The sequence below is a fragment of the Enterococcus larvae genome (assembly GCF_017830045.1).
GTDB lineage: Bacteria > Bacillota > Bacilli > Lactobacillales > Enterococcaceae > Enterococcus_L > Enterococcus_L larvae.
In genome coordinates this window covers 230,687-346,029 of record NZ_JAEDXU010000001.1, presented here as the reverse complement: position 1 = coordinate 346,029, position 115,343 = coordinate 230,687, and the positions used below count along the sequence as shown (strand labels likewise).

Below are 115,343 nucleotides of genomic sequence, written 5' to 3'. Positions count from 1 at the left end.
CGGCCTGCTGACGAAGTCCCCAGTGATCCATCTTGAAATCATAGGGAATGTTGATTGAACTGCTGCCTGTAGTTGCTGCCAATCCGTAAATCAAATCACTGATCAAAGGCTTGGCGATGTCAGCAATTCGAGTTCCGTTGTGAGGTGTACCTAGTGTAGTAACACTGTGGACCCAGTTTTTATTCCCTTGAAACAGCTCAGAAAGCTCAATGCCGTTTGCAGCAGCATATGCCTGTTCTTCTTGTGAACCTTCACGTAGTAAGGTTTCAAGTAAGCGGCTTGTTTGTCCGCCTTGGCTGTGTCCAATCAAATGAATTTTACTTTGACCGTCCCATTGAGGGTAAAGACCGGCATAGGTTCTTCCGTAGCGAGCATGTCCATGCTGCTTTGAATGTGCTTCACCATAGTCCACGGTTCCCCCTTTGATGTAATAGTACAACTCTACTGCTCGATCCCAGTTACTTCCAAACGGGCTGATGACAGCCTCCATACTATTATAACCTTTGTTATTCAAATCACTGAGAACCGATGAAAATCCTCCCCAGTAAGTGATTGGAAAAGGTTTCAATTCATCTGGGCCAAACCCAACCAATCCATGCACAAAAACATGCGGGTCTTTGTTTTCTCCATGAGCTTTCTCCGGCTGAAATAAGCCGATTCCTAAAAATAAACAGATCCCCACGATCACACCATACAGTTGCTTCTTTTTCATATTTTTCCTCCATAACAATTATTGTCGAAATGTTTTTTAATCATTTCGATAATAATTATATCCTAAAAGAGATTTTAAATAAATGGGTAATTTAACTATATGTTTATTTTTATGAACATGAGATAAGTCATTAACAACAAGAGAAAAAGAAGGATGCAAAAAGTACTGAAAAAAACAGCTTACCTTAAAAGGTAAGCTGCTTCAGAAAAAATCATACTTATTTTTCTTTTTTATCTTTTTGTTTCTCTGTATTTTCGTCTTCTTTTTTTGGTTTTTCTTTGTCCTTAGGATCAACGGCGAAGGATTCAAAAAGCTTATCCAAATCGTCAGAACTTTCGAATTTCAATCCCATGAGTCATCCCTCCATTCACACATAGTGTAGCATTTTTTTTATAATTTTTACAGCTTTCTAGTTGAAACCTTGCATTCGAGTGGAAAAAACGATATAGTTTTGTCGAATAGGAAAGAGGAGAAGGAACAAATGCTTGGAAAACTGATTATTTCTTTCGTGAAATTTTATCAGCGATTTATTTCTCCGGCACTTGGTCAACGGTGTCGGTATCATCCTACCTGCTCTCAATATATGATGGATGCAGTCCAAACACACGGTGGGGTGAAGGGCGGCTTGATGGGTATCGGAAGGATTCTGAGATGCCATCCTTTTGTTAAAGGCGGTATTGATTATGTTCCGCTGAGATTCAGTTTACGAAGAAATCCCGATGAAGAATATCATGGTCCTTATAATTATCGAAGGCATGAAAAATAGAGAGAAAAGGCGGAATAATATGGCAATTTTAGCGTTTGATTTAGGCGGTTCAGCAGTAAAATACGGCGTTTGGGAGAAAAATGAGCTTCATGAAACAGGCAAATTTTCTACGCCAAAAACATGGGCGGAAATGAAACAGTCTTTATTAGCCGTTCGAACTGCTTCGGAGTTTTCTATAGAAGGAGTTGCTTTCAGTGCGCCAGGAGTAGTGGATGCAAGACAGAGACAGATCTTAGGGATATCAGCGATTCCTTACATTCATCATTTTGATATTTACGATGAATTGGAAAATTTATTCCAGCTTCCTGTAACAATAGAAAATGATGCGAACTGTGCAGGAATGGCTGAAATCTACGAAGGAGCTGCCAAAGGAAACAAGGAGGTTGCTTTTGTCGTTATTGGTACTGGGATCGGTGGAGCAGTGTTCCATAAGGGCGAAATCGTCAAAGGAGCACATCTTTATGGCGGAGAGTTCGGCTTGATGTTTTTGAACAATGGGAAAACCTTTAGTTCTCTTGGTACTGCGGTACAGATGGCTTGGCGCTATTGTGAGAGAAAAGGGGTAGAGAGAGAAACCTTTTCAGGTGAAGATGTCTTCCGTCTAGCTGAAGAAGGTGACAGCTTAGCTGTAGAGGAAGTTGAAAATTTTTATGAGTATCTGACACAAGGGCTGTTCAGTATACAATTTTCATTGGACCCTGAAGTCATTGTTTTGGGAGGCGGGGTTTCTGCAAAAGCTGGCTTACTAGAGGAAATCAATCAGCGAATGGAGAAAAAGCTAAAGCAATTTGGACTAAAGGATTTTGTTCCCAAAATTGTTATTTGCAAATACCGCAATGATGCAAATTTAGTGGGTGCAGCAGCAAATTTTCTTGCACATAAACAATAAGTGAAACGAGTGGAATAATCAAGCATCAAAATCGACTGATTTTGATGCTTTTTATTATAGTAAAAAGCATCGAAAAACTTTTTTTGAATATAGGAACATAAATAGAAAATACTTTAATTATTATTAAAGCTGAAAAAAATACCACAGATAAGTGCGTTTATTCATACTATTTGACATTTTAATTTATCTGAATTTGACAGATTGTTTTGAATTATAGAAATTTTCTGAAAATTCATTGACAACAATCGGCTTTTTTATTATATTTGTATACATACTATTTTAGTATTTCGCAAAGAGAATGAGGGGGTAATTTGATGAAAAAATTTAGTTATTTATTTGCCAGTTTGTTCTTATTGGCAGCGTGCGGGCCAACGGCGACAAGCGGTGGCGGATCAGAAGCGGGAAATAAAGCTGAGGGCGACACGATCAAGATTGGTATGAACATGGAGCTTTCAGGAAGCGTATCAGCATATGGAAATGCTGAAAAAGAAGGAATTGAGCTGGCTGTTGAGGAAATCAATGAAGCTGGTGGAGTCTTAGGTAAAAAACTGGAATTAGTATCAAAGGATAATAAATCAGAAAACAGCGAAGCAGCTTCTGTCGCTTCGAATCTTACAAATGAAGATAAAGTGGTTGCTGTTATCGGACCTGCTACTTCCGGTGCGACGAAGGCAACGATTCCAAATATGACAAAAGCAGGCGTGCCGTTGATCACTCCATCTGGAACAGATGACAGCATCACTGTTGCAAATGATAAAGTTCAAGAATATGTATTTAGAGCTTGTTTCCAGGACACATTCCAAGGGGTCATTTTAGCAAACTTTGCTCAGGATAACCTGAAAGCAGAGAAAGTGGTAGTACTTGGTGATAAATCAAGTGATTACGCAATTGGACTTGCGGATTCCTTTAAGGATACGTATAAAGGGGAAATCGTCAAGGAAGAGAACTTTACAGCTGGTGACAAGGATTTCCAAGCTTTACTGACGAAAATCAAAGGTCTGGATTATGATGTGATTTATGTACCTGGTTATTATACTGAAGCTGGTTTGATTATCAAACAAGCAAGAGAAATGGGTATCGATAAGCCAATCATCGGAGCTGACGGATTTGGTGATGAAAAGCTAGTTGAGATTGCCGGAGCTCAAAACGTTAGTGATGTATACTACACAGGGCACTTCTCAGAAAAAGCACCTGCAACGGATAAAGTAGAACCATTTGTTGCAGCCTTCAAAGAGAAATACGGCAAACAGCCATCCGCATTCAATGCACTGGCTTACGACTCTGTTTACATGTTGAAACAGGCAATTGAAGATCAAGACTCTGCAGATTCAGCAAGTATCACAAAAGGATTAGCTGAATTGAAAGATTTCGAAGGTGTGACTGGAGTAATGACGATGGATAAAGACCATAACCCTGAAAAATCTGCAGTGGTATTGGGACTGACTGATGGCAAAGAAACATCAGCTGAGCCTGTTAACCCTTAAAAAAGAATTCTAAGAATAAAAATGGCTGGGACCAACAATGATTTCAGCCATTTTAATTTTTTTAAAAGCAGATAGGGCATGGCGCAAAGTGCTTGGATCTGCTGCAAGAGAGGGAATGTACATAGTATTTCTGAACCTCTTGTTCTCAACAAAATTAAATTGGATGTGATGAAAATGGAAATGTTTATCCAGCAGTTGATAAACGGGCTGTTTCTGGGAAGTATCTACGCCCTGCTGGCCCTTGGCTATACAATGGTATACGGTATTATAAAATTAATCAATTTCGCCCATGGAGAGGTGTACATGTTAGGTGCATTCATGGGTTACTTTTTTATCAATAACTTCAAGCTGGGCTTTTTCCCAGCATTGATCCTATCAATGGCATGTGCAGCAGTCATCGGTGTTGTTATCGAGTTCTTAGCTTATCGACCTTTACGAAAATCGACAAGAATTGCGGCGTTGATCACAGCTATCGGAGTATCATTCCTGCTGCAGAATGTCATGATCCAGATGGTCAAATCTGACCCAAGAGCATTTCCGCAAGCGATCAAGCTGGAAACTTATAAATTTGGATTTATTGAAGTGTCTAATATTCAATTGATTATTCTATTTGTCTCATTGTTCCTGATGATTTTACTTCAGGTAATTGTGAAAAAGAGCAAAATGGGTAAGGCAATGCGAGCTGTGAGTGTAGATGCAGATGCGGCACAGCTGATGGGAATCAACGTGAATCGAACGATTTCTTTTACCTTTGCATTAGGCTCTGCTTTAGCAGCGGCAGCGGGAATGCTGATTGGTCTGTACTATAACTCCATCGATCCGATGATGGGCGTAGTACCGGGGTTGAAATCGTTTGTTGCAGCGGTAGTCGGCGGTATTGGTATCATACCAGGAGCGGCAATCGGCGGCTTTGTGATCGGACTTTTGGAAACAGCAGCTGTTGCTTTAGGATTTTCTGATTATAAAGATGCAGTCGTTTACGCTCTGTTGATCGTGATTCTGCTGATTCGTCCCGCTGGTATTCTAGGGAAGAATATCAAAGAGAAAGTGTAGGTGCTGAGTAATGAAAAAAAATATGAAATATAACTTGATTTGGTTACTGATTGCACTTGCTGTTTACGGTGTGATCTACGCCGCATATGTGATGGGTGCAGTAAATCTATATACAGAAAATACACTGATTACCATTGGAATAAATATCATCCTTGCTTTAGGCTTGAATCTGATTATTGGCTTTTCCGGACAGTTTTCTTTAGGACACGCGGGCTTTATGGCGATTGGTGCCTATTCAACCGCTATTGTATCTGTGAAAAATCCAACGATGGGCGGATTTTTCAGTGGATTACTTCTGGGAATCGCACTTTCTGGTCTAATTGCTTTGATTGTCGGTATCCCGACTCTGCGTTTAAAAGGAGACTATCTGGCAATTGCTACCTTGGGCGTTTCCGAAATCATTCGTATTGTCATCATCAATATGAGAGATATCACAAATGGGCCGGCTGGTATTTTTGGAATTCCACCTTTTGTTAACTGGTCAATGGTCTTTGGTTTCGTTGTAGTGACGATCCTGATTGTAGTGAATTATATTCACAGTGGTTCAGGCAGAGCGACAATGGCAATTCGTGAAGATGAGATTGCGGCAGAATCAATGGGTGTTAACACAACAAAATATAAAGTACTGGCTTTTGTAATCGGTGCGATGACTGCCAGTGTGGCAGGCGGACTATATGGAAGCTATATTCAAACGATTGCTCCTAAAGACTTTGGCTTCATGAAATCAATCGATATTTTGATCATTGTGGTTTTTGGTGGGATCGGAAGTGTGACGGGGACAGTGATTGCCGCTATAGCACTAGGCTTCATGAATATGTATCTGCAAAACTTTGGCGAACTACGAATGATCATTTATGCATTGGCATTGATCATCATCATGATATTTAAACCGGGCGGACTACTTGGTACCTGGGAATTTTCAGTGAAACGACTATTGAATAAAAAGGGGGATGACTCAAATGCCTCTATTGGAAGTTAAAAATTTAACAAAAAACTTTGGCGGCTTGGCTGCTGTTTCGAATGTCAACTTGAACCTGGAAGCCAACGAATTGATCGGCTTGATCGGTCCAAATGGTGCTGGGAAAACAACGCTGTTTAATCTATTGACGGGCGTTTATGAACCTAGTGAGGGAACGGTTGAGCTTGATGTTCTTGGTAAACACCAGACTCTGAATGGTATGAAACCATACAAAATTGCAGATATGGGTTTGAGTAGAACCTTTCAGAACATTCGGCTGTTCAAAGATCTATCCGTTATGGATAATGTGCTGATTGCAATGAACAGTAAAAATAAGGAAGGAATTTTCTCCAGTATTTTACGTTTGCCAGCCTTTTATAAAAAGGAAGAAGAATTGCGAAAAAAAGTGAAAGAACTGTTGGCAATCTTTGGGATGGAAAACAAATCGGAGCATTTGGCGAAGAACTTACCATATGGAGAACAGCGTCGACTGGAAATCGTTCGAGCGTTAGCCACCGAACCTAAAGTATTGTTCCTTGATGAGCCAGCTGCTGGTATGAATCCACAGGAGACAGCTGATTTGACAGAGCTAATCAGAAAAATCCAAAAGGAATTTCAAATCACGATTCTTTTGATCGAGCATGACATGAGCTTGGTCATGGAAGTTTGTCAACGAATCTATGTATTAGAATACGGTCGGATCATCGCAGAGGGTGAACCGGAGGAAATACGCAACAATCCAAAAGTAATTGAAGCCTATTTGGGAGGTGAGCTGTAATGCTGAAAATCGAGAATCTATCTGTACATTATGGCGTGATCCAAGCTGTAAGGGATGTCAGCTTTCATGTAGAGCAAGGTGAGATCGTTTCATTGATTGGCGCAAATGGTGCCGGTAAGACAACAATTTTAAGAACGATTTCCGGATTGAATCGTCCATCATCTGGTAAAATAGTATTTGAAGGCAATGAGATTCAAAAGACACTTCCACAAAAAATCGTTGCTTCCGGTCTTTGTCAGGTTCCAGAAGGTCGACATGTATTTTCAGGATTGACTGTACAAGAAAACTTGGAAATGGGTGCATTCCTACGGAAAGACAAAGAGTTCAAGAAGGAATATGATATGATTTTTGAACGTTTCCCGATTTTGAAGGAACGACGAAATCAGGATGCCGCAACACTTTCTGGCGGAGAACAGCAAATGCTGGCGATGGGGCGGGCACTGATGTCCAAACCTAAATTATTGTTGTTGGATGAGCCCTCTATGGGGTTAGCTCCGATTTTTATTCAGGAGATATTCAATATCATTCAAGAAATCAACAAGCAGGGAACGACAGTCCTTTTGATTGAGCAAAATGCGAAAATGGCATTATCTATTGCTGACAGAGGGTATGTTCTTGAGACTGGAAGCATTGTTCTTAGCGGTTCTGGAAAAGACCTGATTGATGATGAAGAAGTGAAAAAAGCATATTTAGGAGGCTAATAAATGAGTATAAGAGATTTTATGACGAAAAATCTGATCGTTGTCCAGCCTGATATCAAAATATTTGATGCAGTCGACTTAATGAAGAAAAATGATATCCATCGATTGCCAGTCGTAGAGAATGAGCGATTAGTGGGATTGTTGACCGAAGGGACGATTCAGGCAGCGATGCCGTCACAGGCAACCAGCTTAAGTGTTTATGAAGTGAACTATCTTTTGAATAAAACGACAGCAGCAGATATAATGATAAAGAACGTACAAACAATAGATCCGGATTCTCTATTGGAAGAGGGCATCTATCAGATGAGAAAGAACAATGTCGGGGTATTGCCGGTTGTGGATGGTCAGAATGAACTGATCGGTATCATAACCAATAATGATATTTTTGATGCATTTTTGAAAATCACCGGGTATAATGACGGTGGTACCAGAGTCCAGCTTCGTATTCCTGAAGATCACAAAGGGATTCTTGCAGCAATCGCGCAGTTGCTTGCAGAGAATGACTACAGTATTTTGACGGTCGTTGTTAATCGTAAAGAGCTGGAAACAATCATTGAGCTACAGATTGAAAGTCGAGAAGCGGATAAAATCCGTCAGCTGTTGGCGAGTGCTGGATATGACATTTTAGAAGCCACCTTAGTCACGAAAAGGGAGGATTAGTACCTTTTTCCCGAAATTTGGTCAAAATGATTTGACTAATAAATGTGGGTATGATAATTTTAAATTTGGGATGTTGTTTATATTGTTGTGAAATTGAAAACGTATAATTTATTATAGGCTGCTGTTCCGGTAGTTTATGAATGATTATAAATTTTAAGAGATAGGAGGATACTAATGAAAAAAATCTTAGGGATCATTATTGCGATTGTTACTTTTGTAGGCTTGGCTATGCCGGCTTCAGCAGATGGAGCAATTGCTGCTAATGAGCAAAGAATCCTTGATGAACTGAATGCTGGTGCAACGATCGGCGGCAAAAAATTCTATTTTGATGCTGCAGAAATCAATGCAACAGAAAACCATCTGAAGCGTGTTGCATTAACTGATGCACAAGTGGAAGAAGCACTGACAAATATCCGTGCTGCCGTTGCGTTGGTTGGTTCACAGGACGTTGATACAACGAATGCAACGACTTTGGGCGATGCATTACGCCTACTTCCAACAAGTGTGATCGATCAGTTGAAAAACTACGTGATCGCTGCTGGGAATGCTGTAGGAGTGAAAATCACTTTTGGTAGTGGTGGATCATACGCAGCAGTTATGATTACTGATGCAGACGGTAACCAAGTGTACCAGTCTGGAAATGCTGTGAAAAACACAGGAGTTAACTATGCGTTGAGCGGAATCACTTTTGGTTCTTTACTGGCAGCTGCTGCAGGTGCGGCATTTGTAAGTAGAAAACGTAAATTAGCTTAATATGAAGAAATTCAAGAGGGTAGGGGCATTTATCTATATGCCTCTTCTCTTTATGCTTTTCGGCTATCTTATCATTTATATCATTGGTGCACCTGTCATTAATTTCGCATCTTCTGCTGTTCAGCTTATCCTGCTGAATGATGCACCTTCTTTTGAGTCTAAAACGAATGATCTATTTTCAAAAACGGATCAGTCAGCAAAAGAAGAAGCAATCAACGAAGCTGGAAATATCGCTTCCTCTAAAATGGTTTATCCTGTTTCAGGAGATCAATTTGGACAAGTGGTTATTGATAAAGTTGGAATTAATGAACCTTTGTTTTATGGAGATAGTGAAGAAATTTTAAGTCTGGGTGCCGGGCAATATATCGGCAGCATGATTCCAGGCGATTTAGGGACAACCTTGATCGGCGGACATAACAGACCATCCTTCGGACAAATTTATTATTTGGAGCCAGGGGATCAGATAGTTATCAATACCCATTACGGCGATTACTCTTATCAAGTGACGGAAAAGAAAGTCTCTAAACAAAACGATCCGGAAATCCGCGAGAGATTGGGTGATAAGTCAAAACGATCCTTGATTTTATATACTTGTTATCCTTTAGATGCTATTGGTTGGGCAGAAGATCGTGTCTTTGTATTTGCTGACTACGTTTCCGGTCCAATCATCGATGAAAGTATATAGTTGGGGGAGTATGACTAAATGAAAAAACGAACATCAATAGGGAAAAATATTTCCCGTTTATTTTTGGCTTTTCTCTCATCTGTATTTCTAGCCTCTTTTCTCTTATTACTGAGCTTGTATCTGACGCTTTTCAGTGGTTCGTATGTAGAGAGACAGGCTGAAAAGGCGGATTATTATACGCAATTGACAGAAGAGATCAATCGTCAAATCGAAAATAGTGCATTAGGAAGTAATATACCAACTGGTGTGTTGGCTGAAGCAGTTTCTAAGGAGTATGTAAAAGAGGATGTCAATGCCTATTTTACAGCAATGTACAAACCAGAAGAGACATTCAATATCGCCAATGGTAGAAATGTAAATGATTCTATCGTAGAAAAAATCAGACAATACGCGGCCGATAATGGAATCGAAGTGACGACGGAAACGGAAGAATCTGTTCAGGTACTTGCTGATCGTTCAGTAGAAATCTACGACGGCTACATTGAATTGCCTTTTCTGATTTCTTTTGCGAATAGAGTGATTGGTTATAAATCAAAGCTTTTACTTTTCATGGCTGTTTGTGGTGTAATGTGTGTGTTATTAAGCATTGCGCTGTTTAAATCGCTGCGGGGTTACCTGCACCGCCTTCTCCGATATTTGGCCTACATATTTGGCGGCAGTGGTCTGATGATGCTGGGATTGCCGACAGTTGCTCTTTTATCAGGAGCATTAAAGCGTCTTGGTATACAGTCAAAAGCAATGTATGATTTTGTACAGGCCTATTTATCCAGTTTCTTATGGATGTTTATAGCTATGGGTTTGGTTGCCGTAGCAGGAGGGATTCTCTTCGCTTTCTTGAGCGAGTATCAGAGGAGACGACTGTTCCGACAATAACGATAAAAGAGGAGGGGCAATGAGAGAAACAATAGTTGCCCTGACCTCGAAATTCTGGAGGAATAGAAATGTCGAAAAAGAACAAGGATATTGAAGTAAGAATAGAAGAAGAACAATTGAAAATCGAAGGACAATCCGTTACTATTACAAAAATGCTGATTGGAAAAAAAGAAATCGGACGTATCCTGCCTAAAGATGGGAAAAAATTTGTGCTTGAAATGAACGGAGAAACTTCCGGTACAGTGAAGTCTATTGAAGAAGGAATTGAGACAATTATTCGTCAATGGAATCTAGCAGAATAAAAGAGAAAAATTTTAAAAATAACACTTGCATTTACAGAAAAAATTATGTATTATAAGTAAGTCAGGTTTTTAAGAAACCTCATGGAGGAGTAGCGAAGTGGCTAAACGCGACGGACTGTAAATCCGTTCCTTAGGGTTCAGTGGTTCGAATCCACTCTCCTCCATATTTTATTTTGGGGTATAGCCAAGTGGTAAGGCAACGGACTTTGACTCCGTCACTCGTTGGTTCGAATCCAGCTACCCCAGTCTGTAGGAGTTGTTCATGTTGAGTGAGCAGCTCTGTTTTTATATTATTTATGATCATCATTCTATTAAAAAATCAGAGGAGAGCGATCGTATGAAATTGAAAGAAAAAATCACTGATACTGCAGAAAGACTGTATGACTTATCTAAGCAAAAAAAGTATAATGTCACTCTTGGTTTGACCAATAAAATAACTTCTGACAGAAAAACAGCACACCATAAAAAGTGGCATGCAAAAAACAGATAGACCTTTTTGAAAAACAAAATCGTCTGCTTTCATCATTGATGAGAGCAGACGATTTTTTATGATCATTTTTCTATCTCGATACCAAGGATCGTCAAATGGCCATTGCCCACCAGCTTGATAACAAGTCGAGCTAGATGATTAGGTGTCATATCTGTGTCGCTGGTGATCCACCAATGAAGTGTACCGATAAAGATTGAAGTCATGTATTCGATAATAAAATCTACAGGAACCTCAATGTCGTTTTCAGTGATTCTTAAATGAGCCAACGTATCTGCATATTTTTCATAAAGGATATCAGCGAGTTTTCTTCGCAAGGTTTCATTGGAGCTCCCGTCCATGATCGTCAGGAAGAAGTTCTTATTTTTGTGGATATTATTGTAGATTGTCGTAAGCAGCAGCTCGATTTTTTTTACTTCGATTCGATTCCCTTGAATGGTTTTGTCTGTATCGAGGGCAGAGGTGAATGCCTGAACAGCAAAATCAAAGATTTGATCATAAAGATCCTGCTTGTCTTTGAAATGGGCGTAGAAGGTTGCACGATTGATCATTGCTCGGTCAGCAATCTCCTGGATAGTGATTGCCTCAAAACCTTTTTCTTCAACAAGATGAAAAAAAGCTTCAATTATCATTTTGTGGGTACGCATAACTCTCAGATCTTTCTTTTTCATTTGAGAAATTCCTTTCTAAAAGGCAACAATCCATATGGGTTTGTTGCTTATCTCACAAAATAGGGGCATTTGCTTGTTGCAAAAAAATTTATTTCTTTCTAAAATAGACATAAGTATTATAACAAACACAATGTAAGTTAATCAACAGGGTGTTGTTGATTGTGAATTGTTTCTCTTAGAAGTGGAGGTCAACAATGAAACTAAGAGCAGGAATCGATGTCGGTTCAACAACCGTTAAATTAGTGATCGTCGATGAAAATAACGAAACAAAATACGCGAAATATGAGCGTCATTACTCAGATGTAAAGGCAGCTGCAGAACGCGTACTGAATGAAGCACAAGAATTATTAGGTGAAGAGACACCATTGACAATGATGATTACCGGATCAGGCGGGATGGGCCTTTCCGATGTATTGGAGATTCCATTCGTACAAGAAGTGATTGCCTGCACCAGAACCGTAGAGGAGATCATTCCGGAAACAGATGTAGCGATTGAACTAGGTGGTGAAGATGCCAAAATCACCTTTTTTGAAGGTGCACTAGAGCAGCGGATGAACGGAAGCTGTGCCGGCGGGACTGGCGCGTTCATTGACCAAATGGCAGTGTTGCTGAAAACCGATGCGAACGGCGTCAATGAGCTGGCGAAAAATTATCAAACGATTTATCCAATCGCTTCCAGATGCGGAGTATTTGCGAAAACGGATGTTCAGCCGCTGATCAATGAAGGAGCTGCCAAGGAAGATATCGCGGCCAGCATTTTTCAGGCTGTAGTCAATCAGACGATTGCCGGATTAGCAGCCGGAAGAAAAATCAAAGGGAAAATCGCTTTCTTAGGCGGGCCTTTATTTTTCATGTCGGAATTGCGTCGACGCTTTATTGAAACCTTGGATATTCAACCGGAGGATGTCATTTTCCCGGAAAACCCGCAACTTTTCGTTGCAATGGGTGCGGCGATTTATTCAGAGGATGCAGAAGAAACGAATTTGAAAACGATCTTGAATCGGTTGACAGGCGGCGACAGTGATCAGCTGAAGCCGACAGATACACTGGAGCCCTTGTTCAATAATGATAAGGAACTGGAAGAATTCAGAGAGCGTCATGGTCAGGCAAAAGCAAAGGAAAAAGACCTTGCGACGCATAAAGGTGTTGCCTTTTTAGGTATCGATGCAGGTTCAACGACAACCAAGGTCACATTGATTGATGAAGAAGGGAATCTGCTGTTCTCTTTCTATGGTAACAATCAAGGACAACCTTTGGAAACGACGATGGAAGTATTGAAGGATCTGTACAGTCAGTTACCGAAGGATGTGTTTATCGGAAAGTCTGCTGTAACAGGCTACGGCGAACATCTAATCAAAAATGCATTGAAGGTCGATATCGGTGAAGTAGAAACAATGGCCCATTATAAAGCGGCTGATCATTTTCAACCCGGAGTAGACTTTATTCTGGATATTGGTGGTCAGGATATGAAAGCCATGACCATCAAAGAAGGTGTACTATCTTCTATCCAGCTGAATGAAGCATGTTCGTCTGGTTGTGGATCATTTATTGAAACGTTTGCCAAGTCATTGAATTTTGATGTGAAGGATTTTGCCTTAGAAGCATTAAGCTCAAGGGGGCCTGTAGATTTAGGTTCACGCTGTACCGTGTTTATGAATTCAAAGGTGAAACAGGTTCAAAAGGAAGGCGCTTCTGTTGGCGATATTTCAGCAGGTCTGTCTTATTCTGTCATCAAGAATGCAATTTATAAAGTAATCAAGATACGTCGACCAGAAGAGCTTGGGAAGAAAATCGTCTGTCAGGGTGGTACCTTCTATAATGAAGCTGTCCTGCGGGCATTTGAAATGATCAGCGGCAGAGAAGTCGTTCGTCCATCGATCGCTGGGTTGATGGGAGCTTATGGTTCTGCACTGATTGCTTTAGAGAACTATGAGCTAGGCGAGGAGACAGCCCTCCTTTCGTCAGAAGAGCTGGATGCTTTTACTGCGGAGAAGGAATTTACCCACTGTGGTCTTTGTGAGAACAACTGTATGATGACAGTTACAATCTTTTCAGATGGCCGTCAATTCATTACAGGAAACCGCTGTGAACGTGGAGCTAAAATCAAAGTTAAGCGCGAGGATCGTAAAGTTAATTTAGTTGAGTACAAGTATCGACGCTTATTCAAATATCGTCCGCTGAAAGAAAAAGACGCTGTTAGAGGGACGGTTGGGATTCCCCGCGTACTGAATATGTATGAAAATTATCCGTTGTGGTTTACATTCTTCACGGATTTAGGCTACAGAGTGGAGTTATCTCCACGCTCCAACAAGGAGTTATATGAGCAGGGAATGGAGACTATTCCTAGTGATACAGCCTGTTATCCGGCAAAAATCACACATGGACACATTCAAGCTATGATCGATAAGGGCATCCCAATGATTTTCTATCCGGGTGTTGTATTCGAAAGACAGGAAGATGCGAACGCAGACAATCACTTTAACTGTCCAATCGTTCAAAGCTATCCGGATGTTATTCGAAATAACGTGGATGATATTCGTGAAGGCAAAGTGGATTACCGCAACCCATTCATCAATCTGGCTAACGAAGCTTCTGTAGCAGATGTTCTAGCTGTTACCTTCCAAGATTTAGGGATTCCAAAGGAAGAAATCCAAAAAGCACTTCATCATGGCTATGAAGAATTGGAGAACTTCAAAGAAGATATTCGAAACAAAGGGGAAGAAACACTGATGATGCTCAATCAAAAAGGGCAGAAGGGTGTTGTTCTATCTGGTCGTCCATATCATTTGGACCCTGAAATCAATCACGGAATCGCAGAGGTGATCACACAAGAAGGCTTCCATGTATTGACAGAAGACAGTATTTCTCATCTGGGAGATATCAATAATCTGCGGGTCGTCAATCAATGGGTGTATCATTCAAGACTATATGCTGCTGCAAAAGTAGTAGCTAAATCTAAAAACCTTGAGCTGGTTCAGTTGAACTCATTCGGCTGCGGGCTGGATGCTGTAACAACCGATCAGGTGGAAGAAATCATGGAGCAGCATGGGAAAATCTATACAGTATTGAAGATTGATGAAGGGTCGAATTTAGGTGCTATCAGAATTCGTCTGCGTTCATTGAAAGCTGCAGTTGGCGAAAGAGATCGTCGCGGCTTTGAACCGAAAGTTCAGGAAGAAACCCAAGAAAAAATTATCTTTACGAAGCAGATGAAGAGAAACCATACATTGTTGTTGCCGATGCTGAGCCCGATCCATCAAACAGGGCTTGTTGATCTGGCCTTGAAAGCCTCCGGCTATAATGTTGTTTGTCTGCCGGCGGAAGATAAAGAGGCCATTAATGTAGGTCTGAAATATGTCAATAATGATTCCTGTTATCCAGCAATCATTTCTATTGGTCAGTTAGTTGAAGCACTTCAAAGCGGAGAGTACGACTTGAATAATGTCAGTGTAATGATGACTCAGACAGGCGGCGGTTGTCGAGCAACTAACTATATTCCGCTATTGAGGAAAGCGTTGAATGATGCTGGCTTCCCTCAAGTTCCGGTTATCTCTATCTCTTTAGGAAATAAAGGTGTGGAGTCCAGCCCGGGATTCAAATTTACATTGCCGATGTTGAAACGAGTGGCGATTTCCTTCCTGTATGGAGATTTGTTTGAGCGTGTGGTTTATCGTACTCGTCCGTATGAAACGGAAGTGGGAATGATCGATCGGATGCACGAAGAGTGGCTGAAGAAAATCGAGAAAAATATTCGTAATGGTTCATTGACTCAGTTCAACCGAAACATGAAGAAAATCATCAAAGATTTTGATGAGGTACCATTACTTGATATCGAAAAACCAAAGGTAGGTGTAGTTGGTGAAATCCTCGTGAAGTATTCTCCAACGGCCAACAATGACATTGTTCGACTTCTGGAAGCAGAAGGGGCAGAGGCTGTTGTTCCAGATATCGTTGGCTTCATGAATTATTCTTTATATAATCAGATTTTTAAATATGAGAATTTGGGGATGTCTAAGAAGAGTAAAATGATTGCTGAATTTGCTATCCGCATGATCGAATTGGTTGAGAAGCCAATGGATAAAGCGTTAAGAAGTTCAGCCCGTTTTGACGGCATTACTTCGATTTATGAATTAGCTGAAGATGCTGGAAAAATCCTTTCAATTGGAAATCATACTGGTGAAGGCTGGTTCTTGACTGGGGAAATGATCGAGCTCTTGAAAACAGGTGTCAATAATATTGTTTGTATGCAGCCGTTTGGTTGTTTGCCGAACCACGTAGTTGGTAAAGGTGTAATCAAGGAGCTGAGACATCAGTATCCGAAAGCCAATATCGCAGCAGTGGATTACGATCCTGGCGTTTCATTAGTCAATCAATTAAATCGGATTCGTTTGATGATGGCGACCGCTAATAAAATGATGAAGGAAGAAGTTCATTCCTGATCATGATTATGCAGTGTACAACAGCAAAAGAATTGGAACCTGATATGTGTTGTAAAGCAAAGCTGTTTTTTGAATAGTGAATAATTTGAGAGCAGAGCAATTTTCGATTGGAGGATTGTTCTGCTCTTTTCTTCTTGTTGAAGGAATAGGACAGAAGATCCTAGCATTTTGTTTACTCACAACCAGAGCAGTGTGACATGGTTATGTCGAAGGTTTGTCTGATGTTTTTGGTCACTAGCTGGTTGTTGTATTTTCTAAGGAAAAGCCTGTTCAGATCTATCTTTTTCGCTTGCTATGTTACTAGATTTCACTTAGACCAAAATTGACAGAATGTTGATTTATCCTTTTATATCATAAAATGTGGTTGTTAATGAGGTATATACCAGTTATAATTAAAGAAATAGACAAATGAGGAGGGAAGCAGATGACATCATCTTTACCAATCTATTTACAAATACATGATAAGATCAAAGAAGATATTGAAAAGGGTCTATGGGCCATTGGCGATCGTCTGCCATCAGAGCGTGAGCTGGCTGTTCAGTTCAATGTGAGCCGAATGACACTGCGTCAGGCAATACAGACTCTGGCAGATGAAGGAATATTAGAAAGAAAAATCGGTTCCGGTACATATGTAGCAAGGCAAAAAGTTCAAGAAAAAATGATCGGAACGACAAGCTTTACTGAAATCATGGTTTCTCAAAATCGGACGCCATCCAGCAAAACAGTTTCTTATTTTATTACACAGCCTAGCTCAAGCGAACTGGAAAAGCTTCAACTGTCTGAGCATGAATCGATTCTGAGGATGGAGCGTATACGATATGCGGACAATGTTCCTATTTGTTTTGAGGTAGCAAGTATCCCATACTCTCTCATTGATAAGTACAGCAAATCTGAAGTTAGTCAGTCGCTGTATAAAACATTAGAAGTAAAGGGCGGGTATAAGATCGGACAAGCGAATCAGACGATTTCTGCAATGCTGGCATCGGAACAAATTGCTGAATATCTGGAAATCAAACGAGGTGAGGCGATCTTAAGGCTTCGCCAGATTTCCTATTTGACTGACGGTCGCCCTTTTGAGTATGTGCGCACCCAATATGCGGGGAACCGTTTTGAGTTTTATTTAGAAAAATAACTACAGAGAAGGAGAGAAATCAGATGAATATTCGCTACCCTTGCTAATTTATCCGAAATCAAAGCATTCGAGGTCCGCCGATTTTCTTGTTTTTGTGTGAAACAAAATCAGAAAATTTGGAGGAATAGATATGACTTTGATACTAAAACAATTTATGGATACAGATATACCACTCTTTGAAAAATGGCTGAAGAAATCACATGTGGCAAAATGGTACCATGATCCTGAAGACTGGCTGTTGGAAGTAACGGAGCGGGCGGATGCTTTTCAATTTTTGCATCATTTCATCGTAAGCTGGAACGGTCAATCTATCGGTTTTTGCCAGTACTATTTTTTCTCAGAAAGCGGCGAAGAGTGGCATGGTACACATTCACTTAAGGGAACCTACAGCATCGATTACATGATCGGAGAAGAACTGTTTCTCGGGAAAGGGATCGGTAAGGCAATTGTTGCTGAGCTGACGGATTATATAATGGCATTCACAGATTGTGAGCGAATCATTGTCCAGCCTGAACCTGAAAATCTAGCCTCCTGTGGAGCACTTTTATCAAACCGCTATGTATTTGATGAAGTGAACGAACTTTTTTTAAAAGAAAAATGAACAAGAGCTGCGGCAAATTCTGCCGCAGCTCTTTTGTGTTTGTCGAAGAACTCTATTTTGATGTAAGGGGAATCTCATGGTAGCTAGTTTCGCCTTCTTCATAGGTAAATTGTCCATTCAAAATATCTGTCACTTCGGAAATGAACAGCGGTACAGTCTCTTCATCTACCAGACAGACTACAGTGATTTTTTCAGTAAACAGAGTATCCTTTGTTGTGTAGCCGCTCGTTTCCAGAAAATTTTGAAGCTTTCCAAGCTGCGGATACTCAATAGTCAGTGTGATTTCCTGTTGTAATTTCCCTTCAACTAAGCCGATTGCCTGAATGGCTTCAGAAACGGAATGACTATATGCGCGAATCAACCCACCCGCACCAAGCTTTGTGCCGCCAAAATAACGAGTAACTACAGCCGCAATATTTATCAGCTCCTGCTTTTTCAATACCTCAAGCATTGGGATGCCGGCAGTACCACTCGGTTCTCCATCATCGCTGCTTCGTTGAATCTCGCCTCTATCTCCAAGGATAAAGGCACTACAATTGTGGTTGGCCTTCCAATGTTCCTTTTTTATTTCAGCAATAAATGCTTTCGCATCATCTTCTGTTTTGACACGCTTCATAAAACAAATGAATCTGGATTTTTTGATTTCAATCTCATGCTGTCCATCCTGTAAAATAGTAAAATAATGATCAATCATCGTCTCTTCCTTTTCTTCATCATCGTTAGTACCAGTATAGGAAAAAAGTGTCCGTTAAGCAACTTGAAAGGATAAAAAGTTCTTACTTAGAATAGTTGAAAGTTCGCTGATTTATGAGATAATAATGATATCAAGGAGGGGATTCGATGGTAAAAGAACGTTCTAAGAAATACAATCATGTGACCCATTATCTGAGAGAAAATGGCGGTTCTCAAGTGACTTTGACTTTTACCCAGTTTGATGAACTGTTGTTTCCTTACTCCGGCTTGCCTGCAACAGCTCGAACAGATACTGACTGGTGGGCAAATGATTATAAGCATCCGGAAAAAGGTGCATACGGTTGGCTGAATGCCGGCTATCAAGTTGTTCAGGTGAATTTAGAAAAAGAATACATCGTATTTAACAAGTTATTGAAAGCAAATGGACTTTTTAAAGAGTCGCTTTTGTAAAATAAACAACAAAAGCTGTATTAGATGATAAAAAACAGAAAGAAGAGATTGGCTAGCCTCCAGTCTCTTCTTTCTATTTTGATATTCGTTCTATTTTATTTCAGCATGTTTGCTAAATTGAGTTTGTTGCCAAAATATGTGCAAGGACGTTTAATGTGCGTGTCGCAATAGGAATATTTCAATGTTTTCCTACAGTAAATAATTGTTTTCTTTGTCTGCTACTTGGACAGCTTTCAGTGAATAGGTTGCATAACCACCGACAACTAATGGTTCCTGTTTACAAAGTGCCTCAGCTTCTTCGTAACTTTCGGCATTGAGAATGACCATACCTGCTACACCGGGATAACCTTTGAACACTCCGCAAAATTCTAAATTGCCGTTTTCATCCCATGCTCGAAGATTTCCCACATGACTTTCAACGATTGCTTTAGTGATTTTATTATAGGTTTTACTTTTCTCTATAAACATGACATATGACCATTTATCCATATTCCCACTTCCAATCTTTTCCTTTTTTAACGGTTGTTCTTTATTTGATTATAGCAGAGCAAGAATGAGAAATTAATAGGGAAATGAATTTAAATGATACTTGTCTTTTTTGCGAATAGTAGTTATGAGGAAGTGATTTTGTGAATGAACTGATAGGCAGAAAAGTAATGAAGAAAGAGCTTTTAAAAAATATTGATCTTTCAAACGCTATTCATTTTTCAGCGATGGTCATCAACGGAAGTAAAGTATGCTGCGGAAGGTGTGGCTGTATCCACCCACTAGAAGCGGTAGAGCTCCAGCAGCAACGTTATTTTTGTCCGTCATGTATCCAATTGGGACGGATAGACAGTGATGGAACTCTATATCATATGGCAGAAGTAATCGGTCATTCGCGTAAGGTAGTGTTTGAATGGGCTGGGGAATTGACTGCAGGACAGCAGACTGTTTCTGATCAATTGCAAAGGATTGCGGCTGAAAAAAGAAACGGCATGGTTTGGGCAGTTACAGGTGCTGGAAAAACGGAGATGCTTTTTGAAACGATACGCATGTCATTGAGTAGAGGAGAACGGGTTGGACTCGCATCACCCAGAGTAGATGTGTGTCTGGAATTGTATCCTCGACTCAGGAAAGTGTTTCCCGAAGAGGACCTGATCCTTTTGTATGGGGATTCGGAAGAGATCTATCGTTACTCGAAATTTGTCTTGTGTACAACGCACCAGCTGTTGCGCTTTTATCAAGCCTTTGATGTACTGATCATTGATGAGGTCGATGCCTTCCCCTTTGTAAATGAGAAAATGCTTCAAACAGCAGCTGAAAATGCAATAAAAGAACAGGCAGCACTCCTTTATTTGACTGCTACTCCTACAAAACAGCTGCTCCATCTGTCAGCAAAAAATGAATTGGAGATGGTTGTCCTTCCGGCACGCTATCATCGCAGACAGCTCCCGATCCCAATGTTGAAGAGCAGCTTCCACTGGCGAAGGAAGATAGCGCAGAAAAGGATACCTAAAGAGTTGATGAACTGTATCAACAAGTTGATGAAGAAGAATAACGTACTCTTATTTTGCCCAAGTATTTCTCTACTGAATGAGCTTTATAAATTATTCAGCTTGCAAATGCCAAATATTTCGATCGCCTCTGTTCATTCTAAGGATGAGGACCGAGCTGAAAAAGTCCTGCAGATGAGAGAAAAGAAATTTCGGCTTTTTTTGACTACTACAATTTTGGAGCGCGGTGTGACCTTCGATCAAGTCTCCGTCATTGTTCTTGGCGCAGAGCATCCAGTGTTTTCAGCCTCTGCTCTGGTTCAGATTGCAGGTCGAGTTGATCGGAAAAGCAATTATACAGGTGGGGAGGTTTGGTTCCTTCATGATGGGAAAAACCATCAAATCAAACAAGCAGTCAAACAAATCAAAAGGATGAATCAGCTTGCGAAAGAAGGGGGGCTGGTGGATGAACTGTGTATATTGTAGTCAGAGGATCAGTAGGATTCTTTCTATTCGAGAACTCATTTGTTTTCACCCGCTCCCGCGTTATGAGCTGTGCATAAACTGTCAAAAAAAGTTTCAACTCCTCGAAGGGCATCAACTATGTAATGGCTGTGGAAGAAAGTGTTCTTCTTTCTATTGTAGCGACTGTCATCTTTGGCAAAAGAAGTACCCGGATTATTCTTTTCATCATACTGCATTATTTCAATATGATGATGAGATGAAGCTGTGGTTTGAGGAATATAAGTTTAAAGGGAATTACCAGTTGCGCCATAGCTTTTCTCAAAAAATTGCCGTCTATTTCAAAAAGAAGAAAAATTTTCTTGTTATTCCCATTCCCCTGTCGAAAAATCGATTATCAGAAAGGGGCTTTAATCAAGTTGAAGGGCTTTTGAAGGGAGCAGCTGTTGATTATACAGACTGTTTAGTTCGAACAGGAAGTGATCAGCCGCAATCAAAAAAAGGAAGGAAAGAACGGTTATCCGGACATCAGCCGTTTCATTTATGTAAAACATATGAACATCTCTTGGCTGACAGGAATGTCTTGCTGGTTGATGATATATATACGACAGGAAGGACTCTTTTCTTTGCGTCGGAAATTATTTTAAAATATCCGGTCAAAAAGCTGGAAACATTCTCTGTTGCTCGCTGAATTGAACAAATATAGAAAAATTTGATTATCAATATTGTTGGCAAATAGATAATTGTTAGCTATAATAGAGTTAAGAAGAGAGAGTAAGAGAGTGGTCCTTTTATTCTTTCTTTATGTGGTAGATGAAAGGGGCAATTGTTATGTTTAGATATAATGTACGTGGAGAAAATATTGAAGTAACAGAGGCAATTCGTGACTATGTAGAGAAAAAGGTCAAAAAACTGGAGCGATATTTCAGCGATTCACCAGAAGCGACCGTTTATGTTAACTTGAAAGTATATACTGAAAAAACTGCGAAGGTTGAAGTGACTATCCCTCTTCCATACTTGGTATTGAGAGCAGAAGAAACTTCTCCTGACCTATATGCAAGTGTTGATTTGGTTGTAGACAAACTGGAACGCCAAATCCGTAAATTCAAAACAAAAATCAATCGCAAGTCACGTGAAACAGGAACTGGCTCTGTGAAGGAAGTAGCTTTCTTTACTGAGGAAGAGACAGCGGAAGAAACTTCTGAGCTGGATATCGTACGTACAAAACGCCTTTCACTAAAACCAATGGATAGTGAAGAAGCAGTTTTACAGATGAACATGCTTGGACATAACTTCTTTATTTTTGAAGATTCTGAAACAAACGGAACAAGTATTGTTTATCGTCGTAAAGATGGCAAATACGGCTTGATTGAAACAGACTAATCAAACCGATCATTAAGAATTAGTAATAGTCGAGGTTGGAACAGAAGCACTCAGCTCTGAGAGGCTGGAAATCTACGGGAATGGCTTCATTTTTCTGTTGGATTACATCCGTCTCCAAGTGAGTGGCTTCTGTTCTGCTGTTTATCCGATTATGGGAAAAAGTTATCAGGAAACAGGCTGGTGGCTTATCCATTTTACTTAACGTACATATAAATTATTTAAGCAATTCTTGACAGAAGTTATTTCCTTTCTTATGAAGTAGTGATAAAATAAGAAGGATGATTGTACATTCTGTGTCAAAATGATTGTGTAATTCGGAGAAAAAATAAATAGAGTTAATTGAAAGGAACACTTAAACAATGGCAAATTTTCTTAGAAAGATGATTGAAAACGATAAAAAAGAATTGAAGCGGCTTGAAGTTATAGTTGATAAGATTGAAACATATGCATCTGCTATGGAACAGCTAAGTGACGAAGAACTTAAAGCTAAAACTGATGAGTTCAAAGGACGCTATGAAAAAGGCGAAACACTTGATCAGCTATTACCGGAAGCATTCGCTGTTGTTCGTGAAGGAGCAAAACGGGTTCTTGGTCTATATCCTTATCGCGTACAGCTAATGGGTGGTATCGTTCTTCATGATGGGAATATCCCGGAAATGAGAACTGGTGAAGGTAAAACATTGACGGCAACAATGCCGGTTTATCTGAATGCTCTTTCAGGAGAAGGTGTTCACGTAGTAACAGTCAATGAATACTTGGCAACACGTGACTCAAGTGAAATGGGAGATCTGTATAATTTCTTAGGCTTGAGTGTCGGGTTGAACATCAACTCAAAAACACCGGAAGAAAAACGTGCAGCCTACAATTCAGATATTACGTACAGCACGAATAATGAACTTGGATTTGACTACCTGAGAGATAACATGGTTGTATACCGCAACCAAATGGTTCAGCGTCCTCTTAACTATGCAATCGTCGATGAAGTGGATTCAATTTTGATCGATGAAGCGCGTACGCCGTTGATCATTTCAGGGCAGGCTGAAAAGTCTACTGCATTATACACACGTACAGATAACTTAGTGAAGAAATTGAAAGAAGAAGAAGATTACAAAATCGATGTTCAGTCTAAGACAATCAACTTGACTGAAGCAGGTATGGAAAAGGCTGAAGAAGCTTTCGGATTGGAAAACCTGTATGAAATCGAAAATACAGCATTAACTCACCATATGGAGCAGGCATTGCGTGCAAACTATATCATGATTCGTGATATCGACTATGTGGTACAGGAAGGAAAAGTCCTGATCGTTGACCAGTTTACTGGACGTATCATGGATGGTCGTCGTTATTCTGATGGGCTTCATCAGGCAATCGAAGCCAAAGAAGGCGTAGAGATTGAAGATGAGTCAAAAACAATGGCTACTATTACATTCCAGAACTATTTCCGTATGTATAAAAAACTGTCTGGGATGACCGGTACAGCTAAAACGGAAGAAGAAGAATTCCGTGAAATTTATAATATCCAAGTTATTCAGATTCCTACAAACCGTCCAATCGTCCGTGATGATCGTCCGGATCTGCTTTATCCGACACTGGAAAGTAAATTCAGAGCGGTTGTTCAGGATATCAAAGAACGCTATCATAACGGCCAGCCTGTTTTGGTTGGTACAGTAGCAGTAGAAACATCTGAATTGCTTTCAGAATTATTGAATAAAGAAAAAGTACCTCATGAAGTATTGAATGCGAAGAATCACTTTAAAGAAGCAGAAATCATCATGAATGCCGGTCAAAAAGGTGCTGTAACGATCGCTACCAACATGGCAGGTCGTGGTACCGACATCAAGCTTGGTCTTGGTGTCGTAGAGCTTGGCGGTTTAGCTGTAATTGGTACAGAGCGTCATGAGTCTCGTCGTATTGATAACCAGTTGCGTGGACGTTCAGGTCGTCAGGGAGATCCTGGGGTATCACAATTCTATCTTTCATTGGAAGATGAATTGATGAGACGTTTTGGTACGGATCGTATCAAAGTCTTCCTTGACCGCATGAAGATCGAAGAAGAAGATGCTGTGATTCAAAGTAAAATGTTATCAAGACAGGTTGAATCTGCGCAAAAACGTGTAGAAGGAAACAACTACGATACACGTAAAAATGTACTGCAATATGATGATGTTATGCGTGAACAGCGTGAAGTCGTTTATGCACAGCGTCAAGAAGTCATCATGGAAGAAAATGATCTGACAGAAGTGTTGATGAATATGATCAAACGCACGATTGGTCGTGTTGTTGATAGTCATACACAGCTTGAAAAAGAAAACTGGAATTTGGAAGGCATTGTTGATTTTGCCGGTTCTGCAATTCTTCATGAAGATGCAGTTTCTATTGAAGATATCAAAGATAAGACACCGGAACAAATCAAAGAGTATTTGTATGAAGCTGCAAAAGGCGTCTACGAAACAAAAGCAGGTCAGTTAAATGGACCGGAGCAAATGCTTGAATTCCAAAAAGTAGTTATCCTAAGAGTTGTAGATACAAAATGGACGGATCATATTGATGCAATGGATCAGCTGCGTCAATCAGTAGGATTGCGTGCCTATGGTCAAAATAATCCATTAGTTGAGTACCAAACTGAAGGATATAAGATGTTTGAAGATATGATTGGTGCAATTGAATTCGAAGCAACACGTTTGTTCCTGAAATCTGAGATTCGTCAGAATGTACAAAGAGAACAGGTTGCTCAAGGAGAAGCAAGCCATCCAGGTGAAACAGCGGAAGAGCAAAGCAACACTTCAGCTAAAAGAACACCGGTTAAAGTTGATAAAGTAGGGCGTAACGATCCTTGTCCATGTGGTAGTGGTAAGAAATTCAAAAACTGTCATGGTAAGAATGCCTAGTTGTTAGAATTGTTGTGAGAAAATCAGTTATAGACTGTACCGCGACAGTGTAACTTAGTCAAAGAATGAGCGTGGGGTCTCACTTGTATCCCACGCTCTTTAATTAGTCTTGAAAGATGTTTAAGAGTGTAGAGAAATCGTGGATTATCATTGATTTTATCAGAGTCATCAGGTATCCTTGGTTTTTATCAGCATAGCAAGTGCCACGATTAAACAACCATTTTACTGATAGAAGGGAATGTTTCATGAATGGAAAATGCAGAAATTCGTCATGCATTGGATGAAATAAATGAGAAAATAAATAGTTTTAGGGGGTCTCTTTGACTTAGATCAGCTGGAAGAAGATATTGCTGAAGCTGAGCATCAGATGGCTGAGCCTGGCTTTTGGGACAATACAGAGGAGGCCCAAAAGCTGATCAATGAAACAAACATCTATAAAGAGAAATTTCAGCAATTCAATCAATTCGCGGAAGAGCTGGAAGAATTGGAAATCATGAATGAGATGCAGCAAGAAGAGTTTGATGGAGAGATTCAGGAGGAGCTGATAGAGAGACTAAAACAGCTTTCTGAAAAACTTTCAATCTATGAACTTTCATTATTGTTAAACGAGCCATATGATAAGAACAATGCAATCGTTGAACTGCATCCCGGAGCCGGGGGAACTGAATCTCAGGATTGGGGCAGTATGCTGCTTCGCATGTACACACGTTGGGCTGAAAGTCATGGTTTTCAAGTTGAGACACTGGATTATCAGGCAGGAGATGAAGCTGGGATAAAAAGTGTAACTCTGGAAATCAAAGGCTATAATGCATTTGGCTATTTGAAATCTGAGAAGGGTGTTCATCGCTTGGTTCGGATATCGCCGTTTGATTCTGCTAAGCGAAGACATACTTCTTTTTGCTCTGTCGACGTGATGCCCGAGTTGGATGATACAGTAGAGGTCGAGATCAATTCTGATGATCTTAAGATCGATACATATCGTGCCAGTGGAGCTGGTGGTCAGCATATCAATAAAACGGAATCAGCGGTGCGGATCACTCACTTGCCGACAGGGACAGTAGTCGCTAGTCAGGCACAGCGTTCACAGTTGAAAAATAGAGAACAGGCAATGTCTATGCTGAAAGCAAAGCTTTATCAGCTGGAGATGGAGAAAAAAGAACAAGAAGCAGCCAGCATTCGCGGAGAACAACTAGAGATTGGTTGGGGTTCACAGATTCGTTCATACGTTTTTCACCCATATTCGATGGTCAAGGATCATCGCACGAATTTTGAAACAGGAAATGTTCAAGCAGTCATGGATGGAGATCTTGACGGATTTATCGATGCGTATTTAAAATTGAAAATCTGAGCCATTCACGGAAATGAAATATAACTGTAAAGTCTTGAAAGAAGACTGAAACAAATTAATGCTATAATAAACAATGATTTTATTATGGAGATGGAGAGAAAACATCATGATTGAAATGAAAGATGTAATGAAGAAATACTCTAATGGTACAACTGCTATTAGAAATCTTTCAATAGAAATAAAGCCAGGTGAGTTTGTATACGTAGTAGGTCCATCCGGTGCCGGAAAATCTACTTTCATCAAGTTGATGTATCGTGAAGAACAAGCCACCAAAGGGCGATTGAGAGTCGCTGGACATGACTTGATAAAGATCAAAAACAGAGAAGTTCCTTATCTTCGTAGAGAAATAGGAATCGTGTTTCAGGATTACAAGCTGTTGAGCAAAAAAACGGTTTATGAGAATGTTGCCTATGCAATGCAGGTAATTGGAAGAAAACCACGTGAAGTTAAAAAACGTGTAATGGAAGTGTTGGATCTTGTCGGTCTGAAACATAAAGTACGTGTATTTCCAAGTGAGCTTTCTGGTGGGGAACAGCAACGTGTCTCTATTGCGAGAGCAATCGTAAATATGCCGAAGGTGCTGATTGCCGATGAACCAACAGGAAACCTTGATCCGGAAAATTCCTGGGAAATCATGAAGCTATTGGATCGGATTAATGCTCAGGGAACTACGGTTGTAATGGCAACACATAACAGTACAATCGTAAATACGATTCGTCATCGGGTAATTGCAATAGAAAACGGACGAATCATTCGAGATCAAGCGGAAGGGGATTACGGCTACGATGATTAGAACATTTTTTACTCATTTACTAGAGAGTATAAAAAGTTTGAAGCGAAACGGTTGGATGACGATAGCTTCGACAAGTGCTGTAACGATCACACTTATACTTGTAGGTATTTTTATGGCAGTTATCTTTAATGCCACGAAATTAGCAAAAGATATATCTGATAACGTAACGGTATCAGTGTTTGTTGATATCGGTACAACAGCTGAAGAGATGCAGACTTTGGAAAGTGAATTAAGAGAAATCAAGAATGTTGATTCCATCTCATATTCCAATAAGGATCAACAGCTGAAAAAAATTCAGGATCAAATGGGAGACGCATGGAACCTTTTTGAAGGAGACAGCAATCCTTTGTACGATGTTTACTATTTAAGTGCAAAAGAACCTGAAGAGACAAAGAAAATATCAGAAGAAGCAGGAAAACTGCAGAATGTATTTAAAGCAGACTACGGTGGTCTTTCTTCAGATAAGATATTCCAATTGGCTGAAACAGTAAGAACATGGGGCTTGGCAGCTGCCGGCTTACTATTGTTCGTTGCAGTCTTCCTGATTTCCAATACGATCCGTATCACGATTCTTTCAAGACAAAGAGAAATTCAAATCATGCGTCTTGTTGGTGCAAAAAATGGATACATCCGTTGGCCATTTTTCCTTGAAGGAGCTTGGATTGGATTACTTGGAGCGTTTGTACCAATGATCTTGATGTCAATTGGCTATCATTATGCCTATAACATTTTGAACCTGCAATTACTGCGTTCAAATTATTCTATGCTGAAGCCGGAAGACTTTTTATGGCAATTGAATTTATTGATGGTTGGCACCGGAGTGATCATCGGATCTGTCGGATCTGTGATTTCTATGCGTCGCTTCCTGAAAATATAAGAAAAGTACGAGTGCGGGAATCTTTCCTGCACTCGTTTTTGTTCAAAATGAGCTGCAAAGAATCCACGAAACTATCAGCGATAGACAGCGATAGTTGCTGTAGAGAAACTAGTTTTTAACATTTCCTCTTAGTCACTTGCTTGATTGGCAGATTTTATAAAGCAATCTAGTTTTAGGAATTCTCCTTCTCTTTTCTCTTTACTTCTTTGAATAAGTTCGCTATCCTTACTATTATGGAAAAGTGCAAGGTTGAGGTGGAAAGATGAGTTTCTTTATTGATAATTTTTTTGTTATTATTTTTATTGCTAATATTTTGCTATCGACAATCATCGTGTTTCGTGAGCGAAAGCAGACAGCCCAAACATGGGCATGGTTATTAGTATTGTTGTTTGTTCCGATAGTCGGTTTCGTTCTTTATATCTTTTTAGGAAGAGGAATTTCTAAGGATAAGATTTTTGATATGAAAATGCAGGCCAAAATCGGTATGAATGCTGAAATCGAAGATGAGAAAAAAGCATTGCAGCGTGGGTTGTTTCCTCATCCGCCAACGGGTGAAGTAGAACCGAAGCAGCTGATTTATATGCTGACAATGTTTGAAAGTGCAATGTATACAACGAACAATGATGTTGTGCTTTATACAGATGGTCGTGAAAAATTTGATGCACTGATTCAGGATATAAGAAATGCCAAAGACCATGTGCATATGGAATATTACATTTATCGGGGAGATGCATTGGGGAAAGAGCTAAGGGCAGAACTGATAGATGCTGCCAAACGCGGTGTAAAGGTTCGACTACTACTTGATGCATGGGGCTCTACACAGGTCAATATGAAGTTTTTTGAAGGCCTGACCAATGAAGGAGGAGAGGTTGCGTTCTTCTTCCCCTTGTTCGTTCCTTATCTGAATCCTCGCATCAACTATCGAAATCACAGAAAAATTGTTGTTATCGATGGGCTGATTGGTTATACTGGCGGCTTCAATGTTGGAGATGAGTACTTAGGTATCGTTGAAAAATTTGGTTATTGGAGAGACAATCACTTAAGAGTATGTGGCGATGCGGTATACAGCTTTCAAAATAGATTTTTGATGGACTGGAACTCTCAGCATACAGAGGAACTGGGCTATAGTGAAGCTTATTTCCCACCAATCACATCTGTCGGGAAAAAGGCGATACAGGTCGTTACAAGCGGGCCGGATTCTGAACATGAACAAATCAAGATGACTTATCTGAAGATGATTTCGATTGCTAAAAAAGAGATTTTGATTCAGACTCCGTATTATATTCCTGATGAATCGATTCATGAAGCAATCAAGCTGGCATTGCTTTCCGGTGTGAAAGTAAGGATTCAAATCCCTAATAAGCCGGACCATATGCTGGTCTACTGGGCGACATATTCCTTTGCAGCAGAGCTTTTGGAATACGGTGCAATTATTGAAACTTATGAAAATGGATTTATCCATGCGAAAACAATGATCGTCGACGGCGGTATTGTTTCAGTTGGCTCTGCGAACATTGATGTTCGTTCCTTCAGATTGGATTTTGAGGTCAATACCATTATCTATGATGAAGAGTTTTCTGGAAAAGTCAGAGATTCTTTCTACGAAGATTCTCAAGTTTCACAGCTTCTTACACAAGAAAAATATGATGCCAGAGGCTTTCTTATTAAGCTGAAAGAGGGACTGGCACGATTGATTTCACCGTTACTGTAAGTAATTATTTTTATCAAGAAACCGGAAAATCTTTATTGATTTTCCGGTTTCTTGTTATTTTATGGAACTGATTTTGACAGGGAACAAAAAAATGAGGGTATTTGATTCTCAAGCGTAATGCTTAATGTTAAAATAAATTTGATTCAAATGATTTGGAGGATTGTTGAGAATATGAAAACGAAATTATTCATTCTTTTTAGTTTTGTCAGTTTGTTGTCGCTGTCCGGCTGTGCCAGCTGGATCGACAGAGGGGAATCGATTACAGCAGTTGGTTCTTCAGCGCTGCAGCCCTTGGTAGAAACCGCCAGTGAAGCATACCAAAGTGAATATCCTGGGAGATTCATCAATGTTCAGGGCGGCGGAAGCGGCACGGGATTGAGTCAGGTACAAGCCGGTGCTGTGGAAATCGGGAATTCCGATTTGTTTGCTGAAGAAAAGAAAGGGATCGACGCTTCTAAGCTTGTTGACCATAAGGTTGCTGTGGCTGGAATCACTCCGATTGTAAATAAAGGCGTCGGCGTGACAGATATTTCCCTGGAAAATCTGAGAAAAATATTTCTTGGAGAAATCACCAATTGGAGCGAAGTTGGTGGAAAAGATATCAAGATCGTTATCCTGAACAGAGCATCAGGTAGTGGGACACGAGCAACCTTTGAAAAGTGGGTTCTTGATGGACAAACGGCCATTCGAGCGCAGGAGCAGGACTCTAGCGGAATGGTGCGTTCTATCGTTTCTGATACGCCCGGTGCAATCAGCTACACTGCTTTTTCTTATGTCAGTGATGATGTTGCAACATTGAATGTAGATGGTGTAGAGCCTACAGATGAGAACGTAACAACCAATGAGTGGAAAATCTGGTCGTATGAGCATATGTATACCTTGGGAGAGCCGAAAGAGCTGACAAAAGACTTTTTGGAGTATATGCTGTCAGAAAGTGTACAGGGAGAAATCGTTGAACAACTAGGCTATATTCCTGTATCAAAAATGAAAATAGAGCGCGATTGGGAAGGGAACCTAATCAACTAGCAGCGCCTTTACACAAAATTTACAAACTTAACGCAACATTTACATGTTATTAAACGCAAATTGAAATTTAAAGCGTAGACTTATACCTATCTGAATTATTGCTCAAGGAGGAGTTTTTTTTGGAAGATGTGCAAAAGCAATTACTGACAAAATCGAAACGGGCAAAAATGGAGCAAAGAGGGAAAATGATCAGTTTTTTCTGTATCGGCCTGATTGTTCTGGTTGTCCTTTCCATTTTCTACTTTGTAGCCAGCAAGGGCCTGGCGACATTTTTTGTAGATAAGATAAATGTGTTCGATTTTCTATTTGGTACGGACTGGAATCCGAGTCAAACCGGATCGAATGGCAAGCCGTTGGTCGGCGCTCTGCCGATGATCACTGGTTCATTTATTGTTACGTTTTTATCTGCAATTGTGGCAACACCATTTGCAATCGGTGCTGCAGTTTTTATGACAGAGATTTCACCTAAAAAGGGATCAAAGATTTTGCAGCCGGTTATTGAGCTGCTTGTGGGTATCCCATCCGTTGTTTATGGATTTATTGGTTTGACTGTTATTGTGCCTTTTGTTCGTTCGATTTTCGGCGGCACAGGATTTGGGATACTTGCAGGAACGTTTGTCTTGTTCGTTATGATCCTGCCAACAGTGACGACGATGACCGTTGATGCATTGAAATCTGTTCCAAGGCATTATAGAGAAGCGTCTTTGGCTTTAGGTGCTACACGCTGGCAAACAATTTACAAGGTTGTTCTCAGAGCAGCTGTTCCCGGGATTTTAACAGCTGTGGTGTTTGGGATGGCTAGAGCATTTGGCGAGGCATTGGCAATCCAGATGGTTATCGGTAATGCAGCAGTGATGCCTACAGGAATGACAACTCCTGCCTCTACGCTGACAAGTATCTTGACAATGGGAATCGGAAATACAATTATGGGTACTGTTGAAAATAATGTCCTATGGTCTCTGGCATTGATCCTATTAATGATGTCTCTACTATTTAATATTGCGATTCGACTCATTGGTAAGAAAGGGGCGCTGAAGTAATGAATGCTAAAAAAGCAGATAAAATAGCTACAGGTGTCCTCTATACAGCATCTGGTGTGATCGTTCTGATTTTGGCAGCTCTGCTGAGTTATATCTTATTACGAGGGATTCCGCATATCTCATGGGATTTCCTGACAAAACCTTCTAAAGCCTATCAAGCTGGCGGAGGAATCGGTATTCAACTATTCAACTCGATCTACCTGCTCTTTATCACAATGATCATCAGTTTACCGATTTCATTAGGTGCTGGTATTTATCTATCGGAGTATGCGAAGAAGAACTGGCTGACCGATGTTATTCGAACATCAATTGAGATTTTGAGCTCACTCCCTTCTGTAGTTGTCGGTTTGTTTGGTTTCTTGATTTTTGTTGTACAGATTGGTTACGGCTTTTCAATTATTTCCGGAGCACTGGCATTGACGTTTTTCAACCTGCCGCTGCTGACAAGAAATGTAGAAGAATCATTGAAAGCTGTTCACTATACACAACGGGAAGCCGGACTTGCCCTAGGGCTGTCACGGTGGGAAACCGTGAAGAAGGTCATCATACCGGAAGCGATGCCGGGAATTTTAACTGGAGTTATTTTGAGCTCCGGACGGATCTTTGGTGAAGCAGCTGCATTGATTTATACAGCTGGACAAAGTGCGCCGGCGCTAGATTTCAGTAACTGGAATCCATTAAGTGTTTCCAGCCCAATCAGCATCTTTAGACAGGCAGAAACTTTGGCTGTTCATATTTGGAAAGTAAATACCGAAGGTACGATGCCGGATGGCCCGGCAGTATCAGCAGGTGCTTCTGCTGTTCTGATCATCGTGGTTCTTCTATTCAATTTTGGTGCCCGTTTCATTGGGAACCGACTGCATAAGCGATTGACATCAGCCTAACGTTAGGGGAAGACAAATGAAAGAATATAATTTGGATGAAACAAACATTATACAACTAGATCCCGAACAAACACCAGTTGCGTTGTATACAGAAGATCTACATGTCTGGTACGGAGACAACGAAGCGATCAAGGGAGTTGATTTACAGTTTGAGAAGAGTAAAATCACTGCACTGATTGGTCCTTCCGGCTGCGGCAAATCAACGTATCTTCGTTCACTGAATCGAATGAATGACGGAATAGCTAATACTAAAATAACCGGTAAAATCATGTACAAGGGTGTAGACGTTAACACGAAGGAAGTCGATGTCTATGAGATGCGTAAACGTATCGGCATGGTTTTCCAACGACCAAATCCTTTCAGTAAGTCAATTTATGAAAATATTACTTTTGCTTTGAAACAGCATGGGGAAAAGGATAAACATAAATTAGATGAACTTGTAGAGACTAGCTTGAAGCAGGCGGCATTATGGGATCAGGTCAAGGATAATCTGAACAAAAGCGCTCTTGCTCTTTCAGGAGGACAACAGCAGCGTTTATGTATTGCTAGAGCAATTGCAATGAAGCCGGATATTCTGCTTTTAGATGAGCCTGCCAGTGCGTTGGACCCTATCTCAACAGGGAAAGTGGAAGAAACTCTGGTTAGCTTGAAAGACGATTATACAATCATCATCGTAACGCATAATATGCAGCAGGCAGCACGTATCAGTGACCATACAGCATTTTTCTACTTAGGAAAAGTGATCGAATACGACGAAACACGTAAAATCTTTACACGACCAAAAATACAGGCGACAGAAGATTATGTTTCCGGGCATTTTGGTTAGGAGGAAAAAGATGACAAAAGAAATTATTTCATCAAAGGATTTGCATCTATACTATGGAAAGAAAGAAGCATTGAAGGGAATCGACCTCTCCATCAATCAAGGCGAGATCACTGCGATGATCGGTCCTTCCGGTTGTGGGAAATCGACCTATCTTCGTTCGTTGAACCGAATGAATGATTTGATTCCGGGCGTGACGATCACGGGAAGCGTGATGTATAAAGGTAAGGACATATACAGTCCTAAAACAGATACTGTAGAACTGCGTAAAGAAATCGGGATGGTATTCCAACAGCCAAATCCGTTTCCGTTCTCTGTCTATGAAAATGTGATATATGGTTTACGGCTAAAGGGAGAAAAGGACAAGCAGGTACTTGATGAAGTGGTCGAAACAAGTCTGAAGGCTGCCTCAGTCTGGGAGGATGTTAAGGATAAGCTGCATAAAAGCGCGCTGTCCCTATCAGGAGGGCAACAGCAGCGGGTTTGTATCGCCAGAGTATTGGCTGTCAATCCGGAAATTATTTTATTGGATGAGCCGACGAGCGCTTTAGATCCCGTTTCCAGTGGGAAAATAGAGAATATGCTGTTGACCTTGAAGGAACAATACACCATGATCATGGTTACACATAATATGTCGCAAGCATCACGTATATCTGATAAAACAGCTTTCTTTTTGCAAGGAGAGCTGATAGAATTTAATGATACGAAGAAAATCTTTTTGAATCCGAAGAAGCAGGAAACAGAGGACTATATTTCCGGAAAATTTGGATAAAGTTTCGATACTCACAGCTGCCTGAACAGATATACATTCACTGAATAGCTTTTTTAACGAGTATCAGTAGATTGATAAATAACTTCATATTAAAAGATAATAGGAGGAAGGTACATGTTGCGTAGTCAATTTGAAGAAGAATTACTGAATCTGCACAATCAATTTTATGAAATGGGAATGATGGTAAGTAACGCGGTTCATAAATCTGTTCGTGCATATATCGATCATGACAAGCATATTGCAAATGAAGTGATTGAGCGAGATACAGAAATCAATGATATGGAAGTGAAGCTTGAAAAGAAAAGCTTTGAGATGATTGCTTTACAGCAGCCTGTAACGACAGATTTGCGTATGATCATCACTGTAATGAAAGCCAGCTCTGACTTGGAGCGTATGGCTGACCATGCAGTGTCTATCTCCAAATCAACGATTCGCTTGAAAGGTGAGACTAGAATCCCGGAAATAGAAAAAGAAATTTCTGATATGTCTGACTATGTAAAGAAAATGGTGGACAATGTTTTGATCGCTTATGTAAAAACAGACGAAAAAGATGCACGTATGATTGCAAAAATGGATAATCGGGTCAATGAATATTTCAACAGCATTTATTCAAACTCCATTGAAAGCATGAAATCAAATTCAGAGACGGTCATCAGCGGGACAGACTATCTTCACGTAGCAACGTATTTAGAACGAATCGGCGACTATGTGACAAATATCTGTGAATGGATCGTTTACCTGGCAACAGGAAAGATCACCGAATTGAATACCAATCACGAAGAATAGAAACAAAGAAGAAAAGATAAAATCGATAACAGCCGATTTTATCTTTTCTTTTTTATTATTGAAAAAAGTCTTTAGTTGACGAAAAGGGGAATACTAACTAAGATAAAGGCAGAAAAGTCGATTTTTTAAAGGCTGTCCTTGAGAAGGAGGCAAAATTCATTCTTAAGTCCTATGACAAAAAACGAAAAAGAAGGCATAATAATACATGTAAGGAAAACACCTTAGGGTGAAAAATTTGCTAAGGAGGCAATTTCCATGAAAGAAAGAGAACGAGTATTGGATTTAGTAAAAAAAGGAATCCTGACATCGGAGGAAGCCTTGGTCCTATTAGAAAATCTGGCAACTGAAAAAGATGAAAAACAAATCAAAAAGGCTGCCGATGAAGTAGATGTAACAACGACAACTGTTGATTCAAAAGAAAAAGATGCGGTAGCAGACCTAGTAGATGAGTTGGAAGCACACGAAAAAACGGTAAATATAGAAAAGAGTGCTGCTGATTCATTCGAAGAGCAAGCAAAGGAAAGCTCAGAAGCGGATCGTAAGAATCTTGAAAAAATTCTGGATGATTTAGCAACTAAAGCCAATCATACCTCTGTTGAACTGGATGAAATCAATGCAGAAATCGCAGGCATCAAGGAAGAGATCAAGGATACACAGGAAGCACTGATGGAGCTGAATACCAAAGAAGAATTGGATGAGCTTTCAGAAGAAGAGCTGAAAACAAGAGCTGCATTGGAAGAAGAGCTTAAAACATTAGAAGACTCTCTTGCAGATCAAAATCAGGAAAAAGTTGCATTAGAAGCAGAATTGAAAAACATTCGCAAAGAACAGTGGTCAGAAACAAAGGATCATGTCACTTCTAAATTCGATATTCCAGATGACTGGAAAGATCAAGCAACAGATACACTGAATCAAGTAGGCGAAAAGATGAGCGAAGCCGGCTCACAATTGGGTTCATTCCTGAAGAAGACATTCAACACATTTACTGACACAGTGAATGACAATGTAGAATGGAAAGATATCAACTTCAGAGTACCTGGTGTAGCAACAACAAAATTCGATCATGAATTCAACTATCCAGATGTAGAAGCAAGCTTGATCGATGTAAAAGTAGCAAACGGAAACATTGTTTTCAAAACTTGGGATAAAGAAGATTTGAAAGTTGAAGGAAAAATCAAACTTTACGGCAAGATGGATGCAGATACACCATTAGAAGCATTCCTTGAAAGAAGTCAAATCGATGTTGATGAAGAAGTCATCTCATTCCAAATCCCGAATAAACGTGTGAGAGCAGACCTAGTATTTTACTTACCTGCACGTACATATGACCATGTATCAGTGAAATTACTGAATGGAAATATCAGTGTAGAAGAGTTGAAGGCAAAAGATGTCTATACAAAATCAACAAACGGTTCTATCACTTTTAATTCAATCGATGCAACAATGCTTGAGGTTGAAGGCGTGAACGGCGACATCAAAATCATCAAAGGAAACATTCTTGACAATGTAATTGAAACGGTCAATGGTACAGTGACTGTGCTGGCAACGCCTCAAAACATGTCAGTATCTTTGATCAATGGAGATGTAAGAATCACTGCGAAAGAAGATACATTAAGAAAAATCGAAGCAAGCTCTGTAAATGGAAATGTGAAGATCGCATTACCTGAAACAATTGGAGCTGAAGGTACAGTTAAAACTAGCTTAGGAAGTATCAACAGTCGTCTGTCAGATTATGAAGTGATTCGCGAGAAAAAAGATCGCACCAATCAGCTGCTTCAATTCAGACGTATGAATGATGAAAACATGGCTCAGGTCAATGCATCTACAACAACAGGAAACATTTATTTAAAAGACACAGATAAATAAATGGTAGATAAATGATCGAAGCAGTTATCAGAGCAGAGGAGCTTTCTCCTCTCTCTGATTAAAGAAAAAATATCGAGGGTAAGAGGTGAAATAACATGAGAAAAAGATTGACAAAATCTCCTAATAACATAGTGTTGACCGGATCATTAGCCGGTATTGCAGAATGGCTGGGTATCGATCCAACAATTGTACGTGTTCTGTTTGTGATCATCAGCTTCTTTTCAGCAGCATTCCCTGGTTTACTAGTATACATCATCTTGGCAATGGTCATGCCTTCTGGACGCAGTAACAGAAGAAACCATAACCCATATGAAAACTACAATAGAAATACCAGAAATGAGAACCCATATAAAGAACAGCAAAGAAAAACTGCTGAAAAAGTGGACGATGATGACTGGAGTGACTTTTAATGACCTACTTTCAACGGCTGGTCGTTAATACATTGACATTCGTTTCTCTGGCAGTCATTTTTCCAGATATGATTTTTGTGAAAAGTCTTGGGATTGCCATTATAGCAGCGTTTGTTCTCTCTGTACTGAACATGCTTGTAAAACCTATTCTAACAATCTTATCTTTACCCCTCACGTTAATAACCTTTGGCTTATTCAGTTTTGTGGTAAATGCGATGATTTTAAGACTGACCTCCTTCTTTGTAGGAGAGATGAATTTTGGGTTTTCCAGCTTTTGGGCAGCGGTTTTGATGGCTGTAATCATGTCTTTAGTGAATGCAGTAGTCAGTGAACATAACTTGAATAAAGAAAAAGAATAGGTAGGCAGCCGGAGGAATCCGGTCTGCCTGCCTATTTCTTTAGTGAAAGCAGTTGATAGTCATCTACCTTCTGCAAGTAAATATAAAGAATATTGATAAAATCGATCTGCTCCTTTGAAAAGGTATCGAACGCCTCAATTTTATCTGGGATCAGCTTACGTGAAAGTTTGGTCAGTTCCCGTTTATTCTTAGTTTTGAGTCCGGGAAATTCTTTCTCGGCAGTAATCAATCCTTGGTAAATCAGGTAGCACTTTTTCCCTGCATCTGTTGGGAGCCACAAGGCATGCCATTCTCTTTGACTGAGAGGGTGTAGGAGGAGCTGTGCATGCTTTTTGAAGAAATACTGAATCAACGTCCAGTCATCTCGCCATTGGGCAGCCTGGATGAAGCGCAGCTGTTCTGAAAATTCCAGCATTTTTCTTTCTATACGGCCTTCTACCAATTGAGAATGTCCGCTGAAGGCAGCCAGCAGCTCTTCTATTATTGTTTCGGTGTTCTCTGGATCTGCAGGTTGATCATATAGCTGCTGCCATAATTTATTGGGCTTGAGCCCGTATAACTTTTCAAGGATTTCCTTGATTTCCGGCAGTCTTCGATAGCTTGTATAGGGACCAAAGGAATAGTCTTCTTCAGGAAGAGGTGTGACGGATAGATGCACTGCGCCATTCTCAGTGGAAATATTCATATAATTATAGCGTTCAAAAGCATTCATTTGGCGGTTGTACATCGGACGATGCTTTTGGATCAGTCGACATTCCAGCAGCAGAGCATCCAGCTCAGTATTAGTATGAATAACATCAAAATGATCCAGATGAAGGAGCATACGTTTGACTTTGGTGGAATGGCTTTTGTTGTTGATAAAATAACTGCTGACACGTTCCTTCAGCTTCTTGGCTTTCCCTATATAAAGAATCGTTCCTGACTTATCCCGCATAAGATAAACGCCGGGAGACAGCGGAAGTGATCGGGCCTTCATTTTTAGATTTTCATTCATTTGTCTCACACTCGGTTTCTATAAAATCATCATAAGTATACAATGAACAACAAAATAGTCAAGAAGAGGATATATACAAGAAGGAAAAAGGAATAAATGTAGAAACTTACTGCTTGAAATGATAAAATAAAGCGGAGACAGGAAAGGAATGAGTCAGGGGTTATGTCAGAAACAGTGAAAATACGTCAATTGGTGGAAAAGCTTTCTCTGGAAACCGTATTCGCCACAGAAGAAGCATTAGATAAAGAAATCACAACAGGAGATATTTCTCGTCCTGGTTTAGAGCTGACGGGTTATTTCAGCTACTATTCCCATGATCGGCTGCAGCTGTTTGGGAATAAGGAGATGACATTTGCTGAGCGGATGATTCCAGAGGAACGTTTACTGGTTATGCGTCGCATGTGCTCAGATGATACACCTGCATTTATTATTTCACGTGGACTGGATGTTCCGGAAGAAATGATTCAAGCAGCAAAGGAAAAGAATTTAGCGATTTTACGCTCACCAATCTCAACTTCTCGTTTATTGGGCGAACTATCCAGCTATTTGGATGATCAGTTGGCTACTCGTACCAGTGTTCATGGGGTATTGGTAGACGTATATGGACTAGGTGTCTTGATTCAAGGAGACAGCGGTATAGGCAAAAGCGAAACTGCGCTTGAATTGATTCAAAGAGGGCATCGTCTAATTGCAGATGATCGTGTTGACGTCCATCAACAAGATGAGTTGACCTTGATCGGTGAACCGCCTAAAATTTTACAACATTTGATAGAAATCCGAGGAATAGGTATTATAGATGTAATGAACCTTTTTGGTGCAAGTGCGGTACGAGGTTCGATGCAGGTTCAATTAGTTGTCTATTTGGAAGCTTGGGCAAAGGATAAGCAATATGACCGATTAGGCAGCGATGATGCTGTGATTGAAATCGGGAATGTTGATGTGCCGCAAATTCGTATCCCTGTAAAAACAGGTCGGAATGTAGCAATCATCATTGAAGTTGCAGCGATGAACTTCCGTGCTAAAAGTATGGGGTACGATGCAACACTAGAGTTCGAAAATAGATTGACACAATTAATTGAAGAAAATTCAGGAATGTAGGTGGAGTAGTCATGCTGGCTCAAATTAGCCCAATTGCTTTTCAAGTGTTCGGGATTGCGGTGTATTGGTATGCAGTAATCATTGTTTCGGGGATTATTTTAGCTGTGTGGCTAAGTAGTAAAGAAGCTGTGCGAGTTGGTCTGAAATCAGATGATGTCGTGGATTTCATGATTTGGGGATTACCAAGTGCGATCATAGGCGCTAGGTTGTATTATGTTGCCTTTGAGTGGCAGGACTACATTGAGAATCCGCTGGATATCTTTATGACCAGAAATGGCGGTTTGGCTATTTACGGTGGCTTAATTGGCGGCGGAATCGCTTTGTTACTTTTCACAAGACATCATTTTATTTCTACATGGACATTTTTAGATATCGCTGCGCCAAGTGTTATTCTAGCACAAGGGATTGGCCGCTGGGGCAATTTTATGAACCATGAGGCGTATGGTCCGGATACCACAAGAAGCTTTTTAGAGAGTCTTCACTTGCCGAATTTCATCATCGACAATATGAAAATCGATGATATCTATCGGCAGCCGACCTTTTTGTATGAATCCGCTTGGAATTTACTGGGGTTCATCGTGTTAGTCCTTCTTCGTAAGAAAGAAAACTTTCTAAAAGAAGGAGAAGTTTTTCTGCTTTACATCATCTGGTATTCGTTTGGACGCTTTTTCATCGAAGGAATGCGTACAGACAGTTTATATGTTTTCGGCATGATCCGCGTGTCACAGCTGCTTTCGATTGTTCTGTTCATTGGAGCAATAGCTGTACTGCTTATTCGAAGAAGAAATCCGAAGCTGGCTTTTTACAACAGAAATCAGAAGCGGGTAGAAGCAAAATAAAACAACATAGCTGAGAAATAAATGAATGCATTTATTTTAGGAGGAGAAACATATAATGAAACAAAAAATAGCTGTTTTAGGTCCCGGTTCTTGGGGCACTGCATTAGCACAGGTTTTAGCTGAAAATGGACATGACGTACGTATCTGGGGAAATGTAGCAGAGCAGATCGATGAGATCAATCAATTTCATACCAACAAACGTTATCTTCCGGATTTAGTACTACCAGAATCCATTAGAGGAACAAAAACAATGGAAGAATGTATCGATCAAGTTGATGCGGTTCTTTTTGTGGTTCCTACAAAGGCCATGCGTCCGGTAGCAAAAGAGTTTGCTGCATTATGCAAAAATCAGCCGTTGATCATTCATGCCTCTAAAGGCTTAGAGCAAGGATCACACAAGCGTATTTCAGAAGTTTTGATGGAAGAAATTCCGGCAGAAAAACGCAAAGGTGTTGTTGTTCTGTCTGGCCCGAGTCACGCAGAAGAAGTGGCTGTTCATGACATCACGACAATCACTGCAGCCAGCGAAGTACTGGAGAATGCAGAGTATGTACAGGATCTATTTATGAATAATTATTTCAGAATTTACACAAATGAAGATGTTATTGGTGTTGAAACTGGTGCAGCGCTGAAAAATATCATTGCTTTAGGGGCTGGTGCCATTCACGGATTGGGCTTTGGCGATAACGCTAAGGCTGCAATCATGACTCGGGGCTTGGCTGAAATCAGCCGTCTTGGTGTTGCAATGGGAGCCAATCCACTAACTTTTATTGGTTTAAGTGGTGTCGGAGATCTTATTGTGACGTGTACCAGCGTTCATTCCCGCAACTGGAGAGCTGGAAATCTCTTGGGCGAAGGTCATGACCTGGATGAAGTTTTGGAAAACATGGGCATGATCGTTGAAGGTGTGTCAACTACGAAAGCGGCATATGAGCTGGCTGAGCAGATGAACATTGAGATGCCAATCACTGAAGCAATTTATCAAGTACTTTATGAGAAAAAAGATGTCAAGCAGGCAGCAAAAGACATCATGCTAAGAGATGGGAAGACAGAAAATGAATTCTAAAGGAGAAAAGGCAATGAAAGTAAAAAAAGCGATAATCCCAGCAGCGGGATTAGGAACGAGATTCCTTCCGGCAACGAAGGCGATGGCAAAGGAAATGCTGCCGATCGTTGATAAACCAACTATCCAGTTTATTGTAGAAGAGGCTTTGGCATCCGGGATTGAAGATATCCTGATTGTTACTGGAAAAGCAAAACGTCCGATAGAGGATCATTTTGATGCGAATATCGAGTTGGAAACGAACTTGAAAGAAAAACATAAAACAGAATTATTGAAGCTTGTGGAGGAAACAACAGATGTAAATCTTCACTTCATTCGTCAGTCTCATCCAAAAGGCTTGGGACATGCAGTATTGCAGGCGAAGGCTTTTGTAGGGAATGAACCGTTTATCGTGATGTTGGGCGACGATATCATGGAAGATAAAATCCCACTTTCAAAGCAATTGATTAATGATTATGAAGAAACCCATGCAGCAACACTTGCAGTAATGAAGGTTCCGCACGAAGAGACATCAAAATATGGAATCATCAATCCTGAAACGGAAGTCAGCAAAGGCCTCTACAATGTGAAGAGTTTCGTGGAGAAACCAAATCCGGAAGATGCACCAAGTGATTTAGCGATCATCGGACGCTACCTTCTGACACCGGAAATTTTCCATATTCTGGAAAACCAAGAGCCGGGAGCTGGTGGAGAAATCCAGCTGACCGATGCAATTGATACATTGAATAAGACACAGCGTGTATTCGCAAGAACTTTTACTGGAAAACGATTTGATGTCGGTGATAAATTCGGCTTTATGAAAACAAGTATTGAATATGGTCTGACTCATCCAGAGGTTAAAGATAACCTGAAAGCATACTTGATTGAGCTCGGCCAACAGTTGCTTAAAGAGCAGGAACAAGCAAAGAAATAAGCAGAACAGTTAGTTGAACTGGCATCTTTTATGGTGTAGGACTGGAACATAACGGATGCCAGTCCTTTTTGTTTACATACATTTTTAAGTTATTTTTGTAGAGTGAATGGTTGGAAATTGGTATAATATAGAAGTAGTAGGAACACTGAATCATTTGTAGAATTGAAGATCAAATGTTATTCTAATTAAAATGGATGTTGAGAGGAGAAATGATATGACGGGTGGAGAAATTGCAGGCTTGATTGCGGCGTCCGCATTCGCAGTATTGGTTATATTTATTGCCATTGTTTTATGGAAAATTTCTAAGACAGTCGATCAAGTGACTAAGACAGTTGACGAAGCAAATAAGACGATTTCGGTGGTTACAAATGATGTTGATATTTTATCAAGACAAGTAGAGGGACTTCTTGTAAAGAGTAATGATTTGCTTAATGACGTCAACCAGAAGGTGGCAACGATCGATCCATTGTTCCAGGCAGTGGCTGATTTGAGTGATAGTGTTTCTGAGCTGAATCATTCCAGTAAAAATCTGGTCAGTAAGATTGGTTCAGCAGGGAAAGCGACTTCGAAAGCCGGAGTAGTAGGAAAAGTCGGTGGAGCTGCTTTTCGAGCAATGCGTTCAAAAAAATAATCATCACATAAACGATATGGAGGAATGATCAAATGGCAAAGAAGAGCAGATTTCTATTAGGAGCAGTAATCGGCGGAACAGCCGCAGCAGTTGCAGCTTTGTTATTGGCGCCAAAATCTGGCAAGGAACTAAGAAAGGATCTGGCGGAACAAGCAGATCAACTAAAGGATAAGGCATCTGATTATACAGAATATGCGAAAGAGAAGGGTGATGAGCTGTCCTCTATTGCAAAAGATAAAGCAGACTCTTTAGGCGGACAGGCAAGCGGCTTAGCTGGAAATATCAAGGAACGTTCTAAAGGTTCCTTTGATCGAGCACAGGACGTTTCAGGCTCTGTACTTGATACCTTGAGAAAACAGACAGATGATCTTTCCAGTCGTTTCAAGAAAACCAAAAATGAACTAGCTGACGAGATGGCTGATTTTGGCGATATAGCAGAAGAAACCTCTGACGATATCTATATTGATGTGAAGGATTCTGCTGAAAAGGCAAAAGAAATCGTTTCAGAAGGAAAGACAGAAGCAAAAGCAGCTACTGCTGATGTACCTGATAAAGTAGAAGAAGCAAAAGAAGATATTAAAGATGCAGCGGATAAAGTTGCGAAATAAGTAAAATAAATAGATGACTGAAACTCTGGTTTCAGTCATCTATTTGTATACCCGATAATTCCTATCCAAGAAACTGTAATTCTTTGGTAGTTTTAGTAAAAGCCTCACAGCCGTTATCCGTTACATGGACACAATCCTCGATACGTACACCAACTTTTCCTGGAATATAAATACCAGGCTCCATTGAAAAGCACATCCCTTTTTCAATGACCAAATCATTCCCTGTAATCAATGATGGGAATTCATGAACCGTTGTCCCGATCCCATGTCCCAATCGATGATTGAAGTATTCACCATAACCGGTCTTTTCAATCACTGAGCGGGCAATCTGATCCAGCTCACCTGCTGTTATACCGGGCTTAACGGCTGCTGTAGCGGCTAGTTGAGCCTCAAGGACAATCGCATAGATTTCTTTCTGGAAGGCTGTAGGCTCTTGATAAGCAACTGTTCGAGTCACATCACTACAATAGCCTTTCCAAATAACACCCAAGTCAAATAATACAAGGTCGCCGGAAGCGACGGTTGCAGCTCCTGGGGTCCCATGAGGGCTAGCCGCATTTTTACCAGTCAATACAAGCGTGCTGAAGCTCATAGAACGAACTCCTTTACGTTTTAGCTGATACTCGATCTCTGCAATGATCTCCTGTTCTGCAGCACCTTCTGTCACAGCCTGAAAACCAATTTCCAGTGCGACGTCAGCCCAGTTTCCAGCTTCCAGTAACAGACTGATTTCAGCGTCTGTCTTAATTAGTTGAAGTCTTTCCACAACAGGAGTTGCATTTGTTGCTAAATCGGCCTCTGGGAAGTAGAAGCGCAGTTCTTCAAAGCGTGCAACTGAGAGAAATTCTTTTTCAGTGGCGATTCTTTTAGGCTGTCCATTTTTCTGGATGATTTGAGCAATTTTTTCCCATGGGTTTTCTCCATCCATGTAACCGTAGACTGGATAGCTCCAAGTACTGTTTGCGGCGTCTTCGGTTTCAAGGGCCGGAGTAAATAAGAAGGGTTCTGCCTCTAAAGAAATGAATAGCGCCAGTACACGTTCATGGGGATCACTTTCATAACCGGAAAAATAAGCAATATGATGAGGATCGCTGATGTAGGTAAGGTCGATTTTTTCTTCTGCCATCCATTGTTTCAATTCATTGATTTTTTGTTGATTCATAGGTATCCTTCTTTCTCAGAGTTTCTGTAAATTTGCTTTATTTATCATACCATGAAAAGAAGATTTTTTCCTTTTGAAAATAGAAATGCTAAATTTCATGAAAATGGCATAAAAACGGTTGCAAAATAAATTTAACTCTGATATTCTAGATAAGAAATGTAAATGAAGTTTTCTGAAAATGGAAACAAATATAAATTCTAGGAGAAAAAATCATGGAAAAACAAACGATTACAATTTATGATGTTGCTCGTGAAGCAGATGTATCTATGGCAACCGTTTCCCGCGTAGTGAATGGTAATCCTAATGTCAAACCAGCAACCAGAAAAAAAGTGCTGGAAGTTATTGACCGTCTGGATTATCGACCAAATGCTGTAGCTAGAGGTCTGGCAAGTAAAAAGACGACAACAGTTGGAGTTATTATTCCCGATGTCAGTAATATCTTTTTCTCTTCATTGGCAAGAGGGATCGATGATGTTGCAACAATGTATAAATACAATATTATTTTGGCGAATTCTGACGGTAATGACCAGAAGGAAGTCAATGTACTGAATAATCTGCTTGCGAAACAGGTAGACGGAATCATTTTCATGGGACACCATATCACAGATGAAATTCGCGGTGAGTTTTCACGTTCGAAAACACCAGTTGTTCTGGCTGGATCTATTGATCCTGATGAGCAGGTAGGTAGTGTAAATATTGATTATAGCGCTGCAACAAAGGATGCAACAGATATCCTTGCTAAAAACGGCAATAAGAAAATTGCTTTTGTCAGTGGTGCGCTGATCGATCCAATCAATGGCAAGAATAGAATGAGCGGCTATAAAGCAGCACTCTCTGAAAATGGATTGACTTACAGTGAAGGTTTGATTTTTGAAGCGGAATACCGATTCAAAGATGGAATCAATCTGGCAGAACGTATTCGCAACAGCGGTGCAACAGCAGCTGTAGTAACAGACGATGAGCTGGCTATCGGCTTATTGGACGGCATGCTTGATGCTGGAGTCAAGGTACCGGAAGAATTTGAAATCATCACAAGCAATAACTCTTTGCTGACAGATGTCGCTCGTCCAAAACTTTCAAGTGTTACACAACCGTTGTATGATATCGGTGCAGTAGCAATGCGTCTTTTGACAAAACTGATGAATAAAGAAGAGATTGAAGATAAAACAGTCATTCTTCCTTATGGGATTGATAAAAAAGGCTCAACAAAATAATTAACAAAATAGTAGAGTGGGGTAGCAATCAGGTCCCACTTTTTTTGTATGCTGCTCTTGCAAGATCAGCATACTGAAAATGAGAATGTTTCTGCCATGAATGCTTCTACTAGGCGCAACGCAAAAACACCTAATAAATGATTTGTTGGCTCTATATAAATGGGATTGATGAAAGTAGAAATATTTTTCTCAGTCTCATGTTCATTTTTATATAAAAAAACATATCGTTTTCTGGTAGGATTAAGTTACCACACAAAATCTAACAGGAAGGAACGATACACTATGCTTCATGATATCAAAAAAATGCTGCGAACTATAGATAAAAATATAATTATTTTATCTGTTTCCGAACAAAAATTAAGCGCAGGATAAACACTGGTCATAAAAGCCAAGCTTTCCCTTTGTCTCACGCGTTGCCCACATTGTGCTTGTGCAGAAGATCCCCTCACGGGGAATTGGCACCGATTAAAAATGATACGAAAACTTGCTGGATTCGGTTTGATTCCTTTAATCATTTACCTCTCGTTATGGAATTGACGAAGCAACGCCATGTCTGTCAATCTTGTAGGCGTTATTGGGCAGTTCAATCCTATTTTTTTGTTAATGCCAAGTTCATCAATGATTACTTTCATATTGTCTAACATCTGACATCTGATTCGGATATTTAACACGTTTCATATCAAAATATGACTCACCTAAAGCGGGTAAATCAACATATCGCAACCAATAAATTGAAAAGCGATTAGCGATTTATTTTGAAAAACTGTCAATCATTTGATAATGAGTCGAAAAAAGAAAGAAATCTAATTTATTACTAGATCTCTTTCCATTGACAATTATTTAATAAATATAGTAACGACTATTGATTACTGGATTATAAGTAGAAAAATAACCAGCGTATGCCATACTCCCGAATTGAGGTTTACTAACTGCCGGAGCATATACCCATGAAGCGTTTGCTGGAACATATATTGATTCATGGGCGTAACTACCCCCAATTACTTGATATGTGAAATTAAAGGAATCCTTTTCTGCTCTGACACCAAAAAATGGATTTGCTACAGTATCCTTAAATGCAAAGCGCATTCCACTATATTGCCAACCAGATCCAGTAAAAGTATTTGACCGGTATTCACTAGTTAAATATTTTATATTCCATATACCTGGAATTGTTGCAACTCTGGGTGCTATTTTAGGTGTTTCTGGTTCCTTGACTTCTAAAGTACTTGCAGAACTTGTCTCTAAAAACGCTTGAACCATTATATCTTCAGTAATTATTTCTGTATCCTCTTCAGCTAAAGCATTCTCTAAAGCGGTTACAAATTCAGTTGAGCCTTCCTTTGTCAATATTCCTTTTGAAATTGGATTATAAACCATCCCTTCTCCTTCTTCAATGGAATTCTTCATTTCTTCCAAAGAAGCAGCTTCACTTTGAGTTCCAAATAGAGATACTGTAGCTCCTAATACCAACAAACTCAATGAAATCCTAACCATTTTTTTCATCTTAAATACCTCCTAAAATATTTTTATTACCAAATAAAATATATCATATGCTTTGCATTTTTACAATGTTAATCTCACAATGTGTTTTGCAATATACTTATTAAAAGGAAAATACATATTAATGAGTATTGTTTATCTGGCCTGTAATCAAATCAAAAAATGACAAGATAGAAAAAAAGCACCTATAAAATGCATTCAGCCATTTCACAGGTGCTTCTTTGTTTATGACAATCTATTACTCTGAAGGAACAGGTTCAATATTACCTTGCGGCGGTGTCTCCTCCTGATTGTCACTATTGTTGTCATTGTTATTGTCAGTATCATTACTGTTATTATCTTCACTAGGTGTTTCATCAATATTGTTGTCCGTATCACTGTTGTTGTCATTGTTTGCATTTCCGCCGACATTTCCAGTGTTACTGTTTGAATTAGCATCTGTATTCGTGTTTTCAGAAGCAGAAGAGCCGCTTGAGTCAGATGTTTTATTCGTAGAAAGATACTTGCTCCAGTAAGATTGATAGGTAGCATCTGTTCCACCATAGCCAAATTTATACTGACTATCAGCTGGTCCGTTTTTAGCAAAGTAGGAAACCACTGTACCACTGGAAATACTGTAACGTATATTGTTGAAGGTAAAGCTGCCTTCTTTGTCGCCTGTCAGCTTAGATACACTTGCTTGGATCACATCATCTGATAAGGTAAAACGTTCCTCTGCATTGAAGAGGTCCGGTCTGACTGTATAGATGGCACTTGTCAGATAAGCTAAATACGTACTATTTTGGATTCCGCTGTTTGAACTCATCACACTATTTTCGTCGTATCCGCTCCATGAGCTGATTGTGAGACTTGGTGTAGAGACCACTAACCAGGCATCTCTGTAATCAGTGGTTGTACCAGTTTTTCCGACAAAATCGACACTTGCCAGTTGAGGGTTCAAGCCGGCAATCACATCCTTGAAAGGAGTGGTGATTTTCGAATCAAGTACAGAGCGCATCAAATCATTCATGATTGATGCAGTTGCCGTAGAATACACTTGTACGGGCGCTTCTTGATGTTGATAGATCACATTGCCATCGTTATCAGTGATTTTTTCGATCATATATCCTTTTTGATAGACACCGCCATTGGCCAGTGCCTGAAAGCCATTTGTTTGTGTATAAACAGAAGTTTCTACCGATCCTAATGGCGCGGATTCATACGACCAACCGTCATCAGCAGGATAGTTCATCTTACTTAAGTAGTTGTTATAAGAGAAATTGGCATCGCCCATCTGTTCCTTCATTGCTTCATTCAGGTGATAAACAGGGATATTATAGGACCATTCAAGTGAAGTCCGTACCGTATCAAAGGTGTTTGTCCCATCGTTTGTCGCATTGCCTAATGGTTCATTAGTTTTGTATTTTGTCGGATAGTTTGCCAATCGACTTTCTGATCCAATCATCCCCTGATCGATTGCCGGACCATAAACAGAAATCGGCTTGATTGTTGATCCTACCTGACGCTCTGTGTCAAAGGCGTGATTGTTTTGGTTGATATCATAGTTTCGACCAGCCACAAACCCGATGATTTTTCCGGTTCTGTTATCCATTAAGATATTTCCGGTTTCTACAGAAGCCGCAGCGTAACCGTCGTCTAACAGGTAGCCGTAATTTGCAACAGCCTCTTGCATCGTATTGTAAACGGTCGGATCGATCGTTGATTCGATTGTATAGCCGCGGTTTTCAATTTGGCGGCGTGCTTGCTCTTCATATTGATCAAGACCAACTTGGTCTAACTCAGCCTTATTGACGCCGGCTTTTTCAATATTCATATCCATGATTACATCAACTGCCTGATTTAGGACAGTATAGTAAAGGAAGCCCTCGGTTGTTGTGTTCGCCTGCTCTGTTGGTAGAAAATCTTGTGCAAGATCATAACTCTTTGCAGCCTCATACTCTTCTTTAGTAATCAATTTCTCCCGATACATATTGAAGAGAACATCATCCTTACGCTTCAGACCGGCAGAGATATCTTCTTTTAGTTCGCCTGTATTCAGGTAAGGGGTGTAAACGATTGGGCTTTGAGGCAGACCGGCAATAAAGGCTGCTTGCGGCAAGGTCAGGTCGTTGGCACTTTTTCCAAATAAACCTTTTGCCGCTTCCTCAACTCCCGCGATATTTTCCCCTTTATTGTTCCTTCCGAATGGTGAAACATTCAAATAGGTTGTTAGTATTTCATCTTTACTGAAATAATTTTCAATACGCAGGGCAAGCAGGATTTCATTTGCTTTTCGCTTGAAGGTTGTTTCATCGGTAAGAATCTGTTGTTTTACCAGCTGTTGCGTCAGTGTTGAACCACCTGAGGAACCGCCGATACCGCCAACATCAGAAAGCAATGCACGGATCAATGCTTTAGGAACGACACCATCATGTTCCTCAAAGTACTCATCCTCTGTAGCGATCACTGCATTTTTCAAAAGCTGAGAAATGTGTTCTCCGTCTACACGTGTCCGGATCAAATCAGATTTGACAGCTGAAATTGTCGAACCATCAGCATACGTCATTTTTGAAACCTCTGTGATGTCGCTGATTTCTCTTTCCAGTTCCTCTTTGGTAGGAGGATCTGTTCCTTCTACTAAAGAAGCGAAGTAGCCCATACCAACGCCCAGACCTAAAGATCCGCCTAAAATAAGTGCAATAACAGCAAAAAGCACGAGAGACTTCAATACTCGAACGATTACATTCAATGTAAGAACCGTCGTCTTTTTGTTGAGTAATTTATGAGAATCTTGTTTCTTTTGATTCGAATTTTGTTGATTGTCCAAAAACTTCACCTCAGTATATCAATTCGTATATTCCGTGATATTATAGCAAAAAAAACGAGTAATGAACAGTTGTTCCGGTTTTTATCGTAAAATCTTTAATTTATTGAAGAAAAAGCTTGGTTTTATCTTTTATTTGATCTATGAATCAGTTAATATGAAAAGACAGGGCAAATGCTCCGTGAAGATGAATGTGGGAGGAAATAGAAATGAGCACAGATTTTTTTGATGAGCTGAAGGCACGCGGTCTCGTTCATCAAACAACCGATGAAGAAGCACTAAAAAAACAATTGAATGAAGAGTCTGTCAAGCTGTATATTGGGTTTGACCCAACGGCTGATAGTTTACATATCGGACATTTATTGCCGATTTTAATGTTGCGCCGCTTTCAGCTGAATGGTCACGTTCCAATCGCTTTAGTGGGTGGAGGAACTGGAATGATCGGAGATCCGTCATTCAAGGATGCCGAACGGAGCTTGAACACACTAGACACTGTAAAAAACTGGTCTGATAGCATCAAAGGTCAGCTGTCTCGATTCATTGATTTTGAAGATAAAAAGAATCCGGCAATCTTGGCCAATAACTATGACTGGTTAGGTGAGATTTCTTTGATTGACTTCTTGAGGGATGTCGGCAAGAATTTTACAATCAACTATATGATGAGTAAGGAAAGCGTGAAGCGTCGAATTGAAACAGGTATCTCTTATACAGAGTTTGCTTACCAATTGCTGCAAGCATATGATTTCCTGAAACTTTACGAAACGCAGGGTTGTCTACTGCAGCTTGGCGGAAGTGACCAATGGGGAAACATCACTTCAGGGATTGAATTATTACGCCGTGAAAAAGAGGTCCAGGGCTTTGGTTTGACGATGCCTCTAATCACTAAAGCGGACGGAACAAAATTCGGTAAAACAGAAGGAAATGCTGTTTGGCTGGATGCAGATAAGACGTCCCCATATGAGTTCTATCAATTCTGGATCAACACTGACGATCGAGATGCAATGAAATTTTTGAAATACTTTACATTCCTATCGTTGGAAGAAATCAATGAGATTGAAAAAGAGTTTACTGAAGCTCCTGAGAAACGTGCGGCGCAAAAAGCTTTAGCAAAAGAAGTGACTACATTGGTTCATGGGAAAGAAGCTTATGAACAGGCTGTGAAGATTTCGCAGGCATTGTTCAGCGGTGAGATCAAAGAGCTGAATGCAGAAGAGATTCTACAAGGCTTCAAGGATGTTCCATCTTATGAAGTACAGTCTGAGGACTCTATGAATCTTGTTGAACTGTTGATTGCAGCGAAAATCGAGCCTTCTAAACGTCAGGCGAGAGAAGATGTACAGAATGGTGCTATCTATATCAATGGCGAACGGAAGCAAGATGTTTCAGCAGAGCTTTCTGATGAAGACAAGATCGAAGGACAGTTCACTGTTGTCCGCAGAGGGAAAAAGAAATACTTCTTGTTGAAATACTAGAAAACTATGAATAAATAGCTTTAAGTAAAATGATGTTTGTAGGATAAAAAAATTGAATAAGATCGTAAAGCTTGGGATAAGAATTAGAGACAATCTAGTTTTTATCCCAAGCTTTTCTAATACTACAAGAGAACTAGATGTGCCTCAATATTCAGTAGCTACTTATTGATCATATCAAGAAGATTGTTCAGGTTCTTAATAAAATTTCTTTAGTTAAAGTTGATGATAAAAGAACTTTTTGTGTAACAGTGAAAAAAATATTTAGGATTTTAATGAAATCACAGGAATATGAACTAGTAGAATGGCATGAGAAGATGGGGAACCCCCCACTTGATTGTTTATCTACAGTACTCAAAATAGATATTCATAAGCAGATCATGTGCTTTTTTATGCAAATTAAAGAAGAGCCACGAGAAATGGTCAATTAAAAATTGGCATACAATTTACAATTTGCTACCTGTAATTAATTTTTGTTGGGCTATGATGCCATCAAAAATTGGCAGATACAAAATGATTAATCCTATCATTGAAAAAATGAACTTGGCTATTTGAGAGAAGAAAGGAAGGCTAAAACACCAAGAAGAAGTAAAACAAAAAATCGTTTTACAGATTTTTTGTTTCACTTCTTCTTGATAAGCCTTCACGATGACTTATGTTATAAGCCCTTCCAGAGAGTTTCCAGCGTAATAGTAAAAATTTTTTCTAGGAAAAGCAGTTTTTAAATGGTTCATTTTATAGTTGAACTAAGTCATTACTACAGCCCTATACTAATTAGATATTTTAGTTTATTTGCTAATCCCAGTGCAATACTATCAGCATCTGACATGATTTCGACGATAGTACCATTTTTGGCGAACTTTGTTACAAATGCAGTCAATATGCCAGTTCCAAGTAAATCATTTGGAGTATCATCAGAGAGTAATTTTTTAGTTTCATCATATATATTACTAACAGAACCAAAGCGCTGTGTGATAAATCTGCTAAGTCGATTTTCAAACTTTCCTTGTGTATAATATTCAGTAAGAGCATTTAGACCAGTCGGATCGTTTGAGCTTTCAACTAATTTAGCTAAATTATAGGCGTCTACATCTTGTAATAAGTCTTCAGAAGAAAATGTTCCTGCATCCAATCCTCCTACCAGATTATAGATTCCCCCTGTTATATCAACATTTGGTTTAAGTGGGATCAATGCATTCCAAGCGGTAATTAAATCACCTAACCATCCTGTATAATCTGCAATTACTTTATGAGTTTGTGTAGTTAAAAACATATGACTTTGTAGGGTAACAAGCAAATGAGCTAAACCAATTCTTGAACCAGTTCGAGGGTCAAGGAAGTAGGTGTAGAGTTCCCCCTTTGTTTCTAAATCCCTTTCTAAAGCTTTAAAAATTCCTGCGTCTCGTGCTGATACAGGAGAAGCTAAGACATCCCATGCTATGCCACTATAATCATTGTAACGATAAAATGTTAAATGTGAGTTCCAATTATTGTCTAACCTAGCAGCAGAGAGAAATTGGATAACTTGAAGCATTTGGTTAATCACTTTTTTATTATGCTTCACAGCTATTTCATAGATAGTTCCCCCAATAGGATAGTTTACAGAGCCTTGTCCATCGTCAAGACCGGATTTAATGTTATTGTCAATTTCAATATATCCCAATCCAGAACCTACGCCAATTGTTGAAATTTGGTCAAATGCCCAATTAACTGGCAAAGAAAAACCAAGATTACCACTAAATCCAGTAGACATCCCACATACAAAACTGGCTACAACATTGCATGCTTCTGAAACTTTAATACAAACATTTCTTGGTCCATAAATTCCAACACGGTATTTCCCACCAGATACTTGCATTTGGCTACAAATGGATTGAAAATGTGGAATAATATTTTTGGTAATGTCATCGCCTAAAGCGTCATAATCCACTGCAAAATAAATAATTGTTCCATAATTAAACCCATAATTTTCCGCGGCTTCTAAAGCCGCGATAGCATCCTTTTTCCCTTGAAGGGTATGAAAGTAAGAAGCTTCACCACCCCAAGTTTGATAAATCGGGAAAACTTTCAATCCATTTCCAAATATGACTTCTAACTCTCCTGGTTGAATTTTCTTATTTAGGGATGTCCCTTCAACGTTTGTCAGATAGCGACCAACTATTTCATAACCATTAGCTAGAAGAGTTTGTGCACGAGCATTAGTAATCTCTGTTACACAATCACAAGCTTGGCCACGTCGGGTTGGGTCACCAGTGCTTACCAAAAGTGAAGCCCAAGTTTCAAAAGTCCCTGTACCTGTTACTGAAAGTTTGCTGAATGATTGGAAACTTTTTAGGATTTCACGATCCTGTGCGATAAAGGTTTCAGAAATAGAGTTGGTGTCATAGCCATTAAAGATTAAAGCTGCTTTAAAGAGATAGGTAAATCTCCCAGAGCTTCCGGTTTGAATTACTTGATTTCTAACAATGTTTTGTGTTCCTGGACCAAAATTACCATTTGCTACACCATCAGCCATTCCCCCCTCATATTGAATGGCAAAAACCAATGCTTTTTGTGTGTCTCGAGAATAGATACCATCACAAGGCATATAAAAATAATCTAATCGATGACCATATCTCTTATTAAACTCTTGTTGAATGGATCGGATAAGTGTTTTTCCCCCATAAGAACTTAGTAAAACGTATGCATCCATAGTGAGAAGAGCTTTAAAAACTTTAGGTTCAATAGAACTAGATTTTGCTAGTCCCATATTTTGTTTCATTGATGAGATACCTGTCTGTGTAAAAGAATTGAACAACCCATTAATCGGGCCAGCACTATATCCTTTACAGTACATTGCTGTTTGTATAATTTTAATGACATTCGACGGTGGTAGATTGTTTTGAGATATTATTCCAAATTTACTTTCTACTGTTTGTAATGTCGTAGGACCAAATGCGTCTGATGTGGCAGTTATTCCAAGCTCTAGTTGTAGTGCTCGAGTGAGTGCATACATTGTGGCCCAATTTGTAGAGCCTAACCATCTATCAGAAATTACTTTAAAACCAGTGCGATTACCATATGTCTTATTTAACCATTGTTGTCCTTCTAAAACCATTTGATCTGCCATATTGACTCTCCTTATATTGATATTATTTACTTAGACTAAGTACCGAAATAAGTAAAAACGTCTTCTTACTTACATAAAATTTATCACAGAACAGAGTATGAAAAATTCAGATATAATCCGTTTTTCGACTTATTTGAGGGACCGTAGGTATCGAAGTGGAATTTTTATTTTGAAAAAGTGCAGATTCTTTCCATATTAGATAAGTTGTTTAACGAAAATTTTATAATAAATGTGAGGTAACTAATTAGATAGCTACGGAACTATTGCTGAAGTTTGGATAGCTGCTATACTGAAATATAGAAAGAAGGTGTTTGTCTTTAGAAGTTTCTTCAGATGGATAACTGTTCACTCTTCGTGTGTTCTTAATTGATGTTTATTGATCATAGAAATTGGAAGAGAGAAATCTATAACAATATATGATAATAAAGTGAAATTGAAAGAAGAGACTTCAGCCATTTAGAAATTAATCACAGTTGATGCAATTAGTAAATTTATAGTGTAGCCTAAGCTTTTTTTGAGTGGCGAAATCACTCAGTACATTATCAATGTGTAGTTTTTAAAATTTAACAAAATGGAAATAAAGTCTTTCTAGTTTCGTGAAAAAACTAATTGAAGTTTTATAAAACAGAAGTGTGCTAATTTCACTAAAGTATAATTAGCATTCTTGTTGATTGCTATAGGTGATCAAACAAATTTAACAATAGAATATTCTGATAAGAAATTGTGCATTTTTTAGAAAGGAGGTAAAGGTTTTTATATCAGACTAACGAGTTATTTTATGATTTATTAAAACATTTCAATTAATATATATATAACATTGAATAAATTCTGGACTTAATTTAAAATATTCAGTTATGGTCCCTATTTTGATAATTGTATATTTATTATAAATTGAGACTTTACTTCAAAATGGTTCTATCAAAGCTTTTTACACTATTTATTGTATTTTTTCAGATTTTTTTATTAGAAAATGTCTTTTTAAACAAGTTGATGCTAACTACAATTCTTGAACAAGGTAAGATTATTAATGGTGTCTTTTTGAAGATATTCCATAGCTAATACCTATATTTATTGTAGCAGTTAATCATAGGTACTTGTCTAATATAAAAGAAATCAATAGAATAAACTTGAACTAAAATCGATTAAGAAGGATGATGAAATAATGGAGGAGTTTGATTGGGGGAATGAAAGTGAACCTTGCATGAAAAAGCCGTTACAAGGTTGTGGTTACCTATTCTTATTGATCCTTATCCTAGTAGGGGTGGGAAGTATCAAAGTAGTTGACAATGTTTTTAATGACCCTAAGGAACAGATACTATCACAACTACCGAATTTCGTAGATATGCCAGATTATGATCGTAAAGATCATTTCCCAAACATCACTGAGGGTGACAAAATTTCGAGAAGTGAAATGTGGTACAAGATTAGAATACATGCTAGTAACCAAAACGAGTACCTCTATTTAGTAAAGGTACTCGTGAGTAAGAAGCTATTTCTACACTCTGAGATAAAAGTTACAGAGGTTATAGAGGATTAGTTTTAGTGCTAATAGAGATGGTCTATTTAGAAATATAAACATGTTAAAATTAGTGGGTTTGTCATAGTCAATAAATTGTTTACACATTTAACTTGCATTTTCACTCTTTCTAAACAGCACGATTTGACGAATCAGCTCCCAAGGCAGCTCTTGATTGACTGGAAATTGAATCGCACCTTTGGATGTTTTATATTTTGTCAGCTGCTCCTGAAATGCTGTAACTGCAGAGGGAGTAGGATAAAAACCAATATGGTTTTTAGCATTGGAAAAATGAACCAGATTTCCATTTAAGTAAAAAGTCGGCATACCGTAGGATATTTTTTCTTCTGCTTCGGGAACAATCGTTTGAATAAAGTGATACAGCTCTGTCAAAATCGGTTTTCTTTCAGCAGGCATGGTTTGAATATATTCTTCAATTGGGGTCATGATTTTCGCTCCTTCATAAATTAAGTTTGTAGTATCTCAAATCGGTATTTTCTCAATAGTTATTTAAACGTCAAGCATTTCTTATAGTATACCGTGTTTTTGCCAAAATAGTAGTGAAAGAATGTCTAAGTCATGAAATACTGTCAAGGGGTGTTTTGAAGTCACTGTTACAAAGGCTTCAGTTGCGTGGCTGGAAGAAAAACTACTGGCATTTGGACTGAAGGAACAGCAGTTTTTCCTACAGCGATTTATTTAGTGCGATTCCTATAGCTTCATGATAAACTGAAATCATTATTGATGAAAAGGAGAGAGCGTAATATGGTTCGTTCGATCACTGAAAAGCTGCAATTGACAAAATATGAAAAGAAAATGATCATACAGCGACCTTCAGCTGATTATTTTTCTGATTTGTTATTTGATGAAACCTCCCTATCAGATCAATCAGTTGATTTGATTATTGCTTTTGTTAAGGATATGGAAGAGTTCAAGCAACTGGTAGATGAAGTCAAGAAGAAAAAGAGTCTGAAGGAAAATGGCCTGCTCTATGTTGCCTATCCTAAAAAAGGAAATAAGATGTATGAAACCTATGTTCATCGTGATGAAATTTTTCCTTCCCTGCATGTAAATGAAGAGGATGGATATATTGAAGGAACTTCTCTAAAGTTCAATCGAATGGTCAGTTTAGATGAGGTGTTCACGATTGTGGGAATTAAAAATATAGTGAAAAAGAACACGAAGAAAACAAAAAGCCAAACGGTCCATGATTACACTGCACTCATTCCTCAGGTGGAAGCGGTGGTTTCTGCAAGCCCTAAAGCGGGAGAGCTATTTGCGACATTGACTCCAGGGTATAAAAGAGGCTGGGCTCAGTATATTTTCAGTGCAAAGCAAAAGGCGACACAGGAAAAGAGAATAAAAGAAATGATCGATCTGTTGGAAAAAGGCTTCAAATCAAAAGAATTGTACAGACAATCAATTGCTCAAGGAGAGAATCAATGAACAAAATAGAGACGTACATTCAAGAGATCGACCCCAAATGGCAAGATGCCTATGTGAGACTACTCGAGCTTTTGAAGGAGAGAGTCCCAGCTGATTTTGAGTTGACCTGGCAGTATGACATGCCGACCTTCATCGTTCCCTTAGCCGATTTTCCGGAAGGCTATCTCGGCCGGAAGGATGAAGGGCTGCCCTTCATCAGTCTGGCTGCACAGAAAAAGCATCTTTCCTTATATCATATGGGATTGATGGGAAATAAAGAAGTGCTGGCTTGGTTTCAGGAAGAGTACCAAAAGCAAATGCCGACAAAGCTGAATATGGGGAAGAGCTGTATCCGATTCACTAACCCGAAGACAATTCCATATGAGCTAATAGGAGAGCTGGCTTCAAAAATAAGTATGGAAGACTGGATCAGTCAATATGAGTATTTTTCAGCTAAGAAAAACTCTTAAATGAGTCATATTCTGAGAGAACTTTATCAGATAGAAGTCAAAGCATTATGATTTTTTCTAGTGCCGAAAAAGTTGTTTACAAAGAATTTTTGTTTCTTTTGATAGAGGCAAAAAGATTGTTTTTTGACGAAATATCACGTAACCTGAAAAGGATGAGAATTAAGGAGGAACAAGATGTTAATAGGATCACATGTAAGTATGAGCGGTAAAAAAATGTTGTTGGGAGCGGCGGAAGAAGCAGCTAGCTACAATGCATCAACATTTATGATTTATACGGGAGCCCCCCAGAATACCCGACGCAAGCCTATTGAAGAGCTGAACATTGAAGCAGGACAAGAATTTATGGAGGAGCATGGCATCAGCAATATTGTTGTTCATGCACCCTATATCATTAATCTGGGCAATACGATCAAGCCTGAGAATTTTGGGTTTGCGACTGAATTTTTACGTCAGGAAATTCAACGGGCACAAGCATTAGGAGCCAAACAAATCACACTTCATCCAGGTGCTCATGTAGGCGCAGGTGTGGATGCAGGGCTTAAACAGATCATCAAAGGATTGGATGAGGTACTTTCGAAAGAACAGATTCCTCAAATTGCTTTAGAGACAATGGCAGGTAAAGGAACTGAACTGGGACGTACCTTTGAAGAGCTGGCAACAATCATCGAAGGTGTCACATTAAACGAAAAACTTTCTGTAACCTTTGACACCTGTCATACCAATGATGCTGGATATAATGTAAAAGAGGATTTTGATGGTGTGTTAGAAGAGTTTGATAAAATCATTGGGTTGGATCGCTTGAAGGTAGTCCACGTCAATGATTCAAAAAATCCAATGGCCTCTCACAAGGATCGCCATGCAAATATTGGATTTGGGACAATCGGCTTTGATGCACTGAATAAGATTGTTCATCATGAGAAATTGACTGATCTACCGAAAATTTTGGAAACACCATATGTTGGTGAAGATAAGAAAAACAAAAAAGCACCCTATGGCTTTGAGATAGAAATGCTGAAAGCCGGTGTCTTCGATTCAAACCTGTTGGAAAAAATCGAAGAACAATAATAGTGTCAATCTATTTCTCATGAATAGAAATGGGAAGGTGCTTTGAGTATAGACACAAAGAGGTCGTTTCTATAAAAATGAGAATGCTGTAAATGAATTGGCGAAGGTGGAACCTGTTTAGTGACCTCCTTTGCCTTTTATTTCCTTTAGTGCGCGGTCATGCTGTTTGCTATTGCTTGATATACCTTATATAAACGTGTTCCGTTTACATGCCTCAAATGATTGTAACAGCAAAAGCTACATGACATCCATTTAGTTTCTAAGGCAGAATTTTTCTATTTGGCCTTTCTTAACAGGGCTGATGAAGAATTGCCTGAATCGAAGCAGCAAAATTTTAACTGTCCGCTTTCTTAAGCCGGGATTTGGTGTTTTAAAAAATTCTTTTAGAGAATCTTTTAAAATGCCTTTTCTTTTTGCAGTCTTTCTAGTAAAATGTTCTCTTGAGAGCAATTAAAAGAGAATTGCATCTACATTGATTATTTAAAATTTAAAGCTTGTAATGAATAGCACTGTTTTTCACTTTTTTTGGGAAAACGATACTCATTCGCTTTTAAGATGGAAAGGAGAGATTTATATGTCAACAGGAGTAGTAGTTTTAATCGCAGTTATCGCTTTGATCGCAGGTGCGGTAGGCGGATTTTTCCTTGCCCGCAAAGCAATGACGGACCATCTCAAAAAGAATCCTCCCGTTAATGAGGATATGTTACGAATGATGATGGCATCAATGGGACAGAAACCTTCTGAGAAGAAGATTCGTCAAATGATGCAGCAGATGAAAAATCAGGGGGACAAATAGACTCCTGAACATCAAAATTTCGAGCACAACGGGCAGATCTTTTTGCCCGTTTTTTTGTGTCTAAAAAAGCAGTGGAAAGGGGTTCAGGAACATGACAGTAAAACAAGGTGAACAAGTGATAAATAGAAGATAAGTGGTGTAAGAAGGGGGAAAACAGATGTCTGTTTTTAGAAAGTTAGGATGGTTTTTTAAGAAAGAAAAAAGTAGTTATGTTATTGGGGTATTTGCTTTAGTGATGGTGGCGATCGTTCAGCTGATCCCACCGAAAGTGATCGGTGTAGTCGTAGATATCATTGCAACTAAGGGATTTACATTTGAGCAAATCCTTTTTTGGGTCGGTGTCTTACTGGCTGCAGCACTGGCGCAATATATTTTCCGTTACATCTGGCGGAAGTACATTTGGGGAAGTGCGGCGAGATTAGAAAAGGACTTGAGAAGACAGCTGTTCCGTCATTTCACAGAAATGGATAGTGTCTTTTATCAAAACCATCGGACAGGTGATTTGATGGCTCATGCAACGAATGACTTGAATGCAATCCAGAATGTTGCTGGTGCGGGGATTTTGACCTTTGCGGATTCCTTTATTACAGGAGGCAGTACAATCATTGCCATGATTATTTTTGTGGATTGGCGGTTGACGCTGATTGCGTTGATTCCACTGCCGCTTTTAGCTGTGATGTCACGTGTTTTGGGATCGAAGCTGCATGATGCATTCCGTGATTCACAGGCAGCCTTTTCAACAATCAATGATAAGGCGCAAGAAAGTATCACAGGTATGAAGGTCATCAAAACCTTTGGGCAGGAAAAGGAAGATATACAGGATTTTACTGAAAAAATAGACGATGCAATCGTTAAAAATAAACGGGTCAACTTTTTGGACTCTCTATTTGATCCATTCATCACTTTGATCATAGGCATTTCTTATGTCTTGACGATCATTGTTGGCGGCAATTTCATCATGAATAATACGATTTCAATTGGACAGCTGGTCTCTTTTATCAGCTATATCGGAATGTTGATTTGGCCGATGTTTGCGATCGGCAGACTGTTTAATGTGTTGGAACGAGGGAATGCCAGCTATGACCGGGTCAACGAGCTGCTGCATGAGAAAACACATATCATCGAAAGAAAAGATGCGATTCAAACCCCTGCTAAGGGCACCTTGCGCATGGCTGTGGCATCCTTCAGTTATCCTAAGGAGGAAAATCCAGCATTGGAAAACATTGATTTTTCAATCAATGAAGGAGGGACTCTTGGGATCGTTGGGAAGACGGGAGCTGGGAAAACAACTGTACTGAAGCTGTTGATGCGGGAATATGACAACTATCAGGGACAAATCACTATGGGGGAGCATAATATCAAGGATTATTCTTTGGATGCTCTTCTAACGGGGATTGGTTATGTGCCGCAGGATCATTTTCTTTTCTCCATGTCTGTTCGTGACAATATCCGCTTCGCTGCTCCGAGGCTTTCTCAGGAAGCAGTGGAAGAGGCGGCGAAGATGGCTTATATCAATGAAGATATAAAAGGCTTTGCAGAGGGCTATGACACAATGGTTGGAGAACGAGGAGTTTCCCTATCAGGTGGTCAAAGACAACGGATATCAATTGCCAGAGCAGCGATCATCGATCCTGAGTTGTTGGTTCTAGATGATGCGTTGTCTGCGGTTGATGCAAAAACTGAGGAAGCGATATTGACGAATCTGAAGTCCGCTCGTAAGAACAAAACAACGATTATTTCTGCCCATCGTCTCAGTAGTGTGATGCATGCAGAGGATATCATTGTTCTTGATGAAGGGAAAATCATTGAACGGGGAACGCACAAAGACCTGCTTTCTGCTGAAGGCTGGTACAAACGAATGTGGGACAAGCAGCAGCTGGAAGCGAAGATTGAAGGGAGTGAAGCATAATGGAAGAACAACAACAATCAGCTTGGTCAAAATCGATTCCTATGAAGGAACAGGTAACGATCGTGAAGCGTTTATTCAAATATGCAAAGCCGTTTCAACGAACCTTTGCTGCGGCAATTGGGTTTGCCTTCATTCTTTCTGTGATCAATGCAATTTTGCCGCGGATCATTCAAACCTTGATGGATAATTATTTGACATCGAAAACAGCAACAGCGCAGATCATTTATTTGTTTGCCGGAATGTATATGTTTGGGATTATCGTGAAAAGTATCGTTTGGTTTTTCCAATGGTTCCTGTACTCAATGGCTTCGCTTAAAAGCTATCAATATATTCGAGTAAAATTATTTGAAAAGCTGCAGACTCTAGGGATGCGCTATTTTGATCAAACACCGGCAGGTTCGATTGTTTCTAGGGTAACGAATGATACAGAAACTCTTTTTGAATTCTGGTACGTGTTTTTGATGGTGCTGACAGGTGTCTTTGCAGTCTTGTCATCCTTTGTCGGAATGTTTCAAATCGATCAAAAAATTGCGTTATTTATGTTGTTATTTCTACCGATTTTACTGGCAGTTATTGGGTATTATCAGAAATTCAGTTCGCGGATCTATCGAAATATGAGGGAAAAGCTTAGTCAGCTGAATACAAAGCTGAATGAATATATATCTGGTATGCAGATTATTCAACAATTTCGCCAAGAGAAACACTTAGAGGAAGAGTTTGAAACAACGAATGAGGAGTACTTACAAACAAAGTTGGCTATGATTCGTGTAAACTCACTATTGCTGAGTCCTATCATCAATCTGCTTTACGCATTAGCTGTTTCTGCAGCGTTGACGATATTTGGGTTGGATGCATTGGATTCACCAATCAAGGTTGGTTTGGTTTATGCCTTTGTAACGTATGTTCAGGCATTCTTCCAGCCAATGACCCAGATGATGGATTTCCTTAGTATTTTCACTGATGGGATTGTTGCAGGAAGCCGAATCTTGAAAATTTTTGATACGGAAGAGCTGACGCCGCAGCAGCACGAAGAAGCAGACGGTGATATCACAATGGGAAAAATTGAATTCAGAAATGTCAGCTTCTCCTATGATGGCGAGCATAATGTGCTGAAAAATATCAGCTTTGTCGCAAATCCTGGTGAGACGATTGCGCTGGTCGGTCATACTGGTAGCGGGAAAAGCTCGATCATCAATGTACTGATGCGTTTCTACGAATTTTATGAAGGAGAAATATTGATCGATGATCGGGATATTCGTGACTACCCGATTGCGGAGCTTCGTAAGAAAATGGGGTTGGTGCTTCAGGATGCATTCATGTTCTATGGAGATATCGCTGGGAATATCCGCATGCTTGACCCAAATATCTCTGACGAGCAAATCAGAGAAGCAGCTCGTTTTGTTCAGGCAGATAAGTTCATCGAAACTTTGCCTAAGGGCTATCAAGCAAAAGTGATCGAACGTGGTGCCAGCTATTCCAGCGGGCAGCGTCAGTTGATTTCATTTGCCCGAACCATGGTAACAGATCCTAAAATTTTAGTCTTGGACGAGGCGACAGCTACTATTGATACAGAGACAGAAGGCTTGATCCAAGAAGGTCTTGCTAACATGAGACAAGGAAGAACGACAATTGCTATCGCCCATAGGCTTTCGACGATCCGAGATGCGAATATGATTTTAGTTCTGGAAAAGGGTACTATCGTAGAACAAGGAAATCACGAAGCTCTGATTGCAGAGCAGGGACTGTATGCCGATATGTATAAGCTGCAGAATAGTGAAGTATAGCAGTAATTTGGTCGACAGCAGTAGGTTGTTTAAAGGAACAGCACTGTTGTCGACTTTTTATAAAGAGGTGAAGTAATGATTCAAACAACAAGAACGGTGCTAAGAGTTTTTCAAAAGGAAGATTTATCAGCACTGCATGCTTATGCCAAAATAGAAGGAATTGGTGAATCTGCCGGCTGGAAGTATCATGAATATATGGAAGAAACCGAACAGCTCTTACACATGTTTTTAAAAAATACCAATACAAGGGCGATCGTGAGCAAAGAAGAGCAAAAAGTGATTGGTCACATTACAGTTTATGAGGATTCTGAGGAAGGCAGAGCAGATACAAAAGAACTAGGCTTCGTTTTAAATCCGAACTATCAGAATCAGGGCATCATGACTGAGGTGGTACAGGCAGTATTAGCGCATCTGTTTTCTAATGGTATCAGTTATGTGTATGCTTGCTGTTTTCAAAATAATATCGGATCGAAACGATTGATTGAAAAGTGCGGTTTTCAGTTTGATCGAGAGGGAGAGTTTTTTTCCGACTCGCTGAATCAGAACTTTTTATCTTATGAATATGTATTTACCAAAGAACAATGGGACAAGAGTACCGCAAATACTTGATAGGCAATCGAAAGGAAAATGAAGCTCATCGAGCATTGTTTTTCTTTCTGTTTTTTTGCTAAAAATGATTCGACCTATCTGTTGGATATTAGCTTGAGAAGTAATTGGTACACTAATTTTTATGCGGATGCTTGACGAGCTGTACGATTTTTTGTGATGTTATAAAACTTAAAAATTGGCTAGCAAAATAGATGAAATATGGTAATATAGTTAAGGTCGGTACTTAGGCAGAAAAGTAGACAAGTAGGTAGCTAGGTTGTAAAGTAGATGTACTTGATTAAACTACTTATTTAAAAATAGCAACCATCTTAATGCTGTCTTAGAAGTACATAATAAAAAATCATGATCAAAACAAAAACAATATATTACGCTTGAACCATGTGGACATTGGACCGCAAGAATAAAGGATTTGTGAAGTTACCTGAACAGATTCTACAATAAGGAGAAGGAGACCAAAATAATGATGTATGATGTTATCGTAATCGGTGCAGGCCCTGCTGGTATGACAGCAGCATTGTATGCCTCACGTTCAAATTTATCTGTTTTAATGATTGAGAGAGGTGTCCCCGGCGGACAAATGAATAACACCGCTGAAATTGAGAACTACCCGGGATTTGATTCCATTATGGGACCTGACCTATCGATGAAAATGTATGAAAGTGTAGAAAAATTCGGAACAGAGAATGTTTATGGTATGGTTCTGGATATAAAAGACCAAGGCAGTTACAAAGAAATCATTTGTGAAGATACAACCTATCAAGGAAAATCTGTGATCATTGCCACAGGCTGTGTACATAGAAAGCTTGGCGTTGCTGGGGAAGAAGAATATGCCGGTCGTGGTGTTTCTTATTGTGCGGTATGTGATGGAGCGTTCTTCCGTAATAAACATTTGATGGTTATCGGAGGCGGCGATTCAGCTGTTGAGGAAGCTATTTATCTGACTCAATTTGCTTCAAAAGTAACAATCGTCCATCGTAGAGATGAGCTGCGTGCTCAGAAAATCATCCAAGATCGTGCTTTTGCAAATGAAAAAATTGCTTTTGAGTGGGATACTGTTTTGGAAGAAATCATTGGTAATGATATGGTTGTTACTGGCGTACAATTGAAAAACGTGAAAACTGAAGCAGTTAAAGAAGTTGCAGCTGATGGCGTCTTCATCTATGTGGGGTTAGATCCACTGACAGAGCCATTTAGAACTAGTGGAATCACCAATGAAGAAGGCTGGATCATCACTGATCAGGAGATGAGAACGTCTATCCCAGGTGTTTATGCAATCGGTGATGTGCGAGAAAAAACACTGAGACAAATTACTACAGCTGTTGGAGAAGGCGGAATTGCCGGACAACAGGTGTATAACTACCTTGAATCCATGAAGGAAGTAGAAGCAGGAGTCAGTGAATAAAAATAAGAGCCGTCAAGACAAGGCTTTTTATGTATGAGTTTAGTATAAGAGAGTGGGATAATAATCAATCCCACTCTCTTCGTTTGCTCTAAAGTCGAATAGATACTTCTGTCTCTGTGATAGTTTGTTGCATGGCTAAGCTTTGCTTGAGCTTTTTTATATCCACGATATTTTTCAAAAAATTGATGGGATTTTTTCTAAATTGATTAGTCAAAAATTGCGTATGCCACTGCTCATTAAAGCTTTTCAGCAGGGCAACATCATCGAAGGGGATTTTAGTACAATCAAACAGGCTCTTTTCTGTTGGATAATGAAATCTTTTAATATTGATGACCAACGCAGATTTGATTGTGGCAAAGCGATCAAAATGGTCGGTTGTATCGAGAGAATTAATGAGTTTTCTAGCAAAACATTCAATCAGCTGATTCTCATATTTGGGATAAAATCGATGTGCAACTGGGTAATGTTCTCGAAACAAATGAAGAAACAGATGAAATATCTGAAATTCATTTCCCTCGATTCGTAATTTCGGCTGGGTTATCTTAATGGATGAGGATGCTAGGTGAACATTCAATTTTTGAATGCTCCTTCTTACTGTTGATGGGCTGTAATGGAGAATAGTACTCAAGGATTCGATGGAGTATTCTCCTTCGTTGAAGAAAATAATTTCTAGAATCTGTATTTCAGAGCTGCTGTCTAGAATGAACCGATAGAGGTAGTCTTTGGTGAAATTAGCAGGTAGGATCAATTGATACCCTTGTTTCCCAAGAGATTTAATTAGGATGGGGCTGTTGGTGTCATTCAAACGTGAAATTTCAGAATAGACGGTTCGAGGAGAGAGCCCGGAATAGGCAGCTAGATTTTTTAATGATAAGCTATCCTCCGCATAAAGCAGTTCGAGAATTATTAGAGTCTGTTGCTCTTTTGTTGATAGCAGTTGTCGATAGATATTTTTCATTTTCATTGCCCCCAGTGAGTATGAGATGACTGACATATAAATAAATATAACGTGAAACATACTGATTTTTATGTTTTCAATATATTTTTTTAGCTTTGAGACATATATTTATAAATGTTATTTTAAACGATGCAATCAAAATTTAGAAGTAAGATGCATCAAATCATAAAAGTAGATAATTCATTGGTAAAGTGTGAATATTTGCTGAAGATAAAGAAATGCTGTCAAAGGGTGAGTGATAGATCAATTAGTTCTCAGACGTTGTTTTTTGAATTTAGTGAATCGGTTTTTAGAAAAACATCAGCTAAATTAACAGCTACGTAAAAATAACGAACAGTAAAAATAGATTTTGTTTTGAAAGTTGAAATAAAAAATGTAAAAATACTCGTATTTGTTTTGACTTTTTAGATAGAATCATTTATTATGGGTTTGGTCACATGTGAATCACACTAAATATTTTCGGCACAAAAGTGGTTATTGTTCTAAGTAAACAATACAAATTCTTTTCTCTGCTAGTTGTTTAGTTGGATTCATAGAGAATTGAATAGACGAATTGTTAGGTGAGGCTCCTATATGGACACATGCTGCTGCCGCGAAAGAATCGAGAGACTCTTAGTTGGTTGAACAGGGATGATCGTGAAGGTTATCCATAATGTAGCTGATAAGAAATTATCTACGCCCTATAGTGCTAAAGCTCAACGATGGAGAATATATTTATGTTGCTATTTAAGCCGCATACTCTATTGTTGAGTATGCGGTTTTTTCTGTTGTTTGAATGAACGATGGCAGCTGCCAAAGTGTAATGATTTGACATTTGATTTTAAAATAAGAACACAGAGAGGAAGATTATCATGGAAGACCCCCATCAGAGGCGAAACAAAAATAATCTTTACCTTGCTGGATAGACAGAAGCTTTTCTTTCTCCGGCAGGTAAGAAAGCGGAGGAAAGAACAATGATGAATAAAAAAATGACAGAGATCAGAAAAGGAACAAAAGAACAAGAATTGAAAAAGCTTGCTCTTCTTTCTGAAAGAGAATTAATGATGGAACTCCGGACATCCGAAAAAGGATTGTCTGAAGAAGACGCAGCAAAGCGTTTAGAAGAATATGGTCCAAATGAGGTTTCTGCACAGAAGCCAACACCGGCTTTATTGATGTTTATTGAAGCATTTAAAGATCCTTTTGTATTTGTATTGGCATTATTGATGATTGTATCAGCGTTGACCCAAGATTTTGAAGCGGCAATTGTTATGGGATTGATGATCCTAGCGAGTGTAGTTATTACCTTTATTCAGGAGTATCGTTCTCAAAAGGCAAGTTTGGCATTGAAAGAGCTGATTGAAAATACAACAGCAGTTACTCGGGAAGGGACAACAAGAGAAATTCCGATGGATGAAGTAGTTCCCGGCGATATCATTACCTTGGCAACAGGAGATATGATTCCAGCGGATGCGGTACTGATTTGGACAAAAGATTTATTCATCAATCAGTCTTCACTTACTGGAGAATCCATGCCGGTAGAAAAATTCGTTGATGCAGGTGTTGAAAAAAATCAACAGGATGTATCCGCATTGGATATGCAGGATTTGGTATTTATGGGAACGGATGTGTTGAGTGGTCAGGGGAAAGCCATTATTTTGAAGACTGGTCAAAATACATTCTTTGGTGACATTGCCAAAAATGCGACGACACAACGTGGAAAAACATCCTTTGATATTGGTTTGACAAAAGTCAGTAAATTTTTACTGCGAATGGTCATGATTTTATTCCCAATCGTTTTCTTGATCAACGGCTTGACGAAAGGTGAATGGGGAGAAGCATTCTTCTTTGCAATTGCAGTAGCAGTTGGTTTGACACCTGAAATGCTGCCGATGATCGTAACAAGCAACCTTGCAAAAGGAGCATTGACATTATCTAAGCATAAGGTGATCGTAAAAGAACTGCCTTCTATTCAGAATTTAGGCGGCATGGATGTTCTATGTACAGATAAAACCGGAACAATCACTGAGGATAGAGTTGTTTTAGTACAACATTTGAATCCTTTAGGAATTGAAAATGAACAGGTTTTGGATATGGCATTTTTGAATTCGCACTATCAAACAGGCTGGAAAAACCTGATGGATATCGCTGTGATCAATTACTACGCAGAGAATGATCGAGCAACACCATTCAGCTCAATCACAAAGCTGGATGAGATTCCTTTTGATTTCTCACGAAGAAGATTGACAGTCGTTGTAAATGCGGATGGTCATCAGTTCATGGTAACTAAGGGTGCTGTGGAAGAGATGGAAGAAGTGTGTACACATGCTGAAATCGACGGGAAAATCGTTCCACTTACAGAGGAGCTGCGCCAGAAAATGCGTGACGTCAACCGTAAGATGAACGAACAAGGAATGCGTGTGATTGCTGTTGCTTTGAAAAAGGACGTCCATAACGAAGCGGTTTACAGTACAGACGATGAGAAGGATATGACACTGATTGGATTCATGGGCTTCTTGGACCCTGCGAAGAAATCAGCGATTACAGCAATCAAATCACTTCATGAGCATGGCGTTAACGTGAAAGTTTTAACAGGAGATAATGACATTGTTGCCAAAAAGGTTTGCGGTGATGTTGGTATTGAGGTTTCCCATGTTGTTTTAGGAACAGAAGTCGATGAGATGTCTGACGAGCAGTTAGCAGAAGAAGTGGAAATGACGAATTTGTTTGCGAAGCTAAACCCGATGCAAAAATCAAGAATCATTGAAACCTTACAGAAAAATGGTCATACCGTTGGCTTCATGGGTGACGGAATCAACGACGCCCCTGCTTTGAGAAAAGCAGATGTAGGGATTTCTGTAGATACAGCGGCAGATATCACCAAGGATGCCAGTTCAATTATTCTATTGGAAAAGAGTTTGAATGTTTTAGAAGCCGGCGTGATCGAAGGAAGAAAAGTATTCAGCAACATGATGAAATACATCAAGATCACGATCAGCTCGAACTTTGGGAATGTGTTTTCTATCTTAGTTGCCAGTGCATTTTTACCATTCCTGCCGATGCTTTCTATTCAACTGCTGATCCAAAATTTGATTTATGATGTAGCACAGTTGACAATTCCTTGGGACAATGTAGATGAAGAAGAGCTGTTGAAACCTGTGCGTTGGGAAATAAAGAGCATGGCGAAGTTTACACTGTGTATCGGACCTGTCAGCAGTATCTTTGATATCATGACCTATCTGGTAATGTGGTTTGTATTTAGTGCAAACACGGTTGCGGATCAAAGCTTATTCCAAACAGGTTGGTTCGTAGTTGGTTTGGTTAGTCAAACCTTAGTTGTGCACATGGTACGTACAAGAAAGCTGCCATTTATCCAAAGCATTGCGTCTCCACCAGTATTGCTGACAAGCTTAGGTGCTATTCTTATGGGAATAGTTATTGTTCTAACACCACTAAGATCTGTATTTGAGTTTACTGAATTGCCTGGAGCATACTGGGGTTGGTTTATCGTGATCATTGCACTGTACTTGATCACAGTAGAAGTTGCGAAACGATTGTATATCCATCTGACGAAAGAATGGATTTAGAAATAAAGTGCGATACTGTAAAAGCGAACAGAAATTTTCTGTTCGCTTTTTTTGTATAGAAAGGTTTTTTCTTCTTGATTCTTTTCTGTTTACTCTTCAATACTTGCAGGTTTTCCAGGTACTATACCTGTTGCTTCATAGTAAGCTTCTTGGTATTCACTGAAGAACTGCATGAATTCCTCTTTACTTAAATCTAACTCTTCTAATGATTCGAGATATAAATCAATAGTTTTTCCTCTCCTGTATGTTTGCCGGAGTAATAGATTTCTTCATTTATGATTTTCTTCGAAAGGTTTGTGTATTTTAATCCATGGAACTTTCCCTTGTACATGTTCACCTGATACCCAATACCGGTTTCGAGGTTTGAAGTATTGATATCCAACTTATAGGCACCATCTTTATAGGATTCATATCTCGTATAGAATGTATATCCGGCTTCATTCAACAGCTGACCGACTGTATTTGTCTTGAGAGCGCGATTATTTCGACTTTTATTGATAAGTGCATCTGGATTGTTTTCAGCAGAGTAATCGCAAATAAGAGTCCAAAGTGTCTGCGTCGTTATTCCAGTCGAGTTCACAGAATCAACATAACGAGCGATTGATTTTCTTTTATCTGTAGGCAGGCCCCATTCTGAAACCAGTTCTTCTATTTTGTCTTTTTTATTTATATAGTTGATTTCCCAGATTTCTCCGCTTCCATTGGAAATTCTAAATTCGATGGAAACCTTCTCTTCTACATTCTCCAGAACTGCGCTTGGATTATAACTGTCATTATAGGTTAGAGAGTAACCGGCATCTTCTAATATTTCCAAAGGATCACCATCCTTTATTTCATACTCTGCCTTTTTTGAAGTGCTGCAGGCGGTTAAAAGGATGACCAATATTGAAGCAAATATGATTCCAACAATTTTTTTCATTTTTTCTCTCCCTTTCTTTTGTTAGTAAAAATACATGAAGTTAACCCCTCATAAGTCTATATGAATCCTATTAAAGATTCAACACACGAAATGAGACCGTTACTCATGGTATCCAACAACGGAGTTACCAGCATTTACCATTTCTTGAGGAGGATTTATAGGTGTTGATAATCTAAATAGCGCAGTATCAAAAATTTTCAATAATCCAAAAAATTTTGATAAAAGCAAGCCTGTTTTGGAAGGGTTATCATTGGTAAGTTAAGGACTGAACAAGTACAATAAGAATGAAAGAGTAATAAGATTATCGTTCTGTTATACAAAAACTTAAAAAGTTATATAACAGATATTAAAATATTGAAGAAACAGCTCTGAAACAGTTTAAACCTTTTTTAAGCTTGTGATTAATATCACTAATCCTTGTTTTAAAAGGTTTTTGATGGAAAGGGGCTTTTTAAAATAATTTAAGTTTTTTTACTTGCTCTTTTTCAGATTTAATGATAATTTGTATATGTAGTCGAGAAAGTGATACAGTTTTAGTTGCTGTTTCATTTTTCTGAATAAAAGAATCGTTAATAGAGAGGATTGTGTGACAAAATGGCAAACAAGCAAAAACCTATTGACTTCAACCAATTAATGAATGAGGTCAACGCAGAGTTTCCTACTTATCAGGCATTAGATAAGGATGGGAAAGTTGTAAACAAAGAATTGATTCCGGATTTATCTGATGATCAGTTAGTAGAACTAATGACACGTATGGTTTGGTCAAGAGTATTGGATCAGCGTTCAACAGCATTGAATCGTCAAGGTCGTCTTGGCTTCTATGCTCCAACAGCTGGACAGGAAGCAAGTCAATTGGCTAGTCAATTCGCAATGGAAAAAGAAGATTATCTATTACCGGGTTATCGTGATGTTCCTCAATTAGTTCAACATGGTCTTCCATTAAAAGAAGCTTTCTTATGGTCAAGAGGACATGCTGGCGGAAACATGTATGCAGAAGATCTACATGCACTACCACCACAAATCATCATTGGTGCTCAATATATTCAAGCTGCCGGTGTTGCTTTAGGTATGAAAAAACGCGGCAAGGAAAATGTTGTCTTCACTTATACTGGTGACGGCGGTTCTTCACAAGGTGATTTCTATGAAGCAATCAACTTTGCAGGAGCGTATCAAGCAAATGGTGTGTTCTTTATCCAAAACAACGGATTTGCGATTTCAACACCACGTGAAAAACAAACTGCAGCAAAAACTCTAGCTCAAAAAGCAGTAGCGGCAGGAATTCCTGGTATTCAAGTAGACGGTATGGACCCATTAGCAGTATATACAGTTGCAAAAGAAGCACGTGACTGGGCTGCATCTGGAAATGGTCCTGTCTTGATTGAAACATTGACTTACCGTTATGGTCCACATACATTGTCAGGGGATGACCCAACTCGTTACCGTTCAAAAGAAATGGATGACGAATGGCAGCAACAAGACCCATTGATCCGTTTCCGTAACTACCTTACTGAAAAAGGATTATGGTCAGAAGAAAAAGAAGAAAAAGTAATTGAAGACACAAAAGAAGAAATCAAAAATGCGATTTCTGAAGCAGATAAAGTTGGCAAACAAAAGGTTTCTCATTTCTTGAAAAACATGTTTGAAGTCCAACCACAAAGTATCAAAGAACAAATTGCAATCTACGAAGCGAAGGAGTCGAAATAATCATGGCACAAAAAACAATGATCCAAGCTATTACAGATGCCCTAGCTCTTGAGTTAGAGAATGACGAAAACGTTCTTGTTTTCGGTGAAGATGTTGGTAAAAACGGCGGTGTATTCCGTGCAACAGAAGGATTACAAGAAAAATTTGGCGAAGAACGTGTCTTCGATACTCCTTTGGCTGAATCAGGAATCGGCGGATTGGCTTTTGGTTTAGCATTAGAAGGGTATCGTCCGGTACCTGAAATCCAATTCTTCGGGTTCATTTTTGAAACAATGGATGCAGTCGTTGCACAAATGGCTCGTACACGTTACCGTATGAGCGGTACAAGAAATATTCCTGTAACGATCCGTTCACCATTTGGCGGTGGCGTGCATACACCTGAGCTTCACTCTGATAACTTAGAAGGTCTGATGGCTCAATCACCAGGTTTACGTGTGGTTATCCCGTCTAATCCATATGATGCAAAAGGCTTGCTGATTTCTTCTATTCGCAGCAATGACCCAGTAGTGTTCCTTGAACATATGAAGTTGTATCGTTCTTTCCGTGAGGAAGTGCCGGATGAAGCATACGAAGTACCTTTGGATAAAGCAGCCGTAACTCGTGAAGGAACAGATGTTTCTATCATCACTTACGGAGCAATGGTTCGTGAGGCAATCAAAGCAGCAGACAACTTGGCAAAAGAAGATATTTCTGTAGAAATTATCGATTTACGTACAGTTGCTCCTCTTGATGTTGAAACAATCATCGCCTCTGTTGAAAAAACAGGTCGTGTTGTTGTTGTTCAGGAAGCACAAAGACAAGCCGGTGTAGCTGCACAGGTTGTTTCAGAAATTTCAGAACGCTCTATTCTTTCACTGCAAGCACCAATTGGCCGTGTATCAGCACCAGATACCATCTTCCCATTTGGTCAAGCGGAAAACATTTGGCTGCCAAATGCTTCAGACATCGAAGCAAAAGTGAAAGAAATCGTTGAATTTTAATTAGTAAAGAAGGGAAGAAAAACGATGGCTTATCAATTTAAATTACCGGATATCGGTGAAGGGATCGCGGAAGGCGAAATCGTAAAATGGTTCGTAAAACCCGGCGATACAATCAATGAAGATGATACACTATTAGAAGTGCAAAATGATAAATCAGTAGAGGAAATTCCGTCACCAGTGACAGGAACAGTGAAAAACATTGTTGTTCCGGAAGGTACTGTGGCAAATGTCGGAGATGTATTGGTGGAAATCGATGCACCAGGACATGAAGACAACGAAGGAGACAGCGGTATAGCTGCACAGGAGCAAACACCTGCACAGCCTGCAGCAGCTCCCGAAGCTTCAGCAAGCTCATCTGAGGGTGTTTTCCAATTCAAATTACCGGATATCGGTGAAGGAATTGCGGAAGGCGAGATCGTAAAATGGTTCGTGAAACCTGGCGATACAATCAATGAAGACGATACATTATTAGAAGTACAAAATGATAAATCAGTAGAAGAAATTCCATCACCGGTAACAGGAACAGTGAAGAATATTGTTGTTTCAGAAGGTACCGTAGCGAATGTTGGAGATGTATTGGTGGAAATTGATGCACCAGGACATAACTCTGCTCCTTCAAGTAGTGCGGCACCAGCAGCACCTGCGAAAGCAGAAGCGGCAGCAAGTGCACCAGCTTCAGACTCTACAGGTGTTGTTGCAGCAGCTGATCCAAACAAACGAGTGTTGGCAATGCCTTCTGTTCGTCAATATGCACGTGAGAAGGATGTCGATATTTCACAAATTGCTCCAACCGGTAAGGGTGGACGTGTTGTGAAAGAAGACATTGATAACTTCCTGACAAACGGTGGAGCAGCACCGGCAGCTGCAGCTTCAACAGAAGCAGTACAAGAAACTGCGCCGGCAGCTTCAAGTACACCAGCAGTACCAGCAAAACCAGCGCAGCCATTTACTTCTAATTTAGGAGAAATGGAAACACGTGAAGCATTGACGCCAATGCGTAAAGCAATTGCAAAAGCAATGGTCAATAGTAAACATACAGCTCCTCATGTAACACTACATGATGAAGTAGAAGTATCTAAGCTATGGGATCATCGTAAGAAGTTCAAAGACGTTGCAGCAGCAAACGGTACGAAATTAACATTCTTGCCATATGTTGTGAAAGCATTGACATCGACTGTTCAAAAATTCCCTGTTCTGAATGCCTCAATTGATGATGCGAAACAGGAGATTGTTTATAAACATTACTTCAACATTGGTATTGCGACAGATACAGATCACGGTCTATATGTACCAAATGTGAAAAATGCAAATATGAAGAGCATGTTCGCAATTGCGGATGAAATCAACGAAAAAGCAGCACTTGCACATGACGGCAAACTGTCTGCACAAGATATGCGTGACGGTTCAATTACAATCAGTAATATTGGTTCAGTAGGCGGCGGCTGGTTTACACCAGTTATCAATTACCCTGAAGTTGCTATTCTAGGTGTTGGTACAATTGCACAACAGCCTGTAGTGAATGCTGACGGCGAAATCGTTGTAGGACGTGTGATGAAGCTGTCAATGAGCTTTGACCACCGTATCGTCGATGGAGCGACTGCTCAAAAAGCAATGAACAACATCAAACGCTTATTAGCAGACCCTGAATTACTATTGATGGAAGGATGATTGACAAATGGTAGTAGGAGATTTTGCCATTGAATTAGATACAGTTATAATCGGTGCGGGACCTGGCGGCTATGTAGCTGCCATCCGTGCTGCTGAAATGGGGCAGAAAGTGGCCATCATTGAACGCGAGTTTATCGGCGGTGTATGTCTGAATGTAGGATGTATTCCTTCTAAAGCATTGATCGCTGCAGGGCATCATTACCAAGAGTCACTGGATTCAACAATGTTTGGTGTGACGACTGAGAAGGTGTCATTGGATTTCACAAAAACTCAAGAGTGGAAAGACAACAAGGTTGTTAATACATTAACATCTGGTGTCGGCATGCTGTTGAAAAAGCATAAAGTAGAAATCATTGAAGGCGAAGCTTTCTTTGTTGATGAGCATACGCTGCGTGTGATTCATCCTGATTCTGCTCAAACGTATTCTTTCAATAATGCAATTGTTGCAACAGGGTCTCGCCCAATCGAAATTCCAGGCTTCAAATTTGGCGGACGTGTTCTTGATTCAACAGGCGGGTTGAATCTGAAAGAAGTACCTAAAAAATTCGTTATTATCGGCGGCGGAGTAATCGGTGCTGAGCTTGGCGGCGCATATGCCAACCTTGGTTCTGAAGTGACTATTCTTGAAGGCAGCCCATCTATCCTGCCAACCTATGAAAAAGATATGGTTAAAATCGTTGCAGATGATTTTGAGAAAAAAGGCGTTAAAATCGTTACTTCTGCTATGGCAAAAGAAGCAGTAGATAATGGTGACAGTGTGACAGTGAAGTATGAAGTTGACGGTAAAGAAGAGTCTGTTACTGCTGACTACGTAATGGTAACTGTAGGTCGTCGTGCCAACACAGACGATTTAGGTTTGGAGCAAGCAGGAGTTGAATTGGGCGAACGTGGATTGATCAAGGTGGATAACCAAGGTCGTACAAACGTATCAAACATTTTTGCAATCGGAGATATCGTTCCGGGAGCTGCTCTTGCCCATAAAGCAAGCTATGAAGCGAAAATTGCTGCTGAAGCAATTTCCGGTAAAAAAGTAGCAGTTGATTACAAAGCAATGCCGGCAGTAGCCTTTACAGATCCTGAATTAGCATCTGTTGGGATGACTGTAGCAGAAGCAAAAGAAGCAGGAATTGAAGCAAAAGGCTTTAAATTCCCGTTTGCCGGAAACGGCCGTGCAATCTCCCTTGGTAAAACAGAAGGGTTTGTCCGCTTAGTAACAACTGTTGAGGACAATGTGATCATCGGTGCTCAAATTGCCGGTGTCGGCGCTAGTGATATGATTTCTGAAATGGCTTTGGCCGTTGAATCAGGCATGAACGCTGAAGATATCGCTTTGACAATCCATCCTCACCCATCTTTAGGTGAAATCGTTATGGATGCTTCTGAATTGGCTTTAGGTTTGCCAATCCACATTTAAGCATATCATATATTTTGTCACACAGAAAAACCGAGCAAGCCAAGCTCGGTTTTTTATTTTGCAATCAAAGTGATCTCGTTTAACGAATTGGTCAGTGATATCTAGTATGGGGGCTTTTCGGTTGGAAATTTGTTTTGCTTTCTCTGTCAAAAGTCAAATATTTTAAGTTTCTGATGACCAAACGCTTAAAGAAAAGTTTTAAGGTTCTCTTCGTAAAGTAGTTCATCGATTTCGGCAATTGAGAGCTGTTGAATGATTCCGTAAATAACTACAGCATCCCATTGGTGCTTGGGATAAAGCTGAGCGACACCACTTTTTTTGAGTAAATTGTTCATTTCATCAAGAGTCAGTTCTAAACCGATAGCCAAAGCAATCAGCTTCTCTCTTGGAGGATTTCGCTTTCCGTCGAAGTATTGATAACCGGTCGTTTCAGTGATTTCTGCTCTTTTTAGAACTTTTCCCTTAGTAAGCTGTTTCCGTAAAAGCCACTCATTCAAATACGTACTTACCTCGGGATTAATGGCATAGGGCTTTGTTTCAGAAAGGGCTGTTTTGAAATCTTCAGCCTTCTTAAGAGAGTGCAGTAATTTGTCTGTATCCTTTTCTTTCATCTTTGACTCCTTTAAATAGTTATAAAAATAGTATACAATGACTTAGTGAAAGTTGGTATCTTTAATCAGTCTTTTTATATAAGTAGTAAAATAATTAACGGGGTTGTTTGTAAATGGAGAATAATGAAATAAAGGGTTATGTAAAAAATGGTTATAAGCAAATTGAGGTTTTGACAGACAAAGAAAATGGGCCGGTGATGGTTCGAAACAATGAGACGCAAAAGTTTTGGGTAAGAAAGGAATATCCGGTATTTTTAGCTGATAGTTTGGCGACACTGCAGAAAATAGAACATAGAAATCTGCCGAAAATCGAAGAAATCGTGGTTGATGGAGACAGGATTTTTCTATATGAAGAATACATACATGGAAAAACGTTAAGCGAACTTATTCAATCCTCTGATTCAATGGACGGTCAAGCAATATTGGAATTGGCTCTAAGTGTTTTAGACAGTGTAGAGAAATTGCATGGTTTTGGTTTGATCCATCGTGACATCAAGCCTTCAAATATTATGCTCACCAATGACCAAGTGGTAAAAGTGATTGATTTTGATGCTGTTCGTAGAATCAATGGAAATAAGGAAAATGATACTGTTCAGTTGGGGACGGTGGGATTTGCTGCACCGGAGCAATTTGGTTTTGCAGAGTCTGACGCACGTAGTGATTTGTATTCTTTAGGTGTAGTGATGAATATCTGCTCAACAAAGGATTACCCGAAAAATCATTTAAGCGAGGATTTGCTGATTCGAGAAATCATTATCAAGGCAACGAGAATTGATCCGGAAGATCGGTATCAAACGGCGAATGAGATGAGAGAAGCGATCATTTATCAACTGGATCAGCTGGAGCAGTCAAGTGAATCGGTAGACTCGTCAGTTTCGGAGAATGAGGGGTTTCAGGATTGGGTGGAGGTAGAAGAAGTACAGCAGCCTGTAGAAAAGAAACAAAGAAAAAATGTTTTTTCGATTTCCGGTGTTATAGGAGGCATTTCTTTTTTGATGAAGTATATCCCCGGTTTTCGAACAAAGCAGCTGTGGAAAATGTTTGTAGCTGTAACAGGGTATGTTTTTATCGGCATGCTGATCAATAATGAGGCTACTGCTGGGAATAGCTACGAATATCGAGGGCGCTGGATTGTAGATAGTTTTTTTCTATTTATAGTTCCGATATTGTTATATGCTAATTTTCTTGATTTTCATAGGAATATTCCCTTCCTTGCCTCGACTTCGGTCATAAAAAAAATCTTAGGCTATGTTTTCTTAACGATGGCCTGGTTTATTTTGCTACTATTCTATACGCTGTTTTTAAGAGATTTATTAGGATAAGAGATACAGAATTATCTATGAATTGATGCTGGAAATAGCGATTCTCTGCAGCGCTTAAATCTTATGCAATTTGCATAAGATTTTTTCTTTTATATTCAGTATGATACAGATAGAAAGATGAACTAAATAACAACAGAATGAAGAAATAAAAAGGTTGATTTAATTAGACTTGAGTCAGAATAAAAGAATATGCTATATGAAACGCACTAAGTCATCCACTACTAAAAATCACTATAAACCACAGCATGAATAATAGTGATTTTTCTCTCTGGCGTTTACTTTGTTGTATTCATATAGTTTGTAGAACTGAGACGAACGAAGCAAAAATAGAAGACGATTGTTTATGATAATAAAGAGTACGACTCGATGAATATTATATAAGTAAGCGGCTGATTATTTTTGTCCCCTATCTATCGTGATGTTCATAGTTGTTAGCTGAAATGCCCCTGTAACTTTCTGCTGAATTTTCAGATAAAGCGTAAATAAGCTGCAAATGGTTGTTGTTGCTGGCAGCAGCTTTCTATCTGGAAGGTAGTAAGTAAGAGACACGAAAAGGATCTGTGTTATTTAGTTCATTGTTTCAAAAATCAAAAGGTGTCTAACTGGTTATCGTAAAGCACAAAACAAAAATAATCAGTTGATGGAAAATACATAGTGGAGGAGTTTGCTTGCTGGTTTATGATGTCGATACTGGACGTATTGATGAGTTGACTGGCGAGAACTTCTTGCCATGATTTAGGAGGATAATATGAAAAAGTTAAGGGTAGTAAAAAAATTAGGTATTATAGGTGCAGCATTAGGGATGATATTGTTGTTTACCGGATGTTCTGGAGGCTCGAGTGAAAAAACTGCAGACAGCGCAGAGAAGGGCGAGATGTTTTCTGGGAAAATAACAGTTGGGGAAGAGATTGAATCAGGAAAGTATGATATCAAATACCCGAATGATGATAAGGATAAAACAACGATTTATATCAAGAATGCTGCTGGTAAAGAGATTGATAGTATGCATTTAGCAAAAAACTATAAAAGCAGATATATAACAACAAAAGAAGTCATTGAATCCTATGTATTGAAGAAAGGCTACACGCTTTCGATCGATGGAACTGCTGAATTTGTTTTAGTGAAGGCGATGGATATAGCTGACTCTTCAAGTAGTTCTGAAGAATCAGAAGAAACATCTTCTTCCAGCAGCAGCTCTTCAGCTGAATCAAGCTCAAGTTCGAGCTCGAGTTCAAGTTCAAGTTCAAGTTCATCATCAACGCAAGCAGCTGAAAAAGAAACAAGTAGTACGAGTGGTGTGGCGGAATCAATCAAAAAAATCGATGAGAAATATGATGAAATGATTGAAAAGGCGCAAGGCTATGTTGATAATCCAGGCACATACAGCGATTCTGATAGTATCGTTTTCTTGGCGGATTACGTAGACTTGATGGCTGAATACACTAAACTTGGGGAAGCAATCGACGCTTCAGGTGAAGACCTGTCTACCTCTGATGCATTGACGATGTACAATAACTTATTAGTTAAATCTGCTAAACTGACAGAGTTGTATTCTAAATTAGGGTAATGAATAAAAAGACAGATCAGGAAATCCGAAGAAACATCGGTATTTCTGATCTGTTTTTTCAGCTATAGAACAACTGAGATTCATAGACTGCTGTAGGATGCTTAACCAGCTGCTAGTGAACTAGTAAGAAGCTGTAGAAGTGCAAGCAGTACATTTAGGAGGACAATCGCTGCACAAAACATTGCGTGTCTTCTCTTTCGCATCAATAGAATGGCTGCGAACTCACGTAAAAAAGCATTTGGAAGAAAGTAGAAGGCTGTTTTTGCACCAATACCATTTGCTTTGAGGCTCGCTTGTCTGGCAAATAATCCAGCACGGAATAGGTGGAAATTATTGGTTGTAAAGATTGCCTGGTATCCATTCCCGCCAAAATCTTCCTCCATGACTTCCTTTGAAAAACGCATATTTTCTAGAGTGTTGACAGAATTAGCCTCGACCAGAATATCAGTTTCTGGAATCCCCTTCTCAACAGCATACTGCTTCATTGCCAAACCTTCAGCAAGGTGCTCGTCATCACCTTTGCCTCCCGACATGACCAACTTCGGTGTCTTTGCAGTTTTTTCTTTTTGCTTATTATAGAATCGTATCGCCTTTTCAATACGATTGCCTAAAAGCGGTGGTACTCTTTTCCCTTCAATTAGGCCTGCTCCTAAAACGATAATGTAATCCTGTGTGTATTTTGGTCTATTGAACTGATAGATGATTGAAATTGTTAAAAAGTTGTAGAAAACGATGGCAAAATAAATCAATATCATTGGGACGATGGCAAATAATGAAGCCATCCATTGCGGTAGGAAGTGACCGGAAACATAGTCGAGTACAAGCAAGCCAGTCAATCCGATGGCAAGGAAAAGAGTCAGGAGATTTGCAAGAGAATGTCCTTCCTTTCGCCAGACGATCAGAGCGTTCCAATAAAGAAAGATGATTATTGCATACAAGCCAACTAGAAGCAGCAGCAGTAATCCAATAAAGAGGGTTACAAGAAACAGAATCAGTAACGGGTCTTGCGTAGTGATTGCCAACAGCCCCAAATAGCCTCCGAAGCTGATCAGGAACAGGTTAAACAGTAAGCCGTTGCTGAGCCGTCTTTTCTCTTTAAAGTATCTAAAAAGAAAGATACCTAGAAAAACCAGCGGAATCCCAATGAAATACGTGCGGCTTTTTACTTCGAGGGACAGTAAATAGAAGATGAGGCAAGCAAGAAACCAGCCTAGCTCATAAAGCAGCCAATTGCCCTTGGATTTTCGTACTTTGTTCCAGATTGGAATCAAAATCAATCCTAAAAAATAAACAATAAATAATGATGACTCAAAACGAAGCTCCATGTTGATAACCCCTTTAAATATGAACTATATGAATACTATTAAAGATTTGTCACACGAAAAGCGACCTTTGCACAAAGTATATAACAAAGGAAGTAGAAATAATTGCATTTCTTTAACAGGATACATATCAAGTATAGCGAAAAATGCTTAGAAAAGATAACAAAATCACCTTGTTTTTCATAGCGAAAGATAGCAATAAAACGAAAAATTAGTTTGATTTGAGATAAAAGAATAGAAATATCCTTGTCTGAGGAAACTTTGCTCTAGTAATAAGGATTTGCTATAATTGAATCATTAACTTCAAGGAGGAACGGAAAATGGGATTGTTCAGCGGTATGATTGGCAATGCGTCAACACATTCATCAGAAAAAGTAGAGGATAAGCTGAAGGACTTTTTAGCACCTGGCGAGCACGTTGAGCTTGCGTATAAATTGATTAGAGATATGATCGTTTTTACAGATAAGCGGTTGATATTGATTGATAAACAGGGAATGACAGGGAAAAAGACAGAGTATAAGTGTATCCCTTATCGTTCAATCTCACGATTTTCTGTAGAGACATCCGGTCATTTTGATTTGGATTCTGAATTGAATATCTGGATTTCCGGCAGCATGGAGCCGGCTGAAGTTCTGCAGTTTGGTAAAGATAAGAATATTTTAGAAGTACAGCGTGCATTAGCTGCAGCGGTTCTAAGATAGTTGAGGATGAAAAGCCTGTATGTCGTTTACGATATGCAGGCTTTTTGTCAGAAGCCTGCATTGATTAATGATAGTAATTGAAGAGAGAAGGGGATTTTTTGTCGGATCAGTACACATGCATCATTTCATCTGATTCTAAGCATGTAGTATCAAATAATCAGGTACAGCAGGCCGTTGCTATTATTGAAGCGACTTGTTTACTGACAGATGATGTCAGTTTTAATCAGTTTGAAACGCTTCAGTTTATTGACAGTGGTCAGAATTTCTCGCATGTCTCCTGTCCCTATTGTAATAAAGAGATTTCTGAGTGGTGGAGTGAACAGATGGATGAGCTGTATGCTTCTCGGTTTAGCAATCTCTATGTAAATGTTCCTTGCTGCAATATCACAACGATGATTGGGCAGTTACATTATTCTTGGCCCTGTGGATTTGCTCAATATGAAATCCGGATAAAGAATCTAGGAGAATCAATATCTGCAGAGCTGCTAATGAAGCTAGAACATTTGTTGGAAACGACGCTGCTTTTGGTTTATCAACGTGTTTGATCAATAGAGAAAAAGTTGCTCGCTTACTGAGCAGCTGTTGTTTCTACTGATTTTCCTTTATAATAGTAGATATAGATCCTATAAAGCAGTTGGTGCTGACTATTTTACTTTACTATACGATTACAGGATCTGTATAGATCATAGAAGGGGGCTTTTGTTTGAAAAACTTATGTTTACTGTCGGTAATTGGCTTTTCTCAGAAATAATAAAAGAGGAGAGTGGATAAAATGAACAGTTACGTTCGAGAAGCGAATAAAAGTGATAGAAGTAAAATATACAGAGTGGAAGAAACGGCTTTTGGAGAAATAGATGAGGCAGTACTGGTTGAAAAATTGGTTGCTGATCCGACGTCGCAGCCGACAGTATCATTGCTGGCCTTTGATGATGATGAGGCTGTTGGGCATATCCTGTTTACAAAAGGCAGCTTAGCTAGTGCTGGAGAGGAACTCTCTATCATGATTTTAGGTCCGTTAGCTGTGATACCTGACTATCAAAAGAGAGGAATTGGCGGTCAGCTGATTGAAGAGGGCTTGCATCGATTGCGGGAAGCAAAAACAGATCTTGTCTTTGTCTTAGGGCATATTGAGTATTATCCTCGCCATGGGTTTAAGCCGGCGTTGCCGTTAGGTTTTCTACCACCATATCCGACAAAGAAAGGCCTTGAGGATGCGTGGATGGTGTTGGACCTGTCTAAAGAAGGAAAGCTTGACCGATACAGCGGACAAGTACAATGTGCGGAAGCCTTTATGCTGCCGGAATACTGGTAGTATTTCAAAGTTTCACAGTGTCTCTGAATCGTAATTAGAAAGCCAGGTAATACATGTTTCGGCATGTGGTACTTGGCTTTTTTTCTATGTAGACAGGCTTCCTACTATATATTTTTTTAAGTTAAGTACCAAAAATTCCGATTTGTTCCTGAAATTTACTTGTTATTTAACGATTGATTTACTAAAAACATTTACATGGAATAAAACGTATTCATTTTCAGCTGATTTTTGTCAGTTATTTCAATTTGACGTCATATTAGAAAATGATTAAAAAACAATGAGTTCCTTTTCTTGTTCTTTTGCTGCAAGGATAGATATAAGGATAGATAACTAAAGACTTAAAAGTGGAGGGAACATTTATATGTGATAGTGATGTCATATATGGATGAAGGTATATTAGGCTAAAGTGTTTACATTTTATTTTTGAGTGGGTATAATAGCTGAAAATTAGAAAAAAATGAGAAAACGAAAAGAAGGAGGCGTTGGATGTTGAGTAAACAATTCTTTGAACGAGGTGGAATCAACTATCAATACGATTCTTTGATGTCTTTAGAAGAGGAGTATGGAATAACTATTTCAAAACTACCTTATAGCATCAGAGTATTGCTGGAAGGGCTGATTCGACAAAAAAATGATTTTGAGATCACGAATGAACATATCCGTTCATTGGCCTCTTGGGATTCAAAGGGATCGGTTGCTGGAGAAGTTCCCTTTAAACCGGCACGTGTGATATTACAGGATTTCACCGGAGTTCCAGTAATTGTCGACCTAGCCTCTTTAAGAGAAACTTATGCTGCATTTGGCGGTGATCCGCAAAACATCAATCCTGAGATTCCTGTTGATTTAGTCATTGATCATTCTGTTCAGGTAGATGTTGCTGGGAATAAATATGCGTTAGAACGCAATATGAAGATGGAGTTTCAAAGAAATCAAGAACGCTATAAATTTCTAAATTGGGCGCAGACAGCTTTTGATAACTACCGAGTAGTCCCTCCAGCTACAGGGATTGTCCATCAAGTGAATATTGAATATTTGGCGGATGTCGTCATTCAAAAGCAATTAGATGAAGCAACAGTAGAGGTTTATCCAGATACGCTTGTAGGAACAGATTCCCATACAACGATGGTCAACGGGCTAGGTGTTCTGGGATGGGGAGTCGGCGGTATTGAAGCAGAGGCCTGTATGTTGGGAGAGCCTTCCTATTTTCCTATTCCAGAGGTGATTGGTGTCCGTTTTATCAATCAACTGGCAAAAGGTGCGACAGCTACTGACCTTGCATTGAAGGTAACTCAAGTTTTAAGAGAGACGAAGGTTGTCGGGAAGTTTGTTGAATTTTTTGGCGAAGGTCTTCAGTCATTGTCGTTAGCTGATCGGGCAACAGTTGCCAATATGGCGCCTGAATATGGTGCTACCTGCGGTTTTTTCCCAGTGGATGATGAAACGATCCGCTATTTGAAGCTGACAGGAAGAGATGCTGAAGCAATTGCAGTCACACAAACTTACCTACAGAAAAATCATCTTTATTATTCCTCCGAAGACGCTATCCAGTATTCCGAAACCGTAGAAATTGACTTAGGCGATATTCAGCCAAATTTAGCAGGTCCTAAAAGACCGCAGGATCTGATTCCTTTATCACAAATGAAAGAGGTCTTTGAAAAGACCTTCAAAACAGCCGCAGTTTCTGCTAAAGAAAAAACGCCTGCTGTGCTTGATTTGGAAGGCGAGAGCTATGAACTGAAGGATGGTGCAGTTGCTATTGCGGCAATCACTTCCTGTACCAATACATCCAATCCTCATGTTATGTTGAGTGCGGGACTGGTTGCGAAAAAGGCTGTTGAAAAGGGCTTGAAGGTGCCGGCGTTTGTCAAAGCCTCGTTAGCACCCGGATCAAAGGTCGTTACAGCTTATCTGGAGAACTCAGGTCTGCTGCCTTATTTGGAACAGTTGGGATTCTATGTTGTCGGCTATGGATGTACAACATGTATCGGAAATTCAGGAAGCCTTAGAGAAGAAATCGAAACACTCATGGAGAAAGAAGAGCTGCTTCTAGCAGGAGTATTAAGTGGAAACCGTAACTTTGAAGGGCGAATCCATCCATTAGTTAAAGCCAACTACCTCGCTTCACCTCCCTTAGTGGTTCTATACGCACTTGCGGGAACAACAGATATTGATTTGATGACTGAACCTGTCGGCTATGATCAAGCTGGTGCTCCGGTCTTTCTGAAGGATATTTGGCCGGAAGATGATGAAATCCGTGAGTATGTGGAATCGTGGGTAACGCCAACACTCTTTCAAACGCATTATCAACAGGTCTTTGATGCAAATGATGAATGGAATAAATTCCATTCTGAGCCGACGCCATTATACGAATGGGAAGAAGAATCTACTTATATTGCGAATCCACCGTATTTTGAAGGCATGGAAATTGGGATAGAGGGCATCAAGGCATTGGAAGATCTGAGTGTTCTTGCGAAATTTGGAGATTCAGTAACAACAGATCATATTTCTCCAGCCGGGATCATTCAAAGAAGCAGCCCAGCCGGCTGTTACTTGACGGAGCATAATGTATCGGTACGTGACTTTAATTCTTACGGCTCTAGAAGGGGACATCACGAGGTGATGATGCGTGGAACGTTAGCCAATATTCGTATTCGAAATCAGCTGTTGCCTGATATCGAAGGCGGCTATACAAAGTATTTTCCAACAGGAGAAACATTATCGATTTACGAAGCAGCAATGAAGTACAAGAGACAAGGAACTGGAACAATCATTCTTGCCGGCGAAGATTACGGCATGGGCTCTTCACGAGATTGGGCCGCAAAGGGTGTTCAGCTGTTGGGTGTTCAAGCTGTGATTGCTAAAAGCTATGAGCGGATACATCGTTCGAACTTAGTTATGATGGGTATTTTACCATTGCAGTTCAAAGCGAGTGAGGATGCAGAGAGCTTAGGCTTGGATGGGACTGAGCAGTTTGATATTGCTTTGAAGGAGAATGTGGCAGTCGGCGATGAGGTCATTGTCAAAGCGAAGAAAGCTGCAGGTGAGGTAGTGGAGTTTACAGCAATCGTACGTTTCGATTCAGCAGTGGATGTCAGCTACTATCAGCATGGCGGAATTTTACCGATGGTCATTCGTAAAAAGCTTTCTAGAGACGCAGCAGTCAATCAACGGTAAGGGAGGAATACAAATGAAGGTTCATAAAGGCTTGGACGGTGTAGTCGTATCTGAGACGAAAATCAGTGCGATCGTAGAAAATCAATTGCTGTTTGCCGGATATAATATAGATGAATTGGTTGAAAAGGATGTTCTTTTTGAAGAAGTGATCTATTTATTGTGGTACTTACGGGCACCGGATGCAGAGGAATTAGTAAGTTTTCAAGAGGCTTTATATGCTCAGATGCCAGTTTCAGATACTATCATTACTAGTTTGAAAATCCAGACGCGTGAGAACCTTCATCCAATGAGTGTTCTTCGTTCAACCATCTCACTTTTAGGAGTATTCGATCCAGATGCGGAAGAAACAGACCGAGAGGCAATTTGTGATCAAAGCATGGCTATTCAAGCGAAAATGCCGACGATTATTGCCGCTTATGCTCGTCTTCGTCGTGGACTTGATCCGATTCCTCCAAAACAGGACGGTACAGCACTTGCAGCGAACTTTCTGTATATGCTGACAGGAGAAGAACCGGAGAAAAAGAATGTACAGGCGATGAATCGTTCACTCGTGCTTCATGCAGACCATGATTTCAATGCCAGTACTTTTACTGCAAGGGTTTGCGCATCTACAATGTCTGACGTATACTCCTGCATCACGGCAGCAATCGGTTCCTTGAAGGGACCTCTTCATGGTGGAGCAAACGAAAAGGTTTTTGATATGCTTAGAGAGATCGATGAAGGCACCTTGGCTGTTGAAGAATACCTAGATCAAAAAATGGATCGCAAAGAGAAGGTCATGGGCTTTGGTCATCGAGTTTATAAAGTAGAAGATCCTCGTAAGAAGCATTTGAAGAGAATGGCACAGGAATTGACGGCATCTACTGGAAAGCAGCAGTGGTATTTTCTTTCTTGTCAGATTGAACAGTACCTAAAAGAGAAAAAGGGATTGATACCAAACGTCGATTTCTATTCGGCAACAGTTTATCATTGCTTGAACATTGACAGTGACTTATTTACTCTATTATTTGCAATGAGTAGAGTTTCCGGTTGGTTGGGGCATATATACGAGCAAAAAATTGAAGATTGTCTGATTCGTCCGAGATCACTATATGTGGGAGAACGGCATGAGCATTACCCAGTCAATCGTAGTGAACAAGGAGGAATGGAAGCTTGAAGCATAGTGGACAACTGACCATGAAGGATGGAAAATTACAAGTACCGGATCAGCCAATCATTCCATTTATAGAAGGAGACGGTATTGGTCCGGAAATCTGGGCAGCGAGTAGAAAAGTATTTGATGCAGCTGTACAAAAAGCGTACCAAGGAACCAGACAGGTTATCTGGCAAGAAACTCTTGCGGGAGAAAAGGCGTACAATCAAACGGGTACATGGCTTCCTGAAGCGACGCTTGAAGCGATTCGCACGCACCTTGTAGCAATCAAAGGACCGTTGACAACGCCGATTGGCGGCGGATTTCGTTCGTTGAATGTTACTCTTCGTCAGGAGCTGGATCTTTATATTTGCTATCGTCCGGTTCGCTACTTTGAAGGAGTACCTTCTCCGCTGAAGCATCCTGAGCGGACAGATATGCAGATTTTTAGAGAAAATACTGAAGATATTTATGCTGGAATTGAATTTTCTGCTGGAAGCGACGAAGCTGAGAAGCTGATTGCATTTTTGAAGGATGAGCTGGGAACAGAAAAGATTCGCTTTCCTGAAACGTCTGCTATTGGTATCAAGCCTGTATCAAAGGAAGGAACAGAACGACTGGTTCGAGGAGCCATCGATCAGGCGATTCGCCAGAAAAGAAAGTCTGTTACCTTGGTACACAAGGGCAATATCATGAAATATACTGAAGGCGGCTTTAAACAATGGGGCTATGACCTTGCTGAACGCGAATTCGGCGATCAGGTCTTTACTTGGCAAACGTATCTATCCACGAAAGAGCAGGAAGGACCAGAAGCAGCTGAGAATCTCTTGACCCGCGCACAACAAGACGGTAAGGTTATCATCAAGGATCGGATCGCTGATATTTTCCTACAGGAGATATTGATTCGTCCAGAGCAGTATGATGTTATCGCAACCTTGAACTTAAATGGAGATTATATCTCTGATGCGCTGGCAGCTCAGGTTGGAGGGATTGGTATTGCACCAGGGGCAAATATGAATTTGCAGTCAGGTCATGCCATTTTTGAAGCGACTCATGGAACTGCACCTGAATATGCTGGGCTAGATCAATTGAATCCATCCTCCTTATTGCTGTCAGGAGCATTGATGTTTGATTATTTGGGGTGGCCGGAAGCAGCTGCATACATTACAGATAGCATTGCCGCAGCGATTGCTTCTAAGAAAGTAACGAAGGACTTTGCTGACCAGATGGACAAAGCAGAGAGTCTGAAATGTTCAGAGTTTGGAAATTTGCTCGTTGAATGGATTGAAAAAGCATAACTGCAGTTGACTGCGGAGGAGTCTAGCTATTTTATAATGCAGTCGACAAGAGGTGCGCACAAAAAAATAACAAGCTGTGCTGACTCTTTAGTAGAGAGAAGAACAGCTTGTTTGCGCTTGCTTGAAAAGGCTGACCGTTGTTTTGAAGCAACAAAAAAAGCCTGACCGAAGTCAGGCTAAAAAGTTTAAGTTTAATTAAGCTTTGTTAACGTTAGTAGCTTGTGGTCCGCGTTGTCCGTCTTCGATGTCGAAAGTAACTGCTTGACCTTCTTCTAAAGTTTTGAATCCGTCGCCTTGGATAGCTGAGAAATGTACGAAAACGTCGTTTCCGTTTTCAGCAGTGATAAATCCAAAACCTTTGTCTGAGTTAAACCATTTTACTGTACCTGTTTCCATGATAGAAAATCCTCCTTATGTTTCAAAAAATTATTTTGCAATTACTTGAAAGGTGAAAATGTGGAGGATGTTTACTATATCAATGAAACAACTACACATATATTACCGAACAAAAACTACATTTATTACTATAACATACATTTTTCCATTTGCATAGCAAATAGACCAATTATTAAATTTTTCATTAGTGTAAAATTATTTTATTTCTATCAAATTATTATATGGTATACTATTGTTACATTAAGCATTTGAATATGAAAGCGAAACAGTGAGTAACTTGAAGAAATCTATTCCGAAGGCGCAGTCTTGGAGCTGCATAGATTTGAAAGTAGGAAGGGTTCAAATTGTTTAGGTGAGAGTCATTCGCTGAACGCTAATAGATAGTAGTTTTGCCCTGAGTTTCTAGCTAACAAAGTATTGAATGAACTTAATAATAAAAAGTACCCGCAACGCTTGAGAAAGTGTTGCGGGTACGTCTAATTTTCAGGAGAAAAACCGCTAATTTCGCTTTAGAGCTAACGATTTGAAAATAAGATTGGCTCCACCGATGATAAAAGTAAGCATCAGGATATAAGAAAACAGCGAAGTTCTTGATAAACGGATATGAACAGTAGTGACGATGCTGACAAGAATAAGAAGCACACCGATTATTGCCAAAATCTTTCCAACAACTGATTTAGTATTATTGAAAATCATAACAATACCAATAACTAAAGGGAGGACCGTCCAGCCATTGGAAATCCATATTCCCCCAATTCTAAACATACCGTAACTGAACCATGAAGAACTGACCGTCAGCTGATTGAAAAATAGAAACAGACCGATCCCCAATAGGCCGATTCCAATAAAAAAGTTTGGAGGCTTTGGACCTTTTCTATTATAGTTTTTTGAATTATTCATTTCATTACTCCTTTCATCGTTTGATAGTAAAGTTCAATTAAAATGCGGGCAGCCTTTCAGTGCCCACAAAACAACCTTTTCCCTTTTACTTCATATGAACTATCAAACTATTATCTATTACTTTATCATAAGGAATGAAGTTTTTGAAGAAGCAATCCTGTGAAAAACAGAAGAGCCTCTAGCAGATAGATCAGTTAATCTGCTAGAGGCTCTTCTGTTTTTGTTATTGCTAGAACATACTAGTATCTCAAAATCCCTGTTAGTGATTTTTCATCTGGTGCAGCTTGCTGATTAAGGACAAACACTTTGCCGCCGGTTTGGATCACTGCATAAGCTGTATTATTCAACAGCTTTCTGCGATCAAACTCTTCAGAAGACATTTCAGTAGTCTCGTTGACAAAATTTTCTGTCGCAATAAAGAAGTGAGATAGGCGTCCTTCTTTAGCAGCTGGAACAATGTCAACCAGTTGATCGACAAATTTTTTATCTAAAAGCTCATTATAGGAGCCTGTTTCCAACGTTTCCAGTTCCTGACTGATTTTTTCAGCCCCAGCCTTGATTTCTTTGATTGATGCCTGAGCAGGAGATGCTGAAACCGCTGCTCGAGTGTCTAAATAAGGGTTTTTGGCAATTTTTTTGAATACTGTCTGATTCTCTGGCAGTGCATATAAGAAAATCGGCAGCTTTTCAGGATTTTCAAATGTGTCTTTGAAATAAGCATCAATGGCTTGATAGTAATTGACCCAGTCGATTTCTACCTCTTCATCTTTTGTACTTACGCCGTGATAGGTCACACCTTCTTTTCCTGAACCGTTATAGCCTGATCCGGAACCTGTTGAATAATTTAGGTTGCCGCCAGTCAGTTCATCACCGAGCGTACCAACTAAATCCGTTGGAGCATCCTCAGGCAGATCAACCGCTGTAACGTCTGAGCCTTTGACAAGATATAAGGCCATGGAATCTCTATTGAGTGCTAGGAGATAATAGTCATAGGTAAACTGCTGATCCTTGATAATACCAAGTAAGTAAGGCTTTTTACCAACGTAATATTGATCATCCACTGGCACATTCAATCTATATAAGAAAGTTTCTTCTTTCGTGAAAATGATAGTGATACTCTTTGTGGTGCTTCTCCAAAATGAAGCGTCTGCTTCCAGTTCGTTGATCTTTTTCTGAAATGGTGCCCAATCAAAATCAGCGAATCGTTTTTCGAATCGTATTTTTGCTGCTTTTGCAAGATTTTTGAAAGCAAGAACATCTTTACTGATATCTTGATGAGCAACGTGAGTATTCAAAACAAACGTGACAAAAGGACCTTGAATTTCATCTGAGAGCAGTTCATTGAAACGAGTTTTTCCATTATCTGACATAATCAATTCCTCCTATAGTGAAACGTTTTCTATCTGTATAGCACCTGTTAAATCCATTTTCTTGTAAGGGGTTTCTTCGCCTGTAATAGGGAAGAAAAAATAAATGGTGCAGCTTATTTATTTAGCAGGATTTATATATAAAAAGTGTAGCACAAGGATGGGAATGTTTAAAATGATATGATCCGCAGGAAAAAGGGAAGAAACGAGGTTTTCTCATGGAAATTTTAATAAATACATAGAGCTTCCTCATGTTTGCTGTTTCAATCTGTAATAAAATGGGTGTATGCCAATTATCCCGAATTGGTTTTTCATACTTACTCCTACCAAGAGTAAATAACAACCTTCATTTCCACCACATTACCCGATGTGGTGGTTTTTTTATGTCTTTAAATCGTTGATATATAAAGGATTATTATGTATTTGGTTGTTGTCTTATTTTTCTGATTTGTTCAATTTTTGACTACGTTCCACAAATGTTCCACAGTTTTATCATAAATCGTCCATGATTTGACCGAATAAATCCGCTGTTTCTGTCTCTTTATTCTCAAGGATATGGGTATAAGTATCCAATGTGGTGCTTATTTTTTTATGTCCAAGTCGTGCAGATACATATTTTATATTTGCGTCAGCCTCTAATAAGAAAGTAGCATGGGTATGGCGCAATCCGTGGATAGTAATATTTCGAACACCTGCCGCTTGAATGATTCTATTGAAGGAATAACGTGCATTGACCGGACTATAGGGATTACCATATTCATTCATGAAGAGATAATCAATCGGTTTGTCAAATGGCGTCTGAAATTTTAGTTCTTCAAGAATAGCTTTCGTATTTTGATCAATGACAATTTTTCGATTAGATGAAAAAGTCTTTGTTGTTCCGATGCCTGTGGCGCCTCTGGATTTGTTCACATCAATCATTCTACGAGATAGGTCTACATCTATCCAAGTAAGCCCCAAAGCCTCACCAAGGCGCAAGCCAGTGCTTAAAATGAGAGTGAACAAAGCTTTAGAAATAATTTCTTCATTTTGGAGCTCAACATTGAACTTTTTCAGTTCTTCCTTGGTAAAAGCTTTTATCTCTTTTTCAGGTTGAGGGATTTTGATGCCAGTCATTCTATTTTTATCCAGTTTGTCGTGCTCAACTGCAGCATTAGTCATGGTCATAAATCTACGGTGGAAGAGACGTACTGTAGCTGGTTTATATTTTTTCAACAAAGGTTTAAGGAAATTTTCTTTATATTTTACTTTATCTAACTCTGAATACTTCATTTTTCCCAACATGGGCAGGATAGCTTGTTTAAGAGCTTGTTGAGTATTTTTCAATGTATTTGGTGACCAGGTGTTTTGGTAGAAATCTACCCAGGTATCAGCCCAATCTTTTATGAGCAAATTTTTACTATCAAGAAGACTTTTGTTCCCGTTTTCTATTTCATTGATTACATTAACTAGTTTTTGATAAGCCTTTTTCTCCGAGACGATTCCACTCTCAAATGCTTCGATTCTTTGACCCATAGAATTATAGTATGGGTAACGATAACCCCACGCAACACCTGATTTCTTTTTGTAAGAAAAAACGTGTTTAAATCTCTCTGACCATTGTTTTTGTCTCAAGTTGTTCACACTCCCATTTTCTGTTAAAATAGGCATAGTTAAATAGGCCTACTTAGGTTTTATTTTCAGTAGCACATCCTCGTTCTTGATCGGGCGGGGGATGTGTTTTTAATTAAAATAGAATCATTGCTAAAATTACGATAATTATTAGAATGACAAATGGAGCAGTGCACCCTGAGGTCATATTTTCCCCAGTTTTTTGCATACTGTTTCCCGCATTATTCATTGTGTTTCCCGTCTTTTCTAAAAACTTTCCTGTCTTTGCCCAACCGCTATTTTGATATGCCTTCAAAGCTTCTTGATATTCAACAGAATCTGTATAGATTATCTTTTGTCCGCAGTTTGGGCAGAAACTTTCTCGATTTACCAAACTGTGATTACATTTCGGACAATAGAATTCTTGACCCTCCATTTAATAACCTCATTTCATGTGATATAATTATTTTACATAATACTCATGAAAATGAGGACATCGGGCTGATCAGCGCAGCAACACTGGTTAGCCTATTTTTTTATTCAAAAATATCGAGTGCGTTCTTTTCTTCCTTCCAATCTGCCAAGAGCTTTTGTTTAGAATAAGATGTTTCTGAGCCACAATGAGGGCAATATCGAAATCCGCCGTCCAAATATCCTCCACATCCATATTGAATCCTTTCGTGTATGGGTCTCTCTGTCCAATTTCCATGGTGGTCTTCTTCAAATTTATCTTTTTCTGAGCCGAGACACTCATTATGAATTCGAATAGAACACATTGGACAGTAATTGAACTTATCTTCGAGACTTTCATATTCACATCTTGGACATTTTAACGGAGTCCTATTTTCGTTTGTTTCTATTCTGGTGTATTCCACTTTATCTCCTCCAAATTCTCTAAATACAGAATAGCTATTTAAATCTATATTAAATATAGAAGATTCCCCGCAATAGGGGCAATAGTGCCCAAGCTCAGTATGGAATTCTCCATTGCATGTATCGCAGTGACAAAGAGTTTTGTATCGAAGCTGTATATCTGATAAGTATCGAACCGGTTGATTTGACTTTGATCCTAATCTATATAGTATGCTTTCCAAATTTTTTTTGTCCATCTCTAGGCTTGACATTCTCACTTGAGCCGCAGTATACGTTAGTCCGAAAAAATATTGTAGGGACAAAGTAGAATTCGAATGGAACAAGGTAGCTACTGGAGTTGGGGAAAGGATGTTTCTAGCAAAACAGTTTGCTTCTCGTTCGAGAGATTCATGTTCTTTTGAATAAGGTACGAGCGAGTTATATCTGAGTTCTGTCTCTTCAAAATCTTCTAAGTGACTAAGAAAAAAATGGCCAAATTCATGAGCCAAAGTAAATCTAACTAAACCTTTGGGCAAAGTGTCATTGTATGAGATGATATATTTATCTTCTGGACTTAAGTATATGTATCCAAGTTGAGACTTAAAAGCCATCCCTATAACTTCTACACTAACGTTATTTTTTTTTGCTAATGTAGAATATTTTTTCAACTTGATTCCAAATTTTTTGCAAACTTTAACCATATCAACAGGGAAATCTTGAATTTCTTCTTTAGTTAGAAAAAGTAAGGCTCTGGAAGTGGATCTAGAATATCGAGCTTTACTAGGGAGTTTAGTCGTCATCTTCATCATCTTCTTGCATTTGGAGTAAAAGTTTTTCAAATAAATCTTGTTTTTCTTCATCAAGTTGATCAAAGCCTCGCCCTATGGCTCTGCCTTTAGGAGAAATAGGTTGGATACTCTTTTTTAAGTCCTCAAGACTAACGACCGTAGAAAATTTTGACTCAGATTCATTTCCATAAGTAAAACCATTTTTTGCGTACCGTGGATCGATTTCTGATCTATCTACATTGAATTTTTCTGAAATAATATTCAAATTCTCTTCAGTGATTGTTGACCGTTTTGCAAAATATCCAGATAGTGTGGATGGAGGAATTCCGGTGATATCAGAAATTTGAGCTTGGGTTTTCCCTCGAGTGACCTTTTTTAAATTGTTAGATATAATTTCGCGAAGGCCGATTTCGAATTCTGTTAATGGTGATCTTCCCATGTTATTTTCACTCCTTACAAATTATGTATACATTCTATATGATAACGAGTTTTCTCGTCTTTTTCAAGAAGTAAATATTTAAAGAACACTGTTTTTTATTCAAAATAACGAGATAAATCGTTGACATAACGAGTAAACTCGTTATATTATGGATATAAGGAAAGGAGGAAGAGCAGTGAGTAAAAAAATTTCTTTAAAGGCAGCTAGGTTACTTGTCGGTCTATCGCAAAAAGATGCAGCAAATAAATTCGGTGTACATTATCAAACATTGGCTAGCTGGGAGGAAAATCCGAAGAAGATGAAACGAGAATATTTAGAACTTTTACCAGAAGTATATTTCATTTCAGAAGACTCCATTTTTTTTGGAGACGAAAACGAGTTTAATCGTTATTATCGAAAAAGAACATGTTGATATTTCTTTAAATAACGCGGAGATTATTTCATTAAATTAAAGGAGGAAATTTAAAATGAAAGATATTCAAAAATTTAGTAACGATTTATTTTCAATTGCAGTACAAATGTCAGATGGAGAATTTTTGTTTGATGTTGAATCAGTGGTAAAAAGCTTAGGGTTTACCAAAACTGAAATAAAAAATGGGAAGCAATACACGAGTATTCGGTGGGATCGTGTAAACAGTTACCTTCGACCACAAGTGGGCGAAACTAAAATTAGCTCGGGTGATTATATCAGTGAGTCAATGGTATACAAATTAGCATTCAAAGCCGGCAATGCAACAGCAGAAGAATTTCAAGATTGGTTAGCAGTCGATGTGTTACCACAAATTAGAAAAACTGGGTCGTACAAATCATCACAGCCCAAGCATCAGGATGATCTTGCCATCAAACGTATGAATGCAGAGGCACGCTTGAAAAATGCAAATGCTCGACAAGCGAAATTGCTTGAGGAGCTTTCTAGAAATGCTACTACAGATGTAAATAAATCTTTACTTCAAAATAAAGCTGTAGAAATATTGACCGGTGAGAAGCTGCTGGAAATGCCTAAATTAAAACAGAAGTTATTCGATTGTGAGCAAATTGCGAAAATATTAGGTGTTCTATCAAAAAAGGGAAAACCACATGGTACTGCAGTTAGTCAACTGATCAATACTTATATAGATATTTCGGAAGAAGAATTTGAAATTTTACCTGAGTCAGTTGGTGGTTGGAGCGGGTCAGTGACTAAATATACAGAATCTGTATTGGACAAAGTTAGAACTTGGTTAGAGGATCAAAATTATCCATCTAAAATTCAAGGGTCAAACAAAAAATATCATGTTCAATATGGCATGTAGGAGGCTATACACATGAAAAAGAAACATCCATATCAAAGAGGATACAGAAAAAACACTGCTTTAATAACAGGAGAAGAAGCAGGTTGGTGCACCGGGTGGGGAATTGACGGATCATTCGTTTCTAGTTGTGGAGAAATTACATCTGGCCTTTTATATTCAGGCGGGCAACTCAAATCTGTCATTGTTAATCCCTTGTTAGATAAGACTTCAACAGAAGATAAGCCGGAATTTATATCAGAAAATATTTCTATAAAGGTTGAAACAAACATTGCAGAACTGCTTGATAAAACAGACTCACTTCATCGATTACTCGTAGAAGCCGAAGTTTTAATGGAAGAAATCGGTAAATTTAATTTGAAGGTAGATGTTGAAATTTAAGCTTCTGGGCTACGAAAGGAGAGCTGATCTATGAATGAGGAAGGCGCATTACAGAGGGCGCTATATGATCTGGTGTTCAAAATTCTCAATAAGATGCTTTCTGGAGCAATTGAAAATGAAGTTAAGCGTATAGAGTTGGAGCGTTATACCTGGGATCGTAAGGAACTGGCTCGTCAGTATTCCAGATCAGTTGATGCTGCTATAGAGGACTTCTTTTCAGATCCGAGAATGATTGCAATTGAACGAAGGAAGGCAAATGGTAAATGTTATTACAACGCTGAAAAGGCAAAAGAAATCTGTGATCAGATCATGGATGAATGGGAGGGATAGCGATTGTCATATACGACGGATCAAGAAAAACAAATTCTTCAATTAATCAAATGGAGGCGGAAGGCAATCCAAGAAGAACGCGACTTATTGAAAAAAGCTAAAGAGTTGACTGATTACAAAATAAAACAAGTCGCAGAAGAACTAGAGGAGCTCCGCCTTCTGGAAATAAAAAATAGGGAGATGATGATATGAAATACACAACAAGAATTATTTTGGCGGTGTCGATTGTTGCAATGACTATCATATGTGTTACTGAGTTCAAAAGTTTTCAGGTATTCATGATGTACGTATATCCGTTGATAGCTGGGTGGTTTATTGGTGAGTGTCTAAATATTCCAGAGGAAAAAGTCAGAATTAAGTGGAGAAATTTTAAAGATCGTGTAGCGATTGGGATTGTGAACTTTGCTAGTTTCTTGGCAGGAAGAAGGTAAAGGCGATGCTGACAGAAAAACAAAATAAATTAATCAGACAAGCGATTCAAGAAAAAGTGGTCAATCTTGAAATGCAAATCCGCTATGAAAATTCTAAGCCATTGAAAAATTGGGATGCTAAGCTATCCAAGCAGTTAACTGAGGACTGGGAGGAGTATCGACTGATTCATGAGGAACTTGTGAGAGTGGGGTGCTGATATGAAGATGTGGACAACCAAGGAAGTTCAATATGTTAAAAGGGTGGCTCTTTTAGCTGAGACCAACGAGGTGTTGAATATACCTGAAATGGCTAAGAAACTTGGGCGGACAAAAGAATCTGTTAAAAGCAAAATCTATGGATTACAGCGTGATGGAGATCTCCCTAAAGTCCAGCGTGAAAATGCTTTTGATAGCCATAAAAGACCATGGTCAGTAGCAGAGGATAAAAAGCTTATTGCACTCTATAAAAAAGGGGTTACTCATGAAGAGATCGGGAACAATTTGAATCGTACACCTTCCGGAGTTGCCAATAGGGTAAAACGATTGAACGACTCAAAGAAGCTATCGCGAAATAGAAGAAGCTGGAAAGCTAAAGAAAAAGCGATTCTTATTGAAAATGTGACTTTTGATGAAAATGGATTTGTCAATAACTACGACTATTTACAAAAAATTTGCAATAAAACATACCAACAAGTGGCTGGCAAAATCGGGCGACTTAGAAAAGATGGAGTCATTACCGTCCAATCTGACCGTACTAAAACGAGTGTTAAGTCTAAGCAAGCCATGAACCGATTCAATGATGCCAGATTCGCTCAATATAAAAAGAAGGAGAAGAAGCCAGCTATGGAAAATAAAGCACAGACTGATGTCCAAATCGAAACGCAATCTCAGATGATTCAGGTCATTATGACCACCGTTATCGCTGGATCAGAGAAGACTATCAATTTCTTTTCAACTGATGGGCAGCTACTTGCAATAAAAAAAGAGCCTGTATCGTTTGCAGACGACACAAGCCAAGAAATAAATAATAAGTTAGCTACATTGTAGCATAGAAAGGAAAAAACAGGAATATGGGAAAATTTAATTTTGATCAAAAAGACCAACAATCTCGTTTTAATACATTTACTCCGATTGAAATTACTAAGAGAGCTGGCGGAGGGCAACGCATTGAAAAGCCAATTGTGAGCCTAGGTAGTGGTCAGATTCGGTTCGGCTCATTTTTCAGTGAAGAACTACAGAAAAACCGTTATACACATGCTCGATTTATGTTGTCAAAAAACATGCTAGCGATGCAGTTTCTTACTGAAGAGGTGCCAGATTCTCTCAAACTGAGAAGTACGACCAAAAGCACAGCGCTAACGGCATCTTTTACTAGTGTTGCAAATTATTTAATGGAAGAAACTGATTTAGTCAACTTTAATGTTTACAATTACCAATTTGATATCAAGCATGATGAGAAAAATGTGTATTTCATTGAACTAGATCAGCCGTGGAGAAAAACGAAAAAGAAAAAATAATCAGGAGGAAATAACACTATGACTAAAACTATTAAAGGTTACAAAGTATTCCATCCAGACTGGACTTGTCGCCATTTTAAGTATGAGGTTGGCAAAACATATACACACAATGGAAACATCGGGCTATGTGAAGAAGGTTTTCATTTCTGCGAAAAGTTATCAGATTGCTTCAATTACTACTCTTTCGATCCTGATAACAAGGTGGCTGAAATTGAAGCGATCGGAAATGTTCAATCTCGCGATGATAAATCAGTAACAGATGAAATCCGCATTGTAAAAGAAATTACGTGGGAAGAAATGCTGACTATGGTCAATCAAGGGAAAGGAAATAGTGGCCTCTGCAACACAGGCAACTGGAACACAGGCGACTGGAACACAGGCGACTGGAACACAGGCGACTGGAACACAGGCGACTGGAACACAGGCGACTGGAACACAGGCAACTGGAACACAGGCAACTGGAACACAGGCAACCGGAACACAGGCGACTGGAACACAGGCGACTGGAACACAGGCGACTGGAACACAGGCAACTGGAACACAGGCGACTGGAACACAGGCAACCGGAACACAGGCAACTGGAACACAGGCAACCGGAACACAGGCGACTGGAACACAGGCAACTGGAACACAGGCGACTGGAACACAGGCAACCGGAACACAGGCGACTGGAACCTGTCAGACCGTAATGCTGGTTGCTTTAACACTGTTTCCCACAATCCTATGTTCTTTGACAAAGAATCAGATATCACATGGGAAGATTGGTATTGGCATGATGGACGAAGAGTTTTAGAAAGATTCTATTATTCTCCCATTGAGTGGATTTGGGATGACGACATGAGTGACGAAGAAAAAGAACAAAATCCAACGTACAAAACAACTGGTGGCTACCTAAAACGTAATGAACAGACATATCGTGAAGCATTTCAGGACTATTGGAACAAGCTATCAACGGATGATAAAGCTGCTATATTAACTATTCCGAATTTCGATGCCGTTAAGTTTGAGAAAATCACTGGAGTAGATGTTCATGCGAAATCAGAAAATATAGAGTTGGAGGACTAGCTATGTCGTCAATAAAAATAAACAAACTTGAAATCGAAAACGTGAAACGTGTGAAGGCGGTCAAAATTGAGCCGTCAGCCAGCGGTCTAACAATTGTGGGCGGAAATAATAACCAAGGGAAAACCAGCGTCTTGGATGCAATCGCTTGGGCTTTGGGAGGGAATAAGCACCGACCAAGTGAACCGCATCGGGAAGGATCAGCAGTGCCACCACATTTGCATATAGTAATGAGCAATGGGCTTGTTGTGGAGCGTCATGGAAAAAATAGCGATTTGAAAGTGCTTGATCCAGAAGGGAACAAGGGTGGCCAGCAACTACTAAATAGCTTTGTGGAAGAGTTGGCCATTGATCTGCCCAAGTTCATGGAATCAACTGGGAAAGAGAAAGCTCAAACACTACTGCAGATCATCGGGGTAGGTGACCAGCTGGCAAAAATCGAATATGAGGAACAGCAGATTTACAACCAGCGGCATGCTATTGGCCAGATCGCTGACCAGAAAGATAAATTTGCCAAGGAGCAAGACTATTACCCGGATGCACCTAAAGAGCTTGTTTCTGTATCTGAATTGATTCAGCAGCAACAACAGGTTTTAGCACGTAACGGTGAAAACCAGCAAAAGCGGCTGCAGCTAACCCAAATTGAAGACAGATTTAGACAGGAAGAGGTCAACATTGATCTTCTAAATAAGCAAATTAATGATATGCAAATAAAGTTGGCAGAAGCGAAGACAGCCCACGAAAAAACCAGATCAGATTTAGTTGTTGCTGAACAGTCAGCTACAAGTCTTCAAGATGAATCAACAGCAGAGCTTGAAAAAAATATCGCTGAAATTGATGAAATCAATCGCAAAGTGAGAACCAACCTTGATAAAGATAAGGCTGAAGAGGATGCTGCGCAATACAGAGAGCAATATGACATGCTATCCGGCCAGATTGAAGAGTTACGAAAACAAAAGATTGAATTGCTGAACAAAGCTGACCTTCCACTGCCAGGGCTATCAGTTACTGAAGGAGAATTGATTTACAACGGTCAACGATGGGACAACATGTCTGGATCGGATCAACTGAAAGTATCAACAGCGATTGTGCGGAAGCTAAAACCTCAATGTGGCTTTATCTTACTGGATAAGCTGGAACAGATGGATATGCCTACACTGAATGAGTTTGGTCAATGGTTGGAACAGGAAGGCTTGCAGGCAATTGCAACGCGGGTAAGTACCGGAGAAGAATGTTCCATCATTATTGAGGATGGATATGTTGCTGGTGAGACTCCACAACATAATAATACTACATGGGAAGAAGGGAAGTTTTAATTATGTATAAACTGGCAAGAGCATTTTTAAAAGAGTTGCAAGAAATAAATCAAAGTCTCAAGGTAATTGCTTACCCTGAGAAATCAATGATGATGAAACAAATTGAAGAAATGCGTGAAAAAAAGAAACTAAAAAAAAATAATCAAACTAAGTAGTTTTTATCATCTGTTTCATAGACTTTCTTTAATTCGCTTAACAACTGTTCATGAGTATTTTTAAAATTCTCTGCTGCATCTTGAAATGTCCAGATTGTATCGACATTTTTTTCAAGCGAAAGAAGAGTCAGCTCATGAGCGACATCATTTAATGTTTTAGACAATAGTATCACCTCCTGCAATTTATTATACACGAAAGGATGGAATAAATTTTAATGAATATTACTAAAGGAAGAGTAGCAAAAGCTCAGAAAGTAGTCGTTTATGGACCTGAAGGGATCGGAAAATCAACCTTTGCGGCTCAATTTCCAGACCCATTGTTTATTGATACGGAAGGCAGTACGAGCAACATGGATGTAGCCAGATTTGATAAGCCAACTAGCTGGACGATGCTTCTACAACAAGTAGATTATGTAAAAATGAATCGGCCTTGTCAGACATTGGTAATTGATACAGCGGACTGGGCAGAAGAACTCTGCAAGAACTATCTAATGAGTGCAAACGGTTGGCAAGCGATTGATGCCACAGGATACGGTGTCCGGTATGTCGCTTTGGCTACAGAGTGGGGGCGGCTGCTCAATAAATTATCTGATTTAGTAGAAGCTGGAATTAATGTGGTATTGACAGCGCACGCTCAAATTAGAAAATTTGATCAACCAGATGAGCTTGGTTCTTATGATCGGTGGGAATTGAAGCTTGAAAAGAAAAATGCACCATTGGCAAAAGAATGGGCGGACATGGTTTTGTTCTGTAATTATAAAACGATAGTAATTGCTGATGGTCAGGACGGTAAAAAGAAGGCTCAAGGCGGGAAACGAGTTATTTATACAACTCATCATCCGGCTTGGGATGCAAAGAATCGTTTTGAACTACCAGATCAATTAGACATGGATTTTAATTTGATTGCAGGCATTTTCCAGATTAAACAACCGCCATTAACTCCAGAACCTACGCCTACGCCAGAAGTTAGCCAACCTTTAGATGCTTCTCAAGTAGCAGATGGATCACAGCAGCCTGTGAGCGAGCCAGTTGCAGATATCGAACCACCAAAAGAAAACCTTGCTAGGGAAGAGCCAGACTTTTCGGGGATCCCAACAGGACTTTCTGACTTGATGAAATTACACAATGTTTTACCTATTGAAATTCAACAGGCAGTTGGCAGCAAAGGCTACTATACAACAGATACACCCATTTCAAACTATGATCCCAGCTTTATTGATGGGGTACTCGTAGGAGCTTGGAATGACGTATATAAAATGATTGAGGACATTCGATCTACACAAAAATTTTAGGAGGAAAAAATAAATGCAAAACATGAATAATCAACCAGATCACGAATTAGGATGGGAAGACTCCATACAACAAGATGCACCTGATTATGTCCTTCTTACACCAGGAGACTACATTTTTGAGGTCACTAAATTCGAGAGAGGACGCTACACTCCAGGTCCCAATGCAAAAATGCCACCATGTAATGAAGCAAATCTTACGTTAAAAGTTGAATCACCTCAAGGTGAAGCGATAATCAGACACAGATTATTTCTTCATAGCTCTACAGAGGGAATGCTGTCAGCTTTCTTCTCCGCTATAGGATTGAAGAGAAAAGGAGAGCCAACTCAGATGAACTGGGGGGCTGTCCTCGGTGCTACGGGAGCTTGTAAGGTTAAAAATCGCGAATACAACGGCAATAAATACAACGAGGTTCAATCATTCTATGGTAAGGATGCATCTTACTACCAGGATAAACCTATGCCGGAAATTATTCAGCAGCTAAATCAAGCGGCAACTGGTTATCAACCGCCGCAACAAAATTACACACAGCCAGCAACTCAGCAAAACTATAGCCAACCTACGACACAAAAGCAACCGCCGCAACAGCAGGGCGGATTTACACCAGGGGCATTTTAGCCAGAAAGGACAAGGAACATGAGTAAAGAAATTGAATTAGATTTAGTAGAACTAGCAAATGGAGCCATCCAAGAAAAATTGGATGGAGAATTGGAAAAAATATTCAATAATATCCATGATCCGAATACCAAGGCCAAAGATAAACGTACAGTTACGATTAAGCTTGAATTTAAGCCAGATGATAACCGTCAAGTTGTTAATTTAAATAGTAGCTTTACAACAGCATTGGCTCCTGTCCGTGATTTTGATACTACTATTCTCACAGGAAAAGATTTTTCTACTGGTAAGGTTGCAGCTCGTGAATTGAAATCTGAGGTGCCAGGGCAAACATTTATCGATCCGACAGATGGCCAGCCTAAAACAGATGTTGGTGAGCCAATTGATGTGATTGAAAAAGAAGAAGCAGCAAAAGAAGCACAGCAACAACAAATCATAAACTTACAACAGAAAAGAGGATAAAAAATGGACTTAACTAGAGAAGCAATTTTGGAATTGAAAGAATCAGGGATCGCACCGGAGGATCGTCTTATTAGTTTTGATAATGATGAAAGATGGTTGGTTATTGATAACCGTGGCGAGGCTACTGAGATTACTCCTCGTGTCTATCATGCAAAAGAAACACTCACGATCAATACCTTAAGTGGGTTCGTCAATTATGTGAAATCTAAACTTGATCGAGAGGGCGATAAGCTGATTGTTCATGTGAAAAATGAAGATACAGTATATCTCAAAGGGCTTTTGGATATTGATGGAAGTCGAGAAGTATTGGCAAAGGCTTCTGCGATTGTACCGAATTTCCACTTTGATTATTTCCACGAAATGGAAGAATTCAACATTGCGTTACAGTCGAAATTTATCAGCCTGTTAGAAGAGGACGGAGATCCTGAGTTAAAAGATGACAGAGCGCTTTTATTACAAGTAGTTGGAAATGTAGCTGAGAAAAATGTAAAACAAGCTAGTGATGATGGTGTAAGTCAGGCAATCACAATCAATCAGGGGGTTGCCTCTCAAGCAAATGTTCAGGTTCCAAACCCTGTTTTATTGGCTCCATATCGAACATTTTTAGAAGTAGAACAGCCAGCAAGCCAGTTTGTATTCAGAATGAAAGACGGTCCTCGTGCTGCTATTTATGAAGCTGACGGTGGAGCATGGAGAAATCAGGCGATCGTTAACATCCGTGAATATTTACACGATGAGTTGAAAGAACAAATTGATGCAGGACGAATCACTTTAATAGCATAAATTGGAAGGGCGGTTTATCCGCCTTTTCCTAACTTGAAAGTAGGTGAGAAATTGGAATTACGACCATACCAACAAGAAGCAAGGGAAGCTGTAAAAAAGGAATGGACCGATGGGAATAAAAAGACGCTACTAGTCTTACCAACAGGAACAGGCAAAACAATTGTCTTCAGCAAAATTATTGAAGATGTTACTCGTGATGGAGATAGAACACTGGTACTTGCCCATCGTGGTGAGTTGTTAGAACAGGCAGCCGATAAGCTTGAAAAAAGTACAGGCTTAAAATGTGCCACGGAAAAGGCAGAACAGACTTCTGTCGGTAGTTGGTTCCGGGTAGTGGTTGGATCTGTTCAGACACTTCAAAACGAAAAGCGATTAAAGCAGTTTCCGCCAGATCACTTTGACAATATCATTATTGATGAAGCCCATCATTGTATCAGCGACGGGTATCAACGTGTATTAAAATATTTTGAATCTGCCAATGTTTTAGGAGTAACCGCAACGCCAGACCGTGGAGATATGAAAAATCTAGGCAGCTATTTTGATTCATTGGCGTATGAGTGTAGCTTGCCTCAAGCTATCAAAGAAGGATTTTTGTCACCAATTAAAGCGGTGACTGTTCCATTGAAATTAGATCTATCTAGTGTAGGGCAACAGGCAGGTGACTTTAAAACCAAAGATTTAGGTACGGCACTTGATCCATATTTGGAATCTATTGCTGAGGAAATGCTGGAATATTGTAAAGATAGAAAGACTGTCGTTTTTCTGCCATTAGTCAAAACCAGTCAGAAATTTACTGAGATATTAAATCAAAAGGGCTTTCGTGCGGCTGAGATCAATGGAACCAGCAAAGACCGTGCAGAAATACTAGAAGATTTTGAGAACGATAAATATAACGTTCTATGTAACTCTATGTTATTAACTGAAGGTTGGGATTGTCCGAGCGTTGACTGTGTGATTGTATTGCGTCCCACAAAGGTGCGAAGCCTGTATAGCCAAATGGTAGGTCGTGGGACTCGCTTGTTTCCTGGAAAGGAAGAACTGTTGCTAATTGATTTCTTATGGCACACAGAACGTCATGAGCTTTGTCATCCGGCCCATTTGATCGCTGAAAATGTAGAAGTAGCCAAGAAGATGACCGAGAACATCGAAAAGGCAGGCGTTCCGCTAGATTTAGAAGAGGCAGAGGTCAAGGCTGCTGAGGATGTTGTTGCTCAACGTGAAGAGGCGCTTGCGAAACAATTGGAGCAAATGAAGAAACGCAAGAAGAAACTTGTTGATCCGCTTCAATTTGAGATGAGTATTCAAGCAGAAGATTTGTCCAGTTATGTACCGGCCTTTGGTTGGGAGATGGGGCCACCGTCTGATAAACAAGTTAAGGCACTTGAAAAGATGGGGATTCTTCCAGATCAGATTGAGAATGCTGGTAAAGCAGCTAAATTGATGGAGCGATTGGAAAAACGTCGCGCAGAAGGCTTGGCAACTCCTAAACAAATACGTTTACTGGAAAGATATGGATTTGGTCATGTAGGAACATGGCGGTTCGACAATGCAAGAAACTTGATTGATCGTATTGCTGCGAATGGCTGGCGATTACCTTCAGGAGTAAATCCGAAAGAATACAAAGGAGCATAGTAAAACATGGAATCTACTTTAGATTTAACCGAATTATTAGCTCACATTGATCCATCTATGCTGGATTATCAGGAATGGGTCAATGTGGGAATGGCATTAAAAGAAGAAGGATATACGGCAGCTGATTGGGACTTATGGAGCCAACAGGATGCTGGCAGATATAATTCCGGCGAATGTTGGAAAAAATGGGATAGCTTCCAAGGACAAGGAACTGGGGCACCTGTTACCGGTGGGACGATTGTCCAATACGCCAAGGATCAAGGGTGGAAACCAGCCTTTACATTTGAAAGCGGTGGGCATGAATTAGACTGGGGCGATTCAATTGATAAAGATGATCTTGTGGTTGTCGATAAAAATTGGCTAGAGAAAAAAGAAGTGTATGAGCCAAGAAATTGGAGCCCAGCCAGAGAGCTTGTCCGATATTTAGATGCTCTTTTCGAACCGTCTGAGACAGTTGCCTATAACGTAGAGTCTTGGCTCGATGAGAATGATAATAAATGGAAGCCAGGAAATAAAGGGTCATATGATCGTAACGCTGGTGAGCTTATTCGGCTCTTGAACCAATGTAATGACGATATCGGTTCTGTTCTTGGAGACTACACAGAAGAAGCGGGGGCATGGATCAGATTTAATCCTTTCGATGGAAAGGGCGTAAGGAATGACAACGTAACTGAGTTCAAATATGCATTGGTAGAATCGGATAACATGGATCTCTCTGAGCAGAACGCAATTATCCATGAGCTAGAATTACCGGTTGCTGCTTTGGTTCATTCTGGCGGAAAATCTATTCACGCTATTGTAAAAGTAGATGCTGCCAACTATGAAGAGTACAGGAAGCGGGTTGACTATCTCTATGAAGTTTGTAAAAAGAATGGGCTGAATATTGATAGACAAAACAGGAATCCTTCCAGACTTTCACGAATGCCAGGGGTCACACGTAATGGAAAGAAGCAGTTTCTTATTGGGACAAACATCGGCAAGGGTAACTGGGCAGAATGGCATGAATGGATTGAAGGCATTAACGACGATCTGCCAGATCCAGAATCGTTAGATCAGTATTGGGATAATTTGCCAGAATTGGCACCGGTTCTGATTGATGGTGTGTTAAGGCAAGGGCACAAGCTACTTATGGCCGGACCATCGAAGGCTGGTAAATCATTCGCACTGATTGAGTTGAGTATTGCAATTGCTGAAGGTCGGCAATGGATCGGCTGGAATTGCACTCAAGGAAAAATCCTCTATGTCAATCTTGAATTAGACCGTCCCAGTGCATTGCATCGGTTTAAAGATGTTTATGAGGGGCTAGGATGGCAGCCAAACAATCTCCACAACATAGATATTTGGAACTTGAGAGGAAAAACGGTGCCTATGGATAAGCTGGCTCCAAAGCTTATCAGACGTGCGGCTAAGAAGGATTATATCGCTGTTATCATTGATCCAATTTATAAAGTGCTTACCGGTGACGAAAACAGCGCGGATCAGATGGCGCATTTTACAAATCAGTTTGATAAGGTGGCCACAGAATTAGGTTGTGCGGTCATCTACTGTCACCACCATTCAAAAGGCTCACAAGGCGGTAAGAAATCGATGGACCGTGCTTCTGGTTCAGGAGTGTTTGCCAGAGATCCGGATGCGCTAATTGACTTAGTAGAATTGGAGCTGTCAGAGGACTTGCAGAAGGCACAGAAAGGCAAGGCAGCTTGTACAGCTTATGAAGAAGCCTTTCGGAAATACAATCCGGATTATATGGATGAAAATATTTCAGATGATGATTATATGAGTGAGTTTCAAATGTCAGAACATGCGAAAGTCGGTATTCCTTCGAAGTATAAAGCGGATGTCACAAAGGCTGTGAACGACGCGAAACAACTAGCAAATACGAAGTCTGCATGGCGTATTGAAGGGACTCTTCGGGAGTTTCCCAAGTTTGATGCAATTAATATGTGGTTTGAATACCCAAGGCATACAGTTGATACAACAGGGATTTTGGCAGATATTCAGCCAGGAGATGAGCAGCCAACATGGAAAAAGAATCTTGGTAAGAAGAAAGACCCGAAGGATAAGAAGAAAGAACGCATAGAAGCAGTAAAGACCGCTTTTGATGCCTGCACTATAAACGGGGATGTCACTACAAAAGATATGGCTGAATACATGGGCGTAACAGAAAAAACTGTTCGAAATCGTGTAAAAGAACATGGTGGATTTTGGATTGATGAAGGCGTTATTGGTCTGAAATCTGATAATCAGACACAGGGAAAGTAGGGAAAAACTTCGATAATTTCCTTTCCTTAGTTTAATAAAGTTACAGGGAAAAAGTCGAATATTTTCCTTTTCCCTCAGATGGAAATTATCGAGAAATTTCCTTTCATTTCTCAGGGAAATTATCGGTGTTTTTCCCTAAGGCGATTTAGAGGGAAAAAGTCGAGAATCCTCGATAATTTCCGAGGGAAGGAAAAAACATATTATATAAATAATATAATTTCCGTTTCCCTCCATAGGTCATAGGGGTAAGTAGTTGTGCGATAGCTCACGCACAACAACAACTCCTTCCCTGTCCTTTGACAAAGAAAAATTTCTCGAAGATTAAAAAAGAATGATTACGATTTACAGAGGAGGATGTAAAATGGCAAAATTTCAGAAAAGAAGTAAGAAATTGAATGTCGGAAAATTCATGCCACCATCGTTTCATAAGCTCCCAGATAAAGATTTTGATATTACTAAAAGCGAAACAGTTCAGTGGCTTATCCAGCAGCCTGATATTTTAGCTTACGTCTGGGACCAATTCAAGCAATCTGGAGATGTGGAATTCAATCCTAAGACTGGAAAATGGAAAGGGATATTCTACGGTGATGAAGATAATGAGGGACATTATACACATGGCGGTACGTGGGTAAGAGATATTCCTGATGATGAAAGGTGGGGGAATGAACTTGATTGAGTTTTTCATGCCTATGATTCCACCTCAAACGACTCATCAACAAAAAAAGGTAACCGTGATAAACGGGAAACCAAAATTTTATGAGCCACCAGAATTACAAGCGACTAGAGAAAAACTGATGGCTCATTTATCTAAGCATGTCCCAGAGCAAAAATACTTAGTTCCTGTAAGGCTAACCGTAAAGTGGTGCTTCCCTGCGACTGGAAAACACAAGGATGGGGAATACAAGTGGACAAAGCCAGATTTAGACAACAGTAATAAGCTGTTGCAGGATTGTATGACTAAACTAGGGTTCTGGAAAGATGATAGCTATGTGGTAAGTTTGATCACTGAAAAATTTTGGGCAAACATACCTGGTATTTATATTCGAATCGAGGCGGTTTGATGGACTACAGAGCATTTTTTCAAGATGTGACCATCTGGATGGACCAGATCAACGAAGTGGTAAAACAGCATTCAATTTTCACTGATGAATACTGGGATCATGTTGTGAAGTCTGCCGGGGAGCTATGCAACAAGTACGGCAATCACGAGTTAGTAAAGCAGCAAATGAGCATGTTACTAGGATACTTAGATCAGCAGTATAAGAAAGCGAGTGGGATGAAATGAGCAAGGTGGAAGAACTGAAAAAGGCAATATCAGTACAACGTAGTTACTTGCATACAAGGAAAGAGCAATCGTACAAATGGGGCGAACCTGCTTTCGTTTCGACTCTTACTATAATTGATGATTATGAAAAGCTGTATCAGTTAATCAAAGAAGTAGAAGCAGAGCAAGCAGAAAATCAACTCAGTATTGCAGATATACTTGATGTAATTGATGATTCTGTAAATTATGTCAAACTTCAAAAGAGTTTTAAAGGTGTTTGTAGTAAATCAGCTGAAGAAGTGTTAGACGAGGTTATCACATATGGATCGCCTTTAGAACTAAAAAAGGAGCAGGAAGAGCTGCAGAAGAAAGCTGATGCGTATGATGAGCAGAACAAGCCTGTTGAGTTTCCGCCGCATATTATTAACTATCTTGATTATGCCAAAAAAAGAGGCTACAAAGTACAAGATTTGTTAAATAATAGAGGTCTATATGACAGTGATAATCGCTACTGGACAGAGGATGAAACGCGGGAAATCGTTGTTGCATATATCACTGGCAACTACACAGTTAAGCAGGAGCAGCTTTATTATGTGAAGATCACAGCAAAAGAGTATCTGTGTTGTGACATTGATGATGATGAGTACTTTACCGATTCTTTAGGCGAGGTAGATGGATACAAGATGAAGTTCACTGAATCAGAAATCAAAGCAATCGACGAACGTTACTTGCCGTTTGCAGTGAAGGTTGAGGAGGAATAGCTATGGAAATATTAATCACAAAGGTTAAGCAGTATAACGGACCACTCCGTCACGTTGTATCAGTTGATGGTGTACCGGTGGCGGTAACAAAGAGAAGAGGGCGAGCAGAGAAGCTCTCAGCGTATCTGCAAGGCTATCAGGTGGATATATCAGACCGAAGCGTTGAAAGGGCTTTGAGCGTATTGAGGGAGGATTGAAGATGAAAACAATGATACCAGCTCCAGCAGTTCGCTTTTTGTTGAAATTTGAAGAGGATAATCTCACAGAGGGACTTAGCTATTTCATAAAGAGCTTAGATGGAGATCGATATTATTTTACAGATTTGCTAGTAGAAGATGGAGTCATCGATTCAAAATTAGGCGAAGATTTATATGCTATTTCTTTGAAATTGAAACATGATGATATTTTTCGATGGTATGTCGCATTGAAAGGGGAATAATTATGAACTTGTGGGAATACTTAAACAATAATCCTTGGCTTGTATTTTTCGCTTTGCTGATCATTGCTGGTGTGTTGGGGGTGCTCTAAATGGAAGAGGCTTACGGATACAACCAGTTGCGTATCAATTATATAAAGGATCATGCGAAAACAATCTATGAGCATAGTATCCAGCTAGAAAATACTTGGCATAATCGAAATAATTTTTCTGTTGATGATAAAACCTTGAACGATTATTTTGAGAATCAACGAAAACAAATCGAAGAGAACATGCGTTACCTAAAAAGTTATTTAGAGCCACATGACTAATAATTGAAAGGGACCAGAAGAATGAATAATCTATTAATCGAAATATTCGGAGTTCTGTATCTGATGGCATTATCTTATATAGTCGGAATGGAGAAGGTGCTCAGCATGATGGAGGATTGCGAAAAGGAGGAGCAGAAATGATATTTAGAAAAAAGAAGCAGCTGGCTTTTCTTGCTCATCGGGTTCAGCAAATGGAAGAGGTCCTTTGCCCGAATAAGCAGCATGACTGGATCACTTATGACAAGGAAATGGTTGCCACGAGTTTATATCCAGATTTCAAGGATATACAAATCTGCAAGAGATGCAAGAAAGAACGAAAAATAAATTCCGATGTAGTCAGATTTGGAGGGTAAAGCGAATGTCAAAAGGATTGACGAAACATCAACTGGAGATTGTAACTCAGGCTGTATTGAATGAGCACGAGAAACAAAACGCCAAAAAGAAAAAAGAAGAAAAAGCAAGAAACCTCCGCAATACTGAGCTTCTTTTGAAAAACTACAGGAAATTAAAAGATTTGTGTGACTCGACAATGACGGAGGCAATTCCGCTGGATTACCCAGAATTTGATTTAGAGAATCTAACTTTGGAAAGTTTGACAATCTACCGCAAAAAAACAATGTTAATGATGAACCATGTAGATAAAATGCTTATTGCTTATGAATGGAATTGTGGAAAGGGTTTGCCAGAGGAAAAACGCCGCTTTGAGGTTTTGAAATATCGCTACCTGGTTGATGAGAAATTGACAGTTAAACAGCTGTGTGAAAAAAAGTTTGTTGATCAAAGAACAATATACAGAGATACCAAAGAGGCAATCGGAGATATGTCAGTGCTTCTTTTTGGGATTGATGCGATTGATTTTTCTTGATGTCAAAATGCTGTCAACAAATGTCAGTATTTAAGTGTTACTATGATAGCGTGAAATAAGTTTAAACAGCCGTGTAACTCCTTTTTTAAGTTAAGTTTTAAACAACCCTACTTTTTTTCACACGGCTGTTTATATAAATTAGTGATCAAGCACTCATGGAAACAAATAAAGAAAGAGGTGATCCAACTCCTCGATTCCTTATTCAATCCGTGGGTGCATTTTTTTGGACGTTTATCTCAGATGGCATAGAGGACGGTTCATAACCGTTTAGTCACAGGTTCGAATCCTGTAGCGTCCATTAGGGAGCACCTAGATGACCAGGCATGGCATTTAGGATCGTGACCCTTTAGCAATCGAGGAAGTTGGAGGGGGCTCCCGAAGTACAAGGGAAAATGGCAGATGGCACATGTTGGTCATCGTGTAGATTGCTAGTACATAGTTTGATTAGATCGCTTAGGCGGTCTATTTATTTTGAATAAGGAGGAGTAAGCATGACTATCGAAGAAGTGAAACAAGAGTTTGAGACAGACTTAAAAAAGATAGAATCTCTTAAAACGCTTTTGGATAAATTGAGAAGTATTGATTTCTTTGAAGGAGCTACTGTTAGGAACTACGCAGGAACGGGAGAAGAATATGTATATCTGAATGATGAGGGCGAATGCACTTTTCTAAATGATGCGTGGAGCGAAAAGATAAATAGCTTGATAGATGAGATTAAGGACGTTGAAAAGCATTTCGTTGCAAAGTGGAAAGGCACTGCCTCCTAACCGGGGTCTCTTTTAGTACAGAAAGAAGGTGAGATAAGCATGACTGACATTATATGGAGTATCTCGATACTGTGGCTTTTGTTTATGATAGGCCAGATTCTTGTAGGGCTGTTGTTTTTTCGATTCATTGAGCAGAGGTTTAGCGCTGAAAATTCGATGTTATCGAAGAAGCGCAAGGCGCATGAAAGAGAATTTTTAAAGAGGAAAGAGGACTACAAGGTTGCAGAAGAAAGAAACAAGGCAGCAATGAAAAAAGGAAGGAAGTAGCTTCGAGGAGGAAGATATTATGCCAAAAAAATGTGTACCACCAGGACCTGACAGACCACAACCAAGACCAGACACACAAGAGAAGATGATTGAACAGCCAAGACTAGTGAATGAGTATCTTCATTTGTTAGAACAAGCACAGGATGTAATGGAGAATCAAAAGGAAGCTATCAAAGCTGCAATAGGCTTGCGTTTGTATAATCAGCAAATCTTAGAGATTTTAAAACTAATCAATACAACTGGAAACCTTAGCGAATACATACAAGGCTTAGAAGATCAAATAAAAGTATTTGATAATTTAGTTGTTGAATACGGCCCGTATGACCCAACCACCTATACCATGGCTGTAAAGAATAATACAGGGTTGATCACAAAACGTCCGGAGGAATAATGATGGCAATGAAATCTAAGAAGCCTTGTAGCTTTCCGAGATGCAGCAAACTGACAACAGATATGTATTGCGAGGATCACGCAGACCGAAGCAGAGAGAGTCGGAAGAGTTTGTATAATTCTAGGTGGCGAAGAGAACGCAAAGCTTATCTACTTCGTAATCCTTTGTGCGCTGATATATATAAGCAACATAAAACGCCAGTATTAGCAACGGTAGTGGATCACAAGGCGGCTCATAAAGGAAATGAAGAGCTGTTTTGGAATGAAGCAAACTGGCAGCCGCTATGTGCATCATGCCACAACAGGAAAACTCGATTGTCAGATATGATGGACTATTAAAATAAAATAACACCCCTCCACCCTTAAAATGTTTTGAAAATAGGCTTACGAAAGAACGCCCTCCTAACTTCGCACAAAATTCCCTTTATT

At 39.5% G+C, this 115,343-nt stretch carries 117 protein-coding genes, 3 tRNA genes, 1 pseudogene and 1 riboswitch (1 of these 122 cut by a window edge); of the genes and pseudogenes, 98 read left to right on the top strand and 23 right to left on the bottom strand.

The genetic code is table 11. From position 1 onward, the window contains the following. A protein-coding gene (locus I6N96_RS01680; RefSeq protein ID WP_209555764.1) for an esterase/lipase family protein crosses the window boundary here: on the bottom strand, positions 1-712 show its 5' portion. The gene continues 497 nt to the left of window position 1, outside the view; the window shows 712 of its 1,209 coding nt (coding positions 1-712); its start codon is at positions 710-712; its stop codon lies beyond the left edge, outside the window. Positions 713-929: 217 nt separating this feature from the next. Then, the gene (locus I6N96_RS19840) at positions 930-1,064 is read right to left on the bottom strand and encodes an SPJ_0845 family protein (RefSeq protein WP_283811152.1); all 135 of its coding nucleotides are present in this window, start codon (positions 1,062-1,064) and stop codon (positions 930-932) included. A gap of 129 nt (positions 1,065-1,193) precedes the next feature. Between I6N96_RS19840 and yidD the strand changes: the two genes are divergently transcribed. From yidD to I6N96_RS01605, 15 genes are all read left to right on the top strand, one after another. After that, a complete protein-coding gene (gene yidD / locus I6N96_RS01675) occupies positions 1,194-1,478 on the top strand; it encodes a membrane protein insertion efficiency factor YidD (RefSeq protein ID WP_209555763.1) in 285 nt (94 codons plus the stop codon). A gap of 19 nt (positions 1,479-1,497) precedes the next feature. After that, on the top strand, positions 1,498-2,367 hold the full coding sequence (locus I6N96_RS01670; RefSeq protein WP_209555762.1) for an ROK family protein: 870 nt from the start codon (positions 1,498-1,500) through the stop codon (positions 2,365-2,367). Between the two features lie 314 nt (positions 2,368-2,681). Next, positions 2,682-3,851, top strand: a complete 1,170-nt coding sequence (locus I6N96_RS01665; RefSeq protein ID WP_209555761.1) for an ABC transporter substrate-binding protein — start codon at positions 2,682-2,684, stop codon at positions 3,849-3,851. A 174-nt stretch (positions 3,852-4,025) separates the two neighbouring features. After that, positions 4,026-4,904, top strand: coding sequence for a branched-chain amino acid ABC transporter permease (locus tag I6N96_RS01660; RefSeq protein WP_209555760.1), 879 nt, complete (start codon positions 4,026-4,028; stop codon positions 4,902-4,904). A 10-nt stretch (positions 4,905-4,914) separates the two neighbouring features. Continuing rightward, positions 4,915-5,883: a branched-chain amino acid ABC transporter permease gene (locus I6N96_RS01655; protein ID WP_209555759.1), complete on the top strand. Its 969-nt coding sequence runs from the start codon at positions 4,915-4,917 to the stop codon at positions 5,881-5,883. Next, on the top strand, positions 5,864-6,640 hold the full coding sequence (locus tag I6N96_RS01650) for an ABC transporter ATP-binding protein (RefSeq protein WP_209555758.1): 777 nt from the start codon (positions 5,864-5,866) through the stop codon (positions 6,638-6,640). Before I6N96_RS01655 ends, I6N96_RS01650 begins: the two co-directional genes overlap by 20 nt. After that, positions 6,640-7,341, top strand: a complete 702-nt coding sequence (locus tag I6N96_RS01645) for an ABC transporter ATP-binding protein (protein ID WP_209555757.1) — start codon at positions 6,640-6,642, stop codon at positions 7,339-7,341. Before I6N96_RS01650 ends, I6N96_RS01645 begins: the two co-directional genes overlap by 1 nt. 3 nt (positions 7,342-7,344) lie before the next feature. After that, positions 7,345-8,001 (top strand): CBS domain-containing protein, encoded by a 657-nt coding sequence (locus tag I6N96_RS01640; RefSeq protein WP_209555756.1) that lies wholly within the window; start codon positions 7,345-7,347, stop codon positions 7,999-8,001. A 174-nt stretch (positions 8,002-8,175) separates the two neighbouring features. Further along, complete coding sequence (locus I6N96_RS01635) at positions 8,176-8,754, top strand: hypothetical protein (protein ID WP_209555755.1); 579 nt, start codon at positions 8,176-8,178, stop codon at positions 8,752-8,754. Positions 8,755-8,791: 37 nt separating this feature from the next. Continuing rightward, positions 8,792-9,439, top strand: a complete 648-nt coding sequence (locus tag I6N96_RS01630) for a class D sortase (protein ID WP_245186802.1) — start codon at positions 8,792-8,794, stop codon at positions 9,437-9,439. Positions 9,440-9,457: 18 nt separating this feature from the next. After that, positions 9,458-10,312 (top strand): hypothetical protein, encoded by an 855-nt coding sequence (locus I6N96_RS01625; protein WP_209555753.1) that lies wholly within the window; start codon positions 9,458-9,460, stop codon positions 10,310-10,312. Positions 10,313-10,380: 68 nt separating this feature from the next. Then, complete coding sequence (locus I6N96_RS01620; protein WP_209555752.1) at positions 10,381-10,614, top strand: DUF2969 domain-containing protein; 234 nt, start codon at positions 10,381-10,383, stop codon at positions 10,612-10,614. Positions 10,615-10,697: 83 nt separating this feature from the next. Then, positions 10,698-10,778: transfer RNA gene (locus I6N96_RS01615), tRNA-Tyr, on the top strand. A 10-nt stretch (positions 10,779-10,788) separates the two neighbouring features. Beyond that, positions 10,789-10,860 (top strand) — tRNA-Gln (locus I6N96_RS01610). A 91-nt stretch (positions 10,861-10,951) separates the two neighbouring features. Next, positions 10,952-11,104 (top strand): hypothetical protein, encoded by a 153-nt coding sequence (locus tag I6N96_RS01605; protein ID WP_209555751.1) that lies wholly within the window; start codon positions 10,952-10,954, stop codon positions 11,102-11,104. 62 nt (positions 11,105-11,166) lie between these two features. Here I6N96_RS01605 and I6N96_RS01600 read toward each other — a convergent pair whose 3' ends face one another. Beyond that, positions 11,167-11,772 (bottom strand): TetR/AcrR family transcriptional regulator, encoded by a 606-nt coding sequence (locus tag I6N96_RS01600; protein ID WP_209555750.1) that lies wholly within the window; start codon positions 11,770-11,772, stop codon positions 11,167-11,169. Between the two features lie 194 nt (positions 11,773-11,966). Here I6N96_RS01600 and I6N96_RS01595 point away from each other — a divergent pair, with 194 nt between their 5' ends. The 3 genes from I6N96_RS01595 (at position 11,967) to I6N96_RS01585 (ending at position 17,944) form a co-directional block, all read left to right on the top strand. Further along, positions 11,967-16,211: a 2-hydroxyacyl-CoA dehydratase gene (locus I6N96_RS01595; RefSeq protein ID WP_209555749.1), complete on the top strand. Its 4,245-nt coding sequence runs from the start codon at positions 11,967-11,969 to the stop codon at positions 16,209-16,211. A 424-nt stretch (positions 16,212-16,635) separates the two neighbouring features. Then, entirely contained in the window at positions 16,636-17,343 is a 708-nt protein-coding gene (locus tag I6N96_RS01590; RefSeq protein WP_209555748.1) for a GntR family transcriptional regulator, read from the top strand. 130 nt (positions 17,344-17,473) lie between these two features. Continuing rightward, complete coding sequence (locus I6N96_RS01585) at positions 17,474-17,944, top strand: GNAT family N-acetyltransferase (protein WP_209555747.1); 471 nt, start codon at positions 17,474-17,476, stop codon at positions 17,942-17,944. A 52-nt stretch (positions 17,945-17,996) separates the two neighbouring features. Here I6N96_RS01585 and I6N96_RS01580 read toward each other — a convergent pair whose 3' ends face one another. Next, entirely contained in the window at positions 17,997-18,638 is a 642-nt protein-coding gene (locus I6N96_RS01580; RefSeq protein ID WP_209555746.1) for a YigZ family protein, read from the bottom strand. A gap of 146 nt (positions 18,639-18,784) precedes the next feature. On the opposite strand from I6N96_RS01580, the gene I6N96_RS01575 reads away from it, so the two are divergent. After that, positions 18,785-19,087 (top strand): DUF7662 domain-containing protein, encoded by a 303-nt coding sequence (locus I6N96_RS01575; RefSeq protein ID WP_209555745.1) that lies wholly within the window; start codon positions 18,785-18,787, stop codon positions 19,085-19,087. A 189-nt stretch (positions 19,088-19,276) separates the two neighbouring features. On the opposite strand, the gene I6N96_RS01570 is transcribed toward I6N96_RS01575, so the two are convergent. Continuing rightward, on the bottom strand, positions 19,277-19,576 hold the full coding sequence (locus I6N96_RS01570) for a YciI family protein (RefSeq protein WP_209555744.1): 300 nt from the start codon (positions 19,574-19,576) through the stop codon (positions 19,277-19,279). Positions 19,577-19,716: 140 nt separating this feature from the next. On the opposite strand from I6N96_RS01570, the gene I6N96_RS01565 reads away from it, so the two are divergent. The 17 genes from I6N96_RS01565 to I6N96_RS01485 all read left to right on the top strand — a co-directional run bounded on the left by I6N96_RS01565 (position 19,717) and on the right by I6N96_RS01485 (position 37,990). Next, positions 19,717-21,048: an ATP-dependent helicase ComFA gene (locus I6N96_RS01565; RefSeq protein ID WP_209555743.1), complete on the top strand. Its 1,332-nt coding sequence runs from the start codon at positions 19,717-19,719 to the stop codon at positions 21,046-21,048. A 235-nt stretch (positions 21,049-21,283) separates the two neighbouring features. Further along, the gene (locus I6N96_RS19685) at positions 21,284-21,715 is read left to right on the top strand and encodes a ComF family protein (RefSeq protein WP_245186801.1); all 432 of its coding nucleotides are present in this window, start codon (positions 21,284-21,286) and stop codon (positions 21,713-21,715) included. A 140-nt stretch (positions 21,716-21,855) separates the two neighbouring features. Then, entirely contained in the window at positions 21,856-22,407 is a 552-nt protein-coding gene (gene hpf, locus I6N96_RS01555) for a ribosome hibernation-promoting factor, HPF/YfiA family (RefSeq protein ID WP_209555741.1), read from the top strand. A gap of 359 nt (positions 22,408-22,766) precedes the next feature. Beyond that, positions 22,767-25,295, top strand: coding sequence for a preprotein translocase subunit SecA (secA, locus tag I6N96_RS01550; RefSeq protein WP_209555740.1), 2,529 nt, complete (start codon positions 22,767-22,769; stop codon positions 25,293-25,295). Between the two features lie 249 nt (positions 25,296-25,544). Further along, a protein-coding gene (gene prfB / locus I6N96_RS01545; protein ID WP_209555739.1) for a peptide chain release factor 2 occupies positions 25,545-26,643 on the top strand; the annotation gives its coding sequence in 2 pieces (ribosomal slippage) (positions 25,545-25,616 and positions 25,618-26,643; 1,098 coding nt in all). A gap of 106 nt (positions 26,644-26,749) precedes the next feature. Further along, the gene (gene ftsE, locus I6N96_RS01540; protein WP_209555738.1) at positions 26,750-27,436 is read left to right on the top strand and encodes a cell division ATP-binding protein FtsE; all 687 of its coding nucleotides are present in this window, start codon (positions 26,750-26,752) and stop codon (positions 27,434-27,436) included. Continuing rightward, a complete protein-coding gene (ftsX, locus tag I6N96_RS01535; protein WP_209555737.1) occupies positions 27,429-28,313 on the top strand; it encodes a permease-like cell division protein FtsX in 885 nt (294 codons plus the stop codon). Before ftsE ends, ftsX begins: the two co-directional genes overlap by 8 nt. Positions 28,314-28,575: 262 nt before the next feature. Further along, on the top strand, positions 28,576-30,024 hold the full coding sequence (gene cls / locus I6N96_RS01530) for a cardiolipin synthase (protein ID WP_209555736.1): 1,449 nt from the start codon (positions 28,576-28,578) through the stop codon (positions 30,022-30,024). A 171-nt stretch (positions 30,025-30,195) separates the two neighbouring features. Beyond that, positions 30,196-31,050, top strand: a complete 855-nt coding sequence (locus I6N96_RS01525) for a phosphate ABC transporter substrate-binding protein PstS (protein WP_209555735.1) — start codon at positions 30,196-30,198, stop codon at positions 31,048-31,050. 119 nt (positions 31,051-31,169) lie between these two features. Continuing rightward, complete coding sequence (gene pstC / locus I6N96_RS01520; RefSeq protein WP_209555734.1) at positions 31,170-32,090, top strand: phosphate ABC transporter permease subunit PstC; 921 nt, start codon at positions 31,170-31,172, stop codon at positions 32,088-32,090. Continuing rightward, on the top strand, positions 32,090-32,974 hold the full coding sequence (gene pstA, locus I6N96_RS01515; protein ID WP_209555733.1) for a phosphate ABC transporter permease PstA: 885 nt from the start codon (positions 32,090-32,092) through the stop codon (positions 32,972-32,974). The genes pstC and pstA overlap by 1 nt, the downstream gene beginning before the upstream one ends. A 16-nt stretch (positions 32,975-32,990) precedes the next feature. After that, entirely contained in the window at positions 32,991-33,800 is an 810-nt protein-coding gene (gene pstB / locus I6N96_RS01510) for a phosphate ABC transporter ATP-binding protein PstB (protein ID WP_209555732.1), read from the top strand. A gap of 10 nt (positions 33,801-33,810) precedes the next feature. Then, positions 33,811-34,569 (top strand): phosphate ABC transporter ATP-binding protein PstB, encoded by a 759-nt coding sequence (gene pstB / locus I6N96_RS01505; RefSeq protein ID WP_209555731.1) that lies wholly within the window; start codon positions 33,811-33,813, stop codon positions 34,567-34,569. A 114-nt stretch (positions 34,570-34,683) separates the two neighbouring features. After that, complete coding sequence (gene phoU, locus I6N96_RS01500) at positions 34,684-35,355, top strand: phosphate signaling complex protein PhoU (protein ID WP_209555730.1); 672 nt, start codon at positions 34,684-34,686, stop codon at positions 35,353-35,355. A 255-nt stretch (positions 35,356-35,610) separates the two neighbouring features. Then, entirely contained in the window at positions 35,611-37,221 is a 1,611-nt protein-coding gene (gene liaX, locus I6N96_RS01495; protein ID WP_209555729.1) for a daptomycin-sensing surface protein LiaX, read from the top strand. Between the two features lie 95 nt (positions 37,222-37,316). Next, the gene (locus I6N96_RS01490) at positions 37,317-37,631 is read left to right on the top strand and encodes a PspC domain-containing protein (protein WP_209555728.1); all 315 of its coding nucleotides are present in this window, start codon (positions 37,317-37,319) and stop codon (positions 37,629-37,631) included. After that, positions 37,631-37,990, top strand: a complete 360-nt coding sequence (locus tag I6N96_RS01485; RefSeq protein ID WP_209555727.1) for a phage holin family protein — start codon at positions 37,631-37,633, stop codon at positions 37,988-37,990. The genes I6N96_RS01490 and I6N96_RS01485 overlap by 1 nt, the downstream gene beginning before the upstream one ends. A 31-nt stretch (positions 37,991-38,021) precedes the next feature. Here the strand turns inward: I6N96_RS01485 and I6N96_RS01480 are convergent, their stop codons facing one another. Beyond that, the gene (locus I6N96_RS01480) at positions 38,022-38,966 is read right to left on the bottom strand and encodes a GIY-YIG nuclease family protein (RefSeq protein ID WP_209555726.1); all 945 of its coding nucleotides are present in this window, start codon (positions 38,964-38,966) and stop codon (positions 38,022-38,024) included. 180 nt (positions 38,967-39,146) lie between these two features. On the opposite strand from I6N96_RS01480, the gene hprK reads away from it, so the two are divergent. The 6 genes from hprK to I6N96_RS01450 all read left to right on the top strand — a co-directional run bounded on the left by hprK (position 39,147) and on the right by I6N96_RS01450 (position 44,136). Then, positions 39,147-40,082, top strand: a complete 936-nt coding sequence (gene hprK, locus I6N96_RS01475) for an HPr(Ser) kinase/phosphatase (protein WP_209555725.1) — start codon at positions 39,147-39,149, stop codon at positions 40,080-40,082. An 11-nt stretch (positions 40,083-40,093) separates the two neighbouring features. Continuing rightward, a complete protein-coding gene (gene lgt, locus I6N96_RS01470) occupies positions 40,094-40,921 on the top strand; it encodes a prolipoprotein diacylglyceryl transferase (protein WP_209555724.1) in 828 nt (275 codons plus the stop codon). 55 nt (positions 40,922-40,976) lie between these two features. Continuing rightward, positions 40,977-41,987: an NAD(P)H-dependent glycerol-3-phosphate dehydrogenase gene (locus I6N96_RS01465; protein ID WP_209555723.1), complete on the top strand. Its 1,011-nt coding sequence runs from the start codon at positions 40,977-40,979 to the stop codon at positions 41,985-41,987. Between the two features lie 13 nt (positions 41,988-42,000). Then, positions 42,001-42,897: a UTP--glucose-1-phosphate uridylyltransferase GalU gene (gene galU, locus I6N96_RS01460; RefSeq protein WP_209555722.1), complete on the top strand. Its 897-nt coding sequence runs from the start codon at positions 42,001-42,003 to the stop codon at positions 42,895-42,897. Positions 42,898-43,111: 214 nt separating this feature from the next. Then, positions 43,112-43,528 carry a DUF948 domain-containing protein gene (locus I6N96_RS01455; RefSeq protein ID WP_209555721.1) on the top strand — a complete coding sequence of 139 codons (417 nt, stop codon included), beginning with the start codon at positions 43,112-43,114 and terminating at the stop codon, positions 43,526-43,528. Between the two features lie 32 nt (positions 43,529-43,560). Further along, complete coding sequence (locus tag I6N96_RS01450; protein WP_209555720.1) at positions 43,561-44,136, top strand: YtxH domain-containing protein; 576 nt, start codon at positions 43,561-43,563, stop codon at positions 44,134-44,136. Positions 44,137-44,197: 61 nt separating this feature from the next. On the opposite strand, the gene I6N96_RS01445 is transcribed toward I6N96_RS01450, so the two are convergent. Then, a complete protein-coding gene (locus tag I6N96_RS01445; protein ID WP_209555719.1) occupies positions 44,198-45,298 on the bottom strand; it encodes a M24 family metallopeptidase in 1,101 nt (366 codons plus the stop codon). 212 nt (positions 45,299-45,510) lie between these two features. Between I6N96_RS01445 and ccpA the strand changes: the two genes are divergently transcribed. After that, positions 45,511-46,512, top strand: coding sequence for a catabolite control protein A (ccpA, locus tag I6N96_RS01440; protein ID WP_209555718.1), 1,002 nt, complete (start codon positions 45,511-45,513; stop codon positions 46,510-46,512). 840 nt (positions 46,513-47,352) lie between these two features. On the opposite strand, the gene I6N96_RS01435 is transcribed toward ccpA, so the two are convergent. Further along, on the bottom strand, positions 47,353-48,015 hold the full coding sequence (locus I6N96_RS01435) for a hypothetical protein (RefSeq protein ID WP_209555717.1): 663 nt from the start codon (positions 48,013-48,015) through the stop codon (positions 47,353-47,355). 235 nt (positions 48,016-48,250) lie between these two features. Next, on the bottom strand, positions 48,251-50,818 hold the full coding sequence (locus I6N96_RS01430; RefSeq protein ID WP_209555716.1) for a transglycosylase domain-containing protein: 2,568 nt from the start codon (positions 50,816-50,818) through the stop codon (positions 48,251-48,253). A 206-nt stretch (positions 50,819-51,024) separates the two neighbouring features. Between I6N96_RS01430 and tyrS the strand changes: the two genes are divergently transcribed. Continuing rightward, on the top strand, positions 51,025-52,287 hold the full coding sequence (gene tyrS / locus I6N96_RS01425; protein WP_209555715.1) for a tyrosine--tRNA ligase: 1,263 nt from the start codon (positions 51,025-51,027) through the stop codon (positions 52,285-52,287). A gap of 754 nt (positions 52,288-53,041) precedes the next feature. Here the strand turns inward: tyrS and I6N96_RS01420 are convergent. Continuing rightward, positions 53,042-55,393 (bottom strand): glycoside hydrolase domain-containing protein, encoded by a 2,352-nt coding sequence (locus I6N96_RS01420; protein WP_209555714.1) that lies wholly within the window; start codon positions 55,391-55,393, stop codon positions 53,042-53,044. Between the two features lie 1,162 nt (positions 55,394-56,555). Between I6N96_RS01420 and I6N96_RS01415 the strand changes: the two genes are divergently transcribed. After that, the gene (locus I6N96_RS01415) at positions 56,556-56,930 is read left to right on the top strand and encodes a hypothetical protein (protein WP_209555713.1); all 375 of its coding nucleotides are present in this window, start codon (positions 56,556-56,558) and stop codon (positions 56,928-56,930) included. An 87-nt stretch (positions 56,931-57,017) separates the two neighbouring features. Here I6N96_RS01415 and I6N96_RS01410 read toward each other — a convergent pair whose 3' ends face one another. Then, positions 57,018-57,356, bottom strand: coding sequence for an iron chaperone (locus tag I6N96_RS01410; RefSeq protein WP_209555712.1), 339 nt, complete (start codon positions 57,354-57,356; stop codon positions 57,018-57,020). Positions 57,357-57,674: 318 nt separating this feature from the next. On the opposite strand from I6N96_RS01410, the gene I6N96_RS01405 reads away from it, so the two are divergent. From I6N96_RS01405 to trxB, 8 genes are all read left to right on the top strand, one after another. Then, a complete protein-coding gene (locus tag I6N96_RS01405) occupies positions 57,675-58,355 on the top strand; it encodes a YdeI/OmpD-associated family protein (RefSeq protein ID WP_209555711.1) in 681 nt (226 codons plus the stop codon). After that, positions 58,352-58,804 carry a DUF1801 domain-containing protein gene (locus I6N96_RS01400; RefSeq protein WP_209555710.1) on the top strand — a complete coding sequence of 151 codons (453 nt, stop codon included), beginning with the start codon at positions 58,352-58,354 and terminating at the stop codon, positions 58,802-58,804. Before I6N96_RS01405 ends, I6N96_RS01400 begins: the two co-directional genes overlap by 4 nt. A gap of 174 nt (positions 58,805-58,978) precedes the next feature. Then, positions 58,979-59,869 carry a deoxyribonuclease IV gene (locus I6N96_RS01395; protein ID WP_209555709.1) on the top strand — a complete coding sequence of 297 codons (891 nt, stop codon included), beginning with the start codon at positions 58,979-58,981 and terminating at the stop codon, positions 59,867-59,869. A 574-nt stretch (positions 59,870-60,443) separates the two neighbouring features. After that, positions 60,444-60,665 carry a YneF family protein gene (locus tag I6N96_RS01390; protein ID WP_209555708.1) on the top strand — a complete coding sequence of 74 codons (222 nt, stop codon included), beginning with the start codon at positions 60,444-60,446 and terminating at the stop codon, positions 60,663-60,665. 157 nt (positions 60,666-60,822) lie between these two features. Further along, positions 60,823-62,574 (top strand): ABC transporter ATP-binding protein, encoded by a 1,752-nt coding sequence (locus tag I6N96_RS01385; RefSeq protein ID WP_209555707.1) that lies wholly within the window; start codon positions 60,823-60,825, stop codon positions 62,572-62,574. Next, positions 62,574-64,358, top strand: coding sequence for an ABC transporter ATP-binding protein (locus I6N96_RS01380; RefSeq protein ID WP_209555706.1), 1,785 nt, complete (start codon positions 62,574-62,576; stop codon positions 64,356-64,358). Before I6N96_RS01385 ends, I6N96_RS01380 begins: the two co-directional genes overlap by 1 nt. Before the next feature lie 75 nt (positions 64,359-64,433). Next, positions 64,434-64,967 carry a GNAT family N-acetyltransferase gene (locus tag I6N96_RS01375; protein WP_209555705.1) on the top strand — a complete coding sequence of 178 codons (534 nt, stop codon included), beginning with the start codon at positions 64,434-64,436 and terminating at the stop codon, positions 64,965-64,967. 460 nt (positions 64,968-65,427) lie between these two features. Beyond that, positions 65,428-66,369, top strand: coding sequence for a thioredoxin-disulfide reductase (gene trxB, locus I6N96_RS01370; RefSeq protein ID WP_283811150.1), 942 nt, complete (start codon positions 65,428-65,430; stop codon positions 66,367-66,369). Between the two features lie 88 nt (positions 66,370-66,457). On the opposite strand, the gene I6N96_RS01365 is transcribed toward trxB, so the two are convergent. Beyond that, positions 66,458-67,327, bottom strand: coding sequence for an AcpB/EbpR/MafR family transcriptional regulator (locus I6N96_RS01365; RefSeq protein ID WP_209555704.1), 870 nt, complete (start codon positions 67,325-67,327; stop codon positions 66,458-66,460). 545 nt (positions 67,328-67,872) lie between these two features. Further along, positions 67,873-68,041: riboswitch (M-box (ykoK) riboswitch) on the top strand. A 239-nt stretch (positions 68,042-68,280) separates the two neighbouring features. Here I6N96_RS01365 and mgtA point away from each other — a divergent pair. Further along, positions 68,281-70,893 carry a magnesium-translocating P-type ATPase gene (mgtA, locus tag I6N96_RS01360; RefSeq protein WP_209555703.1) on the top strand — a complete coding sequence of 871 codons (2,613 nt, stop codon included), beginning with the start codon at positions 68,281-68,283 and terminating at the stop codon, positions 70,891-70,893. Positions 70,894-71,095: 202 nt separating this feature from the next. On the opposite strand, the gene I6N96_RS01355 is transcribed toward mgtA, so the two are convergent. Then, positions 71,096-71,812, bottom strand: coding sequence for a putative periplasmic lipoprotein (locus I6N96_RS01355; RefSeq protein ID WP_209555702.1), 717 nt, complete (start codon positions 71,810-71,812; stop codon positions 71,096-71,098). A 594-nt stretch (positions 71,813-72,406) separates the two neighbouring features. Here I6N96_RS01355 and pdhA point away from each other — a divergent pair. Genes pdhA through lpdA form a run of 4 tightly spaced genes read left to right on the top strand, consistent with a single transcriptional unit; the run spans position 72,407 to position 77,578 of the window. Next, the gene (pdhA, locus tag I6N96_RS01350) at positions 72,407-73,516 is read left to right on the top strand and encodes a pyruvate dehydrogenase (acetyl-transferring) E1 component subunit alpha (protein ID WP_209555701.1); all 1,110 of its coding nucleotides are present in this window, start codon (positions 72,407-72,409) and stop codon (positions 73,514-73,516) included. A gap of 2 nt (positions 73,517-73,518) precedes the next feature. Further along, complete coding sequence (locus I6N96_RS01345; protein WP_209555700.1) at positions 73,519-74,496, top strand: alpha-ketoacid dehydrogenase subunit beta; 978 nt, start codon at positions 73,519-73,521, stop codon at positions 74,494-74,496. 24 nt (positions 74,497-74,520) lie between these two features. Continuing rightward, positions 74,521-76,164, top strand: a complete 1,644-nt coding sequence (locus I6N96_RS01340; protein WP_209555699.1) for a dihydrolipoyllysine-residue acetyltransferase — start codon at positions 74,521-74,523, stop codon at positions 76,162-76,164. Positions 76,165-76,171: 7 nt separating this feature from the next. After that, positions 76,172-77,578, top strand: coding sequence for a dihydrolipoyl dehydrogenase (gene lpdA / locus I6N96_RS01335; protein WP_209555698.1), 1,407 nt, complete (start codon positions 76,172-76,174; stop codon positions 77,576-77,578). A 185-nt stretch (positions 77,579-77,763) separates the two neighbouring features. Here lpdA and I6N96_RS01330 read toward each other — a convergent pair whose 3' ends face one another. Continuing rightward, positions 77,764-78,189 carry a helix-turn-helix domain-containing protein gene (locus I6N96_RS01330; protein ID WP_209555697.1) on the bottom strand — a complete coding sequence of 142 codons (426 nt, stop codon included), beginning with the start codon at positions 78,187-78,189 and terminating at the stop codon, positions 77,764-77,766. Between the two features lie 113 nt (positions 78,190-78,302). Here I6N96_RS01330 and I6N96_RS01325 point away from each other — a divergent pair, with 113 nt between their 5' ends. Together I6N96_RS01325 and I6N96_RS01320 are read left to right on the top strand one after the other, a co-directional pair. Continuing rightward, on the top strand, positions 78,303-79,511 hold the full coding sequence (locus I6N96_RS01325; protein ID WP_209555696.1) for a serine/threonine protein kinase: 1,209 nt from the start codon (positions 78,303-78,305) through the stop codon (positions 79,509-79,511). Between the two features lie 748 nt (positions 79,512-80,259). After that, entirely contained in the window at positions 80,260-81,078 is an 819-nt protein-coding gene (locus I6N96_RS01320; protein WP_209555695.1) for a DUF6591 domain-containing protein, read from the top strand. A gap of 101 nt (positions 81,079-81,179) precedes the next feature. On the opposite strand, the gene I6N96_RS01315 is transcribed toward I6N96_RS01320, so the two are convergent. After that, positions 81,180-82,403: a YdcF family protein gene (locus I6N96_RS01315; protein WP_209555694.1), complete on the bottom strand. Its 1,224-nt coding sequence runs from the start codon at positions 82,401-82,403 to the stop codon at positions 81,180-81,182. A 317-nt stretch (positions 82,404-82,720) separates the two neighbouring features. On the opposite strand from I6N96_RS01315, the gene I6N96_RS01310 reads away from it, so the two are divergent. The 6 genes from I6N96_RS01310 (at position 82,721) to icd (ending at position 90,017) form a co-directional block, all read left to right on the top strand. Then, complete coding sequence (locus I6N96_RS01310; protein WP_209555693.1) at positions 82,721-83,101, top strand: PH domain-containing protein; 381 nt, start codon at positions 82,721-82,723, stop codon at positions 83,099-83,101. Positions 83,102-83,199: 98 nt separating this feature from the next. Continuing rightward, a complete protein-coding gene (locus tag I6N96_RS01305) occupies positions 83,200-83,646 on the top strand; it encodes a hypothetical protein (protein ID WP_209555692.1) in 447 nt (148 codons plus the stop codon). A gap of 227 nt (positions 83,647-83,873) precedes the next feature. Further along, entirely contained in the window at positions 83,874-84,413 is a 540-nt protein-coding gene (locus I6N96_RS01300; RefSeq protein ID WP_209555691.1) for a GNAT family N-acetyltransferase, read from the top strand. A gap of 486 nt (positions 84,414-84,899) precedes the next feature. Continuing rightward, entirely contained in the window at positions 84,900-87,587 is a 2,688-nt protein-coding gene (gene acnA, locus I6N96_RS01295; protein WP_209555690.1) for an aconitate hydratase AcnA, read from the top strand. Positions 87,588-87,600: 13 nt separating this feature from the next. Further along, entirely contained in the window at positions 87,601-88,743 is a 1,143-nt protein-coding gene (locus I6N96_RS01290; protein WP_209555689.1) for a citrate/2-methylcitrate synthase, read from the top strand. After that, positions 88,740-90,017, top strand: a complete 1,278-nt coding sequence (icd, locus tag I6N96_RS01285; RefSeq protein ID WP_209555688.1) for an NADP-dependent isocitrate dehydrogenase — start codon at positions 88,740-88,742, stop codon at positions 90,015-90,017. Before I6N96_RS01290 ends, icd begins: the two co-directional genes overlap by 4 nt. A gap of 195 nt (positions 90,018-90,212) precedes the next feature. Here icd and I6N96_RS01280 read toward each other — a convergent pair whose 3' ends face one another. From I6N96_RS01280 to I6N96_RS01250, 7 genes are all read right to left on the bottom strand, one after another. Then, complete coding sequence (locus I6N96_RS01280) at positions 90,213-90,413, bottom strand: cold-shock protein (protein WP_086275065.1); 201 nt, start codon at positions 90,411-90,413, stop codon at positions 90,213-90,215. 498 nt (positions 90,414-90,911) lie between these two features. Further along, positions 90,912-91,313, bottom strand: a complete 402-nt coding sequence (locus tag I6N96_RS01275) for a hypothetical protein (RefSeq protein WP_209555687.1) — start codon at positions 91,311-91,313, stop codon at positions 90,912-90,914. 239 nt (positions 91,314-91,552) lie between these two features. Continuing rightward, complete coding sequence (locus I6N96_RS01270; RefSeq protein WP_209555686.1) at positions 91,553-92,683, bottom strand: baeRF6 domain-containing protein; 1,131 nt, start codon at positions 92,681-92,683, stop codon at positions 91,553-91,555. 489 nt (positions 92,684-93,172) lie between these two features. Continuing rightward, the gene (locus I6N96_RS01265; RefSeq protein WP_209555685.1) at positions 93,173-94,294 is read right to left on the bottom strand and encodes a tyrosine-type recombinase/integrase; all 1,122 of its coding nucleotides are present in this window, start codon (positions 94,292-94,294) and stop codon (positions 93,173-93,175) included. Between the two features lie 112 nt (positions 94,295-94,406). Next, on the bottom strand, positions 94,407-94,706 hold the full coding sequence (locus tag I6N96_RS01260) for a zinc-ribbon domain-containing protein (protein ID WP_209555684.1): 300 nt from the start codon (positions 94,704-94,706) through the stop codon (positions 94,407-94,409). A 100-nt stretch (positions 94,707-94,806) separates the two neighbouring features. Then, positions 94,807-95,922 (bottom strand): ImmA/IrrE family metallo-endopeptidase, encoded by a 1,116-nt coding sequence (locus I6N96_RS01255; RefSeq protein WP_209555683.1) that lies wholly within the window; start codon positions 95,920-95,922, stop codon positions 94,807-94,809. Next, positions 95,912-96,349, bottom strand: coding sequence for a helix-turn-helix domain-containing protein (locus I6N96_RS01250; RefSeq protein ID WP_209555682.1), 438 nt, complete (start codon positions 96,347-96,349; stop codon positions 95,912-95,914). The genes I6N96_RS01255 and I6N96_RS01250 overlap by 11 nt, the downstream gene beginning before the upstream one ends. 175 nt (positions 96,350-96,524) lie before the next feature. Here I6N96_RS01250 and I6N96_RS01245 point away from each other — a divergent pair, with 175 nt between their 5' ends. The 13 genes and pseudogenes from I6N96_RS01245 to I6N96_RS01190 all read left to right on the top strand — a co-directional run bounded on the left by I6N96_RS01245 (position 96,525) and on the right by I6N96_RS01190 (position 102,809). Beyond that, on the top strand, positions 96,525-96,761 hold the full coding sequence (locus tag I6N96_RS01245) for a helix-turn-helix transcriptional regulator (RefSeq protein WP_209555681.1): 237 nt from the start codon (positions 96,525-96,527) through the stop codon (positions 96,759-96,761). Positions 96,762-96,816: 55 nt separating this feature from the next. After that, on the top strand, positions 96,817-97,641 hold the full coding sequence (locus I6N96_RS01240) for a BRO-N domain-containing protein (protein WP_209555680.1): 825 nt from the start codon (positions 96,817-96,819) through the stop codon (positions 97,639-97,641). A 12-nt stretch (positions 97,642-97,653) separates the two neighbouring features. Continuing rightward, positions 97,654-98,019 (top strand): hypothetical protein, encoded by a 366-nt coding sequence (locus I6N96_RS01235; protein WP_209555679.1) that lies wholly within the window; start codon positions 97,654-97,656, stop codon positions 98,017-98,019. Between the two features lie 30 nt (positions 98,020-98,049). After that, positions 98,050-98,349, top strand: a complete 300-nt coding sequence (locus I6N96_RS01230) for a hypothetical protein (RefSeq protein WP_209555678.1) — start codon at positions 98,050-98,052, stop codon at positions 98,347-98,349. Positions 98,350-98,352: 3 nt separating this feature from the next. Next, the gene (locus tag I6N96_RS01225) at positions 98,353-98,541 is read left to right on the top strand and encodes a hypothetical protein (protein ID WP_209555677.1); all 189 of its coding nucleotides are present in this window, start codon (positions 98,353-98,355) and stop codon (positions 98,539-98,541) included. Further along, the gene (locus I6N96_RS01220; RefSeq protein ID WP_209555676.1) at positions 98,538-98,780 is read left to right on the top strand and encodes a hypothetical protein; all 243 of its coding nucleotides are present in this window, start codon (positions 98,538-98,540) and stop codon (positions 98,778-98,780) included. Before I6N96_RS01225 ends, I6N96_RS01220 begins: the two co-directional genes overlap by 4 nt. Before the next feature lie 5 nt (positions 98,781-98,785). Then, positions 98,786-98,977, top strand: coding sequence for a hypothetical protein (locus tag I6N96_RS01215; RefSeq protein WP_209555675.1), 192 nt, complete (start codon positions 98,786-98,788; stop codon positions 98,975-98,977). A 1-nt stretch (position 98,978) separates the two neighbouring features. After that, positions 98,979-99,806: a helix-turn-helix domain containing protein gene (locus I6N96_RS01210; protein ID WP_209555674.1), complete on the top strand. Its 828-nt coding sequence runs from the start codon at positions 98,979-98,981 to the stop codon at positions 99,804-99,806. 23 nt (positions 99,807-99,829) lie between these two features. Further along, entirely contained in the window at positions 99,830-100,276 is a 447-nt protein-coding gene (locus tag I6N96_RS01205; protein ID WP_209555673.1) for a hypothetical protein, read from the top strand. Positions 100,277-100,294: 18 nt separating this feature from the next. Beyond that, positions 100,295-100,846: pseudogene (locus I6N96_RS19970) on the top strand (pentapeptide repeat-containing protein); the annotation flags it as partial. A 267-nt stretch (positions 100,847-101,113) separates the two neighbouring features. Next, complete coding sequence (locus I6N96_RS19675; protein WP_245186798.1) at positions 101,114-101,341, top strand: hypothetical protein; 228 nt, start codon at positions 101,114-101,116, stop codon at positions 101,339-101,341. A 2-nt stretch (positions 101,342-101,343) separates the two neighbouring features. Beyond that, entirely contained in the window at positions 101,344-102,654 is a 1,311-nt protein-coding gene (locus I6N96_RS01195; RefSeq protein WP_209555671.1) for an AAA family ATPase, read from the top strand. A 2-nt stretch (positions 102,655-102,656) separates the two neighbouring features. Next, positions 102,657-102,809: a hypothetical protein gene (locus I6N96_RS01190; protein WP_209555670.1), complete on the top strand. Its 153-nt coding sequence runs from the start codon at positions 102,657-102,659 to the stop codon at positions 102,807-102,809. On the opposite strand, the gene I6N96_RS01185 is transcribed toward I6N96_RS01190, so the two are convergent. Next, positions 102,797-102,973, bottom strand: a complete 177-nt coding sequence (locus I6N96_RS01185; RefSeq protein ID WP_209555669.1) for a hypothetical protein — start codon at positions 102,971-102,973, stop codon at positions 102,797-102,799. The genes I6N96_RS01190 and I6N96_RS01185 overlap by 13 nt on opposite strands. A gap of 51 nt (positions 102,974-103,024) precedes the next feature. Between I6N96_RS01185 and I6N96_RS01180 the strand changes: the two genes are divergently transcribed. The 19 genes from I6N96_RS01180 to I6N96_RS01090 all read left to right on the top strand — a co-directional run bounded on the left by I6N96_RS01180 (position 103,025) and on the right by I6N96_RS01090 (position 115,253). Continuing rightward, positions 103,025-104,101 (top strand): ATP-binding protein, encoded by a 1,077-nt coding sequence (locus I6N96_RS01180; protein WP_209555668.1) that lies wholly within the window; start codon positions 103,025-103,027, stop codon positions 104,099-104,101. Positions 104,102-104,114: 13 nt separating this feature from the next. Continuing rightward, positions 104,115-104,717, top strand: coding sequence for a hypothetical protein (locus I6N96_RS01175; RefSeq protein WP_209555667.1), 603 nt, complete (start codon positions 104,115-104,117; stop codon positions 104,715-104,717). A gap of 18 nt (positions 104,718-104,735) precedes the next feature. After that, positions 104,736-105,176, top strand: a complete 441-nt coding sequence (locus I6N96_RS01170; RefSeq protein ID WP_209555666.1) for a replication terminator protein — start codon at positions 104,736-104,738, stop codon at positions 105,174-105,176. A 3-nt stretch (positions 105,177-105,179) separates the two neighbouring features. Beyond that, positions 105,180-105,959 carry a hypothetical protein gene (locus I6N96_RS01165; protein WP_209555665.1) on the top strand — a complete coding sequence of 260 codons (780 nt, stop codon included), beginning with the start codon at positions 105,180-105,182 and terminating at the stop codon, positions 105,957-105,959. A 51-nt stretch (positions 105,960-106,010) separates the two neighbouring features. Next, positions 106,011-107,591 (top strand): DEAD/DEAH box helicase, encoded by a 1,581-nt coding sequence (locus I6N96_RS01160; protein ID WP_209555664.1) that lies wholly within the window; start codon positions 106,011-106,013, stop codon positions 107,589-107,591. A 6-nt stretch (positions 107,592-107,597) separates the two neighbouring features. Continuing rightward, positions 107,598-109,853, top strand: a complete 2,256-nt coding sequence (locus I6N96_RS01155) for an AAA family ATPase (protein ID WP_209555663.1) — start codon at positions 107,598-107,600, stop codon at positions 109,851-109,853. A 361-nt stretch (positions 109,854-110,214) separates the two neighbouring features. Next, entirely contained in the window at positions 110,215-110,529 is a 315-nt protein-coding gene (locus I6N96_RS01150) for a hypothetical protein (protein ID WP_209555662.1), read from the top strand. After that, positions 110,522-110,914, top strand: coding sequence for a RusA family crossover junction endodeoxyribonuclease (locus I6N96_RS01145; RefSeq protein ID WP_209556203.1), 393 nt, complete (start codon positions 110,522-110,524; stop codon positions 110,912-110,914). The genes I6N96_RS01150 and I6N96_RS01145 overlap by 8 nt, the downstream gene beginning before the upstream one ends. Next, a complete protein-coding gene (locus I6N96_RS01140; protein ID WP_209555661.1) occupies positions 110,914-111,138 on the top strand; it encodes a hypothetical protein in 225 nt (74 codons plus the stop codon). The genes I6N96_RS01145 and I6N96_RS01140 overlap by 1 nt, the downstream gene beginning before the upstream one ends. Next, on the top strand, positions 111,135-111,878 hold the full coding sequence (locus I6N96_RS01135) for a DUF1642 domain-containing protein (RefSeq protein ID WP_209555660.1): 744 nt from the start codon (positions 111,135-111,137) through the stop codon (positions 111,876-111,878). The genes I6N96_RS01140 and I6N96_RS01135 overlap by 4 nt, the downstream gene beginning before the upstream one ends. 2 nt (positions 111,879-111,880) lie before the next feature. Beyond that, positions 111,881-112,075, top strand: a complete 195-nt coding sequence (locus I6N96_RS01130) for a hypothetical protein (RefSeq protein ID WP_209555659.1) — start codon at positions 111,881-111,883, stop codon at positions 112,073-112,075. A 2-nt stretch (positions 112,076-112,077) separates the two neighbouring features. Next, the gene (locus I6N96_RS01125) at positions 112,078-112,317 is read left to right on the top strand and encodes a hypothetical protein (protein ID WP_209555658.1); all 240 of its coding nucleotides are present in this window, start codon (positions 112,078-112,080) and stop codon (positions 112,315-112,317) included. A gap of 89 nt (positions 112,318-112,406) precedes the next feature. Continuing rightward, on the top strand, positions 112,407-112,625 hold the full coding sequence (locus I6N96_RS01120; RefSeq protein WP_209555657.1) for a hypothetical protein: 219 nt from the start codon (positions 112,407-112,409) through the stop codon (positions 112,623-112,625). A 137-nt stretch (positions 112,626-112,762) separates the two neighbouring features. After that, the gene (locus tag I6N96_RS01115; protein ID WP_209555656.1) at positions 112,763-112,978 is read left to right on the top strand and encodes a hypothetical protein; all 216 of its coding nucleotides are present in this window, start codon (positions 112,763-112,765) and stop codon (positions 112,976-112,978) included. A 5-nt stretch (positions 112,979-112,983) separates the two neighbouring features. Continuing rightward, positions 112,984-113,490: a hypothetical protein gene (locus I6N96_RS01110; protein ID WP_209555655.1), complete on the top strand. Its 507-nt coding sequence runs from the start codon at positions 112,984-112,986 to the stop codon at positions 113,488-113,490. Between the two features lie 225 nt (positions 113,491-113,715). Then, positions 113,716-113,788: transfer RNA gene (locus I6N96_RS01105), tRNA-Met, on the top strand. A 193-nt stretch (positions 113,789-113,981) separates the two neighbouring features. Beyond that, on the top strand, positions 113,982-114,257 hold the full coding sequence (locus I6N96_RS01100; RefSeq protein ID WP_209555654.1) for a hypothetical protein: 276 nt from the start codon (positions 113,982-113,984) through the stop codon (positions 114,255-114,257). Between the two features lie 286 nt (positions 114,258-114,543). Continuing rightward, positions 114,544-114,915 carry a hypothetical protein gene (locus I6N96_RS01095; protein WP_209555653.1) on the top strand — a complete coding sequence of 124 codons (372 nt, stop codon included), beginning with the start codon at positions 114,544-114,546 and terminating at the stop codon, positions 114,913-114,915. Then, positions 114,915-115,253, top strand: a complete 339-nt coding sequence (locus I6N96_RS01090; RefSeq protein ID WP_245186796.1) for an HNH endonuclease signature motif containing protein — start codon at positions 114,915-114,917, stop codon at positions 115,251-115,253. Before I6N96_RS01095 ends, I6N96_RS01090 begins: the two co-directional genes overlap by 1 nt. The last annotated feature ends 90 nt before the right edge of the window (positions 115,254-115,343 follow it).

Excerpts from the sequence above, each read along its gene's own strand:
- I6N96_RS19840 (WP_283811152.1), bottom strand. The coding sequence starts at position 1,064 with ATGGGATTGAAATTCGAAAGTTCTGACGATTTGGATAAGCTTTTTGAA.
- yidD (WP_209555763.1), top strand. The coding sequence starts at position 1,194 with ATGCTTGGAAAACTGATTATTTCTTTCGTGAAATTTTATCAGCGATTT.
- I6N96_RS01670 (WP_209555762.1), top strand. The coding sequence starts at position 1,498 with ATGGCAATTTTAGCGTTTGATTTAGGCGGTTCAGCAGTAAAATACGGC.
- I6N96_RS01665 (WP_209555761.1), top strand. The coding sequence starts at position 2,682 with ATGAAAAAATTTAGTTATTTATTTGCCAGTTTGTTCTTATTGGCAGCG.
- I6N96_RS01660 (WP_209555760.1), top strand. The coding sequence starts at position 4,026 with ATGGAAATGTTTATCCAGCAGTTGATAAACGGGCTGTTTCTGGGAAGT.
- I6N96_RS01655 (WP_209555759.1), top strand. The coding sequence starts at position 4,915 with ATGAAAAAAAATATGAAATATAACTTGATTTGGTTACTGATTGCACTT.
- I6N96_RS01650 (WP_209555758.1), top strand. The coding sequence starts at position 5,864 with ATGCCTCTATTGGAAGTTAAAAATTTAACAAAAAACTTTGGCGGCTTG.
- I6N96_RS01645 (WP_209555757.1), top strand. The coding sequence starts at position 6,640 with ATGCTGAAAATCGAGAATCTATCTGTACATTATGGCGTGATCCAAGCT.
- I6N96_RS01640 (WP_209555756.1), top strand. The coding sequence starts at position 7,345 with ATGAGTATAAGAGATTTTATGACGAAAAATCTGATCGTTGTCCAGCCT.
- I6N96_RS01635 (WP_209555755.1), top strand. The coding sequence starts at position 8,176 with ATGAAAAAAATCTTAGGGATCATTATTGCGATTGTTACTTTTGTAGGC.
- I6N96_RS01630 (WP_245186802.1), top strand. The coding sequence starts at position 8,792 with ATGCCTCTTCTCTTTATGCTTTTCGGCTATCTTATCATTTATATCATT.
- I6N96_RS01625 (WP_209555753.1), top strand. The coding sequence starts at position 9,458 with ATGAAAAAACGAACATCAATAGGGAAAAATATTTCCCGTTTATTTTTG.
- I6N96_RS01620 (WP_209555752.1), top strand. The coding sequence starts at position 10,381 with ATGTCGAAAAAGAACAAGGATATTGAAGTAAGAATAGAAGAAGAACAA.
- I6N96_RS01605 (WP_209555751.1), top strand. The coding sequence starts at position 10,952 with ATGAAATTGAAAGAAAAAATCACTGATACTGCAGAAAGACTGTATGAC.
- I6N96_RS01600 (WP_209555750.1), bottom strand. The coding sequence starts at position 11,772 with ATGAAAAAGAAAGATCTGAGAGTTATGCGTACCCACAAAATGATAATT.
- I6N96_RS01595 (WP_209555749.1), top strand. The coding sequence starts at position 11,967 with ATGAAACTAAGAGCAGGAATCGATGTCGGTTCAACAACCGTTAAATTA.
- I6N96_RS01590 (WP_209555748.1), top strand. The coding sequence starts at position 16,636 with ATGACATCATCTTTACCAATCTATTTACAAATACATGATAAGATCAAA.
- I6N96_RS01585 (WP_209555747.1), top strand. The coding sequence starts at position 17,474 with ATGACTTTGATACTAAAACAATTTATGGATACAGATATACCACTCTTT.
- I6N96_RS01580 (WP_209555746.1), bottom strand. The coding sequence starts at position 18,638 with ATGATTGATCATTATTTTACTATTTTACAGGATGGACAGCATGAGATT.
- I6N96_RS01575 (WP_209555745.1), top strand. The coding sequence starts at position 18,785 with ATGGTAAAAGAACGTTCTAAGAAATACAATCATGTGACCCATTATCTG.
- I6N96_RS01570 (WP_209555744.1), bottom strand. The coding sequence starts at position 19,576 with ATGGATAAATGGTCATATGTCATGTTTATAGAGAAAAGTAAAACCTAT.
- I6N96_RS19685 (WP_245186801.1), top strand. The coding sequence starts at position 21,284 with ATGAAGCTGTGGTTTGAGGAATATAAGTTTAAAGGGAATTACCAGTTG.
- hpf (WP_209555741.1), top strand. The coding sequence starts at position 21,856 with ATGTTTAGATATAATGTACGTGGAGAAAATATTGAAGTAACAGAGGCA.
- secA (WP_209555740.1), top strand. The coding sequence starts at position 22,767 with ATGGCAAATTTTCTTAGAAAGATGATTGAAAACGATAAAAAAGAATTG.
- ftsE (WP_209555738.1), top strand. The coding sequence starts at position 26,750 with ATGATTGAAATGAAAGATGTAATGAAGAAATACTCTAATGGTACAACT.
- ftsX (WP_209555737.1), top strand. The coding sequence starts at position 27,429 with ATGATTAGAACATTTTTTACTCATTTACTAGAGAGTATAAAAAGTTTG.
- cls (WP_209555736.1), top strand. The coding sequence starts at position 28,576 with ATGAGTTTCTTTATTGATAATTTTTTTGTTATTATTTTTATTGCTAAT.
- I6N96_RS01525 (WP_209555735.1), top strand. The coding sequence starts at position 30,196 with ATGAAAACGAAATTATTCATTCTTTTTAGTTTTGTCAGTTTGTTGTCG.
- pstA (WP_209555733.1), top strand. The coding sequence starts at position 32,090 with ATGAATGCTAAAAAAGCAGATAAAATAGCTACAGGTGTCCTCTATACA.
- pstB (WP_209555732.1), top strand. The coding sequence starts at position 32,991 with ATGAAAGAATATAATTTGGATGAAACAAACATTATACAACTAGATCCC.
- pstB (WP_209555731.1), top strand. The coding sequence starts at position 33,811 with ATGACAAAAGAAATTATTTCATCAAAGGATTTGCATCTATACTATGGA.
- phoU (WP_209555730.1), top strand. The coding sequence starts at position 34,684 with ATGTTGCGTAGTCAATTTGAAGAAGAATTACTGAATCTGCACAATCAA.
- liaX (WP_209555729.1), top strand. The coding sequence starts at position 35,611 with ATGAAAGAAAGAGAACGAGTATTGGATTTAGTAAAAAAAGGAATCCTG.
- I6N96_RS01490 (WP_209555728.1), top strand. The coding sequence starts at position 37,317 with ATGAGAAAAAGATTGACAAAATCTCCTAATAACATAGTGTTGACCGGA.
- I6N96_RS01485 (WP_209555727.1), top strand. The coding sequence starts at position 37,631 with ATGACCTACTTTCAACGGCTGGTCGTTAATACATTGACATTCGTTTCT.
- I6N96_RS01480 (WP_209555726.1), bottom strand. The coding sequence starts at position 38,966 with ATGAAGGCCCGATCACTTCCGCTGTCTCCCGGCGTTTATCTTATGCGG.
- hprK (WP_209555725.1), top strand. The coding sequence starts at position 39,147 with ATGTCAGAAACAGTGAAAATACGTCAATTGGTGGAAAAGCTTTCTCTG.
- lgt (WP_209555724.1), top strand. The coding sequence starts at position 40,094 with ATGCTGGCTCAAATTAGCCCAATTGCTTTTCAAGTGTTCGGGATTGCG.
- I6N96_RS01465 (WP_209555723.1), top strand. The coding sequence starts at position 40,977 with ATGAAACAAAAAATAGCTGTTTTAGGTCCCGGTTCTTGGGGCACTGCA.
- galU (WP_209555722.1), top strand. The coding sequence starts at position 42,001 with ATGAAAGTAAAAAAAGCGATAATCCCAGCAGCGGGATTAGGAACGAGA.
- I6N96_RS01455 (WP_209555721.1), top strand. The coding sequence starts at position 43,112 with ATGACGGGTGGAGAAATTGCAGGCTTGATTGCGGCGTCCGCATTCGCA.
- I6N96_RS01450 (WP_209555720.1), top strand. The coding sequence starts at position 43,561 with ATGGCAAAGAAGAGCAGATTTCTATTAGGAGCAGTAATCGGCGGAACA.
- I6N96_RS01445 (WP_209555719.1), bottom strand. The coding sequence starts at position 45,298 with ATGAATCAACAAAAAATCAATGAATTGAAACAATGGATGGCAGAAGAA.
- ccpA (WP_209555718.1), top strand. The coding sequence starts at position 45,511 with ATGGAAAAACAAACGATTACAATTTATGATGTTGCTCGTGAAGCAGAT.
- I6N96_RS01435 (WP_209555717.1), bottom strand. The coding sequence starts at position 48,015 with ATGAAAAAAATGGTTAGGATTTCATTGAGTTTGTTGGTATTAGGAGCT.
- tyrS (WP_209555715.1), top strand. The coding sequence starts at position 51,025 with ATGAGCACAGATTTTTTTGATGAGCTGAAGGCACGCGGTCTCGTTCAT.
- I6N96_RS01420 (WP_209555714.1), bottom strand. The coding sequence starts at position 55,393 with ATGGCAGATCAAATGGTTTTAGAAGGACAACAATGGTTAAATAAGACA.
- I6N96_RS01415 (WP_209555713.1), top strand. The coding sequence starts at position 56,556 with ATGGAGGAGTTTGATTGGGGGAATGAAAGTGAACCTTGCATGAAAAAG.
- I6N96_RS01410 (WP_209555712.1), bottom strand. The coding sequence starts at position 57,356 with ATGACCCCAATTGAAGAATATATTCAAACCATGCCTGCTGAAAGAAAA.
- I6N96_RS01405 (WP_209555711.1), top strand. The coding sequence starts at position 57,675 with ATGGTTCGTTCGATCACTGAAAAGCTGCAATTGACAAAATATGAAAAG.
- I6N96_RS01400 (WP_209555710.1), top strand. The coding sequence starts at position 58,352 with ATGAACAAAATAGAGACGTACATTCAAGAGATCGACCCCAAATGGCAA.
- I6N96_RS01395 (WP_209555709.1), top strand. The coding sequence starts at position 58,979 with ATGTTAATAGGATCACATGTAAGTATGAGCGGTAAAAAAATGTTGTTG.
- I6N96_RS01390 (WP_209555708.1), top strand. The coding sequence starts at position 60,444 with ATGTCAACAGGAGTAGTAGTTTTAATCGCAGTTATCGCTTTGATCGCA.
- I6N96_RS01385 (WP_209555707.1), top strand. The coding sequence starts at position 60,823 with ATGTCTGTTTTTAGAAAGTTAGGATGGTTTTTTAAGAAAGAAAAAAGT.
- I6N96_RS01380 (WP_209555706.1), top strand. The coding sequence starts at position 62,574 with ATGGAAGAACAACAACAATCAGCTTGGTCAAAATCGATTCCTATGAAG.
- I6N96_RS01375 (WP_209555705.1), top strand. The coding sequence starts at position 64,434 with ATGATTCAAACAACAAGAACGGTGCTAAGAGTTTTTCAAAAGGAAGAT.
- trxB (WP_283811150.1), top strand. The coding sequence starts at position 65,428 with ATGATGTATGATGTTATCGTAATCGGTGCAGGCCCTGCTGGTATGACA.
- I6N96_RS01365 (WP_209555704.1), bottom strand. The coding sequence starts at position 67,327 with ATGAAAAATATCTATCGACAACTGCTATCAACAAAAGAGCAACAGACT.
- mgtA (WP_209555703.1), top strand. The coding sequence starts at position 68,281 with ATGATGAATAAAAAAATGACAGAGATCAGAAAAGGAACAAAAGAACAA.
- I6N96_RS01355 (WP_209555702.1), bottom strand. The coding sequence starts at position 71,812 with ATGAAAAAAATTGTTGGAATCATATTTGCTTCAATATTGGTCATCCTT.
- pdhA (WP_209555701.1), top strand. The coding sequence starts at position 72,407 with ATGGCAAACAAGCAAAAACCTATTGACTTCAACCAATTAATGAATGAG.
- I6N96_RS01345 (WP_209555700.1), top strand. The coding sequence starts at position 73,519 with ATGGCACAAAAAACAATGATCCAAGCTATTACAGATGCCCTAGCTCTT.
- I6N96_RS01340 (WP_209555699.1), top strand. The coding sequence starts at position 74,521 with ATGGCTTATCAATTTAAATTACCGGATATCGGTGAAGGGATCGCGGAA.
- lpdA (WP_209555698.1), top strand. The coding sequence starts at position 76,172 with ATGGTAGTAGGAGATTTTGCCATTGAATTAGATACAGTTATAATCGGT.
- I6N96_RS01330 (WP_209555697.1), bottom strand. The coding sequence starts at position 78,189 with ATGAAAGAAAAGGATACAGACAAATTACTGCACTCTCTTAAGAAGGCT.
- I6N96_RS01325 (WP_209555696.1), top strand. The coding sequence starts at position 78,303 with ATGGAGAATAATGAAATAAAGGGTTATGTAAAAAATGGTTATAAGCAA.
- I6N96_RS01320 (WP_209555695.1), top strand. The coding sequence starts at position 80,260 with ATGAAAAAGTTAAGGGTAGTAAAAAAATTAGGTATTATAGGTGCAGCA.
- I6N96_RS01315 (WP_209555694.1), bottom strand. The coding sequence starts at position 82,403 with ATGGAGCTTCGTTTTGAGTCATCATTATTTATTGTTTATTTTTTAGGA.
- I6N96_RS01310 (WP_209555693.1), top strand. The coding sequence starts at position 82,721 with ATGGGATTGTTCAGCGGTATGATTGGCAATGCGTCAACACATTCATCA.
- I6N96_RS01300 (WP_209555691.1), top strand. The coding sequence starts at position 83,874 with ATGAACAGTTACGTTCGAGAAGCGAATAAAAGTGATAGAAGTAAAATA.
- acnA (WP_209555690.1), top strand. The coding sequence starts at position 84,900 with ATGTTGAGTAAACAATTCTTTGAACGAGGTGGAATCAACTATCAATAC.
- I6N96_RS01290 (WP_209555689.1), top strand. The coding sequence starts at position 87,601 with ATGAAGGTTCATAAAGGCTTGGACGGTGTAGTCGTATCTGAGACGAAA.
- I6N96_RS01280 (WP_086275065.1), bottom strand. The coding sequence starts at position 90,413 with ATGGAAACAGGTACAGTAAAATGGTTTAACTCAGACAAAGGTTTTGGA.
- I6N96_RS01275 (WP_209555687.1), bottom strand. The coding sequence starts at position 91,313 with ATGAATAATTCAAAAAACTATAATAGAAAAGGTCCAAAGCCTCCAAAC.
- I6N96_RS01270 (WP_209555686.1), bottom strand. The coding sequence starts at position 92,683 with ATGTCAGATAATGGAAAAACTCGTTTCAATGAACTGCTCTCAGATGAA.
- I6N96_RS01260 (WP_209555684.1), bottom strand. The coding sequence starts at position 94,706 with ATGGAGGGTCAAGAATTCTATTGTCCGAAATGTAATCACAGTTTGGTA.
- I6N96_RS01255 (WP_209555683.1), bottom strand. The coding sequence starts at position 95,922 with ATGACGACTAAACTCCCTAGTAAAGCTCGATATTCTAGATCCACTTCC.
- I6N96_RS01250 (WP_209555682.1), bottom strand. The coding sequence starts at position 96,349 with ATGGGAAGATCACCATTAACAGAATTCGAAATCGGCCTTCGCGAAATT.
- I6N96_RS01240 (WP_209555680.1), top strand. The coding sequence starts at position 96,817 with ATGAAAGATATTCAAAAATTTAGTAACGATTTATTTTCAATTGCAGTA.
- I6N96_RS01235 (WP_209555679.1), top strand. The coding sequence starts at position 97,654 with ATGAAAAAGAAACATCCATATCAAAGAGGATACAGAAAAAACACTGCT.
- I6N96_RS01230 (WP_209555678.1), top strand. The coding sequence starts at position 98,050 with ATGAATGAGGAAGGCGCATTACAGAGGGCGCTATATGATCTGGTGTTC.
- I6N96_RS01220 (WP_209555676.1), top strand. The coding sequence starts at position 98,538 with ATGAAATACACAACAAGAATTATTTTGGCGGTGTCGATTGTTGCAATG.
- I6N96_RS01215 (WP_209555675.1), top strand. The coding sequence starts at position 98,786 with ATGCTGACAGAAAAACAAAATAAATTAATCAGACAAGCGATTCAAGAA.
- I6N96_RS01210 (WP_209555674.1), top strand. The coding sequence starts at position 98,979 with ATGAAGATGTGGACAACCAAGGAAGTTCAATATGTTAAAAGGGTGGCT.
- I6N96_RS01205 (WP_209555673.1), top strand. The coding sequence starts at position 99,830 with ATGGGAAAATTTAATTTTGATCAAAAAGACCAACAATCTCGTTTTAAT.
- I6N96_RS19675 (WP_245186798.1), top strand. The coding sequence starts at position 101,114 with ATGAGTGACGAAGAAAAAGAACAAAATCCAACGTACAAAACAACTGGT.
- I6N96_RS01195 (WP_209555671.1), top strand. The coding sequence starts at position 101,344 with ATGTCGTCAATAAAAATAAACAAACTTGAAATCGAAAACGTGAAACGT.
- I6N96_RS01190 (WP_209555670.1), top strand. The coding sequence starts at position 102,657 with ATGTATAAACTGGCAAGAGCATTTTTAAAAGAGTTGCAAGAAATAAAT.
- I6N96_RS01180 (WP_209555668.1), top strand. The coding sequence starts at position 103,025 with ATGAATATTACTAAAGGAAGAGTAGCAAAAGCTCAGAAAGTAGTCGTT.
- I6N96_RS01175 (WP_209555667.1), top strand. The coding sequence starts at position 104,115 with ATGCAAAACATGAATAATCAACCAGATCACGAATTAGGATGGGAAGAC.
- I6N96_RS01170 (WP_209555666.1), top strand. The coding sequence starts at position 104,736 with ATGAGTAAAGAAATTGAATTAGATTTAGTAGAACTAGCAAATGGAGCC.
- I6N96_RS01165 (WP_209555665.1), top strand. The coding sequence starts at position 105,180 with ATGGACTTAACTAGAGAAGCAATTTTGGAATTGAAAGAATCAGGGATC.
- I6N96_RS01155 (WP_209555663.1), top strand. The coding sequence starts at position 107,598 with ATGGAATCTACTTTAGATTTAACCGAATTATTAGCTCACATTGATCCA.
- I6N96_RS01150 (WP_209555662.1), top strand. The coding sequence starts at position 110,215 with ATGGCAAAATTTCAGAAAAGAAGTAAGAAATTGAATGTCGGAAAATTC.
- I6N96_RS01140 (WP_209555661.1), top strand. The coding sequence starts at position 110,914 with ATGGACTACAGAGCATTTTTTCAAGATGTGACCATCTGGATGGACCAG.
- I6N96_RS01135 (WP_209555660.1), top strand. The coding sequence starts at position 111,135 with ATGAGCAAGGTGGAAGAACTGAAAAAGGCAATATCAGTACAACGTAGT.
- I6N96_RS01130 (WP_209555659.1), top strand. The coding sequence starts at position 111,881 with ATGGAAATATTAATCACAAAGGTTAAGCAGTATAACGGACCACTCCGT.
- I6N96_RS01125 (WP_209555658.1), top strand. The coding sequence starts at position 112,078 with ATGAAAACAATGATACCAGCTCCAGCAGTTCGCTTTTTGTTGAAATTT.
- I6N96_RS01120 (WP_209555657.1), top strand. The coding sequence starts at position 112,407 with ATGGAAGAGGCTTACGGATACAACCAGTTGCGTATCAATTATATAAAG.
- I6N96_RS01115 (WP_209555656.1), top strand. The coding sequence starts at position 112,763 with ATGATATTTAGAAAAAAGAAGCAGCTGGCTTTTCTTGCTCATCGGGTT.
- I6N96_RS01110 (WP_209555655.1), top strand. The coding sequence starts at position 112,984 with ATGTCAAAAGGATTGACGAAACATCAACTGGAGATTGTAACTCAGGCT.
- I6N96_RS01100 (WP_209555654.1), top strand. The coding sequence starts at position 113,982 with ATGACTATCGAAGAAGTGAAACAAGAGTTTGAGACAGACTTAAAAAAG.
- I6N96_RS01095 (WP_209555653.1), top strand. The coding sequence starts at position 114,544 with ATGCCAAAAAAATGTGTACCACCAGGACCTGACAGACCACAACCAAGA.
- I6N96_RS01090 (WP_245186796.1), top strand. The coding sequence starts at position 114,915 with ATGATGGCAATGAAATCTAAGAAGCCTTGTAGCTTTCCGAGATGCAGC.